This is a genomic window from Chitiniphilus eburneus (genome assembly GCF_005048205.1).
In the GTDB taxonomy this organism is placed as follows: Bacteria; Pseudomonadota; Gammaproteobacteria; order Burkholderiales; family Chitinibacteraceae; genus Chitiniphilus; species Chitiniphilus eburneus.
In genome coordinates, this window is sequence record NZ_SUMF01000014.1 from 1 (window position 1) to 87,219 (window position 87,219).

The window sequence follows — 87,219 nt, forward strand, 5'->3', positions numbered from 1 at the left end:
CAGGTTGCCGTTGGCGTCGTAGGTGAATGTGGTGCTGCGGCCCGGTTCGGTGATGCTGGCGGGCAGGCGCAGGGTGGAATGCCAGGTGGTGGTGATGGTGCGCGCTTGCGGGGTGCCGGCGGCAACGCTGGCACTAAGCGGCAGGTTGCGCGTCAGGTCGTACTGGTAAGTGGTGAGCGTGCCGTTGAAGTCGCTGACATTGACCAGATTGCCCTGGGCATCGAAAAGCTGGGAGCGCGATTTGTTGTCGAACTGGCGCGTTTCGCCAACCGGCCGGCGAACGCCCAGCACATCGGCCAATGTGTAGACCCAGGTGGTTGCCAGCGGGTCGATCACGGTCGCGCTGTTGATCTTGTCGGTGGCATCGCGCCCATAGGTGATGGTGTTGCGATCGACACTCGCGGCGTGCTCGCTCAACGAGGCGGCCGCTTTGGCGTCGTAATCCCATTTGGCGTAGGAAATGGCGCTTTCGTCGATGATCTCGGTCAGCAGCGTGGGCACGGTGGTACCAGCCACCGTCCGGTCCACATAGCGGTACTGGCGGCTGGTGTTGTCCGGGTAGGTCACACTGCTGAGTACACCGGCGGTGTAGCCATAGCCAATGACGTGGTTGCTCGGCGTGGTCACACTCGTCAATTGTCCGGTCGCGTTGTAGCCCAAGGTCAGGGTGCGGCCCACGTAGTCGGTAATCTTGGTCAGCCGGCCGGTGGCGTCGTTGGTGTAATCGAGGAACTGGCCGTTGCGAAAGGTGCGACGCAGCAGTCGGCCGTCGGTGTTGTAGCGTTCGACCGTCCGGTCGGCGGTGGTGTATTCCCAGCCGTCGGCCAGTTTCTTCACGGTATCGACGATATCCGCGTCGCCCTGCCATTGATCGGCCACACCGGGCTTGGGCACGAAGTGGATCACGGCACCGGAACCGCGCCGGACGTACACCTTGCTCTGCGCGGCGACGAACACCAGGCGGAAATCGTGATTGTGCTGCCAGCGATTGCCCAGCACGCCGGCGTCCGCGCCCACACCCGAAGACTGGCTGTCATAGCTGCGGGTGAAGCTCAGGCCGGTGCCGGCGGCTTGCGCGTAATCCACTTCGGTCTGCAGTTTGCGGCCGCTATTGAAGGCAATCGGATTGCCGCATTGGCTACGAATCGGCGTGGCCGGGCCGGCGGCGGTGAACAGCGGCGTCCAGTCGCCCCCATTGGGCACATCGCAGCCGGTGGTTTCCTTCACTTGCGGCGGGAATGGCACATTGGGCATGCAGGGCGGAACGGTCGGCCCATGTTGCAGGTAGAGAGGCTGCTTGAACACGTCGAGGTAGACAGCGGTCCGCACCGGATACGCGGCCACGGTCAGGCTGACGTTGGCGCTGCCAGGGGCACCATCATTGATGGTGCCGGTGTAGTTCTTGTGCACGACAACCAGATGCGTGCTGCATTGATTCTTGAACACGCGGGAGTTGTAGCGCATGCCCTGGAGCGTGCCATTGCTTTCGATCTGGCTCGGAAGCACCCAACCCACCTCGAACGCGTCCGGGAAGCCCAGGCTGGAGTCATACACGACCACCTTGCCTGCGCTGCAACGAATCGGCGAGAGCTTGTAGAGGAACTCGCCCGCAGTATTCGGCCCATCGGTGGCGGTGATCTCGCTGCCGATCAGGGTATTGGCCACCGAGCAGGTTGCCCCCCAGGCCTGCCCCGCCCCACCCAGCAACAAGGCGGCGGCCAATGGGCGCAGCAAGGCGAAATGCCGTGCGCGGAGTTGGGCCTTGTGCTGGATCGAGACGACCGCAGGTTTTTTATCTTGCATTTTGTCAATTTCCACGACAGTGCCAAGTTAGAAACAAGAATGTGCGCCGTTATACATGACGCACCATTCAATTTCGTTGGCATATCGAGGTAACAAGACAAATGGGCGGAAGCAGGAGACAGGCGTCGTGCACCGCAACAAGAGCGGCAAAAGCTTTCAGGGGAAGGGCTAAAAATGCGCCTCAAACAGCGATTTCTTTACTCTACGGCTTATTGAGTAAGCATTTCTAGCGCATCGCCCGCGCGAGCTAATGGATTCCCCCTCCACGCCAGAGGAGGACATGGGCATGTTCTCGCCCAAAAAAAGCCATCAAAAACAAATGGCATTTCAATTGCAAATCGGCATTCGCCAATGCAAAAAGGCACGGCTCCAAGTTGGGCATCCAGCGACCATCCGTAAGAATAATAGGAGTCACCACGTTGTCATAGCCCGTGGCGCTTTTCAACCTTGCAGTCATACGTAAGAATCACCCGCCCCTCGTCATCCACACTTTCCAGCTTTACGGTAAACCCCCACAACCGCGCTACATGCTTCAGGACCTCGTGCACGCTGTTGGCCAGAGGGCGGCGCTGGTGCTGGTAGTGGCGAAGCGTCAGCGCTCGGTCGGTGCGGGTGTTCACCTCGTAGACCTGGATGTTTGGCTCGCGCGCAGCCAGGTTGTATTGCTCCGCCAGCTTGCGCCTGATCTCGGCATAGCCCGCCTCATCGTGAATCGCCGAAACCTTCAGCCGCGCGTTCTGGTCGTCATCCAGCACGGAGAACAGATGGAAATCGCGGATCAGCTTGGGTGATAGGTATTGCGCGATGAAGCTCTCGTCCTTGAAGTTGCGCATGGCGAAATCCAGCGCTTCGCGCCAGTCGGTGCCGGCCAGTTGCGGGAACCACTGCCGGTCTTCCTCGGTGGGTTCGGTGCAGATGCGCTGGATATCGCGATACATGGCAAAGCCCAGCGCATAAGGGTTGATGCCGTTGAAATAGGGGCTATCCACGCCTGGTTGCGCCACGACATTGGTGTGGCTGTGCAGGAACTCGAACATGGCCGCGTCAGTGAGCAGACCTTCATCGTACAGCCGGTTCATCAGGGTGTAGTGCCAGAAAGTGGCCCAGCCTTCGTTCATCACCTGGGTCTGGCGCTGGGGGTAGAAATACTGCGCCACCTTGCGCACGATGCGCACCAGCTCGCGCTGCCAGGGTTCGAGCAGGGGGGCGAATTTTTCGATGAAGTACAGCAGGTTTTCCTGCGGTTCATCGGGAAAGCGCGGCGTCTGCTGCGCTTGTTCGCGCTCTTCCATCAGTCGCGGAATGGTGCGCCAGAGCGTGTTCACCTGCGATTGCTGGTATTCCTCGCGTTCGACCAGCCGTGCCCGCTCCTGCGCCAGCGACAGCTTCTGCGGGCGCTTGTAGCGATCCACCCCATAGTTCATCAAAGCGTGGCAGGAATCGAGCAACTCTTCCACTTTGTCTTCGCCGTGGCGCGCCTCGCATTCGGCAATGTAATGCTTGGCGAAAACCAGGTAGTCGATGATGGCGTCGGCCTCGGTCCAGGTCCGGAACAGATAGTTGCCCTTGAAAAAGCTGTTGTGACCAAACGCGGCGTGGGCAATCACCAGTGCCTGCATCGTCATGGTGTTTTCTTCCATGAGATAGGCGATGCAGGGATTGGAATTGATCACGATTTCGTAGGCCAGCCCCATCGCGCCGCGCTGGTAGTGCTTCTGCGTGGCGAGAAAGTGCTTGCCATAGCTCCAGTGGTGATACATCACCGGCATGCCCACCGAGGCATAGGCGTCCATCATCTGCTCGGCGGAGATGATCTCGAGCTGGTTGGGATAGGTATCCAGGCCGAAGTCAGCGGCAATACGGGCGATTTCGTCGTAGTAGCGCTGGATCAGTTCGAAGGTCCACTCGGAGCCGGTGGAGAGCGGCTCTGCCGTGGCATCGGTATGGGCGAGGCGAGTCATGGGCGACCTCTGCTGCGTGACCGCCGCCGGCCATCGCCGTGGCGGAATATCGAATCAACGGGGCCTGCTGCCGGGTCTGGGCGGGCGATCACGCCGCGCTGCGTTCACCCAGGCCGGCCTTCTTGAACAGGTCGCGGAACACCGGCCAGATTTCGCCGGCTTCACGAATGCGCCGCATCGTGAAATGGCGGTACTGCGCCGCGACACGCTCGTACTCGTACCAGAGATTCTGCGGCTCGCCTTCCGTGATCTCCACGTAGGCGTAGTACTGGAGCAACGGCAGGATGTCGTTCGCCAGCAACTCGCGGCAGGTGGGGGAATCGGAATCCCAGTTGTCGCCGTCCGATGCCTGGGCCACGTAGATGTTCCAGTCGTTGCTGGGGTAGCGTTCGAGAATGATCTTCTTCACCAGCTTCAGTGCCGACGACACCACGGTGCCACCGGTATCGCGAGCGTGGAAGAACTCGTCCTCGTTCACTTCGAATGCCTGCGTGTGATGGCGCACGAACACCACCTCGATCTTCTCGTAGGCCCGCTCCAGAAACAGGTAGAGCAGGATGAAAAAGCGCTTGGCGATATCCTTTTTCATTTCGTCCATCGAGCCCGATACATCCATCACGCAGAACATCACCGCCTGGGTGGTGGGATTGGGCACACGTACACGGTTGCTGTAGCGCAGGTCGAACGGATCAATCCAGGGGATATGCGCCAGCCGCCCCTTGTGCTCGCGGATTTCGGCCATCAGCGCGATCACCTGCGGGTCATGCTCGTCGCAGGTTTCCAGCAACTCATCCAGTTTTTCCTGCGCCGCGTTCAGGTCTTCCATCGGCGTGGCGGACAACGCGATGCGCCGGCCGAGAGCGCCGCGCAGGCTGCGCAGTACGTGGATGTTGGTGGGCGTGCCATCGCTGGTATAGCCCGCGCGCATCGGCTTGAAAGTGGTGGTCTGCTGGAGCTGGGTCTTGATCAGGTTGGGCAGCTCCAGATCGTCGAAGAAGAAGTTGAGGAACTCCTCACGGGTCAGTTCGAACACGAAGTCGTCCTGCCCTTCCCCACCGTCGCCCGCGCCACCGCTGCCTCCCCCACCGCCGCCACTTTGCGGGCGGTCGAACTCATCGCCCTTGATGTATTCCTTGTTTCCGGGAAACACCCGCTCCCACACACCGCCCTGTGCGTGGCCGAACGTGGGTTCGTTGATGTCCTTGACCGGAATCGATACCTTTTCGCCGCGCTCGATATCGGTAATCGAACGATCCTTGACGGCGCGCGCCACCGCCTCCTTGATCTGCCCCTTGAAGCGTTTCAAAAAGCGTTCGCGGTTCACCGCCGATTTGTTCTTGCCATTCAAGCGCCGGTCTATCAGATGGAACATGGTCGGTTTCCTGTGTGGCGTGAAGGGCACCCCGCCAGGGCGGGCCGGGCGGACAGGGGAAGCGATGCGGGGCTTCGCCTCACCTGGCCGATTCAGCGATCCGCCGTCAGGATGATTTCCTCACGCGCAAATACCATTCGCACAGCAATCGCACCTGCTTGGCCGTATAGCCCTTGGTCACCATGCGATTGACGAAGTCTTCGTGCTTTTTTTGTTCCTCGGCGCTGGCCTTGGCGTTGAAGGAGATCACCGGCAGCAGTTCCTCGGTGTTGGAGAACATCTTTTTCTCGATCACGGTGCGCAGTTTTTCGTAGCTGGTCCAGGCCGGGTTCTTGCCGGCATTGCTGGCCCGAGCCCGCAGAACGAAATTGACAATTTCGTTGCGAAAATCCTTGGGATTGGAAATCCCCGCCGGCTTTTCGATCTTTTCCAGTTCATTGTTGAGCGCATTGCGATCGAATGCTTCGCCGGTATCCGGATCGCGATACTCCTGATCCTGGATCCAGTAGTCGGCAAAGGTGACATAGCGGTCGAAGATGTTCTGCCCGTATTCGGAATAGCTTTCCAGATAGGCCGTCTGGATTTCCTTGCCGATGAATTCCACATATTTCGGCGCGAGGTATTCCTTCAGGTAGCTGATGTAGCGCTGCTCGGTTTCCTGCGGAAACTGTTCGCGCTCGATGCTCTGCTCCAGCACATACAACAGATGCACCGGGTTGGCGGCCACTTCCTGATGGTCGAAATTGAATACCTTGGACAAAATCTTGAACGCAAAACGCGTGGACAGGCCGGTCATGCCTTCATCGACCCCGGCAAAGTCGTGGTACTCCTGAATCGACTTGGCCTTGGGATCGACGTCCTTCAGGTTTTCACCGTCGTACACCTGCATCTTGGAAAAGATGCTGCTGTTCTCCGGCTCCTTGAGCCGCGACAGCACCGAGAACTGCGCCATCATCTTCAAAGTGCCGGGGGCGCACGGCGCCTCCGCCAGCGACGAATTGCGGATCAGCTTGTCGTAGATGCGGATTTCCTCGGTCACCCGCAGGCTGTACGGCACCTTGACGATATAAATGCGGTCGAGGAAGGCTTCGTTGTTGCGGTTGTTGCGGAACTGCTTCCATTCGGATTCGTTGGAGTGCGCCAGGATGATGCCTTCGAACGGAATCGCGCCAAAGCCTTCGGTGCCCTTGAAATTGCCTTCCTGCGTAGCGGTCAGCAATGGATGCAGGACCTTGATCGGAGCCTTGAACATTTCGACGAATTCCAGCAATCCCTGGTTGGCCAGGCACAGGCCGCCGGAATAGCTGTAGGCATCGGGGTCGTCCTGGGCGTATTTTTCCAGCTTGCGGATATCCACCTTGCCCACCAGCGACGAAATGTCCTGATTGTTCTCATCGCCCGGTTCGGTCTTGGCGACAGCGATCTGCCGCAGTACCGACGGGTAACGCTTCACCACGCGGAACTGGTCGATGTCACCACCATATTCCTGTAGCCGTTTCACCGCCCACGGGCTGGGAATGGTGCGCAGGTAGCGCCGCGGAATGCCGTACTCCTGTTCCAGGATGTCGCCATCCTCATCGACATTGAACAGACCCAATGGCGACTCGTGGACGGGGCTGCCCTTCAGGCAGTAGAACGGCACACGCTCCATTAGCTCCTTCAGCTTTTCGGCGATCGAGCTTTTGCCGCCGCCCACCGGCCCCAGCAGATAGAGAATCTGCTTCTTTTCCTCCAGCCCCTGCGCAGCGTGGCGGAAGTAAGACACCACCTGTTCGATCACCTCTTCCATGCCGTAGAACTCGCGGAACGCCGGATAAACCCGGATCACCTTGTTCTGGAACATGCGGCTGCGCCGGGCGTCCAGGCGGGTATCGATCATTTCCGGCTCGCCGACCGCCATCAACATCCGCTCGGCGGCAGAGGCATAGGCGGCCGGGTCCCGTTTGCACAGCTCCAGATATTCCTTGAGGGACAACTCCTCTTCGCGGGTTCGTTCGTAACGCGAGGAAAAGTGATTGAAGATATCCATGAGGCACCTCCAGCGGCGTGGGACGAGGGCAAGTCTGGTTTTTAGGCAAGCTCGACACAGAAAGTTCGAGTGCTCGGGATGAACAGTTACGTTATAGACGCGTGCCTGCGACGGCCGGAATGCCGTCGGCATGCCGAGGTGGGCCTGAGAATGAAAACCGGTATTTAGAGCGGGAAATAACTTAAGGGAATCAGCACCCTTTGCGGGTGGCTGCCGGTGGTCGATTCGACCACAGGTCGCAGGCTCAGCCCACCTTGGACTGTTGCGCCACGTACACACTGACGCGATTGCGCCCCGCGTGTTTGGACTGGTACAGCGCTTCGTCCGCCGCCTGGGTCACTTCGGCAGCCGTGGCGAATGGTGGCGCGAACTCGGCAACCCCCAGGCTGGCCGTGACCGCGATGTGCTCATCGCCGCTGACGATCGTCTCGGAGCCGATGGCAAAGCGAATGCGTTCGGCGGCCGCGCGTGCGCCTTCGATATCGGTCTGCGGCAGGATCAGGATGAATTCCTCGCCACCATAACGACCAAAGACATCCGGCTCGCGCAAGCCGGGCTGCACACGCCGCGCCACTTCGCGCAGCACCTCATCACCCGCCAGATGGCCGTAGGTATCGTTGATGCGCTTGAAGTGGTCGAGATCAAGCAGCACCACGCTGAATGGCACCGCCTGATAACGCTGGATGCGCTGGATCTCGTCGAAAATCCGCGCGTCGATGTAGCGCCGATTGAACACCCCGGTGAGGCCATCGCGATTGGAGCTTTCTTCCAGCTTCTGCATCGCGCCCTGCATCATGGTCTGGTAGATCGCCGAATCGGTGGCATCCAGCAATGTCACCACCACGGCTTCGACCTCACCGCTCTCGTCGCGCATGGGCATGAAGGTGAAGTTTTGCCGCATGTAGTCGATGCCGCCGGTAATGGGGCGATTGTGCTGGAAGCGAAACAGGTAGGGGCGCTGCTCCCAGGAGGTGAAGGCAAAATTCTTCAGCACGAAGACACTGTCGATCTTCTTGACCAGCCATTTCTGCGGCAACTCGGGAAACAGCTCGAACAGGTTGCGCCCGATCGCCGCTTCACTTTCAAGCCCACTGTGATGGGCCATGAAACGGTTCCAGAGCAGCACCCGGTATTCCCGATCCAGCATGAAAATACCGGCATTGATTTCGCTGACGATGAAATCAGCGGGCGAGAGCATTTAGAAGTTTTCCATGAAGGCATCGAGCGCCGACTTCAGCGCCACGATGGACTCCTCCGGCATCAACGTCATCAGATGGCAGGTGAAATCGCGCACCTCCAGGGTGAAGTGCACTTCCACCAGCAATGCGTAATTCCAGGTCAACTGCTGCGGATTGATCAGCCTGCCAACCTCGACGTTCTCGGCCATGATGGTGGGCGCGGAAAAGCTGAGCTTGGCTTGCAGCAGCTCGGCAATGCCATTGAGGCAGGCCCCGACCAGCACATTGCCCACGTCCAGCAGCAACTCGCGCTCGCTGTCACGGTCGATGTCGTCTTCGTAACCCATCAGGTCCGCCAGATCGCGGCACCCGTTCTCGTCGTAGACCACCATCGCCTCGCCGCGCAGCGTGCCGGAGAACGCCTGGCGTATCGCCGTCACGGACTGGGGCGTACCCACCAGTTGCAGGATATTGCCGGCGATGTTGGCAGATTCGGTGATGTTGATTCGCGGCACCGACAACTGCACGAATACTTCCAGGATCTGCGCCAACTGCGCGCCGGCCTGCCCCATCGCGATATTCGTGACTTCCTGCAACGCATCGCGTTGATCAGGCGTGAGCAGCAGTTGGTCATTCATCGCGATTCCCGTATTCACAGCGCAATCCCGTATTCGCGAAGAATAGACTCGATCTGGGTCGGCTCCACCGGCTTCTTCACAAAGGCCAGCGCGCCCAGCTGACGCACGCGTTCGCGCGCCAACGGCTGGATATCGGCCGACACCACGATGACAAAACTATTGAGGCCTTCCGCCTGGAGCGTTTCCAGCACGCCATAGCCATCCAGTTCCGGCATGGTGAGATCAAGAAACATCACCTCCGCCTTGCCCTCGCGGTAGGCGGCCAAGGCTTCCAGGCCATTGCCTGCCTGTGTGATTTCAACATCCCACCCCGCAGGCAGGGCCTTAATCAACATCTTGCGCGCCATGACTGAGTCATCGACGACCAGAATCGGCGTAGGCATCGACCGGTTTTCCCCGAAAAACGTGTTTTTATAGTACGTAAGCAAACTGAGGTGGCTAGTGTAGACGATGCCACTCTATTTGTGGATAGCGCATCCGACGGTTGTGCGCAGCTTACCGCCAGGCAGTCATTCTGACGAGGCCGACGGCGATCAGGATCAACCCTAATGCCTGCCTGATCCAGGGCTTAGTCAGCCAGCGACGTAAAGTTTCCGCCGCCATTCCGATCGCCAGCAAATTGGGAAGCGTGCCCAATCCAAACATCATCATCAATAATGCCCCACTTGCTGTCGAAGAGCTTGCCATTGCAGTCAAACTTGCAGAATAGACCAAGCCGCACGGCAGCCATCCCCACAAGGCCCCGACCACCAGCGTATGCCGCCAGCGCCGGATCGGCAAAAAGCGTCGCAGGAACGGTTGTATACGCCGCCACAGTGGCAGACCCAGCATTTCGAGCCGAACGAACCAGCGGGCCCAGCCAGCGATATACAACCCCATGACGATCAGCAGCAGATTCGCCAAAAACCAGAGTGCAATCTTGATGGGGTTAAGGGCAAAGAGCGCCGGCAGGCTGCCCAAGGTGCCGACCAGCGCGCCAATCAAGGTGTAACCCAGTACGCGACCGATGTTGAACCCAACCAGATAGGGCCAGCGCGGCCCGGGAGGCAACTGGAGCGTGAACGCCGTGACCACGCCGCCACACATGCCCAGGCAATGCCCGCCCCCGACCAATCCGGCCAGGAACAAGGCAAGCAAGCTGATATCGGGAAGCGGCATCGAGAAAACCAGTCGGGAGCGGGTTGCGACAATGATCCAGGCCCAAGCCATGAACCACGCTATCCACGCCCTCGCCAATGCAAAGGCGGCCCCCGACTCGGAAACGGTGATCAGATCAGGCGGGAATATCCTTCCGGACGAGGTTGATCCCGCAGATAGCGGTCAAAGACCATGGCGATCGAACGAACCAGCATGCGGCCACGCGGCGTGACCTCCATCCCCTCTTCGTCGATCACCAGCAGCCCGTCATCGATAAAGGCAGAGAGCGCGCACAATTCTTCCGCAAAGTAGCTACCGAAATCAATGGTGTAGCCAATTTCGATGCGGGAGAACTCCAGTCGGAACTGGCACATCAGCATCTGGATGACCGCGCGGCGAACCAGATCGTCACGCGTCATGAGCCGGCCTCGCTCCACGGGCAGTTCGCCGGCATCCAGGGCGGCGTAGTACTCGTCGGTGGTCTTGACGTTCTGGGCATACATGGTGCCGATCATGCCGATCGCCGAGATGCCGAACGCCATCAGGTCGCATTCCGGATAAGTGGAATATCCCTGGAAGTTGCGCTGCAGGCAGCCACGCCGCTGGGCGATGGCAAGGTCATCATCGGGCAGGGCAAAGTGGTCCATGCCGATGTAGACGTAACCTTCCTGCTGCAAGGTCTCGATGCAATCGCCCAGGATGTCCAGCTTCTCCGACGGTGTCGGCAACAGTGTTTCATCGATACGGCGTTGCGGCATGAAGCGCCCCGGCAGGTGCGCGTAGTTGTAGAGCGCGATCCGGTCCGGGCGAATGGCGGCCACGCGTGAAATGGTCTTGGCGATGCTCGCCCGCGACTGCAACGGCAGACCGTAGATCAGGTCGACGCTGACCGAGCGAAAACCAGCGGCTTTCGCAGCCTCGATGACGCCACGCGTCTGGGCTTCGGGTTGCACCCGGTTCACCGCGATTTGCACCGCGGGGTCGAAATCCTGCACGCCGACACTCATGCGATTGAAGCCGTAGCCCGCCAGGGCCGCGATGGTGCCAGACCTCACCTTACGCGGATCAATCTCAATGGAATATTCACCTTCAGGGTGCAGATCGAAGTGACGACGCACCTCGGACATCAGCTTTCCAAGCTGCGCATCGTCGAAAAAAGTGGGGGTTCCACCACCCAGATGCAGCTGCTGAACCGCGCCCTTCCTGGCAAGGCCGGCAGCGGCCAGCGCCATCTCGCGCTCCAGGTAACTCAGATAACTGGCGGCTTGCGCCCGATCTTTGGTTATGACTTTATTACAGGCGCAGTAGTAGCAGATCGTGTCGCAAAAGGGCAGATGGAAATATAATGAGAGCGGTTTGGCGGCTGTCCCGGGCTGTCGCAGCTCAATGGCTTCACGATAATGTGCAGCATCGAGCGCGACAAACCGGTCTGCTGTTGGATACGATGTGTACCTTGGGCCTTTGCCGTCGTAGCGTTCGATCAAGCCTCGATCGAAAACTGCCCGTTGCAAGTCAAAACCAGCGTCCATGTCGTATTCGCTCTCAGTTCGTCTTGAGCCGCAAGCTTGCCTGTGTCTCTTCTGCGAGCTGTTGAGCCAGATCAAGGCAAAACCGGCCGGCCTGGCGCATATGCCCAACGGCCATCAATCTGTCAGGCGACTATGAGCATGCTCTCTCCCATACCCGTTCGCGAAATCGGCCTCAAGCATCTACGTCAGGCGTGTTCCAGTTGTAGCCTGCGTGAGCTGTGCCTGCCTCTTGGGCTATCGCCTGACGAGATGCATGCAGTGGATGCCCTGGTTTCCCAGGGCAAGCCGATCAAGCGCGGGGAAGCGCTCTACCGTGCAGGCGAACCGTTCCGTTCGTTGTTTGCTGTCCGGCTGGGCTTCTTCAAAACAAGCGTGGTTTCGGAAGACGGACGCGAGCAAGTCACCGGCTTCCACATGACGGGCGACCTGATCGGGATGGATGCCGTCAGCACGGATTTCCATACCTGCGACTCGATCGCGCTGGAAGACAGCGAAGTGTGCGAACTGCCCTTCGCCGACATGGAAGAACTGGCGCGGAAGATTCCGTCGCTCCAGCATCACTTCTACAAGGTCATGAGTCGCGAAATCGTGCGCGATCATGGGGTCATGCTGCTGCTTGGCAACATGAAGGCGGAAGAACGCATCGCGGCTTTCCTGCTTAACCTGTCGCAACGGTTTGCGCTGCGTGGCTATTCGTCGTCCAGTTTCCACCTGCGGATGACCCGCGAAGAAATTGGCAGCTATCTTGGACTAAAGCTCGAAACAGTAAGCCGGACCTTGTCCAAGTTCCAGGACCAGGGTTTCATCAAGGTGCAGAACCGACTGATCGAACTCATCGATCAGGACGCACTGCGCCATCTTGTCAGCAACTGCCCGGGGTGATCGACATGGCTGGCTCAGTTGGTTTACTCGCGCCGGCCGATCTACTTCCCAGGCTGGTGGCACGTCTCAAGCAGGATTCCCCACTTGCCTTTGCGGCCAGCGAACTGCCCGCCGCCCTTCCCCAGGGGTTGCTGCTGCTCGACGCTACGCATGCCCTGCCGGATTTACCGGGGCTACAGGCCAAGATCCACGCGGCGGGCGGCGAACTGATCGATTTCAGGGTGCTGTTCGATCACCCCGCCGCCGCCGAGTACGGCTGGATGATTGCAGTCGGTGGCTCTGCCCAGGCACAACAGCTGGCCGCCCCCTGGCTGGATCAATGGGCGCCACTGCCCTCGGGGTGGTTGCGCGGTGGCGGGACAGGCGCAGGCTGCCTGTTCGGCACCCTTTCCCAGTTCTGGGCATTGCAGCAAAGCGATGTCGTGCAATGGCTGGCCGATCGCGGCCCGCACGGCATCGCCGCTTTTGACCCCGTCAGTTGGCAGGAACAGGCGGGCAAATACGTTCCCGACGCCATCCAGCTGGCCAAGGACTATCTGGTGGTCGAGGAGCAGGCCGGCAATGCGCCAGCCCTGAGTCCCGCCTCCATGATGTGCCGCACGCTACTCGCCAGCGTTCAGGCATCCTCTTCCGCATGACTTCCCGATAAAAAAAGAGCGGCTGATCAGCCGCTCTTTTTCATTGATGCGTACAACCTGGATCAGGCGCTCTTGCGACGCACAGCGGCCTTGGCGGTTTGCTCGGCACCGTTGACGGCGGCCTGCGCAAAGTCGGAAGCCAGCTTCTGGGTCGTCTTGGCCACGCTGTCGTAGGTGCTGGCAGCGGATTCCACTGCGTTACGCAGAACGGACACGGCAGCGCCGGTGCCGTTCGGAGCAGAGTCGATAGCCTGGTCGAGCGTGCTGATCAGGTTCTTGTTGAAAGTCAGAACCTGTTCTTCGATCAGCTTGGACAGCTCATGCTGGGTGGCGCTCGCAGCGTCGAACACCGAACGGGCCACATCCAGGGTCTTGTCCACGGACGGCTGGGCCAGTTGGCGTTGCAGCGCGACCAGACCCTGCACATCCTTCACTTCGGCCAAGGCCTTGGTGGTCTGGGCATGTTCGGACAGCAGTTCGCGAGCCACGCCCATTTGCAGGGCAACCAGGCGCTCAACACCGCTCAGGGCGATCTGCGACAGGCGAAGCGACTTTTCCAGGCCAGCCTGGTTGGCTTCGGCAAACTGGGCGGCGTTGAATTGGGGAACGTTGAACATTTGAAAGTTTCTCCGAAAAAATTTGATGGTGCATTGCAACATACGCAATTGTCGGGAGACGCCTTCATGATGTCAAGGTGGTTTTTGTGCATCGCAACATGACAATGACAAACGGTAGCCGCAGACAACAAAAAAGGCAGCTTCGAAAGCTGCCTTTTCATTGACTGGCCTGAAGACCGGTCAGGCCCTGACGTCCACATTCTGCCCCAGATTGGGCGGATTGACGGTAGCCGGCTGCGGCAAGGCCTGCAACAGCGATGCCACGTTCTGTTGTTGGGCGTCGAGCGACTTCCGCAACACGTTGTTGGCCACGGCAACCTGGGCCGGTGCCGCATTGCTTGCAGCGTTTACCAGCGACATTTCCATGATTAGCCCCTTCTAATACATCTTCCGTAACCATACGCCGCATGGGGGGCGATGACAAGGCACGGCAGGTCATCGAGGGTGCGGAACCGGGTTTTCAGCCCCCTGGGCTGGGGTAGAATGCGCGGATGAAATCCCCCGCCTTCATCCATCTCCGCCTGCATTCCGAATTCTCCGTCGTGGACGGCATCGTCCGCATCGACGACGCCGTCGACCGCGCCAAGGCGCTGGGCCAGCCCGCCCTCGGCGTTTCGGACCTGATGAACCTGTTTGGCATGGTCAAACAGTACAAGGCCTGCCGCAGTGCGGGCATCAAACCCATCATTGGTCTCGACGCCTGGGTCGAGAACGAAGAAGACCGCGAAAAGCCGTTCCGAGTGCTGCTCATCGCCAGGAATCGCGATGGTTACGGCCGGTTGTGCGAACTGCTGACCGACGCCTACCGCCTCAACCAGTATCGGGAACGGGCGGAAATCAGGAAAGAATGGCTGGCAGCGAAATCCAACGCGGATCTGATCTGCCTGTCCGGCGCCTACCTGGGTGAGCTGGGCCAGGCTTTGCTCAACGGCAACTACGACGGCGCGCTGCAAGCCGCGCGGTGGTGGGCCGCCCAGTTCCCCGGCAGTTTTTATCTCGAGCTCCAGCGTACCGGGCGTTCGGAGTGCGAAACATCGGTTCAGGGGCATCTCGATATCGCCTCCGACCTCGATCTGCCGGTGGTCGCGACCCATCCGATCCAGTTCATGGAACCCAGCCACTTCAAGGCGCACGAGGCGCGGGTCTGTATCGCCGAAGGTTTTGTCGTGGGCGACAAGCGGCGCCCGCGCAATTTCACGGAAGAACAGTATTTCAAGAGCACCGAGGAGATGGCGGAACTGTTTGCCGACGTCCCCGAAGCGCTGACCAATGCCGTCCAGATCGCCCGTCGCTGCAACGTCAACATCCAGTTGGGCAAGAACTACCTGCCGGACTTCCCCACACCGGACGGCATGACGCTGGACGACTTCCTGATCCATGAAGCCAAGGCCGGCCTGGAAAAGCGGCTGGCGCAACTGTACCCGGACCCCGCGTTACGCGATGCAGAGCGGCCCCGTTACGAAGACCGGCTGAAGTTCGAGACCGACACCATCATCCAGATGGGCTTCCCCGGCTACTTCCTGATCGTGGCGGACTTCATCGTCTGGGCCAAGCACAACGGCTGCCCGGTCGGCCCGGGCCGGGGCTCGGGTGCCGGCTCGCTGGTCGCGTACAGCCTGGGCATCACCGATATCGACCCGACCGCCTACGCACTGCTGTTCGAGCGCTTCCTGAACCCCGAGCGGGTATCGATGCCCGACTTCGACATCGACTTCTGCCAGGACAACCGCTGGCGCGTGATCGAATACGTGCGCGAGAAATATGGTGCCGAGGCGGTCAGCCAGATCGCCACCTTCGGCACCATGGCCGCCAAGGCCGTGGTGCGCGACGTCGGGCGCGTGCTCGATCTGCCCTATATGTTCTGCGACGGGCTGTCCAAGATGATCCCGGCAGCGCCCGGCAAGCAGTATTCGCTGGACGACGCGGTGGAGATGGTGCCGGAACTGGCCGAGCGCGTGCGCAACGAGGATGAGGTCAAGGAGCTGTGGGAGCTGGCCAAGACACTGGAAGGCCTGACCCGCAACATCGGCATGCACGCGGGCGGCGTGCTGATCGCTCCCGGCAAGATCACCGATTTCTGCCCCGTCTATCAGGCCAGCGGCGCCGAGGCGTCCCCGGTTTCGATGCTGGACAAGGACGACGTCGAACAGATCGGCCTGGTGAAGTTCGACTTTTTGGGTTTGCGCAACCTGACCATTATCGAACTGGCGCTGGAATACATCGAAAAGCAGACCGGGCAGAAGCTCGACCTGATGAGTCTGGGCTTCGAAGACCAGGCCGCCTACCAGGTCTTCCGCGACGGCAATACCACCGCCGTGTTCCAGGTTGAATCGGACGGCATGAAGCGGCTACTGGAAAAGCTCCAGCCCGACCGCTTCGAAGACATCATCGCTGTACTGGCGTTGTATCGCCCGGGGCCGCTGGGTTCCGGCATGGTCGATACCTTCATCAACCGCAAGAAGGGGCTGGAAGCCGTCGACTACTTCCACCCCGACCTCACCGCCTGCCTGGACCCCACCTACGGGGTGATCGTGTACCAGGAACAGGTGATGCAGATCTCGCAGATCATCGGCGGCTATACGCTGGGCGGCGCCGACATGCTGCGTCGTGCGATGGGCAAGAAAAAGCCGGAGGAGATGGCCAAGCACCGTGCCACCATCGCCGAAGGCGCAGCCCGAAAAGGCTACGATCCCGCGCTGGCCGAGCATCTGTTCGACCTGATGACCAAATTCGCCGAGTACGGCTTCAACAAGTCGCACACGGCCGCCTACGCAGTGGTCAGCTACCACACCGCCTGGCTCAAGGCGCACCACACCGCGGCGTTCATGGCCGCGACCATGAGCTCGGAACTGGATAACACCGACCAGCTCAAGGTGTTCTACGACGACTGCGTCGAGAAGAACCGCCTCAAGCTCCTGCCGCCGGACGTCAACGCCAGCTTCTACCGCTTCGTCCCGGTGGGCCCGCGCGAGATCCGCTATGCGCTGGGCGCGGTGAAGGGCGTGGGCGAGAGCGCGGTCAACATGATCGTCACTGAACGCGAGGCCAACGGCCCCTTCACCGACCTCTACGATTTCTGCCGCCGTACCGACAAGAAGGAAGTGAACAAGCGCGTCATCGAGGCTCTGATCCGGGGGGGCGCCTTCGATGCCATTGATGGCCACCGCGCGCGCCTGCTGGCCAATGTCGAGCAGGCGATGAGCCTGGCGGAGACCGAAGCCGCCAACGTCAACCAGGGCAGCCTGTTCGACGTGTTCGAGCCTTCCGCCGTCCCCACGGTCGAGATCATCGAAGTACCGCTCTGGGACGACAAGATCAAGCTGGCGGAGGAAAAATCCGCCATCGGCTTCTATCTGTCGGGCCATCCGTTCGATGCGCACGCGCGCGGCATCCGCAGCTTCCTCAAGACACGGCTGGACCGGCTGGAGCCCCGCAAGGAACTACAGTACCTGGCCGGCATCGTTTCAGGCATCCGCATCAAGAATGGCGATCGCGGCCGCATGGCGTTCGTCACGCTGGACGATGGCAATGCCCGCATCGAGGTCTCGTTGTTTTCCGAGGTCTTCGAGGAAAACCGTACCAAGCTGAAGGACGACACCCTGCTGATGGTGCTCGGCAAGGTCAGCGAGGATCGCTTCAATGGTGGCATCCGGGTCGTGGCCGATGCGGTGATGGATGTCGCCGAAGCGCGCAGCCAGTTCGCGCGTGCCTTGTCGATCTCGCTCAATGGCAACGCCGACGCTGCCAGACTGCAAAGCCTGCTGGCCGACTACACCGGCGGGCGCTGCCCGGTGGAGATCGACTACCGCACCGACGGCGCGCAATGCCAGTTGCGCCTGTCCGACGACTGGCGCGTCACCCTGCACGAGGAACTGATCGATACGCTGAAGCAGGGGTTTGGCGCCGAAAGCATCGTCGTGCGCTTCTAGCCCGCCTGCCACACCATCGCGATCCGGCACCGGGTCGCGATGGTCAGGCAGTGACGCATCCCACACTTGCCTCGCGCTGGTCAGCCCCTGCCTGACCCCTATCGCCACGGGCGCGCTTCAAGCGGCCCCATCCGGCAAAACCCTAGCTTGTAATCGCCCATTCCGCCGTCCAGCATTCTTGAGAAACCACATGAACTTCTGAAGCGTGTCGGTCATCTGGCACGTCCCCCAACGGCGATGAGGATGTCTTCCATGGATGAAGAACTGAAGAAAAAAGCGCTCGAGTATCATCGCCTGCCCCGCCCCGGCAAAATCCAGGTCGTGCCCACCAAGGGGCTGTCGAGCCAGCGTGACCTCGCGCTGGCATATTCCCCCGGGGTTGCCGCCGCCTGCATGGCCATCGTCGAAGACCCGGCCGAAGCACGGAACCTCACCGCGCGCGGCAATCTGGTGGCCGTCGTCTCCAACGGCACCGCCGTGCTCGGCCTGGGCGACATCGGCCCGCTGGCGGGCAAGCCGGTGATGGAAGGCAAGGGGGTACTCTTCAAGAAATTTGCCGGGATCGATGTCTTCGATATCGAGATCGAACAGAAAGACCCCGAGAAACTGGTGGAAATCATCGCGGCGCTGGAGCCCACCTTCGGCGGCATCAACCTGGAAGACATCAAGGCCCCGGAATGCTTCTACGTGGAACGCAAGCTGCGCGAGCGGATGAAGATCCCGGTGTTCCACGACGACCAGCACGGCACCGCCATCATCGTCGGCGCGGCCGTCAAGAACGGCCTGCGTCTGGTGGGCAAGGACATCGCCACCGTCAGACTGGTGGCCAGCGGCGCCGGCGCCGCGGCCATCGCCTGCCTGGACCTGCTGGTATCGCTGGGCATCCGCCGGGAAAACGTGCTCGTCTGCGATTCCAAGGGCGTGATCCACAGCGGCCGCACGGGGCTGGATGAAACCAAGCAGCGCTACGCACGCGAAACACCGCATCGCACGCTGGCCGACGCCATCGACGGCACCGACATTTTTCTCGGCCTGTCGGGCGCCGGGCTGGTCAGCGCAGAGATGGTCACCCGCATGGCGGACCATCCGCTGATCCTGGCACTGGCCAACCCCGACCCCGAGATCACCCCGCCCGAAGCACGGGCCGCGCGGCCCGATGCCATCGTCTGCACCGGTCGTTCCGACTACCCCAACCAGGTCAACAATGTCCTGTGCTTCCCGTTCATGTTCCGGGGCGCGCTCGACGTGGGGGCGACCACCATCACCGAAAGCATGAAACAGGCGGCGGTGGATGCGATCGCCGACCTGGCCATGGCCGAACAATCGGACGTGGTGGCCGACGCCTACGTCGGGCAGAACCTGAAGTTCGGCCCCGACTACCTGATTCCCAAGCCATTCGATCCGCGCCTGATCGTGAAGATCGCGCCCGCGGTGGCGCGCGCCGCCATGGAAGCCGGCGTGGCCACGCGCCCCATCGAAGACTTCGCCACCTATGCCGAGGAACTGACCCAGTTCGTCTACAAATCCAACCTGTTCATGCGCCCGGTCTTCATCACGGCGCGCAAGGCACAGAAGCGCGTAGCGTTCTGCGAAGGAGAAGACCCGCGCGTACTGCATGCGGTGCAGGAAGTGGTCGACCTGAAGCTGGCCTACCCCATCCTGATCGGCCGGCCACGCGTGATCGAACTGCGTATCGAACAACTCGGCCTGCGGATCAAGGCCGGTGTCGACTTCGAGATCTGCAATCCGGAGGACGACCCGCGTTACCGCGATTACTGGACGCTCTATCACCAGATCATGGAGCGCCGTGGCGTCTCCGAAGAACTGGCGCGGGCGGAAGTACGCGGCAAGACCACGCTGATCGGCGCGCTGATGGTCCGGCGCGGCGAGGCGGATGCATTGATCTGCGGCACCCATGGCCAGTACCACCGCCATCACTGGTACCTGCACAATGTGCTGGGGCGCGAAGCCGGCGTCAGTACCACCGCCGCGATGAATGCGCTGCTGATGACCAACGGCAACATCTTCATCGTCGATACCTACGTCAACCAGGACCCGACCGCAGAGCAACTGGCCGAGATCACGGTGATGGCGGCCAACACCGTGCGCAAGTTCGGCATTCAGCCCAAGGTGGCGCTACTGAGCCACTCCAGCTTCGGCACCCTGGACAGTGCGTCGGCGCGCAAAATGCAGACGGCGCTGGCCCTGGTGCGCGAACGTGCGCCCGATCTGGAAGTGGATGGCGAAATGCACGGCGATGCCGCGCTATCGGCGGAGATTCGCGCGCAGGTGTTTCCGAATTCCACCCTGAAGGGCGAGGCGAACATCCTGGTCATGCCCAATATCGATGCCGCCAACATTTCGTTCAACCTGCTGAAGATCTCGGCGGGCGACGGCGTGACCATTGGTCCCATTCTGCTGGGCATCGCCGCGCCGGCACATATCCTTACCCCAACGGCTTCGGTGCGGCGTATCGTCAATATGGCCGCGCTGGCGGCCGTCGAGGCGGCAACCCAAAACTGAGGAACGAATCATGAGCGAATTCAACCCCAATGATCCATTCGGCTTCTTCAACCAATTCTGGAAACCGGGAGCCGCCAACCCGTTCATGCCGCCGCTGACCGAAGAGGAAATCGATCGCAAGATCATCGAGATGCGCACCATCGAGCAATGGCTGACCATGCAGGTGGGCATGCTGCAAATGACGGTGAAGACACTGGAATTGCAAAAGGCCGGGCTAGCCGCGTTCAAGCAGGGACTGGAACCAAAAGGCGGCGATCACGACGAACGCGGATGACCAAGCTTTCCTCCTCCCTGGCGCTGTCGGCGCTGCTGCTGGCGCTGGCCGCCTGCACCACCACGCCCCCCGGCACGCAACCTGTCACGCCGACGCCGGGCCCCGCACCGACACCCACTCCGCACCCGACCTATCGCCCGGTGGCGTGGTCCGCGTTGCCCGACGTAAGCGACGGCGATCTCGTCGCCGGCTTCAATGCCTGGCGCAATGGCTGCGCCAAGGCCCGGAGCACGGCGCTCAAGGACGTCTGCGCCGAGGCGAAAACCCTGGCGCCCGATGCCGTCACCATCCGCAACTTCGTCCAGGGACGCCTCGCGCCCTACCAGTTGATCAACCAGGACGGCAGCGAACAAGGCTTGATCACCGGCTATTACGAGCCGGTCTATCCAGGTAGCCTGAGCCGCACGGCCACCGCCAATGTGCCGGTCTACGGGCAGCCGGACGACCTGATCACCGTGGATCTGGCGGAGGTGTATCCCGAACTGAAGGGCAAGCGCCTGCGCGGACGGCTGGAAGGGCGCAAGCTCGTCCCCTACCCGGACGCCGGCACCATCCAGCGTGCGGGACTGGAAGCCCCCGTACTGGCCTGGCTAACCGATCCGGTCGATCTGCAATTCATGCAGATCCAGGGTTCGGGCCGGGTCAGGCTGGCCGACGGCAGCGAGTTGCGCCTGGGCTACGCCGATCAGAACGGCCGGCCTTACAAGCCGGTGGGGCGCTGGCTGGTAACACAGCAACTGCTGCCCGCCAGTGCAGTCTCGATGCAATCGATCCGCACCTGGGCCACGCAGAACCCGCAGCGCATACCGGAACTGCTCGCCAGCAACCCGAGCTTTGTGTTCTTCCGCGCGCTGCCGCCGTCCGACGACGGTCCCATCGGCGCGCAGGGCGTGCCGCTCACCGCCGGCTATAGCCTGGCCATCGATCCACGAACCGTGCCGCTCGGCAGCCTGATGTTCATCGCCACCACCCGGCCGGACGACCGCAGCAAGGTTCATCGCCTGATGGCCGCGCAGGATACCGGCGGGGCCATCGCGGGGAAGGTACGCGCCGATTTCTTCTGGGGCAAGGGCGATGCCGCTGGCGAACTGGCCGGCCGGATGAAGCAGGATGGCCAGCTCTGGCTGCTCTGGCCCAGGGATGCGCCGCCCCCCGACCATCAGGAGCCCTGAACGACGGCCTCCTGCCATCCCGCATGCCACCATCCAGCACCGTGCATGCCACCGCGTGTTGTACCGGACACGGCGGGGCCGGTCGGCAAGTTGACCACCCCGCCCCGCTTGGGCAAGATGCGGACTTATCCCAATTTTCTTTGTCCGCTCCCCATCATGGCGTTTCACTCCACCGAAATCTGGCTCGAATGGCGATGGCGTCGCTGGTAACCCTTCCAGCCGACCGCTTTTTGCATTGATCCAGTTTCGTTAGGAGTCATCATGATTTCCCGTGAGCAATTCGCAGCGCTTGCTGCGCAGGGCTACAACCGCGTACCCCTGGTTCTCGAACTTTTCGCCGATCTCGATACCCCCCTGTCGGTCTACCTGAAGCTGGCCAACCGCCCCTATTCCTACCTGCTGGAGTCGGTGGTGGGTGGCGAACGTTTTGGACGCTATTCCTTCATCGGCCTGCCGGCCCGTACCCGACTAAAAGTCGTGGGTCGTCATGTGGAAGTCATTCGCGACGACCAGTCGGTCGAAAGCCACGACGGCAACCCGCTCGATTTCATCGCCGAATTCCAGGCGCGTTTCAAAGCGCCGCAACTGCCAGGCCTGCCGCGCTTCCTCGGCGGGCTGGTCGGGTATTTCGGCTACGAGACCATCGGCTACATCGAAAAGAAGCTGGCCGCGAGCAACAAGCCCGACCCGATCGGCGCCCCCGACATCCAGTTGCTGCTGTCCGAAGAACTGGTGGTGGTGGATAACCTGTCGGGCAAGCTGTTCCTGGTGGTCTATGCCGACCCGTCGCAGCCGGACGCCTACGACCGTGCGGAATCCCGCCTGCTCGAACTGCGGATCCAGTTGCGCGAGCCGGTGCGCCCGCCGCTATGTGGCCCTGCGGCGAACGTCGGCGTTCCGCAGTCGGAGTTCGGCGAGCAGCCGTTCAAGGATGCGGTACTGAAGGCCAAGGAGTACATCCGCGACGGCGACGTGATGCAGGTGGTGCTGGCACAGCGCATGACCGTACCGTTCGAGCAGGATCCGCTGGCGCTGTACCGCTCGCTACGCTCGATCAATCCCTCGCCCTACATGTTCTTCTACCACTTCGGCGACATGCATATCGTCGGCGCTTCGCCGGAAATCCTGGTGCGGCTGGAAGGCGAGACCGTCACCGTCCGCCCCATCGCCGGCACCCGCCCCCGTGGCAAGACCCGCGATGAGGACGAAGCACTGGCAACCGAACTCCTGGCCGACGCCAAGGAAATCGCCGAGCACGTGATGCTGATCGATCTGGGCCGCAACGATGCCGGGCGCGTGGCGCAGACCGGCTCGGTCAAGCTGGTGGACAAGATGATCATCGAGCGTTACTCGCACGTGATGCATATCGTCTCCAGCGTGGAAGCCCATCTGAAGCAGGGACAAAACGCGGTGGACGTACTGCGCGCCACCTTCCCCGCCGGCACCGTGTCCGGCGCGCCCAAGGTGCGCGCGATGGAGATCATCGACGAACTGGAACCCACCAAGCGTGGCGTTTATTCCGGCGCGGTGGGCTACCTGGGATTCAATGGCGACATGGACGTCGCCATCGCACTGCGTACCGCCGTCGTCAAGAATGCAACCCTCTACATGCAGGCCGGCGCCGGCATCGTCGCCGACTCGGTGCCAGAGAGCGAGTGGCAGGAAACGTTGAACAAGGCACGCGCCGTGTTGCGCGCCGCCGAGCTGGTTCAACGCGGGCTCGATGCCTGACCCACACAGATACAAGGAATCCTGCCATGTCCCTGCTGATGATCGATAACTTCGACAGCTTTACCTACAATCTGGTGCAGTACTTTGGCGAGCTGGGCCAGGACGTGCACGTCTATCGCAACGACGAGATCACGCTGGAACAGATCGAAGCGCTGCAACCGAAGTACCTGGTCGTATCACCCGGCCCCTGCTCCCCCACCGAAGCAGGCATCTCCGTCGCCGCGATCCAGCACTTCGCCGGCAGGTTGCCCATCCTGGGCGTGTGCCTGGGCCATCAATCCATCGGCCAGGCGTTCGGTGGACGGATCGTCCACGCACAGACCTTGATGCATGGAAAGGTTTCCCCCATCGAACACACCGGAGTGGGCGTCTTCAAGGATCTCCCCTCGCCGTTCACCGTCACCCGCTATCACTCGCTGGCCATTGCCCGCGACAGCCTGCCCGACTGCCTCGATGTCACGGCCTGGACGGAAGACGGCGAAATCATGGGCGTGCGGCACAAGACGCTGGCCATCGAAGGGGTACAGTTCCACCCGGAATCGATCCTGACCGAACACGGCCACCAGATGCTGGACAACTTCCTGCGGGAATGGGCCTGACGCCGCCACGGTGGGGCAGCGTGCCACCCATGTGGCGCTTGCGTCCCACTGTGCCCTTCGCCTGAGCGCCCGCTTCGTCCGGAAAACCGGCTGCGGGCCGCCAACTGATACGACAGAACCAAGGAACAGGACTCATGATTACCGTCCAGGCCGCACTCAACCGCTTGATCGACAGCAACGAACTGTTCTACGACGAAATGCTGCACCTGATGCGGCAGATCATGACCGGCGAGCTGACGCCGGTGCAGACCTCCGCATTGCTGATGGGGCTGCGCACCAAGGTGGAAAGCGTTTCCGAAATCGCCGCGTCGGCCACCGTCATGCGCGAATTCGCCACGCCGGTGCAGGTGCAGGACCGCCGCCACCTGGTGGATACCTGTGGTACCGGCGGTGATGGCGCCCACACCTTCAACATCTCCACCTGTGCCGCCTTTGTCGCTGCGGCCGCGGGGGTCAAGGTCTGCAAGCACGGCGGACGATCGGTCTCCTCGTCCAGTGGCTCGGCCGACGTACTGGAAGCGCTGGGCGTCTCCCTCAACCTGACGCCGGAGCAGGTCGGCCACTGTATCGATGCCGTGGGTATCGGCTTCATGTTCGCGCCCAACTATCACCCCGCGATGAAGTACGTCGCGCCGATCCGCCGCGAACTGGGCGTACGCACCATCTTCAACATCCTTGGCCCGCTGACCAACCCGGCCGGCGCCGACAACCAGTTGATGGGCGTTTTCCACCCCGATCTCGTCGGCATCCAGGCCCGCGTGCTCAAGCAGTTGGGTTCCAGGCACGTCATGATCGTGCATGGCCGCGATGGGCTGGACGAGATTTCGCTCTGTGCCAGCACGCAGGTCGCCGAACTGAAGGATGGCGACATCACAGAATATGAAATCGATCCACGCGACCTGGGCTTCGAGCTGTGCGACGTCAAGGCCTTGCACGCAGGCGATGCCGCGCAATCCATGGCGGTCATCGAGCGCGTGCTGGCCAATGAGGCGGGCCCGGCGCGCGACATCGTCCTGCTGAATGCCGGCGCCGCCATCTACACCGCCGACGTCACGGTATCGCTGGAAGACGGCATCAATGCCGCCCATGAAGCCCTGGCCAGTGGCGCCGCGCGTGCGCGGCTGGACGCGCTGGTCAACCTGACCCAATCGCTCGCGAAATAGACGAAGAACACCATGTCCGACATCCTGAAGAAAATCTGGGCGACCAAACACGAAGAGGTCGCCGCCGCCCGCGCTGCCATTCCGCTGCACGCCATTCGCGAAGCGGCGGAAGCCAGCGCACCCGCCCGCGATTTCATCGGCGCCCTGCGTGCCAAACACGCCAGTGGCCTGCCCGGCGTGATCGCCGAGATCAAGAAAGCCAGCCCCTCCAAGGGCGTGATTCGCGAACAGTTCGACCCACCCGCCATTGCCGCCGACTACGCGGCCCACGGCGCGGCCTGCCTGTCGGTCCTGACCGACCGGCAGTACTTCCAGGGCGAGGCCGACTACCTGAAAGCCGCGCGGGCAGCCTGCGATCTGCCAGCGTTGCGCAAAGACTTCATGGTCGATGAGTACCAGGTGTTCGAAGCGCGCAGTTGGGGGGCGGATTGCATCCTGCTGATCGCGGCCGAGTTGTCGCTGCCGCAGATGCGCGATTTCGAAGCCATTGCCCAGGCGCTGGGCATGGCGGTGCTGGTGGAAGTACACAATGGCGCCGAACTCGATCTGGCGCTGCAACTGGCAACACCGCTGGTGGGCATCAACAACCGCAACCTTCGCACATTCGACGTCACGTTGCAGACCACCCTCGATTTGCTGTCGGCCATTCCCTCCGAGCGCATCGTCGTCACCGAAAGCGGCATTCTCCAGCCAGCAGATGTTGCATTGATGCAACAGAATTCGGTGCATACCTTTCTGGTCGGCGAGGCATTCATGCGGCAGCCATCCCCCGGGAAGGCGCTTGAATCCTTGTTTTTCCGCTAAAACCTGTCAGTTTCGCCACCCCTTAGGGGATAGCTCCTATACGCCCGCCTTCGCGGGCGTTGTCATATAAGCGTCATCCGCGCGCCCTATGCTCCCCCTGTTGCCGTTCTTAAATACATATATTTTTGAATAACAACGACAGTCTTTATTCTTATTTGCGATAAAAAAACAACGCGGATAGCATGCCTGCGTGCAGTCATCGACTTACTCGTCGATGACTGCCCCGACTCTGCCCGTACTGTGTCAGCCACAGCGCGGCGCCTCAATACAACAGGAGACAACCTGAAATGAAAAAGCTGATCGCCATTGCCCTCGCGGCTGCGTTTACCACTCCCCTCGCTTTTGCCGAAGTCACCATTGGCGGTAGCGTTCGCAGCGCGATCGACTATGTCGATTACGGCGGCAAGAGCGAACAAGATGCCGGCGCGCGTATCGCCGATCAAAGCTCGCGCATCTATTTCAAGGGCGAAGACAAGCTCGACAGCGGCGCGTCGCTGATCTGGTATCTGGAAAACCGTTTCAATGTCGGCGAAGGCTCCACCAGCATCGCCTGGGGCTCGCGCAACACCTTCATCGGCTACAAGAGCAGCGAACTCGGTACCCTGATGTTCGGTAAGCGCGACAACGCCTACAAGCTGGCCTCTGCCGATTACCTGCCGGCCTTCGAAGCCGTGTTCAACGACGACGCCAGCTACTACGGCAAGGATCAGCTGCTGCGCCGCCTGGGTGATCGTCAGGAACAGATCATTGCTTACGACAGCCCGAACTGGAATGGCTTCAAGGTGAAGGCCAGCTACAACCTCGACTCCGGCAAGACCGACACCGTGAATGCCACGACCGCCGCCGTGGCTGCGTCGTACAGCACCGATGTGTTCAACCTCGGTCTGGCTTATGCGCTGGCCGACGACCAGACCAAGCTGGGCACCAAGGCCGCCGGCGCGCAAAACACCGGCATCCAGGTCGGCGGCAGCGTCAACTTCTCGGGCGTCACCTTGTCCGCAGTGTGGGAACGCGTGAACTTCGACAATGGCACCGTCGATGGCGACCAGGACAGCTACGGCATCGCCGCGCTGTACAAGACCGGCAAGTTCGCCTTCCAGGGCGCCTACATCGTTGCCGACGATCTGGATAACGTCGACAACTCCGGCGCTCAGCAATTCACGCTCGGCGCTCAGTACAGCCTGAGCAAGCAATCGCGCATCTACCTGACCTACACCAACGTCAACAACGATGACAACGCCAAGTTCAAGACCGAAGGTCCGAACCTGGGTGATGCGCAAGCCGACGGCACCCGCAAGATGATCAACGGCACCGATCTGAGCATCGTCGCCCTGGGCCTGCGTACCGACTTCTAAACCAGAATCCGGTCAGCCAGTGCATGAAACGGGGAGCTTCGGCTCCCCGTTTTTTTCGTTTCGTCTCACCCCAGGCCGGTGCTGGCACGCCGGTGGACCACACCCTGGTTTGTCGCCCGCAACGCCCTCATCCCGCCATGTAGCCCGACGTTACACGCCGAGCAGCCAGCCTCGGCCGCTTGGCTTACCCCTCCAGCTCCTGGCCGACCATGACAGCCCTGGGCTTCCTTGATGGGCAGCCTGCGATCCCACCCTGTTCAAGGCACCATCGCATGGAATGGCCCGGCCTTCGGGCCAGCCCCTGATGTCATACACAGACGCTACGACACCAAAACAAAACCCCTGCCATCAAGGCAGGGGTTTTGAGGCGTGATCAACAACATCACGCGGGAGCCGACCAGGTCGGCTCGGGACTTACTTGGCCTTCAGCGTGTACAGCGGAGTCTGGCCCGCCTGGACCTGACCGCTGACCAGGTTGGTCACACCGGCATACTGGTCGACATTGCTGACCACCACCGGGCTCACCAGCGACTGGGCATGCGCAGCCAGGTAATCCAGATCCAGTTCCAGGACCGGATCGCCAGCCTTCACACGCGCACCTTGTTCAGCCAGGCGCTTGAACCCTTGGCCGCCCAGCTTCACGGTTTCGATACCGATGTGGACGATGATTTCCGCACCGTTATCAGCCACCAGGGCAAACGCGTGGTTGCTGTTGAAGATCTTGGCGATCGTGCCGTCCACCGGCGCCACCACCAGCTTGCCGGTCGGGCGGATGGCCAGGCCATCGCCGACTGCCTTGCTGGCAAACGCGGCATCGGGCACCTGATCCAGCGCCACCACTTCACCGGTCACCGGGGCGACCAGTACCAGATCACCGGCTGCAGCGGCAGCGACAGGCGCCGCTGCGGGCTTCACCGCCTCGACCACCGGCTTGGCAGCACCACCCACGCCACTCAACACGTTACGCATTGCAGCGGCGATCAGCTCGGCACGCGGGCCAACGATGATCTGCACGTTCTTGGTGTTCAGCTTGATCACGCCAGAAGCACCCAGACGCTTGGCTTCCGCTTCGCTCACCTTGGCGGTATCCGCCACGGTCAGACGCAGGCGGGTGATGCACGCATCGATGTTTTCCAGGTTGGCGGAGCCACCGATCACGTTCAGGTAACCACGCGCCAGGCTATCCACATCGCTGGAAACCGGCGCAGCACCTGCGGCGGGGGCAGCCAGTTCCTCGTCGTCCTCACGGCCCGGCGTCTTCAGGTTGAAGGCGCGGATGGCGGCGCGGAACACGAAGTAGTAGATACCCGAGAACACGATGCCCTGCACGATCAGCATGTACCACTCGTGCGCCAGCGGGTTACGCGACGACAACACCATGTCGACCAGACCGGCGCTGAAGCCGAAGCCCGCGATCCATTGCATCGACGCAGCAATGAATACCGAGATACCGGTCATGAAAGCGTGCAGCACGTAGAGAATCGGTGCCACGAACATGAACGAGAACTCGAGCGGTTCGGTAATACCGGTGAAGAACGAGGCAAAGGCCGCGGCGATCATGATCGATGCCACGCGAGCCTTGTGTTGCGGCTTGGCCGAATGGTAGATGGCCAGGGCTGCGCCAGGCAGACCGAACATCATGATCGGGAAGAAGCCGGCTTGGTACATACCGGTCACACCGATCACCGCCTTGCCTTCAGCCAGCGACTTGGCGCCGCCCAGGAAGTTCGGGATGTCGTTGATGCCAGCCACGTCGAACCAGAACACGGAGTTCAGGGCGTGGTGCAGACCGATCGGAATCAGCAGGCGGTTGAAGAAGGCATAGATACCCGCCCCCACCGGCCCAAGATCCTTGATGCTTTCGCCGAAGTGAACCAGCGCGTTGTAGATCACCGGCCAGGCAACCATCATCACGAAGGCAACCACGATCATCACGAAGGACGTGACAATCGGCACCAGGCGACGACCGCTGAAGAATGCCAGTGCCTTGGGCAGTTCCACGTGGCTGAAGCGGTTGTACAGCTCCGCGGAGATCACACCAGTCAGAATACCCACGAACTGGTTGTTGATCTTGCCGAAGGCCGCAGGCACCTGCTCAGCGGGAATGCCCTGGATCATCGACACGGCGGCCGGCGAGCACAGGGTGGTCAGCACGTAGTAACCGACCAGACCAGCCAGCGCGGCGGCGCCGTCCTTGTCCTTCGACATCCCGTAGGCCACACCCACCGCGAACAGGATCGACATGTTGTCGATGATCGCGCCACCCGATTTGATCAGGAAGGCGGCCACGGCGCTGTTCGAACCCCAGCCATTCGGGTCGATCCAGTAACCAATACCCATCAGGACGGCAGCGGCCGGCAGCGTGGCCACCGGGACCATCAGCGCTCGGCCGATCTTTTGCAAATATCCGAGAATGTTCACTTACTCACCTCTCATTGTGCGTTGACGCCATAGACCAGGAGTTCTCAGTGCCCAAGGGCCTGGAGCTCGAGTACATCGACAAAGCGCAATTTCGGGCGCCCCCTTTTTGACCAGCATTTCAAGCCGCCCAGCAAGTTCATCGTTGCCTCCTGTCTGACTTTTGGTAATGGATAGGTTTGGTTGCACCCCTGCCTTTGTAAACAGTGATGGGGGACATGTAAACCTCGGCGGATTATTCCACCGGCCCAAACACGGTGCAATGAAAGCTGACGATCACGCGACACCTGTCTGCTTCATGCCCGGACCTCCACATTTGCTTTCCACTTTTCCGGAATCGAAAAGTGTGTGGCCGAAGAATGGCATGACAGCAAATGCTGATTTTTGCGCTGGCGCAAATCCGCCGAGACGTAGAAGCAATCACCTCATAACCAAGCAGAATAGCCAGTCCGGGCAAAGCCGGACGCTACCCATTACGGGTAAGTGCGAGAATCATGGCGCATTGTCGGCGCTTGGGGCGCTATCGCAACTACGCACACGCCGTACGTCCTGCCCTTGGGTAGAATGCCGCGAGCCCTTTCTCCATACTGTCCCCCATCATGCGCGTACGTCCTCTCCTTCTTGTGGTTGTGGTAGTCGTCATCGCGGCCGCGATCGCGTTTGCTTTCGTCAAGCGCGACCGCGAAGCACCGGCAGCGGCGCCGACACAGCCTGCGGCAATCGAGCTCGCCCCGGAAGACGTCGCCACGATCACCGCGGGCGACATCGACAACACCCTGGCCTTGACCGGCACCTTGAACGCCATCCAGCAGACCACGCTGACCGCCCAGGTGGAAGGCAAGATCGCCAGCGTGGAAGTACGCCCCGGCGCCCAGGTCACCAGCGGACAGATACTGGCACGCTTCGATACCGCCAACCTGCAACGACAGGTCGCCGTGGCACAGGCACAACTGGAGAAAAGCCGGGAGTTGCTCGATTACAACCGCAAGCTCGCCAAACGCAATGCCGACCTTCTGGCACAGAACTTCATTTCCAAGAATGCCTTCGACAATACCCAGAGCCAGTTGCAGACCGCCCTGGCGGATGAGCGCGCCAGCATGGCGCAACTGGGGGTAGCGCAGCAGGCAGTGGAAAACGGCACGGTCCGCGCACCGTTTACCGGCACGCTGGCGCAGCGCCTGGTGGAGCCCGGCCAGCATGTGGGAATCAACAGCCAGTTGTTCACGCTGGTGGACCTGACCGAACTGGAGCTGGTGGCGGCCGTGCCATCCACCCGCATTGCCGATGTACGCGTGGGCCAGGCGGTGGACTTCAACGTGGAAGGTTATCGGCGCGCATTCAGCGGCACCATCATCCGCATCAACCCCACGGTGGACGAAACCAGCAAGACCATCTCCATCTATATCCGGGTACCGAATACCGATGGCGAATTGCGCAGCGGCCTGTTCGCCAAGGGCACCGTGCTGGTCGAAGGCCGCAAGGGCGTGCCCAGCCTGCCGCTTGCCGCCGTCCACGGCGACGGTAGCGCCGCTTATGTCCTGGCCATCGAAGCGGGCAAGCTGGTCCGGCGTCCGGTCCAGGTGGGGGCCACCGACCTGCGCCGTGGCCAGGCCGAGATCGTCTCCGGCCCTGCGGTCGGCAGCAAGGTACTGGCCAGCAATATCGCGTTGACCGCGGGAACCGCGGTCAAGCTGCCTACCGCCAGACAGGGGAACTGACCCATGTGGTTCACGCGGATCAGCATTCACAACCCAGTGTTTGCCACGATGATGATGCTGTCGCTGCTGGTGCTCGGCCTGTTTTCGCTGACGCGCTTGCCGGTGGAAGAGTTTCCGGACGTGAAGTTCCCGGTCGTCGTCATCAGTACCAGCTATCCCGGCGCGTCGCCGGAAATCGTCGAGAGCGACGTCACCAAACGCCTGGAAGAAGGCATCAATACGGTCAGTGGCCTGAAGACGCTTTATTCCTATACCTATCAGGGCCTGTCGGTCGTGGTGGCGGAGTTCGAACTGTCGATCGACCCGGAAATCGCGGTGCAGAACGTACGCGAGAAGGTTGCCGCCGTCACGCCAGGGTTTCGCGATGAAGTGAAAGACCCCGTCATCACCCGCTTCAGCCCGGACGACCAGCCCATCCTGTCGCTGGCGATCCGCAGCGAACGGCTCACCCCGCGCGAGATGACCAGTCTGGCGGACCAGGTGATCAAAAAGCGCTTCGAGACCATTCCCGGTGTCGGGCAGGCGGAACTCGTCGGTGGCGTGGCGCGGCAGGTGAACATCAAGATTCGCCCCGAGCGGCTGGCCGCGCTCAAGCTGGGCGTCAACGAAGTCATGAACGCGGTGCGTGCGCAGAATGCCGAAGTACCGATCGGCACCATCGAAACCACGCGGCAGGAGCAGGTGGTGCAGATACGCGGCCGCCTCAAGACACCGGCCGATTTCCAGCGCCTGGTCGTGGCGTGGCGCAATGGCGCACCGATCTACCTCAGCGACGTCGCCACCGTGGAAGACAGCCAGGCCGAGGAAGAGTCGCTGGCCCTGGTAAACGGCCAGCGCGCCATCACGCTGAACCTGATGAAGGTGAACAAGGCGAATACCGTGGCGGTCGCCGATCGCGTCGAAGCCACCATGGCCGAGCTGAACCGCGAACTCGCCAGCACCGGCGTCAGGCTATCGGTGCTGTACGACAACTCCGAAGGCATCCGCAATTCACTGCGGGATGTGCGCACCACCTTGCTGGAAGGCGCGCTGCTCACCGTCGGCATCGTCTTCCTGTTTCTCGGCTCGTGGCGCTCCACCGTGATCACCGGCCTGACGCTGCCCGTGGCACTGATCGGGACGTTCTTCGTGGTCTACCTGGGCGGCTTTACCGTCAACGTCATGACGATGATGGCGCTATCGTTATGCATCGGTCTGCTGATCGACGACGCCATCGTGGTGCGGGAGAACATCGTACGCCACGCCGCGATGGGCAAGAACCACACCCAGGCCGCGCTGGACGGCACCGCCGAGATCGGTCTGGCGGTACTGGCCACTACATCCACCATCGTCGCCGTGTTCCTGCCAGTGGGCTTCATGGGCGGCATCATCGGCCAGTTCTTCCACCAGTTCGGCCTGACCGTCTGCGCGGCAGTGCTGATCTCGATGTTCGTCTCGTTCACGCTGGACCCGATGCTGTCCTCGGTCTGGCCAGACCCGCACGTCCACGGCGGCAAGCGCCCGCTGGGACGCCTGCTCGACAAGTTCGAAGACGGCATGGGCTGGCTGGCAGACACCTATAGCAAACTGATCCGCTGGAGCCTGGGACATCGGCTGGCCGTCATTGCCCTCGCCATCGCCAGTCTGGTGGTCGCGTTTGCGCTGGCACGCTTCATCGGCAGCGAGTTCGTCCCCAAGGCGGACATGTCGCGGCTGTCGCTGACCTTCTCCACGCCGGTCGGCTCCAACCTGGACTACACCGCCGCCAAGGCCCGACAGATCGAAACGGTGTTGCGCCGCTATCCCGAAGTGCGCGAAACCTATGTCACGGTGAATACCGGGCAATCGCAGGGCAAGCAGAGTGGGTCGATGATGATCTTCCTCACGCCGAAGAAGGAGCGCAAGCGCAGCCAGGACGTATTGCTTCCGCTGTTCCGCGAATCGATCTCGCGTATTGCCGGCATCGAAATCCAGTCGCTGGCCCCATTGGGCGGCGGCGGCCCGGACGGCAAGCCGATCCAGATATCCCTGCAAGGCTCCGACCTGGGTGAACTGGCCAAGCTGTCGGCGCAGTTCACCGAACGTCTCGCAAAAATCAATGGCGTGGTCGATGTCGATTCCTCGATGAAGGCACCCAAGCCGGCGCTGGATGTGGAAATCAACCGGGAACGCGCGGCCAGCCTGGGCTTCACCCCGGCCCAGATCGGAGACGCATTGCGGCCGCTGGTGGCCGGCGACGCCACCAGCACCTGGCAGGCACCGGATGGCGAGAACTACGACGTCAATGTCCGCCTGGAACGGCAGGCCCGTGACAGCGGCGCCGCGCTGGACGAACTGTACCTGGCCAGCAGCCAGCTCAATGCCCAGGGCGCGCCGCTGATGATCCCGCTGGCGGAACTGGCGCATGTCGAGGAATCGACCACGCCGGTGCAGATCAGCCGTCGCAACCTGTTCCGCGAGGTGAACATCACCGCCAACGTCGCCGGCAAGACCACCGGCGAGGTGCAACAGCAGATCGACAAATTGCAGGCCGATTTTCGCCTGCCACCCGGTTATCGCTTCGTGACGGCGGGCGATGCCAAGGACATGGCCGAATCGGCTGGCTACGCCGTCGCCGCCCTGCTGCTGGGCGTGGTCTTCATCTACATGATCCTGGCCTCGCAATTCGGCCACTTCCTGCAACCGCTGGCGATCATGACCTCGCTACCGCTCTCGCTGGTCGGCGTATTGCTCGCACTACTACTGACGCGAAGCACGCTGAACATCTTTTCCATCATCGGCGTGATCATGCTGATGGGGCTGGTCACCAAGAACGCCATCCTGTTGGTCGACTTCGTCAACCATCTGCGCCGACAAGGCATGGCGCGCGCCGAAGCCATCGCCGAGGCCGGCCGGGAGCGGCTACGCCCGATCCTGATGACCACCGCCGCGATGGTGATGGGCATGCTGCCGCTGGCACTGGCCATCGGCGAAGGCGCGGAACAGCGAGCACCGATGGCGCATGCGATCATCGGCGGCGTGATCACCTCCACACTGCTCACGCTGGTGGTGGTGCCGGTGGTATTCAGCTGGCTGGACGACCTGGGCAACTGGCTGATCCGCAAGACAGGCTTCCGGCAAGAACAGCCGTGACGATTTCCGGCGGAAACGTGGTTCCACGGGGCAACTCGCTTCGGTTAGAATGCCCCACTTCGTATCACTATTTCCGACAGGTAAGCGGCACATGCTGACAGGTAGCCTGGTGGCAATCGTCACCCCGATGTTCGAAGACGGTAGCCTGGACTTCGACCGTTTGCGAAAACTGGTGGACTGGCATGTCGCCGAAGGCACGCAAGGCATCGTCGCGGTAGGAACCACCGGCGAATCGCCCACGGTCGATGTCGACGAACACGTCGAGATCATCCGGGTCGTCGTGGAACAGGCCGCGGGTCGCGTGCCCGTCATCGCCGGCACTGGCGCCAACTCCACGCGCGAAGCCATCCACCTCAGCCGCCGCGCCGCACAGGTCGGCGCCAGCTATGGGTTATCGGTCGTCCCCTATTACAACAAGCCCACGCAAGAAGGCCTGTTCCAGCACTACAAGGCCATCGCAGAATCGACCGAGCTGCCCACGCTGCTCTACAACGTACCTGGCCGCACCATCACCGACCTGGGTAACGACACGATCCTGCGCCTTGCCGAACTGCCCGGCATCATCGGCATCAAGGATGCGACCGGCAACATGGAGCGCGCAGCCGATCTGGTCAAACGCGCCCCCAAGGATTTCCTGCTCTACAGCGGAGACGACGCATCCACCCTGCCCTTCCTGCTGGTGGGCGGCCATGGTGTGATTTCCGTCACCGCCAATGTCGCGCCCCGCCGCATGCAGGCGATGTGCGCCGCCGCCCTTGATGGGCGCATCGTCGAAGCACGTGAACTGAATGACTCGTTACAGGGTCTGCACAAGCACCTTTTCGTTGAAGCCAACCCGATCCCGGTGAAGTGGGCACTCGAAGAAATGGGCCGTATCGGCAGCGGCATCCGCCTGCCGCTCACCCGCCTATCCGGCGGCGCCCAAACCGTCGTGCGTCAGGCCATGCAAATGGCCGGCGTGTAAGCGTTACCACTAGCGAATCGAATCCTGTCAATGAACTTGAATCCCCGTTTGCTCATCGTGTTGGTGGCCGTTGCGCTCGGCGCATGCAGTTCCGACGACCTCCTGTTGCAGCGTAAGGTCGACTATCGCTCCGGTAGCGACAACGTCTCCAAGAACAACCTCGAAGTCCCGCCCGATCTGACCGCGCCGGCCAATACCGCCGGCTACAGCATGCCGAGCCGCACCGTGGTGGGCGAAGCGCCCGCACCGGTGGTCAAGAGTGCCAGCGCCACCGCCGAACAACCCGTGGTCACCGAAACGGCAGTGAATGCCAAGGCACGGCTGGTCCAGGCCGGCGGCCAGCGTTGGCTGGTGGTCCAGGGCGATCCGGCCAAGATCTGGCCGGAAATCCGCGAATTCTGGCTGGATAACGGCTTCCTGCTCGCCATCGACAATCCGTCGATCGGCGTGATGGAAACGGACTGGCTGGAAAATCGTGCCAACCTGCCGCAGGACTGGGTAACCAAGCTGCTGCGCAAGGTGGCCGACCAGTTCATCAGTACCGGCGAGCTGGACAAGTTCCGCACCCGTATCGAACCGGGCGCCACGCCGGGTACGACCGAAATCTATGTCTCGCACCGCGGCATGACCGAAGTCTTCGCGGATGGCTCGACCGAGGCCAAGGTCAGCACCACCAGCAACGAAACGAAAACCGTGTGGACCCCGCGCCCCACCGATCCGGAGCTGGAAGCCGAAATGCTGGCGTTGATGCTGCAACGCCTGGGCATGACCGAGCAACAGGCACAAGCCGTGGTCAACCCGCCCAAGCAGACCAAGGCACGCGCCACGCTGGTGGACAACAACACCGCGCTGAACATCGACGATGCCTTCGACCGCGCCTGGCGTCGCGTCGGCCTCGCGCTGGATCGCGTCGGCTACGTGGTCTACGACCGCGACCGCAGCAAGGGCGTGTATTTCGTCCGCCGCGCCGAAGCCGATATCGGCGAGGAAAAGAAGAGCAGCTTCTGGTCGTCCATCGGCTTTGGCAATGGCGACAAGCAGGAGAAGGTCAAAGTCCTGCCGGAATACGAAATCCACGTGGCCCAACAAGTGAATGGCACCCGCCTGACCGTAACCGGCAAGGATGGCACAACAGCGGATGCCGAAAGCCAGGCCAAGCTGTTGTCGGCGCTACAGAGCCAGTTGCGCTAATGCACGCTTGAGTTGATGAGTTGAAGCGTAGCGAGCGCCCGGCAAAGCCGGGCGCTTTGCTTTTGAGGTATGCCAGGAAACTGGCTCCCCTGCTTCGTTCCACTCCCCCCGCCCTCGCCGCCGCGAGGGAGCCTCGCTATGCTCGAGAGCCAGTTGCGCTAATGCACGCTTGAGTTGGTGAGTTGAAGCGTAGCGAGCGCCCGGCAAAGCCGGGCGCTTTGCTTTTAAGGTTCTTCACATAACCCTGCATTTGACGAATACCCAATGTGCTACATGTACCATGGAGCACAAAAGCACAGAGGTGCGCTTTGCCGGAAGGTTGGCCATGTATTTGAACAGGTCGTGATGACGCGACACCAGGACCGCGCTTGCCACTACAGGTGAGGGAGCGCTTGCGCTATCGCCAATACAGCCTGCGCACCGAGAAAGCTTACATCCACTGGATGAAGCACTTTATCAGGTTTAGCGGGCTACACCATCTGCTGGAAATGGAGCAGCACGAACTGTTGTATTTTCTGACGGTGGATTGATGAGCAGCGTCTCGAACGAAAAACGGAATGCTCAGGCATCCCGTTTTTTCCACCCACTTCATTGCGGATCTGAACCTTCTAGACCAGCCAGCCCCGCACCAGCCATAACACGGCAATAGCGTAGCCAGCGGCCAGGATGTCGTCCAGCATCACGCCGAAGCCGCCGTGCACCTTGCGGTCGAACCAGCGGATGGGCCAGGGTTTGAGGATATCGAAGACGCGGAATGCGGCGAATGCGGCCAGCCAGCCTTTCCAGGTCAACGGCACCATCACCAGCACTAGCCAGGTGGCGACGATCTCGTCCACCACGATGCCACCGTGATCGTGCACGCCCAGCGCGCGCCCCGTACGGGATGCCGCCCACCAGCCCAGCCCGAAGGCGGGTATGCACAGTGCGGCGATGAACAGCGGCGGCAGGAACGAAACCAGCACCGCATACAGCGGGAACGCCGCCAGCGTGCCCCAGGTGCCGGGCGCGCGTCGGGCCAGGCCGCTGCCGAAGCCCAGCGCGATGAAGTGCGCGGGGTGGGCCAGCATGAAGCGCAGCGTCGGCCGGACCAGCGATGTGGCGGGATGCGTCATGTTGCGAAGTGATCGAAGCCGGCGCGCGACGGAGTGATGCGCTCTCCGGCATTGAATACACGCACCCCCTGCCCGCCGACCAGGCGGCCAATGCGGGATAAGGGCAACGCCAGCGTCTGTGACAACGCCTGCAACCGGGAGCGATGCTGCGCGGGGGCGGTGAAGCACAGCTCGTAATCGTCTCCGCCAGCCAGCACGGCCTGTCGAAGCACGGCTTCCGGCAAGCCGGCCAGCGCGGGGTGCGCGGGAATGTCGGCCCAGTCCAGTTCGGCGCCGCAGGCCGAGCGCTCGCCGATATGGCCCAGGTCAGCCAGCAACCCATCGGAGATATCCAGCGCGGCGCTGGCGATCCCGCGTAGCGCCAGCCCCAGCGCGAGACGCGGCGTCGGCCGGTCGAGCCTGGACAGGCACGCCGCCATCGCTTCACCGGATAACGCGGCATCGCCGTTGCGTACCGCAACCGCCGCCGCTGCGGCCCCCAACGCACCCGAGACCCAGACATCGTCGCCCGGCGTACCGCCGCTGCGTAGCAGCGCCTGGCCCGCCGGAACGGTGCCAGCCACCTGGACCGCGATGGTCAGCGGCCCACGCGTGGTGTCGCCACCGACCAGTTCGATACCGGCCTCGTCGGCCAGCGCGTGGAAACCGCGCGCAAACGCCGCCAGCCACGCCTCATCCACGCAGGGTAGCGCCAGCGACAGCGTGCACCATGAAGGTTCGGCCCCCATGGCGGCCAGATCCGACAGGTTCACCGCCAGCGCCTTGTGGCCCAGCGCCTCCGGATCGACATCCGGGAAGAAATGGCGCCCCTCGACCAGCATGTCCGCCGACACCGCCAGTTGCCTGATCGGCTCGGGCGCCAGCAAGGCGGCGTCGTCACCGACGCCCAGAATGGCGCGCTTGGCCGGACGGTTGAAGTAACGGGCGATCAGTTCGAATTCATTCATCGGCTCAAAGCGTCCGGCTCAACCGCGGCGTTTGGCCCGCACGGCTTCCAGTTCCACCGGGCGCGCTTCGGCTGCCAGCTTGTCGAGCACCCCGTTGACGAAGCGATGGCCATCGGTGCCACCAAAGGTCTTGGCCAGTTCGATGGCTTCGTTGACGATGACCGGATACGGCGTTTCGGGCATCTGGGCAATTTCGAACGCGGCGGTAAACAGCACTGCGGCCTCCACCGGGCTGACCTCGTCGAAGGGGCGATCGATATGCGGCACCAGCGCGGCCTTCAGCGCCTCCGGGTCCTTGAGCACGCCGTAGAAAATGGCGCGGAACAGCGTTTCGTCGGCCCGGCTGAACGCGGGGCTGCTTTCCTTCAGATAACGCTCGATGCCGTGGACGGTATCGCCAGTCAGTTGCCACTGGTACACGCCCTGCACGGCGAACTCGCGGGCACGGCGACGCGCGGAGCGGGGCTTGGCGGCCGGAGCGGGAACGGGGATATGCTTTTCTTCGGTCATGATGTCGCCTTGCCTTACGCGCGCAGGGATTTGAGAAGCTGGGCCATTTCGACGGCAACGCGTGCCGCGTCGATACCCTTGTCGGTCTGGCGGATGACAGCCTGTTCCTCGTTCTCGACGGTGAGGATGGCATTGGCGATGGGAACCCCGCTGTCCAGCCCGACGCGCGTCACACCGGCCCCCGATTCGTTGGCCACCAGTTCGAAATGATAGGTGTCGCCACGAATGATGCACCCCAGCGCCACCAGCGCATCGAAGCGCCCGCTCCCGGCCAGGGCCTGCAATGCCAGCGGCGCTTCCAGCGCGCCCGGCACCTGATACTGGGCGATGGCCTCCGGCGCCACGCCCAGGCGTTGCAGTTCGCCGACACAGGCGCTGTTCAGCGCATTGCAGATGTCCTCATTGAAGCGGCAGGTGACGATACCGATGCACAAGCCGCTGCCATCCAGCGGCGGCAGCTCTTGCGTACGATTGGGGGTGAAACTCATGGGATTCCTTTACTCTCGGAAGGCGCCGAGTGGTGGCGGCGCCATGGATCAAAATCTCGGGATCGGCAATGCGAAGCCCGGCCAGCGCGCGTTATTGCTCCGGCGTGGCGAAACCGGTCACTTCCAGGCCAAAGCCGGCCATGCTGGGCATCTTGCGCTCCGGCGACAGCAGCTTCATCTGGCCGACGCCCAGGTGGCGCAGCATCTGCGCACCGATACCGTAGGTACGCAGGTCCCACTTGCGGGGTTGTTCCAGTTGCAGTTCCGGCAAGGCGCGCGCCAGCAGATCGGTCCCGCCCTCGGGGCGGTGCAGCAGCACCATCACGCCGGTCTCGGCGCGGGCGATGGCTTCCAGCGACTGGCGCACGCTCCACGAGTGGTGACCGGAATCGAGATCCAGCCAATCCATCACCGACAGCGGCTCATGCACGCGCACCAGCGTTTCGCGATCCGGCGTCGGCGTGCCCTTCACCAGGGCGATATGCGTGGCGTCGCTCATCTTGTCGCGGAACACGGCCATCTCGAATTCACCGGCAAAGGTGCGCACCGGGCGACGCCCTTCGCATTCGACCAGGGTTTCGTGCTGGCTGCGATACTGGATCAGGTCGGCGATGGTGCCGACCTTGAGGTCGTGCTCGGCGGCAAACTCCATCAGCTCGGGCAAACGCGCCATGGTGCCGTCATCGTTCATCACTTCGCAGATGACGACGGCGGGCATCACGCCAGCCAGCATGGCCAGATCGCAACCGGCCTCGGTATGGCCGGCACGCACCAGCACACCGCCGGGCTGGGCCAGCAAGGGAAAGATATGACCGGGGGAAACGATGTCTTCGGGGCGGGCGTCGAAGGCGACGGCGCGCTGGACAGTCAGAGCGCGATCGTAGGCGGAGATACCGGTGGACACGCCTTCGGCCGCTTCGATCGATACCGTGAAATTGGTGCCGTGGCTGGAGCCGTTCTGGTCCACCATCAGCGGCAGTTGCAGTTGCTTGCAACGCTCGGCGGTGAGCGTCAGGCAGATCAGGCCGCGCGCGTGCTTGGCCATGAAATTGATCGTCTCGGGGGTGACGAATTCGGCGGCGATCATCACGTCGCCTTCGTTCTCGCGGTCTTCCTCATCCACCAGGATGACCATCTTTCCGGCGCGGATATCCGCGATGATGTCCTTGATCGCTGCAATCGGCATGGCGGCTATGAAAGAGCTGGAAAATAAAGCGCAAGGATACCCGCTAATGGGCATCTTTGCTGTAGGTCATTTCCGTTGCAGATCAACGTGGCGAAAGCGATATCGAACATTCGGGATTGCTTATACTCCCCAGCAGCCACGCGCGCAGACACCAAAAATACAAGAGAGGTGATTCCAGTGAACCCGTCGTCCCCGCAGCCGGATCTCGCCACGATCCTCGCATCCTCCGTCCACGACATGAAGAACTCGCTCGGCCTGATGGGACGCCTGCTGGCCAAGCACGAAGCAGTCTGGACCGGCATTTCGGCCGAAGCGCAATCCGAGTACTCGCACCTGCTGTACGAAGTGAACCGGATGAACGCCAATCTGATCAGCCTGCTGACGCTGTACAAATTCGGCAAGGGCCTCTACCCCTTCGACCCCCAGCCTTGCCAGCCCGCCGAAATCTGCGAGGAAGTAGCCATGCAGCATCGCGTCCTGCTCTCCGCCAGCAAGGTGGTGCTGCACATCGACGTGCCGGACGATCTGGTCTGGCATTTCGACGCCGATCTCATCGCCGGCGTGCTGGGTCAGGCGCTAACCAACGCCATCAACTACACCACCGATACCGTGCGCATCGCCGCTGGCGTAGAGCACGACGAACTGTGGCTGGCCGTGGAAGACAACGGGCGCGGCTACCCGCCGCAGATGCTGGTGGACAGCCGCAAGGCGGTAAGCGGCGTCGATTTCTCCAGCGGCAGCACCGGCCTGGGTCTGTACTTTGCCGAACACGTGGCACAACTGCACCGTAACCGCGAACGCATCGGCAGCCTGCGTCTGGAAAACGGCGGCCCACTGGGCGGTGGCCGATTTGTCATCACCCTGCCGTGAGTCCAAAAGCGGATCGCCGACCTGACGCCGTCGCCGGTCAGGTCGCGCCGCCCGGTTCACCCGCCGTCGCCGCCAGGACGAAGCCTCGCCGGCTCGCGCGGCCCGATTGCACGATCATCAACCCTTGATTCGATAGAAGACGCTCACCATGGCCACCAATTTCGCTTCCCACCATTGTCTGGTCGTCGATGATTTTCAGGGTATGCGCTACCTGATGCGCGACATGCTACGCGAGTGCGGCGCCGTCCATGTGGAAATGGCCTCCAACGGCAAGGAGGCCCTGCAACGCCTGCTGGAACGCCGCTACGACATCGTGCTGTGCGACTACAACCTGGGCCAGGGCAAGAATGGCCAGCAATTGCTGGAAGAAGCCAAGCTGCGCCAGTTGATCGGCCCGGCCACCACCTGGATCATGATCACCGCCGAGAAAAGCTCGGACTGGATCATGGGCGCCGTGGAGTACCAGCCCGATTCCTATCTGCTCAAGCCGATCACCGCCGACCTACTGCTCAGCCGGCTGGAAAAGATCGCGGTGCGCAAGCAGGCCTTCGCCGACATCGCACAGGCCATGAGCAACAAGCAGTACACCCGCGCCATTGCACTGTGCGACGAACGCCTGGCCTACGACACCGTCAACGCCTCCGAGCTGCAACGGCTCAAGGGCTCGCTGCTGCTCGATGCCGGCGAGATCGACGCCGCGCAGAAGCTGTACGAAACAGTACTGGCCAACCGCGAGATCGCCTGGGCACGTACCGGGCTGGGGCGCATCTGTTTCCAGCAGGGCGAGTACGAGGCCGCGCGCGATCATTTCCAGATTTCCCGGGAACAGGCGCCCGGCTACCTGGAAGCCTACGACTGGCTGGCGCGCACCCAGCAACGCCTGGGCGACGCGGAACACGCCGAATCCACGCTGTCGGCCGCGCTCAAGCTCTCGCCGAACTCCCCGCTGCGACAGAAAAGCCTGGGTGAACTGGCGCTGCAACGCGGCGATCTGGACGTCGCCGACGCCGCGTTCCGCAAGAGCATCGCGGTCGGCGAGCATTCCATCCTGAAAACACCGGAGGCCTACCTGGGCCTTGCCAAGGTATGCAGCAAGAGCAGTCGCAGCGACGAAGCGCTGAAAGTGCTGAAGAGCGTGCAGCACCAGTTCAGCGACGACGACGTGGCGCTGCGCGCCAAGTCGGCCGAGGGCATGATCTATACGCAGGAAAACCAGTTGTCCAAGGCGGGCGCCGTCGCCAACGAACTGAAGCAGATGCTCCAGGAACGCGCCACCCGGCCGGATTCCACGGCCAGCCTGGAGGTCGCCGAGCTGATGCTGGCCACCGGGCAGCGCGACCAGGCGGTCTCGTTGTTGCAGGACGTGGTGCGCAACAACCACGAGGACAATCTGCTGATCGACAAGGTGCAGGCGGTGTTCGACAGCGCCAACATGAAGGCCGAAGGCAGCAATCTGGTGGAGGCCTGCCGCCGCGAAGCGGTGGAACTGATGAACAGTGGCGTACTGCTGGCGCGGGACGGCAAGTTGCCCGAGGCCCTGGCCGCCATGCGGGGCGCACGGGACAAACTGCCCGCCAATGCCCGCGTTTTGTTCAATTTCGCCTTTGTCGCGGTGATGTATCTACAGAAACTCGGCACGGACGAGGCATTGATCGAAGAAAGCAGGCAGGCGCTGCGCGAGGCCAACCGCGTCTCGCCGGGCGAAAAGCGCTTCTCGCAATTGATGGACGCGCTGAACAAGCTGGAACAGCGCTGATCCACTGATTGACCGCACACCCTGGCCCCAGGAAAAAGAGGGCGGGCACACCCGTGCCGGCCCGTCCTTTTCCACCATGACAGAACCGCTACGCAGGCCTACTCGCGCATCGCAGTCAGTATCTGTCGTACCGACTCCTGGATGGATCGCTCATTGGTGAGTTTCAGCACAGGGCACGGCAGGGTGGCCAGCCAGGCTTCGTGCTTGCGCAGGTTCCGGCTTACTTGATCCGACGTATCGTACGCGGCGGCCCATTCGAAGAACGCCCGGCTCTGTTCATGCAGCGCCCCGCCTTCGCGGATCGCCTCCCCGAACCGCACGTACTCACGAGCCCGAAGCCGTGCCATCCGCTCCTGCGGCGGCAAGTGGATAAACACCGCCAGGTCGAAGTCGGGAATGAACACGTCGCCCCAGCCGCATAGCGAGCCGCTTACCACCCAGCGCCCAGCCTGCGCCAGCTCATGTGCCAGCGCCTGCCGGCGTTCCGCGACGGGGCGTTCTTGGGTGTAGGGAGGATCGGTGTCGAACCAGAAGAAGTCGTCGGTATCGAAGTGCTTCCAGCCCAGCGCCTGGCAGATCGCCTTGCCCAGCGTGGTGGTGCCGGACCCCGACGCGCCAAACAGGTGAACGCTCGACCGTTTCATTCCTGGGCCTGGCTCCGTCGTCAGTTGGCTTCCAGCGCCAGCATCCGCTCGACATAACGTGCGATCAGGTCGATTTCCAGGTTCACCTGCGCGCCTTCGGCCAGATCGCCCAAGGTCGTGTTGGCCAGCGTATGCGGGATCAGATTGATCGAGAATTCGCAGCCTCCGGGCACGTCGCGCACATCGTTGGTGGTCAGCGAAACACCATTGACCACCACCGAGCCCTTGACCGCCAGATAACGCGCCAGCGTGGCGGGTGCGCGCACCACCAGTTCGCGGTTCTCGCCCACCGGCGCAAAGCGCACCACATCGCCGATGCCATCCACGTGCCCCGATACCAGGTGCCCGCCCAGCCGCGCCGTCACCTGCAGCGCCTTTTCCAGGTTGACCCGGCCACCTTCGCGATCCAGGCCGACGGTACAGCGTAGCGATTCGTCCGAGACGTCGATGGTGAAACGCGCATCGGGCAATAACTCGGTCACCGTCATGCACGCACCGTTATGCGTGATGCTGTCGCCCAGCGCGATGTCGGAGAAGTCCAGGCCTGGGGCTGCCACAGTGAGGCGGACGCCGCCAGCGAAGGGTTCGACGCATTCAATGGTGCCGACGGCTTCGACGATTCCGGTAAACATCAGTGCTGCTCCTGGTTGCCCGGCGCCGCGTTATGCTCGCGCACGCGCTGGGACGATTTGAGTTCGTTGCAGTGATTGCAGAAAAAGCTGGTGGCGCCGCAAGCCTTCATCACTTCCAACGGCTGATCGCAGTCGGGGCAGCGCGGCGGTTGAGAGGTTTGGCTCATTGTCGATCTCCTTGTCGCCGGGCCTAGGGCGTGTCATCCAATGTTTCACGACAGCGTTCGGTGCAGTTCGGGATGCCGTGCAAGGCGCTGGACGCGCGGCGGCATCGATACCGCAAGCGGCCTGCGACGCCGCATGGCGCCCGAAATGCACCGAACCCGAAGGGCTGGGCCGAAAAAACACCATCCACTGCGTTGCACTCCTTGCCAATAACCCGTTATTGCCCGCGTCGTGCGCCTGGTGCCTGGTGCTTTTTCGGCCCAGCGCTGCCGCGAGACATTGGATGACACGCCCTAGCGGCCCCAGGCGGCGGTTTCGGTAAAGCGCAGCGTGATGCGCTGATCCGCGCCCACCATGCGCCGCTCCAGCACGCGCGGTGCCAGGCGTTGCGACAGACTGGCCAGCGAAAAATCGGCCAGCGGCAACCCATCGCCGATCAACACCGGAGCCTGATACAGCACCACCTCGTCCGCCAGTTTCTGCCGCAACAGCGCGCCGACGAGCGTACCGCCCGCCTCCACCGTCACCTCGTTCATGCCACGCTGGCCCAGGTGACTGAGCAATGCGGCCAAGTCGACCCGGCCATCCACCCCCGGCAGCAGCAGCACCTCGGCGCCTTCGGCCTCCAGCAACGCGCGGCGCGGGTTGTCGCGCGCGGTGACCAGCAAGACGCCCGGCGTTTGCAGCAAGCGGGCGGCAGGCGGCGTGCGCAGCGTGCTGTCCACCACCACGCGCAAGGGTTGGCGGCCTTGCCAGAACACGCCTTGCGGCTCGCGCACCGTCAGTTGCGCATCATCCGCCAGGATGGTGCCCACGCCGGTCAGCATGGCGCAGGAACGCGCGCGCAGCCGTTGCACGTCCGCGCGCGCCTCGGCGCCGGTGATCCATTGCGACTGGCCATTGCGCAACGCGATGCGTCCATCCAGGCTGGCCGCGAGCTTGAGCCGTACCCATGGCCGGCCCCGCACCATGCGCGACAGAAAGCCCTTGTGATGCTCCAGCGCCGTATCACGCTGCACCCCGGCGGCAATCTCGATGCCTGCCGCCGCCAGCCGCGCCAGCCCCTGCCCCGCCACCAGCGGGTTGGGATCGGTCAGCGCCACCACCACGCGAGCGACGCCCGCCGCGATCAGCGCGTCGGCGCACGGCGGCGTGCGCCCGTGGTGGCTGCATGGCTCCAGCGTGACATAGGCAGTGGCCCCACGCGCAGCCTCGCCCGCCTCGCGCAACGCCATCACCTCGGCATGCGGGCCACCCGCCTGCTGGCTGTGGCCGGCGCCGACGATGGCACCGTCCCGGACCAGCACGCAGCCGACGCTGGGGTTGGGCGACGTGATACAGGCACCGCGCGCGGCCAACACCAGCGCGCGTTGCATCATTGCCGCATCGTTCACGGCCGTCATTTGTCCTTGCTCACTTCACGAATCACGTCGCGGAAATCGTCGACATCCGAGAAGCTGCGATAGACCGAGGCAAAGCGGATATAGGCCACCTTGTCCAGCTTGGCCAGTTCGTTGATCACCATCTCGCCGATCTGGCGCGACATGATTTCCCGGTCGCCCACGGTCAGTACCTTCTGGATGATGCGGGCGATGGCCTCATCCACCAACTGGGTGGGGACCGGCCGCTTGTGCAGCGCCCGATGAAAGGAGGTGCGGATCTTCTCGCGGTCGAAATCAACGCGCTGCCCGTTCTGCTTGACCACCTGCGGCAACCGCACCTCGGCGGTCTCGTAGGTGGTGAAGCGCTTGTCGCAGACCGCGCAACGGCGACGACGGCGCACGGTGTCGCCTTCTTCCGACACGCGCGAATCGACGACCTGGGTATCGGGGGAACCGCAGAACGGACATTTCATGAGTGCAGCCTGCTGGCGAAACGAGGGGGCTAACTTAGCAATCGCGTCCGCGGAACACAATCGGACGCCGCAAAAACGACAAGGGGCATGGCTATCGCCACACCCCTCGCCGCATCGATCAGCCGTTCACCCGCCGCAATGCGGCGCGCGACGGCGCGATCATCAGGCGCCGTAGACCGGGAAACGCGCGGTCAGCGCCTTCACCTTCTCGGCGACAGTGGCCAGATTGGCATCGTCGGCCGGGTTGTCCAGCACGTCGGCGATCAGGTGCGCCACCTGGATGGCCTCTTCTTCCTTGAAACCACGGGTGGTGATGGCCGGGGCGCCGATACGGATGCCGGATGTAACGAAAGGGCTTTCCGGATCGTTCGGGATGGCGTTCTTGTTGACGGTGATGTGCGCCTTGCCCAGCGCGGCGTCGGCGGCCTTGCCGGTCAGGCCCTTGGGACGCAGGTCCACCAGGAATACGTGGCTTTCGGTACGGCCGGAGATGATGCGCAGGCCACGTTCGGCCAGCGTCTTGGCCATGGCCTGGGCGTTCTTGATCACCTGTTCGGCGTAGACCTTGAACTCGGGGCTGGACGCTTCCTTGAACGCGATGGCCTTGGCGGCGATCACGTGCATCAGCGGGCCGCCTTGCAGCGTGGGGAACACGTTGGAGTTGATGCTCTTCTCGAACTCGGCCTTGGCCAGGATCAGGCCGCCGCGCGGACCGCGCAGCGTCTTGTGGGTGGTCGAGGTGACGAAGTGCGCGTGCGGCACCGGGTTCGGGTAGACGCCAGCGGCGATCAGGCCAGCGTAGTGGGCCATGTCCACCATGAAGTAGGCGCCCACCTTGTCGGCGATCTCGCGCATGCGCGCCCAGTCGAAGCGCAACGCGAAGGCGGAAGCACCGCCGATGATCAGCTTGGGCTTGGTCTCGACCGCGACGCGTTCCATCTCGTCGTAGTCGATTTCTTCGTTCTCGTTCAGGCCGTAGGGCACGATATTGAACAGCTTGCCCGACAGGTTGGCCGGCGAGCCGTGGGTCAGGTGGCCACCGTGGCCCAGGTTCATGCCCATTACGGTATCGCCCGGCTTCAGGATCGAGAAGTACACGGCCTGGTTGGCCTGGCTGCCCGAGTGCGGCTGCACGTTGGCGTACTCGGCGCCGAACAGGGCCTTGACGCGATCGATCGCCAGTTGCTCCACCACGTCCACGTACTCGCAACCGCCGTAGAAGCGCTTGCCGGGATAACCCTCGGCGTACTTGTTGGTGAGCTGCGAACCCTGCGCTTCCATGACGGCGGGGCTGGTGTAGTTTTCCGACGCGATCAGCTCGAGGTGTTCGTGCTGGCGGACGACTTCACCCTGGATGGCATTGGCGAGGTCAGGATCGAATTGCGAGATGGTGATGGACTTGGAGAACATGGGCCCGATTCCGTAGGCGATTGAAAAAACTGGCGCAATTCTACCACGAGGCCCCGTGAGGCGCGGCGGTGGAATCAGGCACGCCCCCATGAAAGCCGCTCATGTCGCCACCCACTGTCATGGCACGTACCAATGCGACAAGGCGCCCGCAGGCGCCTTGTTCGCTCCGAGGCCGGCTTGCCAGCCCGATGGGACTACAACCCTTTCACCGCATAGATCGCCAGCGTATTGCGCCAGTAGCCCTGGTAATCCATGCCGCAGCCAAACAGGAAGCGGTCTTCCACCTTCAAGCCGACGAAATCGGCGCTGACGCCCGGCGCCTTGCGATCGTGATCCTTGTCCACCAGCACCGCCACCAGTACCTCTTTGGCCCCCTGGCGCTTGCAGTACTCGATCACCGCCGCCAGCGTGTGACCTTCGTCCAGGATGTCGTCGATGATGACCACGCTGCGGCCGCGCAGGTCATCGGTGGGCGCCACTTTCCAGTTCAGCGCCCCGCCACTGGTTTCCTGCCGATAGCGCGTGGCATGGAGGTAGGAGCACTCCAGCGGGAAACGCAGCCGGGGCAGCAGGTGGCCGGCGACGATCAGGCCGCCGTTCATGATCGTGTAGACGATGGGGTTGCTGCTGGCCAGCCGTGCGGTCATCGCCGCGGCCATGGCGTCGAGCGCGGCAACCACTTCGGCCTCGCCGTGCAGGCAATCGGCGTTGTCGATAATGGTGTGGGCTTCTGGCAATTCCAGCGTCATGCTTTTGTCCTGTTCTGGTTTACTGCAAAAACATCAGCGCCTGGCCGATATCGACGATCCAGGCATTGAAAAAACCGCCAACCGCCATATCAGTGGCCGGCGAAATCGCAAATGGTATACAGCGGAATCTGTTGCTCCGCGATCAGGCGCGAGCCACCCAGTTCGGGCAGATCGACGATGGCCGCGGCCTCGACCACCGTCGCGCCCAGCCGTTGCAGCAAGCGCGCAGCGGCGATCATGGTGCCACCGGTGGCGACGAGGTCGTCCACCAGCAACACGCGATCGCCGCGCTTGCAGGCGTCGGCATGGATCTCGACCGTGGCCGAGCCATATTCCAGCTCATATTCCTCGGCCTCGGTCAGAAACGGCAGCTTGCCTTTCTTGCGAATCGGCACGAAGCCCAGGTTCAGCTCATAAGCCACCACCGCCCCGAGAATGAACCCCCGCGCATCCACCCCGGCCACCAGATCGATCTGCATGTCCATGTAGCGGTGCACGAAGGTATCCACCAGCAGGCGGAACGTCTTCGGGTCCTGCAACAGCGGCGTGATATCGCGAAACATCACCCCCGGCTGCGGCCAGTCCGGCACCGTGCGGATGCGTTCCTGGATGTAGTCGGCATAAAGCGGCTTGGATGTGGGCATGCTTGTCTCAGCGCCAAAAAGGCAGGGATTGCGGGTTCATTCAGTGCCAGACGCTCAGTGGAAGAATGCGAACTTCACCAGCCACAGCCCGGCAATGATGATCACCGCCGGACGCAGGTCGCTGAAGCGGCCAGCCAGCACCTTGATCACCACGAAGCTGATGAAACCGAAGGCGATGCCGTCCGCGATGGAGAACGTGAACGGCATGGCGATGGCGGTGACCACGGCCGGTGCGGCCTCGGTCAGGTCGTCCCAGGCGATTTCGGCCAGACCACGTGCCATCAGTACCGCCACGTAGCACAGCGCCGGCGCAGTGGCATAGGCAGGAATGCTGTTGGCCAGCGGCGCGAAGAACAGCGCGGCCAGGAACAGGATGGCCACGACAGTGGCGGTCAGGCCGGTGCGGCCGCCCACGGCGGTGCCGGCGGCGGATTCGACATAGGCGGTGGTGGACGAGGTACCCAGCGCGGCACCGGCGACGATGGCCACCGAGTCGGCCATCAAAGCGCGCTTCAGGCGCGGCAGTTTGCCGTCCTTGTCCAAGAGGCCTGCGCGGTGCGAAACGCCCACCAGCGTGCCGGTGGTATCGAACAGATCGACGAAGAAGAACACGAACACCACGCCCAGCAGCCCGACGTTGAGCGCACCGCCCAGGTCCATCTGCATGAAGGTGGGGGCCAGCGACGGCGGCGCGGAGAACACACCCTTGAATTCGGACAGGCCCAGCAGCACCGAAAGTACGGTCACGGTGAGGATGCCGATGATGATCGAGCCATGCACGCGGCGGTATTCCAGCGCCACGATCAGGAAGAAGCCGAAGATCGCCAGCAGCGTGGTCGGCGCGTGGATATCGCCCAGCGTGACCAGCGTGGCCGGGCTGCCGGTGATCACGCCTGCGCTCTTGAGCGAGATGATGCCGAGGAACAGGCCCACGCCCGCCGAGATGGCGAACTTGAGCGATTGCGGAATCGCGTTGACGATGGCCTCACGCACCTTGAACAGGCTGACTGCCAGAAAGATGATCCCCGAGAAGAACACCGCTCCCAGCGCCACCTGCCACGACACCCCCATGCCCTGCACCACGCTGAAGGTGAAGTAGGCGTTCAGCCCCATGCCCGGCGCCAGTGCCATCGGGTAATTGGCCACCAGCCCCATGATGGCGCAACCCAGTGCCGCGGCCAGACAGGTGGCAACGAACACCGCGTTGAAGTCCATGCCGGTCAGCGACAGGATCGACGGATTGACGAAGACGATGTAGGCCATCGTCAAAAAGGTGGTGAAACCCGCGAGCACTTCGGTCCGGACATCCGTCCCGTGCTCCTTCAACTTGAAAAACGATTCCAGCATGATCGGTCCCTGATTGATTGAATGACGATTATGTAATTGAATTTATTCGATTGTCTGGAACGCTAGACGCCCACCTTCAGCAACGCAAGAACGCCCAGCAGGGCGAACACGGCGGCAGCGCCGAAACGGACATAGCGCAACAGGTGCAGACGGTCGGACATCCACTTGCCCAGCCAGATGGCCGGCGCATTGGCGATCAGCATGCCCACGGTGGTCCCCACCACCACCATCCACAGGGGCGAGTATTTCACAGCCAATGCCACTGTGGCGACTTGGGTCTTATCCCCTATCTCGGCCAGGAAAAAGGCGATCGTGGTGGCGATGAAGGCGCCATAGGGCTTCACCTGCGCCTCCTCTTCCCCCATCTCGTCCGGAATACAGGCCCAGGCGGCGATCGCCAGGAAACCGAGCCCCACCACCCAGCGCAGCAGATCGGGGCTGAAGAAACCGGCGAGCCATTGGCCCAGCCAGCCGGCGGCGAAATGATTGAGTAGCGTGGCGACGAAGACGCCGATCAGGATCGGCCAGGGACGGCGAAAGCGCGCAGCGAGGATCAGCGAGAGCAGTTGGGTCTTGTCGCCGATTTCAGCGACAGCGACGACAGCGGCGGAGACGAGGAAGGCGTCCATGCAGGGTGATACTCCAGGGGCGGGCGACACGAGGCCATGCGACATGGCCCACCCCTGGGTGCATGCGGCATGAACCTCAGGTCTTGTCAGGCCCGCGATGCGCGGACCGGATACGCCATGGGCTGCGGCCCAAGTATGTTGACGTACCCCCCGACACGGCCGGAACCGCGCGGGCGACTACTCCCCTGAAGAGCAAAGCGGCAAGTGTAACGAGGCCGCTTCGCAAGAGCAATCGGGCTTTCCAGACGGTGTTTTTAGCGCCCGTTCAGTCGAGCTGCCCGCGAATATGCGCCATCAACCCCCGGCATCCGTCCTCGACCAGATCGAGTACGTGTTCGAAGCCCTGCGGACCGCCGTAGTAGGGATCGGGCACTTCGCGCTCATGAAAGCGGGTGGCGAAATCGAGGAACAGTTTCACCCGCTCGCGATACGGCTCCGGGCAGCGCCGTCGCAACAGCGCCAGATGGCCTTCATCCATCGCCAGAACCAGATCGAAACGCGCGAAGTCCGCCTCTACCACCTCGCGTGCGCGCAGGCTGCACAGGTCGTAGCCACGCTTGGCGGCGTGCGACTGCGCGCGCCGGTCGGGCGCCTCGCCGACGTGGTAATCGTGCGTGCCGGCCGAATCGACTTCCACACAGTTTTCCAATCCGGCCGCCTTCACCATGTGGCGCAGGATGCCATCGGCGGTCGGGCTGCGGCAGATGTTGCCGGTACAGACGAAGAGAACGCTGAATTTATTCATATTATTCAACCAGATGAGCTGGAACTTGAACATAAAATCCAGCCGTATTCTACCCGCATCAGCCGGGGGATCGATTCATGCAAATCAACCCCCCTATCTGCGTGACATGCATCGAAGCCAGGCAAGATCGGCCGCAGCCCCATCTGGCGTGATAGCGGATACAGAAACCTGCCCGGGCAAAACCTGTCTGCCACGCGGAGGTTGTAGGCCGCGATGAAGCAGGCGGCGCGTTCGCCACATCCGACCAGCACCCCATCGGTTGCCATCGCCCCGGCTAAAAAAAACGACCGTGCTTCAGTCCATTTGCGGGGTGCCGTAGTACACGCCAAAGGTGAAACCATCGATCCGCGCCAGGCGACCGCGCCACAGCGTGCCCGAATCGGTGGGCACCCGGCTGCCATCATTGGCGAGAAAGTAGGCATCCTTCAGATGGACGAACCCCGGTGACGGATCGGGTGTCGCGCCACGCCGCACGGTGTCCGCCAGCCAGCCTTCCAGGTTTTCACGCGGCGCACTGCTCACGCGTGGCAGCTGGGTCGCTACCAGCCTCAGGTATTCCTGGCGCGGGATCACCTTGCCGCACACCAGCGAGCCTCCGACATTGAGCGTGACGGGTAGCGAAGTCCCTTCGGTGGCCAGGGCGACCAGTTCGCGCAGCAAGGGGTCGCCGGCGCCGAATTCGTCCCACTCGGTAGACATGTTGCACTCCTTGAACGGTGAACACGGTAGCGGCGCCCACCACGCATTGTGCGCGGAGCGCCGCTATCCGATATAGGCGATCTGCGCCTCGCCGCATGGGCAGTCACCGCCCGTCGTACCGGCGACGCGCCGGGATTGCCCCTTCCCGGCAAGGCCGGCGCTGCGCGCTGCATAAATGCCTTACTGCTGGGTACGCATCGCGCCCGGCCAGCGGCGGTCGCGCATGCCGACACGCCGCCTGGCGCGCGGAATGGCGCCGGCCGCCAACTGACGGCGCTTGTACCAGTAGATACCCTGCCCCAGCAGCGCCGTGCTCAGGCCCATGATGTTGATACAGACGAACACCGCATCGCCGATCAGCCAGCTATAGACGAGGAAACCGGCCGAGGCGCACATCTGCCCCACGAACAGCCAGCCGGACACGCCAGCGACATCGTCACTGGCCCACTGGATGTAGATCTGCCGTAACAACGTGGCCAGCAGGATCAGCGCGCTGGCAATACCGATGACCTGGATGTCCATGGCATCACCCGTTGATGACTTCGCCACCGTTCGGGTGCAGCACCTGCCCCGACATGTAGCTGGAATCGTCGCATGCCAGGAACACGTAGCTGGGCGCTACTTCATCCGGCTGTCCGGGGCGCTTCATCGGCACACTGCTGCCGTGCTGGCTGGTGCGTTCTTCATCGAACGACGCCGGGATCAAGGGTGTCCAGATCGGGCCGGGCGCCACCGCATTGACGCGGATGCCATCCTCGAGCGCGGCCTGCGACAACGAGCGGGTAAACGCGACGATGGCGCCTTTGGTCGAGGCGTAGTCCAGCAATTGCGGGCTGCCGCGATAGGCGGTGATCGAAGTAGTATTGACGATACGCCCACCATTTTTCAGGTAGGGATAAGCGGCCTGTGTCAGATAGAACATCGAGAAGATATTGGTGGCAAAGGTCTTTTCGAGCTGCTGCCGCGTGATATCGAGAATGGAATCCTGCGGATATTGCTGTGCGGCGTTGTTGACCAGGATATCCAGCCGGCCGAATGCCTCCACCGCGTGTTCCACGGCCTTGCGGCAAAACGCCTGGTCGGCAATGTCGCCCGCCAGCGCCAGGCAGCGCCGCCCCTCCGCCTCCACCAGCCGGCGCGTCTCCTGCGCGTCCTGGGTTTCGTCCAGATAGACAATGACGACATCCGCGCCTTCCTTGGCGTAGGCCACCGCCACCGCACGGCCAATGCCGCTATCGCCGCCGGTGATGAGCGCAGTCTGGCCGCGCAGCTTGCCGGCGGCGGGGTAATCGCGCATCGCCGATTGCGGCCTGGGCGTCATCGCCGCTTCGCTGCCGGGTTGATGGTCCTGATGCTGTCGGGGCAAAGTCTGTTCAGGCATGACAACTCCTTGCAGAACCGGCGGCAGCCCAATCGGGCACACCGCTCCATGATCGAGAGGAATGGTTACGGGGCCGGCTTCAGTGCCGGGGCGGTCAGGTTTTGCGGCAACGCGCGGCGCGACTTCACGCTGCGCGTGCCGGGCCTCTTCCCGCCGTCGGCAACTCGATCCGGTGCTCAGAAGTTGTCGTCTTCCCAGTACGGACGGGTGCGGTAGGCCGCGTGAACCTGGTTGGCCCAGGTCGGGTCGGCCATGCTGGGCCAGTGATCCTTGTCGAAGCCATCGGCCTCCTTGAACTGGCTCTTGTCCGCTTCCAGGATGAAGCGCTTGTTGTCGGCATCCAGCGTGAAGGCGCCCCAGGGAATGGCGAACAACTTGTCGCCGATGCCGAGAAAGCCCCCCACCGACAGCACGGCATAGGCGATGCGGCCGCGCTGCACGTCGAGCATGATGCCCTTGATGTCACCCAGCTTTTCGCCCTGGCTGTTGACCACGTCATCGCCTTCCAGCGAATCGGCCAGCATCAGGAATGGCCCCGGGCCATCGCCTTGCAGACTGTCGGTGCGGCCGACCACCCTGGCGCCCTGCTCGGCGCCCACGGCGCGAGGGGCCGGCGTGGTCAGGCCACCTTCATCGTATTCGTCGGACACCCCACCCGGCACGCCCAGCGGGCGGCTGCCGTTACGGGGCTGATTCGAGCCCGGTTGGGCGCTGGCGGCGCCGAGGATACGATCGTTGTTGGAATATTGGGTCATGGCGAAGACTCCTTTCGACTGGATGCAATGGCGCGCGACGGCGCACTCGCCTCGCTTGCAGCAAGCCGCATGCCATGTCCGCTCCTCACTCACCTGCCATACCCTGTGCGATCGCGCACCCCAGGCGGGGTAAAACTTGCGTCCGGGGGTGTAATTCATGCAGCCCTCCTCCGCTTTCCCAGCCCGCGTGGCCGCATAGCCGGTACGCAATTTGCTCAGAAGCCATGACCCTGTTCCCAGCACCTATCATCGCCTGATGGCGGGCGTGCCAAAGGAACGCCCGACCTGCTTTACGGAGAATCGCCATGCAACATCCTCTCTGGCCCGACACCGCGCGCCGCTGGCAAGCCCATTCGCGCAAGGAAACCGACGTGGCCGTGGAAAAGCCGACCAATCCGGCTTCGATCAACGAAGCGATCATCGAGCAATACAACGAGGACGAAATGACCAACCCGGAGGAGGAAGTCACCACCGGCACGGTCCCGCCGCACCTGCCCGGCCATCACGGGCAACGTGGCATCCATCGCTGGTCGCAGCCCACGGTCCACTGACCGGAAGCGTGGCCGTGCCTGTTCCGGGCCAATAAAAAGGGCGGTGGCCTTGCGGCACACCGCCCTCTTTGCGCAGCACGACGATCCGGTTCATCGCGCCCCGCTCAACCCGTCACCGACCGGCTTCCACGCGAACCGGCCGGAACGGGCTACCTCGCGCCTCAAGACTTGCGATCCTGGCGGCTTTGCTGGCTGGAGCCCTGATTCTGATTACTGCCCTTGCCACCACTGCGCGGGCTTTCGGTCTTGGACTTCTGGCTCTGCTTACTGTCCTGGCGTTGATTCGGCATCTTGTACTCCTTGTGAAGTCAAATGGATGCGATCGAACACTTCGACCACATCGGGTCATTCGCAAGATACGTGCCATCTCGGCCGGCCCGGCTGGCGGCCGGCCTCACCCTACGTTGGCGCAGCATTTCCCACAACCGATGTAAAAAATTCAGTCAATTCATTGCCTTAGCAAAACCAGGGCATGAAAAAACCCGCCAGAGGCGGGTTTCGTTTTGCTGATACCGCTTATTCGACGTTACGGCGCTGCTCGACGTTGGCGGTACCGCCGCCATCGGTATCGGCGGCCTTCTTGCTGACGTCGGTGGCGCCTTCCGCGGTATTGCTCGGGTCGGCGTCGGGCAGATAGTTACCGCTGTTGGCCTGGTTGTCCGGGACGGTATTGGTTTCGTCCACCGTGGCGGCCATGGTCGTCACCGAGGCGGCGAGCAACAGGCCAGCGAGCATCTTGGATGCAGTGGTTCGGGTCGTCATGATGTTGTCTCCAGTTGGATGTGCCATCACGGCACGAGCGCCTGGCATGCAGCAACATGCGTGCCACCCACCGGAATGCAGTGCCGCGCGCCTGGCGCGGCGCGGTGTCTGCAAATCTTTCCATCCCCTGCGCAAAAACGACTTGCCGCCAGCCCCCGGCCCGGGAGATGTGGCTCATCGGCCCCCGGCACGAAGCCTGCTACATAGCTCGAACTGTTTCGATCCCGGGAGCCCAGCATGGCAACGCATCACCATCAACATCAGTACGGTTCGGCCCCGCCACGCGATCAGATTCGCCCCGCCTCGCGCGACGATCGCGCGTCAGCACCGGCAGGCGATACCGACGAGATTCCCACGTCGGTCGCGGTGCGCCAGGAAGGCCAGGATTACGTGCGGTACTTCTGTACCGACGCCAGCTACGCCAACTGGATGCGCCGGGCCCGGCGCGAGATTCCCTCGTCCGCGCCCGGGCTGCGCGACGAGCCCGATCCCCGGCATTGAACCGTCCTTCCCCGATCACAGGAGTTTCGTCATGGCCAAATGCGAGCAGTGCGGTAACGAAAGCGACTGGACCTTCACCGTCGGCATTGGCGGCAAGACCCACATCTTCGATAGTTTCGAGTGTGCCCTCTTCACCGTGGCCCGCCCTTGCGGCCACTGCGGGACACGCATCCTGGGGCATGGCGTGCAAAGCCCGATGGGGTTGTTCTGCTGCGCGCATTGCGCCCAGGCGTTCGATGCCGCCATCGACGGCCAGCCCCCCCCCCTCCTGAATGCCTCCGCCCACGCTGGCGGCTGCGCGCCCGCCGCTGGCCGCCTGCTGAAATCCGCAGGTTCTAAAACCCCAATAGGTGCCCCCCCCGCCGAAGCGCTATGGTTAACGCCCGGATGTGGCCGCCATGGAGCCGCTGGAGCACTGCGCAATGGATGAAGAGTTAAAGAAACAGGCGCTGGAATATCACCGACACCCCCGGCCCGGCAAGATTCAGGTCTCCCCTACCAAGGGGCTCTCCAGCCAGCGCGATCTGGCACTGGCGTATTCCCCCGGCGTCGCCGCCGCTTGCGTCGCCATCGTCGAAAATCCCGCTGAAGCCCACAACCTGACTGCGCGCGGCAACCTGGTGGCCGTCGTCTCCAACGGCACCGCCGTGCTCGGCCTGGGCGACATCGGCCCGCTGGCGGGCAAGCCGGTGATGGAAGGCAAAGGCGTGCTGTTCAAGAAGTTCGCCGATATCGATGTCTTCGACCTGGAGATCGAGCAAAAGGACCCGGCCATGCTGGTGGAGATCATCGCCAGCCTGGAGCCCACCTTCGGCGGCATCAATCTGGAGGACATCAAGGCGCCCGAATGCTTCTACGTCGAAGAACAGTTGCGCCAACGGATGAAAATCCCGGTGTTCCACGACGACCAGCACGGCACGGCCATCATCGTGGCAGCGGCCATCAAGAATGGATTGCGGCTGGTGGGCAAGGATCTCGCCAGCGTCAAGCTGGTCGCCAGTGGTGCCGGCGCGGCCGCGCTGGCCTGCCTGAACCTGCTGGTGGATCTGGGGTTGCCGCGCGAGCACGTCTGGGTGAGCGACCTGGGCGGCGTGGTATACCAGGGGCGCACCGAACTGATGGACCCGTTGAAGGCAAGTTTCGCCCAGCCCACCGACGCGCGCTCGCTCGACGACATCATTGCCGACGCGGACGTGTTCCTCGGGCTCTCCGCTGGCAATGTCCTGAAGCCGGCCATGGTGGCGAAGATGGCGCGCCAGCCGTTGATCCTGGCACTGGCCAACCCGGCGCCGGAAATCCTGCCCGAAGATGCGCTGGCGGTGCGACCGGATGCGCTGCTGGCCACCGGACGCTCGGATTACCCGAACCAGGTGAACAATGTGCTGTGCTTCCCGTACATCTTCCGCGGCGCGCTGGACGTGGGGGCGACCACCATCACCGAAAGCATGAAGCGAGCGGCGGTGGACGCGATCGCCGACCTGGCCATGGCCGAGCAATCGGATGTAGTGGCCGATGCCTACGTCGGGCAGAACCTGAAATTCGGCCCGGACTACCTGATTCCCAAACCATTCGATCCGCGCCTGATCGTGAAGATCGCGCCTGCGGTGGCACGCGCCGCCATGGAAGCCGGCGTCGCCACGCGCCCCATCGAAGACTTCGACGGCTATATCGAGCATCTGACCGAGTTCGTCTACAAATCGAACCTCTTCATGCGTCCGGTGTTCATGGCAGCGCGGGCGGCGCAAAAGCGCGTGGTGTTCTGCGAAGGCGAGGAGCAACGGGTACTGCACGCGGTGCAGGAAGTGGTCGATCTGAAGCTGGCGGTGCCGATCCTGATCGGGCGGCCCAAGGTGATCGCGCAACGTATCGAACAACTGGGGCTGCGGCTGCGCCCAGGCGTGGATTTCGAGCTGTGCAACCAGGAGGACGACCCCCGCTATCGGGAGTACTGGACGCAGTACCATCAATTGATGATGCGGCGCGGCGTATCCGAAGAGCTGGCTCAGTCCGAAGTGCGTGCCAAGGCCACGCTGATCGGTGCGCTGATGGTCAGGCGCGGCGAGGCGGATGCCCTGATCTGCGGCACGCATGGCCAGTACCACCGCCATCACTGGTATCTGCACAACGTGCTCGGCCGCGAGGCCGGCGCCAGCGTCACCGCCGCGATGAACGCGCTGCTGCTGCCACAGGGCAACATCTTCATTGCCGATACCTACGTCAACGCCGATCCGACGCCGCAGCAACTGGCGGAGATCACGCTGATGGCGGCGGCAACGGTGCGCAAGTTCGGCATCCAGCCCAAGGTGGCGCTGCTGAGCCATTCCAGCTTCGGCACGCTGGAATGCGAATCGGCACGCAAGATGCAGGCTACCCTCGCGCTGGTACGCGCACAGGCACCCGACCTGGAAGTCGATGGCGAAATGCACGGTGACGCAGCGCTCTCCGCCGACATCCGCCAGCGCGTGTTTCCGCAATCGACATTGAAAGGCGCGGCCAACCTGCTGATCATGCCGAATCTGGACACCGCCAATATCTCGTTCAACCTGCTCAAGACCAGCGCGGCCGGTGGTGTGACCATCGGGCCTATCCTGCTGGGCCTGGCCGCCCCGGCGCACGTGCTGACCCCCACCGCGACGGTGCGCCGGCTGATCAATATGGCGGCGCTGGCAGCGGCGGGCGTGAGTTGAATCACCGTGCAGCGTAAAATCAATAAAAAAGCCCTGACGAATCAGGGCTTTTTTATTGATGCGCTCCGCAAAAACCTCGCCGATGCACTGGCGTTCGATTGGGCTATCGAAGCGCAAAAGCAAATCGGCCGCAATAGCGGCCGATCAGGTATTGGTGGAGCTAAGCGGGATCGAACCGCTGACCTCTTGCATGCCATGCAAGCGCTCTCCCAGCTGAGCTATAGCCCCGAATTCTTTACGGTCTGGGATTCGACACCAGCAATCGGTGCGATACCGCAAGAAGACCGGCATTGTATGCGAAGCATTTTGTTTTTGCCAGCCCGCCACGATACTTTTTTCAAAAAAAAGAACAGGTGCATAGCCGCATCGCCAATAAAAAAAGCCGACTGAATGTCGGCTTCATTTTTATTTCTCTGCGCAAGCTGCTTTTAGCTATTTGAAGCTGGCGTCCCCACGGGGATTCGAACCCCGGTAGTCACCGTGAAAGGGTGGTGTCCTAGGCCTCTAGACGATGGGGACAATGTGCGTTGCCAACGACAACGCAGCAATGAAAGTGGCGCACCCGGAGCGATTCGAACGCCCGACCCTCTGGTTCGTAGCCAGATACTCTATCCAACTGAGCTACGGGTGCGCGGTAAAGCTTTGGTTCCAAATGCGTGGAACAGGCCATGCATTTCGAACTGATTCGGTGGCGTCCCCACGGGGATTCGAACCCCGGTAGTCACCGTGAAAGGGTGGTGTCCTAGGCCTCTAGACGATGGGGACGTACTTAAAAACGCTTTCTTCTGAAACTAATATCGGCCGCCGAAGCGGCCGACTGGGATTTTGGTGGAGCTAAGCGGGATCGAACCGCTGACCTCTTGCATGCCATGCAAGCGCTCTCCCAGCTGAGCTATAGCCCCGAAAGAGAGACGCATTATAGGAAGCGATTCACCCCTTGTAAACCCCCGCTCAAAAATTTTTTCCAGGCCCTGGAATTGCCCGTCATCCCGATGCGGGGCGGCGCCAGCGCCGCCCCGATCACCCGTTTACCAGGGCGCCCACCACGCGCGATCGGTGAGGAAATCCTTGTCCAGCACCGTGGTTTCCGGATAGTTCTTCAACAGCACGCGCTTGGCGTCATCGCGCAGGTCGTTCATTCCCAGCTTGTCGTACGACAGCACCATCATGCCCAGCGCGGCCTCCACCTGTTTGGTGTTGCCATGGGTTTCCACCAGGTACTTGCCGCGATTGGCCGCTGCCAGATAGGCGCCGCGCTTGTAGTAATAGCGCGCGACATGCAGCTCGTAATTGGACAACGCGCCGATCAGGTAGCCCATGCGCACCTGCGCATCGGCGGCATACCGGCTTTCCGGGAACCGGGTGACCAGCTGGCGGAAGCTGTCGAACGAATCCCGCGCGGCCTTCGGGTCACGCTCGGACATGTCCTGCTTGGCCAGGAAGGACATGAAGCCCTGCGTTTCATTGAAATGCACCAGGCCACGCAGATACAGCGCGTAATCCATGCTGGGATGCGCCGGATACTGCTTGATGAAGCGGTCGATGGCGGCCAGCGCCAGGAGCGGCTCCTGATCCTTGTAGTGGTTGTACGCCGTTTCCAGAATGGCCTGCTGCGCATAGCGGCCATAGGGATAACGTGCCTCGAGTTTTTCCAGCAGCTTGTTCGAGCGCTCGAAATTCTTGCTGCCCTGTTCGGCCTTGGCTTCGGAATAGATTTTCTCGGCCGACCAGCCGCGCGTTTCATCCTGTTCCTGCTGAGTGGAGGAGCAGCCCGCGATCAGGGCTGCCGCAATCGTGGCCGCGAGGATTCGCGGTAGAATCTTGTTCATGATGCATCCCGAATTGGAATCCGACGATTATAACGACTTCGCCGAGCGCCGTATCCTGGCGGCGCCTGCCACACTGGCAGGCGAGCGGCTGGATGCCGCCCTGGCGAAGTTGCTCCCTGAATATTCGCGCAGCCGGCTGGCGACCTGGATCAAGGAAAACAAGGTCACCGTCGACGATGCGCCCGCCAGCCCCAAAACCCGCCTGTGGGGCGGCGAACGGATCGCCATCGATATCCAGCCGGACCCGGCCGAGGTGGCCTTCGCACCGGAACCGATCCCGCTCGACGTGGTGTACGAGGACACGGCCATCATCGTGCTGAACAAGCCCGCTGGCCTCGTGGTCCACCCCGGTAGCGGCAACTGGTCCGGCACCTTGCTCAACGGCCTGCTGCACCGTTACCCCGAACTCAAGAGCGTGCCGCGCGCCGGCATCGTACACCGCCTGGACAAGGACACCAGTGGTCTGATGGTGGTGGCGCGCACGTTGATGGCGCAAAACCATCTGGTACAGCAGTTGCAGGCGCGTACCGTCAAGCGACATTACCTCGCCGTGGCGCAGGGTCTGCTGCGCTCGGACGGCAGGGTCGACGCACCCATCGGCCGCCATCCGCGTGAACGCATCCGCATGGCGGTGATCGGTACCGGCAAGCCGGCAATCACCCACTATCGCGTGCTGGAGCGCTTCACCGGGCACACGCTGGTGGAGTGCCGGCTGGAAACCGGTCGCACCCACCAGATCCGCGTCCATATGGCGCACATCGGCTTTCCCCTGGCGGCCGATCCGGTCTATGGCGGCCGACCGCGTCAGTTCTCGCCCGAAATCAATCTTGCGCTCCAGGATTTCGCCCGCCAGGCGCTGCATGCCAAGAAGCTCTCGCTGGTCCATCCAGAAAGCGGCAAGTCGATGACCTGGAAGGCCCCGTTGCCGGAAGACTTCGAACTGCTGCTGGCCGCCCTGCGGGCCGAGCATGGCCTGACCTCCGGGGATTGGGATGAGGACGACTGGGACGAGGACGACGAGGATGGCATCGAGGTCACGTATGTCCGCGACTGACCTGCCCTGGCTGCAACCGGACTGGCCCGCCCCGGCCAACGTTCGCGTCGGTGTCACCACGCGCCTCGGCGGCGTCAGCACGGCGCCCTATGGCACGCTGAACCTCGGCGACCATGTCGGCGACGACGTGGCCTCGGTGGCGGCCAACCGCGCCCGGGTCCGCGCCTGCCTGCCCGCCGAGCCGTTCTGGTTGCAGCAGGTCCATGGCACCACCGTGGCACGCCTTGACGACGCGGAGGCGGCGCGCGTGGCGGATGCCGCCGTGGCATCCACGCCCGGTCGGGTGTGCGTGGTGATGACGGCCGATTGCCTGCCAGTGTTGCTGTGCAATCGTGCAGGAACGGCCGTCGGAGCGGCGCACGCCGGCTGGCGTGGGCTGGCCGACGGCGTGCTGGAAGCCACCGTCGCGGCGATGGGAACCGCGCCGTCCGAATTGCTGGCATGGTTCGGCCCCGCCATCGGCCCCACGGCCTTCGAGGTCGGCGACGAGGTGCGCGCAACCTTCATTGCACACACCGCCGAGGCCGCTCAGGCGTTCCGGCCCGGACGCATCGCCGGCAAGTGGTGGGCCGATCTCTACCTGCTGGCCCGGCAACGTCTGGCAACGCTGGGCGTGCAATCCATCCATGGTGGCGACCTGTGCACCGTCTCCGACGCAGAGCGCTTCTTCTCCTACCGCCGCGATGGCATCACCGGACGCATGGCCTCGCTGATCTGGCTGGATGCCGGGTCGGAGCCCGCCGCGCCCAGCAATGGCTGATCGCAGATCACGCCTGCTTTTTTCCGGCCGATACCGCGTGAAAAGATCGTGAACCAGCGCTTGAGGCTATACTTGCGGGCTTCATTTCAAGCCTTTTTCCCATGAGCACCCTGAGCTGGATCATTGCCGCAAGTCTGCTGGGCAGCCTGTTGAGCGTCGGCGCCGCCTGTCTGGTCGCCTACCTGGCGCGTCCGCACTGGGTCCCCAGGCTGGTGAGCTTCGCGGTCGGCGCCCTGCTCGCGGCGGTCTTTCTGGAGATCCTGCCGCACGCGCTGGGCGAACACGGGGATGAAATGGTGGTGGCCACGGCGAATGGTGCCCACGCGGTCGCCACGCATGTCAACGTGGATGTCGGCACCGTCTCGCTGACCTTGCTGGCCGGCATCCTGCTGTTCTTCGTGCTGGAAAAGCTGGTGATCTGGCGACACTGCCATCACGACGAATGCGAAGCACACGATGGCCAGCCGCACGATCATGCCGCCGCGCATGGCCATCACGGGCATCAGCACGATCACGGCCGCGCGGGCGCGATGATCATGATCGGCGACACCTTCCACAATTTCCTCGACGGGGCCGTGATCGCGGCGGCGTTCATGGCCGATACCAGCGTGGGTATCGCCACGGCGCTGGCGATCATCGCCCACGAAATCCCGCAGGAAGTAGGTGATTTCATCGTGCTGCTGCATTCGGGCTACAGCAAGACGCGTGCGCTGGTGTTCAACCTGGTGTCGTCGCTGGCCGCGCTGGTGGGCGGCCTGATCGCCTATTACTCGCTGCAAACCGTTCAGGCGCTGCAACCCTACATCCTGGCGTTGGGTGCTTCCAGCCTGATCTATGTGGCCATCGCCGACTTGATTCCCGGCCTGCACCGGCGCACTCGCCTGTCCGATACGGTGCAGCAGGTGGCGCTGATCGGCGCCGGTGTGGCACTGATCGCGATCCCCCATTTGCTTTTCCCGCATTGAACTGGTTTTGCGCAAAGCGCGACGGCGGCTTTTGACTATTCTGGCGCGATATCCGGGCCACTGATAATCTGGCCCGCGTCGCAACAGGAACCGCCCATGTACGCCAAGCCACGTCGCCTGCTCCCCGCCACCTTGCGCGCGCTGTTCCTGCGCTTCAATCCACCGCAAAGCTGGCCGGCCTCGGTGCCGGTACTGATCTTCCTGCTGCTGCTGACCATGGGCGTGCAGGTGGCCTTCAGCATATGGTGGGATGGCTATCCCGGCATCTTCGACTACACCGCCCTGCCCGCATGGCTGTGCCCGGTACTGATCCTTCTGCTGCTGGGCCAGGCGCTGGGGCCGCGCCAGCAGAGCTGGGCCGTCCGGCTGGCAATCATGTGGTATGCGCTGGGGCTGGCGCTCACCCCCCTGGTCGTTGCCGGCCTGGCCGCAACACGCCTGCCCTGGTGGCAAGGCCCCATCGGGCGACAATGGGTCAGCGCCTATGGCTGGGCCATCTTCGTTACCCCCTATGTCTGGACCACGCTGGCGACGATCCGGCAGATCTGGCCGGTCGGCCGTCGTCGCGCCGTGGTGATGGGCGTCTTCAGCGCAGCGGCACTGCTGGGCTACCAATGGTACTTCCCGCGTGCCGAGCTGTGGGTGGCCATGCCGGCGAGCGAGCGCACGGACGTGGCACCGATCGCGACACTGCCGTTGCCCGAGACCGCCCTCTTCTTCAAGCAGCCCGAACTGCTGCGGCAATCGCTGGACCGGTTGGCCGCCGAGCGCCCCGGCGTGGCCGATACCTACCTGATTTCCGTGGCCGGCTTTGCCGGGCAAGGCGTGTTCCTGCGCGAAGCGGAAGCGGTGCAGAACCTGTTCGACCGCCACTATGGCACCCGGAACCGCTCGGTACTGCTGGCCAACTCGGCCGAGGCCGCCCAGCGCGTGCCAATCGCCAATCGCGATACCGTGTCGGCGACGATTCGTGAGATGGCGGCGCTGATGAATCGCGATGAGGACCTGCTGGTGGTGTATCTGACATCGCACGGTGGTCGCGACTTCGATCTGAGCCTGAATTTCCCCGACCTGTCGCTACAACCGATCACCCCGCAATGGCTGGCCGCGCAATTCAAGGCGGCCGGGATACGCTGGAAACTGGTGGCGGTGTCCGCATGTTTTTCGGGCGGCTACGTGTCGGCACTGGCCGATGCGGACAGCGCCATCGTCACCGCCGCCGACAACACCCACACCTCGTTCGGCTGCTCCGACGATGAGGAATACACCTATTTCGGCAAGGCCATGTTCGTCGATGCGCTGGCACACGAAAACCGGCTGCCGCAGGCCTTCACCGAAGCACGCGCCGCCATTCTCAAGCGGGAACAGGCGGAGAACTATGAGCACTCCAATCCGCAGTTCTCGATGGGCAAGGCATTTGCCGCGCGCTTTGGCACCCTGCCGCTGACCCAGCCCGAGCTTGCCGCACCACCGAAACCGACGCCAACCGGTGGCCGCTGATCGCCACCATTGAAAAAGCCGCCCGGTTGGGCGGCTTTTTCATTCCGGCGTGGCGGGTGGCTGTGCCACGGCCTCGGCGCGCTTGGCCGCGCGCTTGATCTGCCCCTGGCGCTTCAGCCAGAACCACAGCCAGGTCGGCAAGAAGCCCAGGAACAGGAACAGCAGCCCGCCCTTGACCACATCGCCGGTGCCGGCGGCCAGCATGACGATCACGTAGAGATAGCCGATCAGGATGATGTACATGACTGACCGTGCCCGCTCACACGCGCTTGTCGTGTTCGATCAGCGCGTAGGCGGAATGATTGTGGATGGATTCGAAGTTTTCCGACTCCACGATATACGAGACCACGCGCGGATCGGCATTGAGGCGGGCCGCAACGTCACGCACCATATCCTCGACGAACTTGGGGTTCTCGTAGGCGCGTTCCGTCACATACTTTTCGTCGGGACGCTTGAGCAGACCGTACAGCTCGCAGGACGCCTCGGATTCAGCAACTTCCACCAGCTCCTCGATCCAGACATGCTGATCACCCAGCGTAGCGGTGATGGTCACGTGGCTGCGCTGGTTATGCGCGCCATATTGCGAAATCTTCTTGGAGCACGGGCACAGGCTGGTCACCGGCACCAGCACCTTGAGCTGCTGCACGAAACGACCTTCCTTGATTTCGCCAATCAGGCTGACTTCATAGTCGAGCAGGCTGCGCACGCCCGAAACCGGCGCTTCCTTATTGATGAAATAGGGAAAACGCATCTCCAGATAGCCCGCGTCCGCCTCCAGCCGCGCGCACATCTGGCGCAGGATGGTCTCGAACGACTCGACCGAGATTTCCTTCTGATGGCTGTTCAGAATCTCGACGAAGCGGCTCATGTGCGTACCCTTGAAATGCTGCGGCAGGAATACGTACATATCGAACGTGGCGATGGTGTGCTGCTTGCCGTCGGCGCGGTCCGCCACGATCACGGGATGGCGAATCGATTTGACGCCAACCTTGTTGATCGCGATGTTGCGGTGATCCGGGCTGCTTTGCACATCCTCCATGCTCGTCGGGGCTTGGGGTGCGTTCATGTTCGGGCTCCAGGGTCGCCGCCCGGAACCGGGGGCGATAATAAGACAGGGCCGGATTATAACCGCAGCGAATACCCGAGTAAACTTCTCGGGAATTTCACCGGGTAACGACCGCACCCGGATTGGCAAACGCCGTGATCAGGTTTTCCGCCAGCCGGGTCAGGCCGTTGACCAATTGCGCGATGTGGGGCGCCAGGTACGGCAGGGTGAAATAAAGCGCAACGAACCCCAGCGCCAGCATCAACGGGAAGCCGATGGCGAACACGTTCAATTGCGGTGCGGCACGCGTCATCACCCCGATGGAAAGGTTGGTCACCAGCAAGGTGCCCACCACGGGTAACGCCAGCAGCAAGCCGATACGGAAGATCTGGCCGCCCTGCTCCGCGAGCAGCTTGAACCCGACCGCACCCAACGGCTGCGCCATTGGGGGAAGCTGCGTAAAGCTGTCGATCATCACCCGCAGCATGATCAAGTGCCCGTTCAGCGCCAGGAACACCAGGATATTGACGAAGCTGAAGAACTGCGCGACCACGGGCGTGTTGGCCGCGTTCTGCGGATCGTAGAACATGGCGAAACCCATGCCCATTTGCAGGCCCGCGATGTTGCCGGCCATTTCCACGGCGGTGAAGAACAAGCGCACCATGAAACCGATCGCCACGCCGATCAGCAATTGATTCAACGCGATCAGAAAACCCTGTGCGGACACCACCGGGAACGGCGGCGGAGGCGGCAGCGTCGGCGCGATCAGCACCGCCAGCAGGATGCACAACGAAACCCGCACCTGTACCTTGATCGCGCGATTGGAATAGAACGGGTCGGCCAGCATGAACCCCAGCAGCCGCAGGAACGGCCACCAGAACAGCGCCAGCCCCATGTCGATCTGCGCCTGCGTGATCGTCAGCATCGGCTAGCACGCCTCCCGCGGGCAGGCAGGCACTCTCGCGGTGGTGCGGAAACCAAGCCAGAGTGAAGGCGACGCCGGCCGCGCCACGCCGACCAGCGCCAGGCGTGGCCGAATGCCAGGAACACGACGCGCCACAATGCCGGGTCGCAGTGCCATGGCCCGCACTCAGCCGATCATCTGCGGAATGCTCTGGTAGAGCCGGATCGTGAAATCGACCACGGTCTGCACCATCCACGAGCCGGCGAAGATAAAGATCGCAAAGGCGATCAGCAGCTTGGGGATGAACGAGAGCGTGGCTTCGTTGATCTGGGTGGCGGCCTGGAACACGCTGATCACGAGACCGGTGGCCAGGATACCCAGCAGGATGGGGCCGCCGACCAGCACCATGACTTCCATCCCGCGCTGCACCAGCGATACGACTGTTTCGGGCGTCATCGTTGTCCTTCGCTATCCCACGTAGAAGCTTTGCACCAGCGATCCCATCAGCAGCGTCCAGCCGTCCACCAGTACGAACAGCATCAGCTTGAACGGCAACGAGATCATTACCGGGGACACCATCATCATCCCCATCGCCATCAGGATACTCGCCACCACGAAGTCGATGATGAGAAAGGGGATGAACACCATGAAGCCGATCTGGAAGGCGGTCTTCAGTTCGCTGGTCACGAACGCCGGCACCAGCACCTTGAGGCTGACATCCTCCGGCCCGGCCGGCTGCGCGGTGCCAGACAATTCGATGAAGAACGCCAGTTCCTTTTCGCGGGTCTGCTTGATCATGAAGTCCTTCAGCGGCTTGGAACCCGCATCGACGGCCTGCATGAAGGTCATCCGTTCTTCGCTGTAGGGCTGGTAGGCCTCGTTGTAGATGCGATCCAGCACCGGCGACATCACGAACAGCGTCAGGAACAACGACAGCCCGACAATCACCTGGTTCGGCGGCGTCTGCATCGTGCCCATGGCCTGCCGCAGCAGCGACAGCACGATCACGATCCGCGTGAAGGCGGTCATCATCAGCAACATCGCCGGCAGGAAAGTGAGCGCCGTCAGGAACAGCAGCGTTTCGATGGTGAGGCTGTATGCCGTCCCCCCCGCTCCCGGCGTGGCGGTCATGAACGGCACGCCGGGATCGGCGGCCAGCGCGGGCAATGCCGTCAGCGCCAGACCGGCAAGCAGGACTAACGATTTACGCACCGGGGCGCTCCCGTTGTTTCTTGATGATCTGCGCGAGTTTCTCGGCGAAGGCCGGCACGGCGGGAATCGGGGCTGGCGGGGCATCGTCCGGGCGGGGCAGCGTATGCAGAAGGTTGATCGACTGCGAGGTGACGCCCAGCACCAGCCAGGAACCCTCCACTTCGACAATCACCACCCGTTCCTTGCCCCCGACCAGCACGCCGGACACCACGCGCAACCGTCCGCCACCGGCATTGGGCAACAGCGAGAAGCGACGCAGGAACCAGGCGCCGAGCACGATCAGGCCGAGCACGACCAGCAACGCGAACAAGGTCTGGCCGAAATCGGCCAGTCCCGGTCCGGCCGGCGCGGTGGCGGCATGGGCGACGACAGGCTGGAACGCGATGCATGCGATCAGCCGGCGAAACCACAGCGACATGGAGTTTACTTGTGCAGGCGGCGGATACGTTCCGCCGGGGTGATGATGTCGGTCAGCCGGATACCGAACTTGTCGTTGACCACAACCACTTCGCCCTGGGCGATCAGACAGCCATTGACGAGGACGTCCATGGGCTCGCCGGCCAGACCGTCGAGTTCCACGACCGACCCCTGGGCCAGTTGCAGCAGGCTGCGAATGGCGATCTTGGTGCGCCCGAGCTCCACGGTCAGGGTGACCGGGATATCGAGGATCATGTCGATATTGTTGGGCGCGCCGGTTCCCACGGGGTGGGTATCGAAGCGCTCGAAGATATCGGCGGCCTGAACCTGTTGCGGGGCTGCGGACGAGGTCTGGGCAGTGGCCTCTTCCTGGGCCTGCTCGGCCATCGCCGCCGCCCAGTCGTCCATCACGTCGCCATCCTGCTGCGGCGTGTCATCAGCCATGTCGCTCTCCCTGTCCTTCGTCTTCAGCCACGTTCATGCCTTCAGAAGAACTGAGGACCTTGTTCACACGCAGCGCATATTGGCCGTTGAGAATACCATATTTGCATTCCAGCACCGGCACGCCATCGACCTCCGCCACGATGGCCTGCGGGATCTCCAGCGAAATCACATCCCCTGCCTTCAGGTTGAGGATGTCGCCCAGCGTGACCCGGGTGTTTCCGAGCGTGGCCACAAGGTCTACCTCCGCGTTCTGCACCTGCTTCTGCAACAGCTTGAGCCAGCGATTGTCCGCCTCGATGCGGTCGGCCTGCATGGAGCTGTACAGGACTTCGCGGATCGGTTCGATCATCGAATACGGGAAGCAGACGTGGAAATCGCCGCCACCGGCACCCAGTTCGATCTTGAAGGTGTACGACACCACCACTTCGGTCGGCGTGGCGATGTTGGCGAACTGGGTGTTCATTTCCGAGCGCACGTAACCGAACTCGCACTCGAACACCGGCGCCCACGCCTTCTGGTACTCCTCGAACACCACATCCAGCAGGCGCTGGATGATGCGCTGCTCGGTGGTGGTGAAGTCACGCCCTTCCACGCGAACATGGTAGCGGCCGTCCGAACCGAACAGGTTGTCGACCACCAGGAACACGAAGTCCGGATCGAAGATGAACAAGCCGGTGCCACGCAGCGGCTTCATGTGGATCAGATTGAGGTTGGTGGGCACCACCAGGTTGCGGATGAACTCGCTGTACTTCTGGACCTTGACCGGCCCGACGCTGATTTCGGCGTTACGCCGCATGAAGTTGAACAGCGCGATACGCAGGTAGCGCGCAAAGCGGTCGTTGATGATTTCCAGCGTGGGCATGCGCCCACGCACGATCCGCTCCTGGCGGCCGATATCGTAGGCGCGCACGGACGAGGCGTCGCGTTGCTCTTCGCCTTGGTCCTCTTCGCCGGTCACCCCGCGCAATAGCGCGTCGACCTCTTCCTGGGAAAGGATATCGTCAGCCATGTCCTGCCGCTCGTTGCCGCTTAAACCGTTATCGGCCTACTGCATGATAAATGTAGTGAAATTCACCGACTGGACCCCTTCATCCTTGTCGGTCACATCCAGCAGCCGGTTCACCGTGCCCTGGATTTCCGCTGCCAGCTTGTCCGTACCGGCCACCGTGCGCAGATCCGCGGGTGTCTTGGACCGGATCAGCTTGATCACTTCGGCCTGGACGCGCGGCAGAATGTTCTTCAACGCCGTCTGGGTTTCCGCATCGGGCAGTTCCAGCACCACGTCGGTCTGAACGACCGCCTCTTCCTCGGCACTATTGAGGTTGGCGGTAATGGTCTGCAATTTTTCGAAGACAGGCGGCGCACCGTGATCCGCTTTCTTCTTTTCCTTTTTCTTCGGCGCCTCCTCGGACTGCGAAGCGACGACATCGCTACCGACATCGGCCGGGGTACGCAGCAGCAGGAAGCCCACCACGCCGATCGCGATCAGCACCAGCAACAGCAAGACACCGATTATCGCCACGATCAACAGCGTCTTCTTGCCCTTGGGTGCTGCTACGGGTTCTACGGCTTTCGCCTCGGCCATGGTTTCACCTCGTCTGGAATTGAAAACGCCCCGGCGCATCCGGGGCCGTTCTTCGCTTACCGCGCGTGGTGGTTATAACTCAAAATTGTAAGCAAAACAATCATTAAGCCGCTCGATCTCAGCGATTCCTTGAGCATGCGCCAATCAGGCGTAGGCATTCAGTCCCGAACGCGCAACCGGCAGCGTCACGCCGGTCAGCAGATGCGACTCGACCTGCGCCGAGCCCTCCACGCCATCGAAAGCCCGCCGTTCGGCGCCCGGCTCGCGGCCATTGCCCGACGACTGGCTCTGCGCAAAGGCCTGTTGCTGGTTCTGTTGATTCAGCGAATCCGATGCCACCTTCACGTCCACCAACTGGATGCCCTGATCGGCCAGCAACGCGGTCAGGCGCGGCGTGGCGGCGGCCAGGGCCTCGCGCACGCCGGCATGCTGGCTGGCGAAGACTACGCTGGCACTCTCGGCCGAAAGCGACAGTCGCACCTCCATCGGCCCCAGGTGGGGCGGGTTGAGCTGCATGTCGATCTGTTGCTCCTGGCGGCCGAGCATCATCGATACCCGCTGCGCCACCGCGTCACCCCAGCGATTGCTGCCGACCGGCTCGGGAATGTAGTGCGTGCTCTTGACGGCGTTCAGGGCATGGTTCTCGCTGGCGCGCGGCAGGATCGGCGCAGCCGTTTCGGTGGGACGGGTCAGCGGCGTATCGGGCAACAGATCCGGTGGCGCTTCCTCGGCCTCGAGTGACTGGGCCTGCGGCAAGGCTTTGCCGGTCGCGGCAATATCTGCCTGCGACTTCGCCGTGTCGGCCTTGGCATCGGCCGGGGTTTGCGTATCCGCCGCCTCTGCCTTGCCCGTGGCATTGGCCAGCCATGCCTTCATGGCGGTGACCGGATCGGTCTCGCCATTGGCGGTTGCGACCACCGGCACCTGAATCTGCGTGGCGGGGGTCTGCTCGGGGCCGAAATGCAACAGCGCCAGCCAGGCATCGGCCGCGTTGCGCGCGGTTTCGCCGTTGTCCTGCGGCGTGCGCTCGCTCGGTTCCTCACGGCGTTCCACCACCTTGCTCACGGCCCTGGATACCTTATCCTGCCCCATCTCCTTGGCGAGTGTGTCGCCGAAGTCCCGGGAGTCGGCTTTACCTGAATTGCCGCTGGGGGCCTTGCCGGCATTGGCTTGCGAAAAATTCAGTGGCGTAACACTGGACATGATCTTGATCCTCGTTCGGGCTCACCGCCCGCGGATACCCTTAAGCAAATCCGATGCCAGCGAATGCGCACCCGCAAAACAGAGAAGGACGACAGTCGGGTCCGCTACCACTAGGGTAGAACCGGCCTTCAAAAGTAAGATGCACGGATTCGTTTCGGACATCCCGGCTCCGCCACCGCCTTTCGCGCCCGGGCTCCAGAACCGATCCCCCTAGACGCCCGCCAACACCAGGAATGCAGCCATGGCAGAAGACTCCGGCGAGGACAAGACAGAACCAGCCTCACCGCGAAAACTGGAAGAGGCGCGCAAGAAAGGCCAGATTCCCCGTTCGCACGAACTCTCCACGTTCTCGATCCTGCTGACCGGCCTGATCGCGCTGCTGATGCTGGGGCCGGGTGTGTTCACCGCGATGGAACAGATCTTCCACAGCGAACTGCGGTTCGACCGCGTGACGGTCACCACCCCCACCCTGATGCTGGTGCATTTCACCAATGCCGTGGGCATCGCGCTGCGCGCCTGCGTGCCGATCTTTGCCGCCTGTGCACTGGCGGCGCTGCTCACGCCGATCGCCATCGGTGGCCTGCTGTTCACCTTCGAAACCGTCACGCCCAACTTCACCCGGATGAACCCGCTCAACGGGATAAAGCGCATGTTCTCGATGCGCGCGGTGGTGGAGGCCGTCAAAGCCATCCTCAAGTCGGGGCTGATTGGCGGCGTCGCCGCCTATGCGCTCTGGAGCGAACGAGAACAATTCGTCCAGTTGGTCGTCATGCCAGCCGATGTCGGCTTCGCCTATCTATGGGGCATGATCAAGCACACGCTGCTGCTGGTGGTCGGCGGCATGGCGCTGATTCCGATGCTCGATGTGCCCTACCAGTTGTGGGAGTACTACAAGGGCCTGCGCATGACCAAGGAAGAGGTCAAGAAGGAATACAAGGAATCGGAAGGCGATCCGCATATCAAGGGCCGGATTCGGCAATTGCAGCGCGAAGCCGCACGCAAGCGGATGATGGCCAACATTCCCAAGGCCGACGTGATCGTCACCAACCCCACCCATTACGCGGTTGCATTGCAGTACACCGAAAAGATGCGTGCGCCCACGGTCGTGGCCAAGGGCGCCTTCCTGCTGGCGGAGCGCATCATCGAGCTGGGGCGCGAGCATAAGGTTTCCGTGGTGCGCACCCCACCCTTCGCCCGGGCGCTGTACCACCACGCGGAACTGGGCGAGGAAATCCCCGCCGCGCTGTATACCGCCGCAGCCGAAGTGCTGGCCTACATCTACCAGTTGCGCCACTTCCACCAGCACGGAGGCCTGGAGCCGGCGCTGAGCGACGAACTGCCGGTGCCGCCCGAGCTGGACCCGGAAACCCCCAAACCCTGAAGCGCGCCAGTAGGCGCATCCGGTACAATCGCCCGCGATCGACGCAACCCGGCTCACCCCGCGTGGACCTTGCGGATCGGAAAATCAATGCAGCATGACCGGCGCGGTTGGCCGGGGGTGGAACGAAACGAGATGAACGATGTGGCGTAATTTCAACTACACCAAGCTGGCCGGGCCAGTCCTGGTGCTGATGGTGCTCGGCATGATGATCCTGCCGCTGCCGCCACTCGTGCTCGACCTGTTCTTCACCTTCAACATCGCGCTGTCGGTCGTGGTGCTGATGGTCAGCCTGTATACGCGCGAACCCCTCGAATTCTCGTCGTTCCCCACGGTCCTGCTGTTCACCACGCTGCTGCGGCTATCGCTGAACGTGGCCTCCACCAAGCTGGTATTGACCCACGGCCATTCGGGCGGCGACGCGGCCGGCAAGGTGATCGAGGCCTTCGGCCACGTGCTGATCGGCGCCAACCTCACCGTCGGTGTGGTGGCCTTCGTCATCCTGACCATCATCAACTTCGTCGTGATCACCAAGGGCGCGGGCCGGATCGCCGAAGTGAGCGCGCGTTTTGCCCTGGATGCCATGCCCGGCAAGCAGATGGCGATCGACGCCGACCTGAACGCGGGCCTGATCGGCGAAGAAGATGCACGCAAGCGACGCGCCGTCGTCGCACAGGAAGCCGACTTCTTCGGCTCCATGGACGGTGCCTCCAAGTTCGTGCGCGGCGACGCGGTGGCCGGCATCCTGATCATGGTCATCAACATCGTCGGCGGCCTGATCGTCGGCATGGCCCAGCACGACATGGCGTTCGGCGATGCCGCACGCACCTACACCCTGCTGACCATCGGTGACGGCCTGGTTGCACAGATTCCCGGCCTAGTGATCTCCGTGGCCGCCGGTATCGTGGTGTCGCGCGTCGGCACCGATACCGATGTTTCCGAACAGATTCTCAACCAGATGTTCGCACGGCCCCAGGTGCTGTACATCTCCGCCTCGGTCATGGCCATCCTCGGCCTGATCCCCGGCATGCCGCACTTCGCGTTCCTGCTGATCGCCGTCATCGCGGCCGCGCTGGCCTGGTACGTGGAACGCCGCGAACGTACCAAAAAAGCGGCCCCCGCCCCTGGCGGCGCGCCAGGCATGCCCCCCGGCATGGCGATGCCTCCCGGCGGCCTGCCGCCGGGCATGGTGCCCCCGCCCGGCGAGCAACCCTTGCAGGAAGTCAGTTGGGCGGACGTGCAACCGGTCGATCCGGTGGGCCTGGAAGTGGGCTACCGGTTGATTCCATTGGTGGACCGCAACCAGGACGGCGAACTGCTGCGCCGGATACGCGGCATCCGCAAAAAGCTGGCGCAGGAACTGGGCTTCCTGATGCCGGCCGTGCATATCCGCGACAACCTCGAACTGAAACCCAACCAGTACCGCATCCTGCTCAAGGGCGTGGATGTCGGCGTCGGCGAGGCCTACGCCGGGCAATGGCTGGCGATCAACCCCGGCAACGCGTCCGGCTCGCTGGCCGGCACGCCGACCACCGACCCCACCTTCGGCCTGCCGGCCACCTGGATCGACGGCAGCCTGCGCGACCAGGCCCAGGCCATGGGCTTCACCGTGGTGGATACGTCCACCGTGGTCGGCACCCATATCTCGAACACCCTGCAAAGCCACGCGGCGGAACTGCTGGGGCGCGAGGAAGTGCAGCAGTTGCTGGAACACTTCGCCAAGGAAGCCCCCAAACTGGTCGAGGATCTGGTACCCAAGGTGGTCCCCGTGGGCACGCTACAGAAGGTATTGCAGAACCTGCTCGACGAAGGCATGCATATCCGCGACCTGCGCACCATCCTGGAAACGCTGAGCGAACATCATGGACGCACCCAGGACGTGGACGAACTGACCGCTGCGGTGCGCGTGGCGCTCGGCCGCGCCATCATCCACCAGCTCTTCCCCGGCGAGAACGAACTGCCCGTGGTGGCGCTGGAGCCGCAGCTCGAACACATCCTGCTCAACGCCGCCAGCGGCAAGACCCCGGGCGGGCTGGAGCCGGGCCTGGCGGAGCGCCTGCTCAAGCAGGCATCGCAACTGACCGAAAACCTGGAATCGCAAGGCATGAACACGGTGCTGATCACGCCGGCCCAACTACGCCCGATGCTCAGCCGTTTCCTGCGCCGTTCGATTCCCGGCTTGCGTGTGATCTCGCATACCGAAATCCCGGACAGCAAGACCATTCGCATCGTCGGCGTGCTGGGCGCCGCGTAAGCGGCCTGCGACGCCGCGTGGCGCCCGAAATGCGCCGAACGCTGTCGTGAAACATTGGATGGCACGCCCTAGAACGGCGCCGGGCAGTACCAGACCATCAGCGCATTGCTGGCCGGATGGCGCAATGCCAGCGTATCGGCATGCAGCAGCAGCCGGGGAGCCCCGGCGTGGATCGCGGGTGGCGCATAGAACTCATCGCCCAGGATGGGATGGCCGATGCCCTGCATGTGCAGCCGCAACTGATGCGAGCGCCCCGTCACGGGCATCAGCGCCACACGGGTAATATCGCGCGCGGCATCGTAGTCCAGCGCCCGATAGTGGGTCAGCGACGGTTTGCCGTGCTCGATATCCACCTTTTGCCGTGGGCGGTTCGGCCAGTCGGCGTTCAACGGCAACGCCACCTCGCCCTCGCCTTCCAGCCGGCCTGCCACCACCGCGACATAGCGCTTTTCGACCTGCCTCGCCTCGAATGCCATGCTCAGCGCACGCTGCATCGCCGCGCCGCGACCAAACACCATCAGGCCCGAGGTATCCATGTCGAGCCGATGCACGATCAACGCATCCTCGTGACGCGCCTGCACGCGCGATGCCATCGAATCGGCCCGATCCTCGCCCCGGCCCGGCACGGACAACAGACCGTGTGGTTTATCCACAACGACCAGGCAGGCATCGACGAAAACGGGAACGAGCCCGGTATCGGGCGGCGGCAGATAGCGAAACACGGAAAAAACCCGGAAAACGACGTTCGACAAGGTGGCAGACACCGTAAAGAGGGCCTGCCCCCCACCTGGAGCGACCAGCCCGCGCCTGCGCACCGGCAGCGCATCGCAAGCATGCCCACGATAGTTTGTGCAATGCTGACGACGTGGGGATAATACGCGGGTTTACACGTCAGACTGGGCCAATGGTCGTCAAGAAATTCTACGGAGCCACCACACGGGATGCGCTGCGCCAGGTTCGCGACGAACTCGGCCCGGATGCGCTGATCCTGTCCAACCGCCAGATTGCCGGTGGCGGCGTGGAAATCATGGCCGTCGCCGATGCCGACGTCGCCGCGCTCACCAGCATCCAGAGCACGCCCATCGCCGCCAAGGTCGGCCCGCGTGCCGCGCAGAATGGCGCCCGCCTGATCCATAGCGCGCAGCACGAACGCACCGAGCCCACGCCCACCCCGCTCAACCGCGCCCTGGCCCGTTCCTACGCCATTGCCGACGAAGACCAGGAGCCGACGCTGGACGACGTCCCGGCGGAGGAAGTGCCGCAGGTGGTGCGAAGCAACCGCCCACCGCGCGCGCCAGCCGCCCCCGCGCCGCAGGTAGCGCCGCCAGCCCCGCGCAACGCGCCGGAGCCACCGCGCCGCGCCCTGCCCAATTTCAGCTTCGAAGACGACGACGCCCACGATGCCCTTTCCCCCGCGCCGGTGAATGGCGAGGCCATGGAGGACATCGCCCGCGAAATCCGCCTGTTGCGCGGCCTGCTGGAAAGCCAGATCGCCGGCATGGCCTGGGGCGAGCTTTCCAAGCACGCGCCGGAAAAGCTCGAAGCACTGCGCCAATTGCTGGCCGCTGGCTTCTGCCCCGCGCTGTCGCGGCAACTGATCGACAAGATGCCCGGCGGGCTGACACTGGATGCCGGCATGCGCTGGGTGAAAGCCGCGCTGGCACACAACCTGCCCGCGATGGGCAACCACGACGCCCTGATCGAGCGTGGCGGCATCGTCGCGCTGATCGGCCCCACCGGCGTGGGCAAGACCACCACCGTGGCCAAGCTGGCCGCCCGTTGCGCGCTGACCCACGGCCCGCAATCGGTGGCGCTGCTGACCACCGACAGCTACCGGATCGGAGCGCAGGACCAACTACGCATCTACGGCCGCATCATCGGCATCCCGGTCCACGATGTAAAAGACGATACCGACCTGGAACTGACGCTGGCCGATCTCGCCGACCGGCACCTGGTGCTGATCGATACCGTGGGCATGGGGCAACGCGACCAGCGCATCGTCGAGCAGTTGCGCCTGTTCGACGTGGACGCGGTGCAGACGGTGCTGCTGTTGGCCGCCAACGCCGCGCCGGCCACGCTGGACGACGTGGCCCGCCGCTACAAGAACGCGCACCTCACCGGCTGCATCCTCACCAAGCTGGATGAAGCGATGAGCCTGGGCGGCTGTCTCGATGTCGCCATCCGCCACAAGCTGGCGCTGCACTTTGTCACCAATGGCCAGCGCGTGCCCGAAGACCTGCACGTCGCGCGCGTCGATTACCTGGTGGACCGCGCGTTCCGCAACCAGCACGACAGCGGCGTATTCCAGTTGCAGCGCGACGAGTACCCGCTCTACATGGGCAGCCAGGACGCACCGCTCGACTTCACGCTGAACGTCGGGGGCGTGCGTGGATAGCTCCGGAACGAACTCGCCAGCCCTGGCTACGCATTACCCCACGCATGCCCCCGGCAAAGCCGGGCGCGCACTCGCCGCGGTATGCCAGAACCGGTGCTTGCCTGCTTGGTTCCACTCCCCCCGCCCTCGCCACCGCGAGGGAGCCTCGCGTTGCTCGCGCAGGAGTTCCGGCCAATGTTTGCCGATCCACTGCCTAAGCCCCTGAACGGTTCGGGTACTGCTGCCGCCCGCTCGACGCAGGATTGCAGCAAGTGAGCAGCGGCCCCTGGTCCGATCAAGCCGCGGGGTTGCGCAAGCTGGTGGCGCGCCCGGGCTGCCGCAGCGTCGGCTTCAACGGTGGCCGTGGCGGTTGCGGCTCCACCACGCTGGCGATCAACCTTGCCGCGGCCCTGGCCGAACGCCACCGCAGCGTGATCCTGCTCGACGAATTCGACGGCATGTCCAACGCGGCACACCGACTGCGGCTGGAAATGCGCTACCGGCTGGAGCATGCACTGCGGCGCCAAGTGTCGCTGGCCGACACCCTGATCCCCACGCCGGCCGGCTTCGGCATCCTGCCGGTGACCGCGCGGCCGCAACAACTGGCCGCGCTGAACGAGCGCGAACTCGAATGGCTGAGTGCCGAATTCGAGGCGCTGACCGGCGATGCCGACTTCCTGCTGCTGGATACCCGGCCCGCCACCGGCGCGGGCGTACCCAGCCTGTCGCTGGCCGCCGACGACGTGCTGGTGATCGTCACCAACCGCGCCGAATCGATCACCGATGCCTACGCCACCATCAAACTGCTCTACACCGAATATGCCCGGCGCGAATTCCGCGTGCTCGCTAACCGAGTCGGAACCCTGGGGGAAGCGGAATTGTTGTACGGCCGGATTCGCGAAGTGGCCCAACAATACCTGGGGAAAGCGGTAAAGCTACGCCTGTGCGGCTACGTACCCGAGGACGAAAAACTCAAACGCGCCACGCGGCTGGGCAAGACCGTCATCGATGCCTTTCCCGATACCGAAGCCAGCCACGCCTTCCGCCAGCTCGCGGACAGCATGTTGCGCTGGAAACGCCCCAGCCAGGGCGGAGACAGCGCCACGGGCTTTGTCTACCGCCTGGTGGAATCGAGCCGGATTTTCAGTGATCAGCTAGGACAGCAATGACCCCTGACAACTCAGCCAGCCTGGACATCGATACCGATTCGACGCCCGCACGGCTGAGGCTGTCGGGCCGGCTGGATGCCGAACATTGTGCCGACCTCTGGCCGCGCGCCCGTGCCGCCATGACCCAGGGCGCCGTGGTGGACACCAGCGCGGTGGACTACTGCGACGGCACCGGCGCCGCATTGCTGTTCGACCTGATCCAGCGCGGCGGCACCGTGGAGGGCTTGCCCGAACGCTTCGCCCCCCTGCTGGCGGAACTGGAACCCGATCATCCGCTCATCATCCCGCGCCGCCCGCCCCCGCCCGGTGTGATCGCCACGCTGGGCAGGGTCGTGGCCGAAGTGACACTGGAGGCACGTGCCGCCATCGTTTTCATCGGCGAAGCCAGCGCCGCATTCGCGAGCGTGATGCGCCGCCCCCGCGAGCTGCGGCTTGGCGAAACCTTGCGCGTGGCAACCAGCGCCGGCGCGGACGCCTTGCCCATCGTCGCGCTGATCGCCTTTCTACTGGGCGTGATCCTGTCGTTCCAGTCGGCGGTGCCGATGCGCCAGTTCGGCGCCGAGCTGTTCGTCGCCAACCTGGTGGGCCTGTCGCTGGTGCGTGAACTGGCGCCATTGATGACGGCCGTATTGCTGGCCGGGCGCACCGGCGCGGCGTTCGCCGCCGAGATCGGCACCATGAAGGTCAACCAGGAGATCGACGCACTGGTCACCATGGGGCTGGACCCGATGCGCTTCCTGGTGCTGCCGCGCCTGATCGCGGTAGCCTGCACCATGCCGCTGCTGACACTGTTCGCCGAGCTGATCGGCATGTTCGGCGCCGCGCTGGTACTGATCGGCTTCGGCATCCCCATGGCCACCTCCGCCTCGCAGATCATCGATTTCGTCGATATGAGCGACTACCTCACCGGGCTGTTCAAATCGTTCGTGTTCGGCCTCGGCATCGCCGGCATCGGCTGCATGCGTGGCTTGCAGACCGGCAGCGGCGCACGCGCGGTGGGCGCCGCCGCCACCAGCGCCGACGTACGCGCCATCGTCATGCTGGTGGTCGCCGACGGCCTGTTCGCCGTGGCCTTCTATTACCTGGACTGGTAAATGGACGCGACCGTCCCCTCTCCCATCGTCGCCACGCCCACCGCCGAACCGCTGGTGCGGGTGGAAAACCTGACGTGCGCCTACGGGCGCAACGTGGTGCTGCGCGATGTGAGCTTCGACGTGCCACGCGGCGAAGTGCTGACCATTCTCGGCGGCTCCGGCTGCGGCAAATCCACGCTGCTCAAGCACATGATCGGGCTGGAGCAACCGGCCCAGGGCCGGATCTGGCTGGCGGGCGAGGAACTGACCGCCGCCGAGGGCGCCGCGCGGCGGCGCATCCTGGCCTCGTTCGGCGTGGCATACCAGGCCGGTGCGCTGTTCGGCTCGATGACCGTCCTGGAAAACGTGATGCTGCCCCTGGCCGCGCACAGCCACCTGGACCTGCCAGCGCGCGAACTGGTGGCCCGACTCAAGCTGCGCGAGGTGGGGCTCGAACAGTACGCGGACTACGCCCCGGCCGAATTATCCGGTGGCATGCAGAAACGCGCCGCCATCGCCCGCGCACTGGCGCTGGACCCGGCCATCCTGTTCCTGGACGAACCCTCTGCCGGGCTGGACCCGATCACCTCGGCCGAGCTGGACGCGCTGATCCTGCGGCTTTCCAGGGCGCTGTCGCTGACCTTTATCGTTGTCACCCACGAGCTTGCGAGCATCTTCGCCATTGCCGACCGCGCGCTGATGCTGGATAAACAGGAAAAAGGCATTATCGCCGTCGGCAAGCCCCAGGATCTGCGCGATCATCATCCAGACCCCCGTGTAACCCGCTTCTTCCGCCGCGGCGAGGAGACCCAGGTTTGAACAAAACCAACGCAACCTATTTCCGGCTCGGCCTGTTCGTCGTCGTCGGCATTGCCATCGGCACACTGTTGTTCGTCGCGTTCGGCGCCGGGCGCTGGTTCACCAATACCGTCATCGTGGAAACCTATTTCGACGAATCGGTGCAGGGACTGGATATCGGGTCGCCGGTGAAGTACCGCGGTGTGGCGCTGGGCTCGGTCAGCGAAATCAGCTTCACGTCAAACAAGTACGATACGCCACACGGCGGCCCGCAATACGTGCTGGTGGAAATGCAGCTCAAGCCACACCGTTTCGGCAAGAACGGCGGCAACACCGTTTCGCAGGAGGAGCTGAATGCCCAGATCGCGCGCGGGCTGCGGGTGCGATTGGCACCACAGGGCCTGACCGGCACCAACTACCTGGAAATCGATTACGTCGACCCCCGGCAAAACCCGCCGCTGGCCATTTCCTGGCGCCCGGACGAGCCGTACATCCCGTCAGCGCACAGTGCCGTCGCCAAGATCATGGATGCCGCGCAGAACCTGATCACCAAGGCGCAGAACCTGGATATCGACGGTACGGTGGACCGCCTGAACCACCTGCTCGACACCGCCGACCGCCAATTGAACGACGTCCCATTCAAAGCGTTGTCCGAATCGCTGCTGCGCGTCAGTCAGCGCCTGGAAAAGGTGCCCACCGACCGGATCGGCCAGGATGCACAGGCCTTGCTGAGCGAACTGCGCGCCACCAACCAATCGCTGCGCGAACTGGTGTCCGACCCGGCCTGGCGCACTGCGCCGATGGATATCTCGGCGGCGGCACACAGCGCCCGCGAACTGATGGCCGACCCCGCGCTGCACCAGACGCTCACCCACCTGGAAAGCGTCGCATCGCGGCTGGATACGGTGGTGGGCAGCCGCGATGCCGAGTTGGCCGAAACCCTGGACAACTTGCACGCCATCAGTACCGAACTGCGCGGCCTGGCGGAAGATGCACGCCGTAATCCGCCGGGCCTGTTGTTCGGCACCCGACCCACTCCCTACTCGTTGCCACCACGATGACACGATGCCTGATCGCCCTGCTCGCCACATCCTTGATCGCGCTGTCGCTGGCCGGTTGCGCCGGCAAGCCCGAGCCGCAGGTCCATTACCGCTTCGATGCCACGCGCAGCGGCGCCACCGCTGCCAGGCACTTTGCCGGCCCGTTGCGCGTGGCGCCGCTGCGCGCGGCCCAGGGCTATGGCGACTGGCGCTTCGTCTATCGCGAAACCGACTACCGCTACGCGGCCGATCCGTTCCGTGGCTTCGTGGCTCCCCCCGCCTCCCTGATCGGCGAACGCAGCGAAGCCTGGCTGGCCGCCAGCGGGCTGTTCGAGCACGTCAGCCTGGGCGCGTCGCCCACCGTGGGCGAGTTCGTGCTGCGTGGCCGGCTGGATGCGCTCTACGCCGATCTGCGTCCGAATGCGTCACGGCAAGTGTTGCTGACGCTGCACTACACTTTGCACCGGGATCAGGCCCTGATCGCCGAGTGGGAAAGTACCGGCAAGGCGGCTATCAAGACTATGGATGGCGAAGGCATCGCCGCCGCCGCGGATGCCGCCCTCGCCGAAGCATTGGCGCACCTGGAAACCGTGCTTGCGGCGACAGACGTCACGGTTGTCCGCTAAACTGGATCGCAGCTTTATCCCGGATCCCCATGCTCTCACCTCGCGCGCTCAACCTTTACCGGCAGACCCAGGCTTCGACCGAAGAAGACCGCGTGGCCGCGCACGCGCCGCTGGTCAAACGCATCGCCTATCACATGGTGTCGCGCCTGCCGGCCAGCGTGGAAGTGGAGGACCTGATCCAGGTCGGGTTGATGGGGTTGATGGAAGCCGCGCGTAATTTCGATCCGAACGCCGGCGTGCAGTTCGAGACTTTCGCCACGCAGCGCATCCGGGGGGCCATGCTCGACGAGCTGCGGCATGTCGACTGGATGCCGCGCCAGGTCCGGCGCAACATGCGCGGCATCGAAGCGGCGACCCACCAACTGGAACAAAGCCTTGGACGCGCGCCCACCGAGGGGGAAGTCGCCAAGGCAATGGATCTGCCGCTCGAGGAGTACCAGCACATGCTGGGCGATGCCCGTGGCCACCAGTTGCTCTATTACGAGGATTTCGAAGAAGAAGGCGAAAACAGCCGCCTCGATATCTACGCCGCCGACCATGCGTCCAACCCGCTGGAACAGCTTTCCGACGAAGGCTTCCGCAAGACGTTGATCGAAGGCATTGTCGACCTGCCGGAGCGCGAACAACTGGTGATGTCGCTGTACTACGAAGAAGAGCTCAACCTGAAGGAAATCGGCGCCGTGCTCGGTGTATCCGAATCGCGCGTCTGCCAGTTGCACAGCCAGGCCGTGGTCCGGCTGCGCGCGCGCCTGCAGGATTGGCTGCCCCCCCGATAATCACAATAACGATCCCGCATGGACAAAATCAGCCTTTTCGGCCTGCTGCTCGGGCTTACCGCGATCGTGCTCGGCCAAGTGCTGGAAGGTGGACATATTTCGTCCCTGGTCCAGTTCACCGCCTTTCTGATCGTCATCGGCGGCACCTGCGGCGCGGTCATGCTGCAAAGCCGGAGCGAAGACTTCCTGGCCGGCATCAAGCTGGTCAAATGGGTGTTCGTCCCGCCACAACACGATTTTCGCCGCGTGCTGGGCATGCTGGTCAACTGGAGCCAGCAGGCACGCCGTGGCGGGTTGCTGGCGCTGGAGGCCTATGCCAACAGCGAGAAGGACCCCTTCGTGCGACGCGGCTTGCAGATGCTGGTCGACGGCGCCGAGCCCGAGATGATCCGCCGCGCGCTGGAACTGGAAGTGGACGGCTACGAAGAGCGCGCCCGCGCCGCCGCCCGGATCTGGGAATCGGCCGGCGGCTATGCGCCCACCATCGGCATCATCGGCGCGGTGATGGGCCTGATCCACGTGATGGAAAACCTCACCGATCCCTCCAAGCTGGGCGCCGGCATTGCCGTGGCCTTCGTCGCCACCATCTATGGCGTCGGCTCGGCCAACCTGATCTTCCTGCCCATCGGCAGCAAGCTGAAGCAGCATATCGGCATGGAAGTGCGCCGCCGCGAAATGCTGCTGGAGGGCCTGTACACCATCGCCAACGGCGAGAATCCGCGCATGCTGGAAAACAAGCTGGCGGGCTTCCTGCATTGAGCGCCCGCCTTTTCACCCACCGTCACTGACGACGCGCCGCCATGCTCTGGCTCGCCGCCCGCATCCGCGATCTGTGCGCCTGGCTGGACCTCGCGGTCTTCACCGTGGCGATGGCGCTGCTGGCGCGGCTGCCGCTCGCCTGGCTGACGGGTTGGTATCCCCGCCTGTTCCAGCGCTGGTGCCGCGCCTTTGTCCGGGCGCTGGGCGTCGACCTGCGCCTGCACCAGCATTACACCGGGCGCCTGCCCGAGCGCTACATCCTGATCGCCAACCACCCCTCGGCGTTCGAGGACATCGGTATTCCCGCACTGTTTCCCGTCACCAATCTGGCCAAGGCCGAAGTGCGCCACTGGTGGATCGTCGGTCGCATCGCCACCGCAGCGGGAACCCTGTTCGTGCAACGCGAGGACAAGGATTCGCGCCAGGCCGCGCAGGCCGCGCTGATCGCGGCGGTGCGCGCCGGACACAACGTGGCAATCTACCCCGAGGGCGGCTGCAAGGGCGACTGCTGTGGGACAAGTTTCTCTATGGCGCCTTCAGCGTGTCGCTGGAAACCGGCGTGCCCATTGTCCCGGTGTTCCTGCACTACGAAGCACAGGCCGACTTCGCCTGGGGCGATGACGAAACGCTGCCGCAGAAGATCCGCCACATCATGCGCACCGCCAACCGACGCGCCAACTATCACGTGTTCGAACCCTTTCACCCCAGCGATTTCGCCGATCGTGAAAGCTACTCGGCCCATGCCCGCGCGCGCTTCGGCGAGTGGCAGCGCCGCTTTCTGGAATAGCGCCACCACCGTGGCATCCGGCCATGCAACCGTCACCGGTGCACAGCCGGGGCGCAACTTCATATCACGCCCTGCGGTGTGGCTATAATCGGGCATTCCGACCGCAGCCCAAGTCATTGCCTCCATGCCTTTTTTCCGCAAGAAAAACGTCGCCAACGCCTCCGCCCGCGCCGCGCTGCCGCCCCAGATCGCCAATGCGCTACGCGAATCCTGGTGGTTCCTGCTGGTGGCGGCCGTGCTCTACATGGTGCTGGCGCTCGCCTCCTACCAGCCGAGCGACCCCGGCTGGTCGCATAGCGCCACCCAGGCCAATGTCCTCAACCGTGGCGGCCTGGTCGGTGCGTGGCTGGCCGACATCCTGTTATCGCTGTTCGGTATGTCGGCGTGGTGGTGGGTGACGTTCTTCCTGGCCGCGATCTGGTGGGGCTATCGCCGGATCGACCGCGTGTCCGAGCAGACCCACAAACCCGTGGTGCTGCTGGCCTGCATCGGCTTCCTGCTGGTGGTGCTGTCGTCCGCCAGCCTGGAGGCGCTGCGGCTGCATACGCTGACCATCGAGCTGCCGCTGGCCCCCGGCGGCGTACTCGGCCTGTGGCTGGGCGGCTGGCTGTACCACGCCCTGGGGTTCGCCGGCGCCACGCTATCGCTGGTGGCGCTGTGGGCCATCGGCATCGCGCTATTTACCGGCCTGTCCTGGCTGGGCACGATGGAAAAACTGGGCAGCGCGCTGGAATGGCTGTTCACGCGCACCATCGACACCTGGCAGGCCGCGCAGGATCGCCGCATCGGCCGTCAGGCAGCGGTGAAGCGCGAGGAAAAGGTCACCGAGGAAAAGAAAAAGCAGGAGGACAAGCCTCCGCTGATCATCGAAGCTGCGCAGCTCGAAGTACCGGTCGCCAGACAGGCCGAAAAGCGCCTGGAAAAAGAAAAGAAGGAACAGGAAAAGCAACAGGTCGCCGCGCAGCGCCAGGCCGCACAACCGATGCTGTTCGAAATGGAAGACCTGCCGCCGATGAAGGCGCCCGGCATGGTGGCGCGCAGTGGCGGCAGCGATCAGCTACCCGCGTTGTCGCTGCTCGCCCCGCCGCCGGTGGCGCAGGAAACCATCAGCCACGAGACGCTGGAGTTCACCTCGCGCCTGATCGAACGCAAGCTGGCCGACTTCAACGTGGAGGTGAAGGTCATCGCCGCCTACCCCGGCCCGGTGATCACCCGCTACGAAATCGAACCCGCCGTCGGCGTGAAGGGCGCACAGATCGTCAACCTGATGAAGGACTTGGCCCGCGCACTGGGGCTGGTATCGATCCGCGTGGTCGAGACCATTCCCGGCAAGACCTGCATGGGCCTGGAGCTGCCGAACCCCACGCGGCAGACGATCCGGTTGTCGGAAATCCTGTCTTCCGAGCCCTACCACAACATGACGTCCAGACTGACCATGGCGCTGGGCAAGGACATCACCGGCAAGCCCATCGTCACCGACCTGGCCAAGGCCCCGCACATGCTGGT

84 protein-coding genes, 5 tRNA genes and 1 riboswitch are annotated in these 87,219 nt (G+C 63.1%); of the genes, 38 read left to right on the forward strand and 51 right to left on the reverse strand.

Annotated features, from left to right (window positions below):
- The 9 genes from FAZ21_RS12430 to hemN form a co-directional block, all read right to left on the reverse strand.
- A partial coding sequence (locus FAZ21_RS12430; protein WP_136773765.1) for a DUF6531 domain-containing protein occupies nt 1–1,803 on the reverse strand: 1,803 nt, incomplete at its 3' end.
- Between the two features lie 422 nt (nt 1,804–2,225).
- On the reverse strand, nt 2,226–3,764 hold the full coding sequence (locus tag FAZ21_RS12435; RefSeq protein ID WP_136773766.1) for a SpoVR family protein: 1,539 nt from the start codon (nt 3,762–3,764) through the stop codon (nt 2,226–2,228).
- A gap of 88 nt (nt 3,765–3,852) precedes the next feature.
- Nucleotides 3,853–5,136 (reverse strand): YeaH/YhbH family protein, encoded by a 1,284-nt coding sequence (locus FAZ21_RS12440; protein WP_136773767.1) that lies wholly within the window; start codon nt 5,134–5,136, stop codon nt 3,853–3,855.
- 106 nt (nt 5,137–5,242) lie between these two features.
- The gene (locus tag FAZ21_RS12445; RefSeq protein ID WP_136773768.1) at nt 5,243–7,165 is read right to left on the reverse strand and encodes a PrkA family serine protein kinase; all 1,923 of its coding nucleotides are present in this window, start codon (nt 7,163–7,165) and stop codon (nt 5,243–5,245) included.
- A 244-nt stretch (nt 7,166–7,409) separates the two neighbouring features.
- Nucleotides 7,410–8,363 (reverse strand): sensor domain-containing diguanylate cyclase, encoded by a 954-nt coding sequence (locus tag FAZ21_RS12450; RefSeq protein ID WP_136773769.1) that lies wholly within the window; start codon nt 8,361–8,363, stop codon nt 7,410–7,412.
- Nucleotides 8,364–8,981 (reverse strand): chemotaxis protein CheC, encoded by a 618-nt coding sequence (locus FAZ21_RS12455; RefSeq protein WP_136773770.1) that lies wholly within the window; start codon nt 8,979–8,981, stop codon nt 8,364–8,366.
- A gap of 14 nt (nt 8,982–8,995) precedes the next feature.
- Entirely contained in the window at nt 8,996–9,364 is a 369-nt protein-coding gene (locus tag FAZ21_RS12460; RefSeq protein WP_136773771.1) for a response regulator, read from the reverse strand.
- A gap of 112 nt (nt 9,365–9,476) precedes the next feature.
- On the reverse strand, nt 9,477–10,190 hold the full coding sequence (locus FAZ21_RS12465) for a sulfite exporter TauE/SafE family protein (protein ID WP_246038628.1): 714 nt from the start codon (nt 10,188–10,190) through the stop codon (nt 9,477–9,479).
- Nucleotides 10,191–10,249: 59 nt separating this feature from the next.
- Nucleotides 10,250–11,647 carry an oxygen-independent coproporphyrinogen III oxidase gene (gene hemN / locus FAZ21_RS12470; protein WP_136773772.1) on the reverse strand — a complete coding sequence of 466 codons (1,398 nt, stop codon included), beginning with the start codon at nt 11,645–11,647 and terminating at the stop codon, nt 10,250–10,252.
- 132 nt (nt 11,648–11,779) lie between these two features.
- On the opposite strand from hemN, the gene fnr reads away from it, so the two are divergent.
- The gene (gene fnr / locus FAZ21_RS12475) at nt 11,780–12,529 is read left to right on the forward strand and encodes a fumarate/nitrate reduction transcriptional regulator Fnr (protein ID WP_246038630.1); all 750 of its coding nucleotides are present in this window, start codon (nt 11,780–11,782) and stop codon (nt 12,527–12,529) included.
- Complete coding sequence (locus FAZ21_RS12480; RefSeq protein ID WP_136773773.1) at nt 12,526–13,167, forward strand: hypothetical protein; 642 nt, start codon at nt 12,526–12,528, stop codon at nt 13,165–13,167. Before fnr ends, FAZ21_RS12480 begins: the two co-directional genes overlap by 4 nt.
- A 62-nt stretch (nt 13,168–13,229) precedes the next feature.
- Here the strand turns inward: FAZ21_RS12480 and FAZ21_RS12485 are convergent, their stop codons facing one another.
- Both FAZ21_RS12485 and FAZ21_RS12490 read right to left on the reverse strand, forming a co-directional pair.
- Entirely contained in the window at nt 13,230–13,784 is a 555-nt protein-coding gene (locus FAZ21_RS12485; protein ID WP_169307382.1) for a phasin family protein, read from the reverse strand.
- Between the two features lie 180 nt (nt 13,785–13,964).
- A complete protein-coding gene (locus FAZ21_RS12490) occupies nt 13,965–14,150 on the reverse strand; it encodes a YjfB family protein (RefSeq protein ID WP_136773775.1) in 186 nt (61 codons plus the stop codon).
- A 125-nt stretch (nt 14,151–14,275) separates the two neighbouring features.
- Between FAZ21_RS12490 and dnaE the strand changes: the two genes are divergently transcribed.
- The 9 genes from dnaE (at nt 14,276) to FAZ21_RS12535 (ending at nt 27,334) form a co-directional block, all read left to right on the forward strand.
- On the forward strand, nt 14,276–17,713 hold the full coding sequence (gene dnaE / locus FAZ21_RS12495; RefSeq protein ID WP_136773776.1) for a DNA polymerase III subunit alpha: 3,438 nt from the start codon (nt 14,276–14,278) through the stop codon (nt 17,711–17,713).
- A gap of 252 nt (nt 17,714–17,965) precedes the next feature.
- The gene (locus FAZ21_RS12500) at nt 17,966–20,236 is read left to right on the forward strand and encodes an NADP-dependent malic enzyme (protein ID WP_136773777.1); all 2,271 of its coding nucleotides are present in this window, start codon (nt 17,966–17,968) and stop codon (nt 20,234–20,236) included.
- 10 nt (nt 20,237–20,246) lie between these two features.
- Nucleotides 20,247–20,510, forward strand: a complete 264-nt coding sequence (locus tag FAZ21_RS12505; RefSeq protein ID WP_211243449.1) for a PhaM family polyhydroxyalkanoate granule multifunctional regulatory protein — start codon at nt 20,247–20,249, stop codon at nt 20,508–20,510.
- Nucleotides 20,507–21,682, forward strand: a complete 1,176-nt coding sequence (mltA, locus tag FAZ21_RS12510) for a murein transglycosylase A (RefSeq protein WP_136773778.1) — start codon at nt 20,507–20,509, stop codon at nt 21,680–21,682. Before FAZ21_RS12505 ends, mltA begins: the two co-directional genes overlap by 4 nt.
- Before the next feature lie 261 nt (nt 21,683–21,943).
- Nucleotides 21,944–23,413 carry an anthranilate synthase component I gene (gene trpE / locus FAZ21_RS12515; protein WP_211243450.1) on the forward strand — a complete coding sequence of 490 codons (1,470 nt, stop codon included), beginning with the start codon at nt 21,944–21,946 and terminating at the stop codon, nt 23,411–23,413.
- Nucleotides 23,414–23,439: 26 nt separating this feature from the next.
- Nucleotides 23,440–24,012: an aminodeoxychorismate/anthranilate synthase component II gene (locus FAZ21_RS12520; protein WP_136773779.1), complete on the forward strand. Its 573-nt coding sequence runs from the start codon at nt 23,440–23,442 to the stop codon at nt 24,010–24,012.
- 134 nt (nt 24,013–24,146) lie between these two features.
- On the forward strand, nt 24,147–25,175 hold the full coding sequence (trpD, locus tag FAZ21_RS12525; RefSeq protein ID WP_136773780.1) for an anthranilate phosphoribosyltransferase: 1,029 nt from the start codon (nt 24,147–24,149) through the stop codon (nt 25,173–25,175).
- Nucleotides 25,176–25,187: 12 nt separating this feature from the next.
- Entirely contained in the window at nt 25,188–25,979 is a 792-nt protein-coding gene (trpC, locus tag FAZ21_RS12530) for an indole-3-glycerol phosphate synthase TrpC (RefSeq protein WP_136773781.1), read from the forward strand.
- A 287-nt stretch (nt 25,980–26,266) separates the two neighbouring features.
- Nucleotides 26,267–27,334, forward strand: coding sequence for a porin (locus tag FAZ21_RS12535; protein WP_136773782.1), 1,068 nt, complete (start codon nt 26,267–26,269; stop codon nt 27,332–27,334).
- Between the two features lie 414 nt (nt 27,335–27,748).
- Here FAZ21_RS12535 and nagE read toward each other — a convergent pair whose 3' ends face one another.
- Nucleotides 27,749–29,755, reverse strand: a complete 2,007-nt coding sequence (gene nagE / locus FAZ21_RS12540; protein ID WP_136773783.1) for an N-acetylglucosamine-specific PTS transporter subunit IIBC — start codon at nt 29,753–29,755, stop codon at nt 27,749–27,751.
- Nucleotides 29,756–30,381: 626 nt separating this feature from the next.
- Between nagE and FAZ21_RS12545 the strand changes: the two genes are divergently transcribed.
- The 5 genes from FAZ21_RS12545 (at nt 30,382) to FAZ21_RS12565 (ending at nt 37,266) form a co-directional block, all read left to right on the forward strand.
- Nucleotides 30,382–31,470 (forward strand): efflux RND transporter periplasmic adaptor subunit, encoded by a 1,089-nt coding sequence (locus tag FAZ21_RS12545; protein ID WP_169307383.1) that lies wholly within the window; start codon nt 30,382–30,384, stop codon nt 31,468–31,470.
- A 3-nt stretch (nt 31,471–31,473) separates the two neighbouring features.
- Nucleotides 31,474–34,581, forward strand: coding sequence for an efflux RND transporter permease subunit (locus FAZ21_RS12550; RefSeq protein ID WP_136773785.1), 3,108 nt, complete (start codon nt 31,474–31,476; stop codon nt 34,579–34,581).
- 91 nt (nt 34,582–34,672) lie between these two features.
- Complete coding sequence (dapA, locus tag FAZ21_RS12555; RefSeq protein ID WP_136773786.1) at nt 34,673–35,545, forward strand: 4-hydroxy-tetrahydrodipicolinate synthase; 873 nt, start codon at nt 34,673–34,675, stop codon at nt 35,543–35,545.
- Nucleotides 35,546–35,575: 30 nt separating this feature from the next.
- Complete coding sequence (bamC, locus tag FAZ21_RS12560) at nt 35,576–36,736, forward strand: NlpB/DapX family lipoprotein (protein WP_136773787.1); 1,161 nt, start codon at nt 35,576–35,578, stop codon at nt 36,734–36,736.
- Nucleotides 36,737–37,116: 380 nt separating this feature from the next.
- On the forward strand, nt 37,117–37,266 hold the full coding sequence (locus FAZ21_RS12565; RefSeq protein WP_373279537.1) for a phage integrase N-terminal SAM-like domain-containing protein: 150 nt from the start codon (nt 37,117–37,119) through the stop codon (nt 37,264–37,266).
- A gap of 78 nt (nt 37,267–37,344) precedes the next feature.
- On the opposite strand, the gene FAZ21_RS12570 is transcribed toward FAZ21_RS12565, so the two are convergent.
- From FAZ21_RS12570 to ribBA, 5 genes are all read right to left on the reverse strand, one after another.
- Nucleotides 37,345–37,848: a phosphatidylglycerophosphatase A family protein gene (locus tag FAZ21_RS12570; RefSeq protein WP_136773789.1), complete on the reverse strand. Its 504-nt coding sequence runs from the start codon at nt 37,846–37,848 to the stop codon at nt 37,345–37,347.
- On the reverse strand, nt 37,845–38,795 hold the full coding sequence (thiL, locus tag FAZ21_RS12575) for a thiamine-phosphate kinase (protein WP_136773790.1): 951 nt from the start codon (nt 38,793–38,795) through the stop codon (nt 37,845–37,847). Before thiL ends, FAZ21_RS12570 begins: the two co-directional genes overlap by 4 nt.
- Before the next feature lie 18 nt (nt 38,796–38,813).
- On the reverse strand, nt 38,814–39,305 hold the full coding sequence (nusB, locus tag FAZ21_RS12580; protein WP_136773791.1) for a transcription antitermination factor NusB: 492 nt from the start codon (nt 39,303–39,305) through the stop codon (nt 38,814–38,816).
- Between the two features lie 14 nt (nt 39,306–39,319).
- Nucleotides 39,320–39,793 carry a 6,7-dimethyl-8-ribityllumazine synthase gene (ribH, locus tag FAZ21_RS12585; RefSeq protein WP_136773792.1) on the reverse strand — a complete coding sequence of 158 codons (474 nt, stop codon included), beginning with the start codon at nt 39,791–39,793 and terminating at the stop codon, nt 39,320–39,322.
- Between the two features lie 91 nt (nt 39,794–39,884).
- The gene (gene ribBA, locus FAZ21_RS12590) at nt 39,885–40,979 is read right to left on the reverse strand and encodes a bifunctional 3,4-dihydroxy-2-butanone-4-phosphate synthase/GTP cyclohydrolase II (RefSeq protein WP_136773793.1); all 1,095 of its coding nucleotides are present in this window, start codon (nt 40,977–40,979) and stop codon (nt 39,885–39,887) included.
- Nucleotides 40,980–41,156: 177 nt separating this feature from the next.
- Here ribBA and FAZ21_RS12595 point away from each other — a divergent pair, with 177 nt between their 5' ends.
- The gene (locus FAZ21_RS12595) at nt 41,157–41,849 is read left to right on the forward strand and encodes a sensor histidine kinase (RefSeq protein WP_211243451.1); all 693 of its coding nucleotides are present in this window, start codon (nt 41,157–41,159) and stop codon (nt 41,847–41,849) included.
- Between the two features lie 148 nt (nt 41,850–41,997).
- The gene (locus FAZ21_RS12600) at nt 41,998–43,605 is read left to right on the forward strand and encodes a tetratricopeptide repeat-containing response regulator (RefSeq protein ID WP_136773794.1); all 1,608 of its coding nucleotides are present in this window, start codon (nt 41,998–42,000) and stop codon (nt 43,603–43,605) included.
- A gap of 98 nt (nt 43,606–43,703) precedes the next feature.
- Here the strand turns inward: FAZ21_RS12600 and FAZ21_RS12605 are convergent, their stop codons facing one another.
- From FAZ21_RS12605 to FAZ21_RS12675, 15 genes are all read right to left on the reverse strand, one after another.
- The gene (locus tag FAZ21_RS12605) at nt 43,704–44,249 is read right to left on the reverse strand and encodes an AAA family ATPase (protein WP_136773795.1); all 546 of its coding nucleotides are present in this window, start codon (nt 44,247–44,249) and stop codon (nt 43,704–43,706) included.
- 20 nt (nt 44,250–44,269) lie between these two features.
- Nucleotides 44,270–44,881 (reverse strand): riboflavin synthase, encoded by a 612-nt coding sequence (locus tag FAZ21_RS12610; RefSeq protein WP_136773796.1) that lies wholly within the window; start codon nt 44,879–44,881, stop codon nt 44,270–44,272.
- Nucleotides 44,881–45,048: a YfgJ family double zinc ribbon protein gene (locus tag FAZ21_RS12615; RefSeq protein ID WP_136773797.1), complete on the reverse strand. Its 168-nt coding sequence runs from the start codon at nt 45,046–45,048 to the stop codon at nt 44,881–44,883. The genes FAZ21_RS12610 and FAZ21_RS12615 overlap by 1 nt, the downstream gene beginning before the upstream one ends.
- 291 nt (nt 45,049–45,339) lie before the next feature.
- Nucleotides 45,340–46,449, reverse strand: a complete 1,110-nt coding sequence (gene ribD / locus FAZ21_RS12620) for a bifunctional diaminohydroxyphosphoribosylaminopyrimidine deaminase/5-amino-6-(5-phosphoribosylamino)uracil reductase RibD (RefSeq protein WP_136773798.1) — start codon at nt 46,447–46,449, stop codon at nt 45,340–45,342.
- Entirely contained in the window at nt 46,446–46,901 is a 456-nt protein-coding gene (gene nrdR / locus FAZ21_RS12625) for a transcriptional regulator NrdR (RefSeq protein WP_136773799.1), read from the reverse strand. The genes ribD and nrdR overlap by 4 nt, the downstream gene beginning before the upstream one ends.
- A 162-nt stretch (nt 46,902–47,063) precedes the next feature.
- Entirely contained in the window at nt 47,064–48,311 is a 1,248-nt protein-coding gene (glyA, locus tag FAZ21_RS12630) for a serine hydroxymethyltransferase (RefSeq protein WP_136773800.1), read from the reverse strand.
- Nucleotides 48,312–48,505: 194 nt separating this feature from the next.
- Nucleotides 48,506–49,060, reverse strand: coding sequence for a hypoxanthine-guanine phosphoribosyltransferase (locus FAZ21_RS12635; protein WP_136773801.1), 555 nt, complete (start codon nt 49,058–49,060; stop codon nt 48,506–48,508).
- An 89-nt stretch (nt 49,061–49,149) separates the two neighbouring features.
- Nucleotides 49,150–49,704, reverse strand: a complete 555-nt coding sequence (locus FAZ21_RS12640) for an adenine phosphoribosyltransferase (RefSeq protein WP_136773802.1) — start codon at nt 49,702–49,704, stop codon at nt 49,150–49,152.
- Between the two features lie 54 nt (nt 49,705–49,758).
- Nucleotides 49,759–51,051 (reverse strand): NCS2 family permease, encoded by a 1,293-nt coding sequence (locus tag FAZ21_RS12645; RefSeq protein WP_136773803.1) that lies wholly within the window; start codon nt 51,049–51,051, stop codon nt 49,759–49,761.
- Nucleotides 51,052–51,113: 62 nt separating this feature from the next.
- The gene (locus FAZ21_RS12650; protein ID WP_136773804.1) at nt 51,114–51,680 is read right to left on the reverse strand and encodes a TMEM165/GDT1 family protein; all 567 of its coding nucleotides are present in this window, start codon (nt 51,678–51,680) and stop codon (nt 51,114–51,116) included.
- A gap of 88 nt (nt 51,681–51,768) precedes the next feature.
- Nucleotides 51,769–51,871: riboswitch (yybP-ykoY riboswitch) on the reverse strand.
- A 74-nt stretch (nt 51,872–51,945) separates the two neighbouring features.
- The gene (locus FAZ21_RS12655) at nt 51,946–52,425 is read right to left on the reverse strand and encodes a low molecular weight protein-tyrosine-phosphatase (protein WP_136773805.1); all 480 of its coding nucleotides are present in this window, start codon (nt 52,423–52,425) and stop codon (nt 51,946–51,948) included.
- Nucleotides 52,426–52,719: 294 nt separating this feature from the next.
- Nucleotides 52,720–53,124 (reverse strand): GvpU-like protein, encoded by a 405-nt coding sequence (locus FAZ21_RS12660; protein WP_136773806.1) that lies wholly within the window; start codon nt 53,122–53,124, stop codon nt 52,720–52,722.
- Nucleotides 53,125–53,304: 180 nt separating this feature from the next.
- Complete coding sequence (locus FAZ21_RS12665) at nt 53,305–53,646, reverse strand: SemiSWEET family transporter (protein WP_136773807.1); 342 nt, start codon at nt 53,644–53,646, stop codon at nt 53,305–53,307.
- 4 nt (nt 53,647–53,650) lie between these two features.
- On the reverse strand, nt 53,651–54,505 hold the full coding sequence (locus FAZ21_RS12670) for an SDR family oxidoreductase (protein WP_136773808.1): 855 nt from the start codon (nt 54,503–54,505) through the stop codon (nt 53,651–53,653).
- Between the two features lie 176 nt (nt 54,506–54,681).
- Entirely contained in the window at nt 54,682–55,260 is a 579-nt protein-coding gene (locus FAZ21_RS12675; RefSeq protein WP_136773809.1) for a PRC-barrel domain-containing protein, read from the reverse strand.
- A gap of 305 nt (nt 55,261–55,565) precedes the next feature.
- Here FAZ21_RS12675 and FAZ21_RS12680 point away from each other — a divergent pair, with 305 nt between their 5' ends.
- Complete coding sequence (locus FAZ21_RS12680; protein WP_136773810.1) at nt 55,566–55,811, forward strand: hypothetical protein; 246 nt, start codon at nt 55,566–55,568, stop codon at nt 55,809–55,811.
- Nucleotides 55,812–55,972: 161 nt separating this feature from the next.
- Here the strand turns inward: FAZ21_RS12680 and FAZ21_RS21090 are convergent, their stop codons facing one another.
- Both FAZ21_RS21090 and FAZ21_RS12685 read right to left on the reverse strand, forming a co-directional pair.
- Entirely contained in the window at nt 55,973–56,101 is a 129-nt protein-coding gene (locus tag FAZ21_RS21090; RefSeq protein ID WP_281279769.1) for a hypothetical protein, read from the reverse strand.
- A gap of 226 nt (nt 56,102–56,327) precedes the next feature.
- On the reverse strand, nt 56,328–56,573 hold the full coding sequence (locus FAZ21_RS12685; protein WP_136773811.1) for a hypothetical protein: 246 nt from the start codon (nt 56,571–56,573) through the stop codon (nt 56,328–56,330).
- Between the two features lie 237 nt (nt 56,574–56,810).
- Between FAZ21_RS12685 and FAZ21_RS12690 the strand changes: the two genes are divergently transcribed.
- From FAZ21_RS12690 to FAZ21_RS12700, 3 genes are read left to right on the forward strand one after another with little or no spacing between them, the layout of a single operon-like run.
- Nucleotides 56,811–57,074 carry a hypothetical protein gene (locus FAZ21_RS12690; RefSeq protein ID WP_136773812.1) on the forward strand — a complete coding sequence of 88 codons (264 nt, stop codon included), beginning with the start codon at nt 56,811–56,813 and terminating at the stop codon, nt 57,072–57,074.
- Nucleotides 57,075–57,105: 31 nt separating this feature from the next.
- Nucleotides 57,106–57,504 carry a metallothionein gene (locus tag FAZ21_RS21365; RefSeq protein WP_506256256.1) on the forward strand — a complete coding sequence of 133 codons (399 nt, stop codon included), beginning with the start codon at nt 57,106–57,108 and terminating at the stop codon, nt 57,502–57,504.
- A complete protein-coding gene (locus tag FAZ21_RS12700) occupies nt 57,497–59,761 on the forward strand; it encodes an NADP-dependent malic enzyme (protein WP_136773813.1) in 2,265 nt (754 codons plus the stop codon). Before FAZ21_RS21365 ends, FAZ21_RS12700 begins: the two co-directional genes overlap by 8 nt.
- Before the next feature lie 152 nt (nt 59,762–59,913).
- Here the strand turns inward: FAZ21_RS12700 and FAZ21_RS12705 are convergent.
- The 6 genes from FAZ21_RS12705 to FAZ21_RS12730 all read right to left on the reverse strand — a co-directional run bounded on the left by FAZ21_RS12705 (nt 59,914) and on the right by FAZ21_RS12730 (nt 61,590).
- Nucleotides 59,914–59,989 (reverse strand) — tRNA-Ala (locus tag FAZ21_RS12705).
- 215 nt (nt 59,990–60,204) lie between these two features.
- Nucleotides 60,205–60,280 (reverse strand) — tRNA-Glu (locus FAZ21_RS12710).
- 35 nt (nt 60,281–60,315) lie between these two features.
- Nucleotides 60,316–60,392 (reverse strand) — tRNA-Arg (locus FAZ21_RS12715).
- A gap of 58 nt (nt 60,393–60,450) precedes the next feature.
- Nucleotides 60,451–60,526, reverse strand: a tRNA-Glu gene (locus FAZ21_RS12720).
- A 61-nt stretch (nt 60,527–60,587) separates the two neighbouring features.
- Nucleotides 60,588–60,663 (reverse strand) — tRNA-Ala (locus FAZ21_RS12725).
- Between the two features lie 126 nt (nt 60,664–60,789).
- Complete coding sequence (locus tag FAZ21_RS12730) at nt 60,790–61,590, reverse strand: outer membrane protein assembly factor BamD (protein ID WP_211243452.1); 801 nt, start codon at nt 61,588–61,590, stop codon at nt 60,790–60,792.
- On the opposite strand from FAZ21_RS12730, the gene rluD reads away from it, so the two are divergent.
- The 4 genes from rluD to FAZ21_RS12750 all read left to right on the forward strand — a co-directional run bounded on the left by rluD (nt 61,589) and on the right by FAZ21_RS12750 (nt 65,869).
- Nucleotides 61,589–62,644, forward strand: a complete 1,056-nt coding sequence (gene rluD / locus FAZ21_RS12735; RefSeq protein WP_136773814.1) for a 23S rRNA pseudouridine(1911/1915/1917) synthase RluD — start codon at nt 61,589–61,591, stop codon at nt 62,642–62,644. The genes FAZ21_RS12730 and rluD overlap by 2 nt on opposite strands.
- Nucleotides 62,631–63,404, forward strand: coding sequence for a peptidoglycan editing factor PgeF (gene pgeF / locus FAZ21_RS12740; RefSeq protein ID WP_136773815.1), 774 nt, complete (start codon nt 62,631–62,633; stop codon nt 63,402–63,404). Before rluD ends, pgeF begins: the two co-directional genes overlap by 14 nt.
- Before the next feature lie 101 nt (nt 63,405–63,505).
- Entirely contained in the window at nt 63,506–64,369 is an 864-nt protein-coding gene (locus tag FAZ21_RS12745; protein WP_136773816.1) for a ZIP family metal transporter, read from the forward strand.
- 96 nt (nt 64,370–64,465) lie between these two features.
- A complete protein-coding gene (locus FAZ21_RS12750; protein WP_136773817.1) occupies nt 64,466–65,869 on the forward strand; it encodes a C13 family peptidase in 1,404 nt (467 codons plus the stop codon).
- Between the two features lie 39 nt (nt 65,870–65,908).
- On the opposite strand, the gene FAZ21_RS12755 is transcribed toward FAZ21_RS12750, so the two are convergent.
- The 10 genes from FAZ21_RS12755 to FAZ21_RS12800 form a co-directional block, all read right to left on the reverse strand.
- Nucleotides 65,909–66,112 (reverse strand): hypothetical protein, encoded by a 204-nt coding sequence (locus FAZ21_RS12755; RefSeq protein WP_136773818.1) that lies wholly within the window; start codon nt 66,110–66,112, stop codon nt 65,909–65,911.
- 16 nt (nt 66,113–66,128) lie between these two features.
- A complete protein-coding gene (folE2, locus tag FAZ21_RS12760) occupies nt 66,129–66,935 on the reverse strand; it encodes a GTP cyclohydrolase FolE2 (RefSeq protein WP_136773819.1) in 807 nt (268 codons plus the stop codon).
- A gap of 97 nt (nt 66,936–67,032) precedes the next feature.
- Nucleotides 67,033–67,839 carry a flagellar biosynthetic protein FliR gene (gene fliR, locus FAZ21_RS12765; RefSeq protein ID WP_136773820.1) on the reverse strand — a complete coding sequence of 269 codons (807 nt, stop codon included), beginning with the start codon at nt 67,837–67,839 and terminating at the stop codon, nt 67,033–67,035.
- A gap of 165 nt (nt 67,840–68,004) precedes the next feature.
- On the reverse strand, nt 68,005–68,274 hold the full coding sequence (gene fliQ, locus FAZ21_RS12770) for a flagellar biosynthesis protein FliQ (RefSeq protein ID WP_136773821.1): 270 nt from the start codon (nt 68,272–68,274) through the stop codon (nt 68,005–68,007).
- Between the two features lie 12 nt (nt 68,275–68,286).
- Entirely contained in the window at nt 68,287–69,030 is a 744-nt protein-coding gene (gene fliP, locus FAZ21_RS12775) for a flagellar type III secretion system pore protein FliP (protein ID WP_136773822.1), read from the reverse strand.
- Entirely contained in the window at nt 69,023–69,448 is a 426-nt protein-coding gene (gene fliO / locus FAZ21_RS12780) for a flagellar biosynthetic protein FliO (RefSeq protein WP_136773823.1), read from the reverse strand. The genes fliP and fliO overlap by 8 nt, the downstream gene beginning before the upstream one ends.
- 5 nt (nt 69,449–69,453) lie before the next feature.
- The gene (gene fliN / locus FAZ21_RS12785) at nt 69,454–69,891 is read right to left on the reverse strand and encodes a flagellar motor switch protein FliN (RefSeq protein WP_136773824.1); all 438 of its coding nucleotides are present in this window, start codon (nt 69,889–69,891) and stop codon (nt 69,454–69,456) included.
- Nucleotides 69,884–70,900: a flagellar motor switch protein FliM gene (gene fliM / locus FAZ21_RS12790; protein WP_136773825.1), complete on the reverse strand. Its 1,017-nt coding sequence runs from the start codon at nt 70,898–70,900 to the stop codon at nt 69,884–69,886. The genes fliN and fliM overlap by 8 nt, the downstream gene beginning before the upstream one ends.
- A 36-nt stretch (nt 70,901–70,936) precedes the next feature.
- Nucleotides 70,937–71,476: a flagellar basal body-associated FliL family protein gene (locus FAZ21_RS12795; RefSeq protein ID WP_169307384.1), complete on the reverse strand. Its 540-nt coding sequence runs from the start codon at nt 71,474–71,476 to the stop codon at nt 70,937–70,939.
- A gap of 144 nt (nt 71,477–71,620) precedes the next feature.
- Nucleotides 71,621–72,679 carry a flagellar hook-length control protein FliK gene (locus FAZ21_RS12800; RefSeq protein ID WP_136773827.1) on the reverse strand — a complete coding sequence of 353 codons (1,059 nt, stop codon included), beginning with the start codon at nt 72,677–72,679 and terminating at the stop codon, nt 71,621–71,623.
- A gap of 241 nt (nt 72,680–72,920) precedes the next feature.
- Here FAZ21_RS12800 and flhB point away from each other — a divergent pair, with 241 nt between their 5' ends.
- Nucleotides 72,921–74,060, forward strand: coding sequence for a flagellar biosynthesis protein FlhB (gene flhB, locus FAZ21_RS12805; RefSeq protein WP_136773828.1), 1,140 nt, complete (start codon nt 72,921–72,923; stop codon nt 74,058–74,060).
- A 139-nt stretch (nt 74,061–74,199) separates the two neighbouring features.
- Entirely contained in the window at nt 74,200–76,311 is a 2,112-nt protein-coding gene (gene flhA / locus FAZ21_RS12810; protein WP_136773829.1) for a flagellar biosynthesis protein FlhA, read from the forward strand.
- A gap of 68 nt (nt 76,312–76,379) precedes the next feature.
- Here flhA and FAZ21_RS12815 read toward each other — a convergent pair whose 3' ends face one another.
- Nucleotides 76,380–77,033 carry a pseudouridine synthase gene (locus FAZ21_RS12815; protein ID WP_136773830.1) on the reverse strand — a complete coding sequence of 218 codons (654 nt, stop codon included), beginning with the start codon at nt 77,031–77,033 and terminating at the stop codon, nt 76,380–76,382.
- A 182-nt stretch (nt 77,034–77,215) separates the two neighbouring features.
- Here FAZ21_RS12815 and flhF point away from each other — a divergent pair, with 182 nt between their 5' ends.
- The 10 genes from flhF to FAZ21_RS12865 form a co-directional block, all read left to right on the forward strand.
- Entirely contained in the window at nt 77,216–78,706 is a 1,491-nt protein-coding gene (flhF, locus tag FAZ21_RS12820; RefSeq protein ID WP_136773831.1) for a flagellar biosynthesis GTPase FlhF, read from the forward strand.
- Between the two features lie 251 nt (nt 78,707–78,957).
- Nucleotides 78,958–79,854 (forward strand): MinD/ParA family ATP-binding protein, encoded by an 897-nt coding sequence (locus FAZ21_RS12825; protein ID WP_169307385.1) that lies wholly within the window; start codon nt 78,958–78,960, stop codon nt 79,852–79,854.
- A complete protein-coding gene (locus FAZ21_RS12830; protein WP_136773833.1) occupies nt 79,851–80,948 on the forward strand; it encodes an ABC transporter permease in 1,098 nt (365 codons plus the stop codon). Before FAZ21_RS12825 ends, FAZ21_RS12830 begins: the two co-directional genes overlap by 4 nt.
- Nucleotides 80,949–81,746 carry an ABC transporter ATP-binding protein gene (locus tag FAZ21_RS12835; protein ID WP_136773834.1) on the forward strand — a complete coding sequence of 266 codons (798 nt, stop codon included), beginning with the start codon at nt 80,949–80,951 and terminating at the stop codon, nt 81,744–81,746. It begins immediately after the preceding gene.
- The gene (locus FAZ21_RS12840; RefSeq protein ID WP_136773835.1) at nt 81,743–82,786 is read left to right on the forward strand and encodes an MlaD family protein; all 1,044 of its coding nucleotides are present in this window, start codon (nt 81,743–81,745) and stop codon (nt 82,784–82,786) included. Before FAZ21_RS12835 ends, FAZ21_RS12840 begins: the two co-directional genes overlap by 4 nt.
- Nucleotides 82,783–83,391: an ABC-type transport auxiliary lipoprotein family protein gene (locus FAZ21_RS12845; RefSeq protein ID WP_136773836.1), complete on the forward strand. Its 609-nt coding sequence runs from the start codon at nt 82,783–82,785 to the stop codon at nt 83,389–83,391. Before FAZ21_RS12840 ends, FAZ21_RS12845 begins: the two co-directional genes overlap by 4 nt.
- Before the next feature lie 29 nt (nt 83,392–83,420).
- Complete coding sequence (locus FAZ21_RS12850) at nt 83,421–84,167, forward strand: RNA polymerase sigma factor FliA (RefSeq protein ID WP_136773837.1); 747 nt, start codon at nt 83,421–83,423, stop codon at nt 84,165–84,167.
- Nucleotides 84,168–84,185: 18 nt separating this feature from the next.
- Nucleotides 84,186–84,926 carry a flagellar motor protein gene (locus FAZ21_RS12855; RefSeq protein WP_136773838.1) on the forward strand — a complete coding sequence of 247 codons (741 nt, stop codon included), beginning with the start codon at nt 84,186–84,188 and terminating at the stop codon, nt 84,924–84,926.
- Nucleotides 84,927–84,967: 41 nt separating this feature from the next.
- Nucleotides 84,968–85,801, forward strand: coding sequence for a lysophospholipid acyltransferase family protein (locus FAZ21_RS12860; RefSeq protein WP_136773839.1), 834 nt, complete (start codon nt 84,968–84,970; stop codon nt 85,799–85,801).
- 36 nt (nt 85,802–85,837) lie between these two features.
- Nucleotides 85,838–87,219: DNA translocase FtsK (locus tag FAZ21_RS12865; protein WP_211243453.1), on the forward strand; the 1,382-nt coding region annotated here is incomplete at its 3' end.

Coding starts and splice junctions, on each gene's coding strand:
- FAZ21_RS12435 (WP_136773766.1), bottom strand. CDS start 3,764: ATGACTCGCCTCGCCCATACCGATGCCACGGCAGAGCCGCTCTCCACC.
- FAZ21_RS12440 (WP_136773767.1), bottom strand. CDS start 5,136: ATGTTCCATCTGATAGACCGGCGCTTGAATGGCAAGAACAAATCGGCG.
- FAZ21_RS12445 (WP_136773768.1), bottom strand. CDS start 7,165: ATGGATATCTTCAATCACTTTTCCTCGCGTTACGAACGAACCCGCGAA.
- FAZ21_RS12450 (WP_136773769.1), bottom strand. CDS start 8,363: ATGCTCTCGCCCGCTGATTTCATCGTCAGCGAAATCAATGCCGGTATT.
- FAZ21_RS12455 (WP_136773770.1), bottom strand. CDS start 8,981: ATGAATGACCAACTGCTGCTCACGCCTGATCAACGCGATGCGTTGCAG.
- FAZ21_RS12460 (WP_136773771.1), bottom strand. CDS start 9,364: ATGCCTACGCCGATTCTGGTCGTCGATGACTCAGTCATGGCGCGCAAG.
- FAZ21_RS12465 (WP_246038628.1), bottom strand. CDS start 10,190: ATGGCTTGGGCCTGGATCATTGTCGCAACCCGCTCCCGACTGGTTTTC.
- hemN (WP_136773772.1), bottom strand. CDS start 11,647: ATGGACGCTGGTTTTGACTTGCAACGGGCAGTTTTCGATCGAGGCTTG.
- fnr (WP_246038630.1), top strand. CDS start 11,780: ATGAGCATGCTCTCTCCCATACCCGTTCGCGAAATCGGCCTCAAGCAT.
- FAZ21_RS12485 (WP_169307382.1), bottom strand. CDS start 13,784: ATGTTCAACGTTCCCCAATTCAACGCCGCCCAGTTTGCCGAAGCCAAC.
- FAZ21_RS12490 (WP_136773775.1), bottom strand. CDS start 14,150: ATGGAAATGTCGCTGGTAAACGCTGCAAGCAATGCGGCACCGGCCCAG.
- dnaE (WP_136773776.1), top strand. CDS start 14,276: ATGAAATCCCCCGCCTTCATCCATCTCCGCCTGCATTCCGAATTCTCC.
- FAZ21_RS12500 (WP_136773777.1), top strand. CDS start 17,966: ATGGATGAAGAACTGAAGAAAAAAGCGCTCGAGTATCATCGCCTGCCC.
- FAZ21_RS12505 (WP_211243449.1), top strand. CDS start 20,247: ATGAGCGAATTCAACCCCAATGATCCATTCGGCTTCTTCAACCAATTC.
- mltA (WP_136773778.1), top strand. CDS start 20,507: ATGACCAAGCTTTCCTCCTCCCTGGCGCTGTCGGCGCTGCTGCTGGCG.
- trpE (WP_211243450.1), top strand. CDS start 21,944: ATGATTTCCCGTGAGCAATTCGCAGCGCTTGCTGCGCAGGGCTACAAC.
- FAZ21_RS12520 (WP_136773779.1), top strand. CDS start 23,440: ATGTCCCTGCTGATGATCGATAACTTCGACAGCTTTACCTACAATCTG.
- trpD (WP_136773780.1), top strand. CDS start 24,147: ATGATTACCGTCCAGGCCGCACTCAACCGCTTGATCGACAGCAACGAA.
- trpC (WP_136773781.1), top strand. CDS start 25,188: ATGTCCGACATCCTGAAGAAAATCTGGGCGACCAAACACGAAGAGGTC.
- FAZ21_RS12535 (WP_136773782.1), top strand. CDS start 26,267: ATGAAAAAGCTGATCGCCATTGCCCTCGCGGCTGCGTTTACCACTCCC.
- FAZ21_RS12550 (WP_136773785.1), top strand. CDS start 31,474: ATGTGGTTCACGCGGATCAGCATTCACAACCCAGTGTTTGCCACGATG.
- dapA (WP_136773786.1), top strand. CDS start 34,673: ATGCTGACAGGTAGCCTGGTGGCAATCGTCACCCCGATGTTCGAAGAC.
- bamC (WP_136773787.1), top strand. CDS start 35,576: ATGAACTTGAATCCCCGTTTGCTCATCGTGTTGGTGGCCGTTGCGCTC.
- FAZ21_RS12570 (WP_136773789.1), bottom strand. CDS start 37,848: ATGACGCATCCCGCCACATCGCTGGTCCGGCCGACGCTGCGCTTCATG.
- thiL (WP_136773790.1), bottom strand. CDS start 38,795: ATGAATGAATTCGAACTGATCGCCCGTTACTTCAACCGTCCGGCCAAG.
- nusB (WP_136773791.1), bottom strand. CDS start 39,305: ATGACCGAAGAAAAGCATATCCCCGTTCCCGCTCCGGCCGCCAAGCCC.
- ribH (WP_136773792.1), bottom strand. CDS start 39,793: ATGAGTTTCACCCCCAATCGTACGCAAGAGCTGCCGCCGCTGGATGGC.
- ribBA (WP_136773793.1), bottom strand. CDS start 40,979: ATGCCGATTGCAGCGATCAAGGACATCATCGCGGATATCCGCGCCGGA.
- FAZ21_RS12600 (WP_136773794.1), top strand. CDS start 41,998: ATGGCCACCAATTTCGCTTCCCACCATTGTCTGGTCGTCGATGATTTT.
- FAZ21_RS12605 (WP_136773795.1), bottom strand. CDS start 44,249: ATGAAACGGTCGAGCGTTCACCTGTTTGGCGCGTCGGGGTCCGGCACC.
- FAZ21_RS12610 (WP_136773796.1), bottom strand. CDS start 44,881: ATGTTTACCGGAATCGTCGAAGCCGTCGGCACCATTGAATGCGTCGAA.
- FAZ21_RS12615 (WP_136773797.1), bottom strand. CDS start 45,048: ATGAGCCAAACCTCTCAACCGCCGCGCTGCCCCGACTGCGATCAGCCG.
- ribD (WP_136773798.1), bottom strand. CDS start 46,449: ATGACGGCCGTGAACGATGCGGCAATGATGCAACGCGCGCTGGTGTTG.
- nrdR (WP_136773799.1), bottom strand. CDS start 46,901: ATGAAATGTCCGTTCTGCGGTTCCCCCGATACCCAGGTCGTCGATTCG.
- glyA (WP_136773800.1), bottom strand. CDS start 48,311: ATGTTCTCCAAGTCCATCACCATCTCGCAATTCGATCCTGACCTCGCC.
- FAZ21_RS12635 (WP_136773801.1), bottom strand. CDS start 49,060: ATGACGCTGGAATTGCCAGAAGCCCACACCATTATCGACAACGCCGAT.
- FAZ21_RS12640 (WP_136773802.1), bottom strand. CDS start 49,704: ATGCCCACATCCAAGCCGCTTTATGCCGACTACATCCAGGAACGCATC.
- FAZ21_RS12645 (WP_136773803.1), bottom strand. CDS start 51,051: ATGCTGGAATCGTTTTTCAAGTTGAAGGAGCACGGGACGGATGTCCGG.
- FAZ21_RS12650 (WP_136773804.1), bottom strand. CDS start 51,680: ATGGACGCCTTCCTCGTCTCCGCCGCTGTCGTCGCTGTCGCTGAAATC.
- FAZ21_RS12655 (WP_136773805.1), bottom strand. CDS start 52,425: ATGAATAAATTCAGCGTTCTCTTCGTCTGTACCGGCAACATCTGCCGC.
- FAZ21_RS12660 (WP_136773806.1), bottom strand. CDS start 53,124: ATGTCTACCGAGTGGGACGAATTCGGCGCCGGCGACCCCTTGCTGCGC.
- FAZ21_RS12665 (WP_136773807.1), bottom strand. CDS start 53,646: ATGGACATCCAGGTCATCGGTATTGCCAGCGCGCTGATCCTGCTGGCC.
- FAZ21_RS12670 (WP_136773808.1), bottom strand. CDS start 54,505: ATGCCTGAACAGACTTTGCCCCGACAGCATCAGGACCATCAACCCGGC.
- FAZ21_RS12675 (WP_136773809.1), bottom strand. CDS start 55,260: ATGACCCAATATTCCAACAACGATCGTATCCTCGGCGCCGCCAGCGCC.
- FAZ21_RS12680 (WP_136773810.1), top strand. CDS start 55,566: ATGCAACATCCTCTCTGGCCCGACACCGCGCGCCGCTGGCAAGCCCAT.
- FAZ21_RS21090 (WP_281279769.1), bottom strand. CDS start 56,101: ATGCCGAATCAACGCCAGGACAGTAAGCAGAGCCAGAAGTCCAAGACC.
- FAZ21_RS12685 (WP_136773811.1), bottom strand. CDS start 56,573: ATGACGACCCGAACCACTGCATCCAAGATGCTCGCTGGCCTGTTGCTC.
- FAZ21_RS12690 (WP_136773812.1), top strand. CDS start 56,811: ATGGCAACGCATCACCATCAACATCAGTACGGTTCGGCCCCGCCACGC.
- FAZ21_RS21365 (WP_506256256.1), top strand. CDS start 57,106: ATGGCCAAATGCGAGCAGTGCGGTAACGAAAGCGACTGGACCTTCACC.
- FAZ21_RS12700 (WP_136773813.1), top strand. CDS start 57,497: ATGGATGAAGAGTTAAAGAAACAGGCGCTGGAATATCACCGACACCCC.
- rluD (WP_136773814.1), top strand. CDS start 61,589: ATGATGCATCCCGAATTGGAATCCGACGATTATAACGACTTCGCCGAG.
- FAZ21_RS12730 (WP_211243452.1), bottom strand. CDS start 61,590: ATGAACAAGATTCTACCGCGAATCCTCGCGGCCACGATTGCGGCAGCC.
- pgeF (WP_136773815.1), top strand. CDS start 62,631: ATGTCCGCGACTGACCTGCCCTGGCTGCAACCGGACTGGCCCGCCCCG.
- FAZ21_RS12745 (WP_136773816.1), top strand. CDS start 63,506: ATGAGCACCCTGAGCTGGATCATTGCCGCAAGTCTGCTGGGCAGCCTG.
- FAZ21_RS12750 (WP_136773817.1), top strand. CDS start 64,466: ATGTACGCCAAGCCACGTCGCCTGCTCCCCGCCACCTTGCGCGCGCTG.
- FAZ21_RS12755 (WP_136773818.1), bottom strand. CDS start 66,112: ATGTACATCATCCTGATCGGCTATCTCTACGTGATCGTCATGCTGGCC.
- folE2 (WP_136773819.1), bottom strand. CDS start 66,935: ATGAACGCACCCCAAGCCCCGACGAGCATGGAGGATGTGCAAAGCAGC.
- fliR (WP_136773820.1), bottom strand. CDS start 67,839: ATGCTGACGATCACGCAGGCGCAGATCGACATGGGGCTGGCGCTGTTC.
- fliQ (WP_136773821.1), bottom strand. CDS start 68,274: ATGACGCCCGAAACAGTCGTATCGCTGGTGCAGCGCGGGATGGAAGTC.
- fliO (WP_136773823.1), bottom strand. CDS start 69,448: ATGTCGCTGTGGTTTCGCCGGCTGATCGCATGCATCGCGTTCCAGCCT.
- fliN (WP_136773824.1), bottom strand. CDS start 69,891: ATGGCTGATGACACGCCGCAGCAGGATGGCGACGTGATGGACGACTGG.
- fliM (WP_136773825.1), bottom strand. CDS start 70,900: ATGGCTGACGATATCCTTTCCCAGGAAGAGGTCGACGCGCTATTGCGC.
- FAZ21_RS12795 (WP_169307384.1), bottom strand. CDS start 71,476: ATGGCCGAGGCGAAAGCCGTAGAACCCGTAGCAGCACCCAAGGGCAAG.
- FAZ21_RS12800 (WP_136773827.1), bottom strand. CDS start 72,679: ATGTCCAGTGTTACGCCACTGAATTTTTCGCAAGCCAATGCCGGCAAG.
- flhB (WP_136773828.1), top strand. CDS start 72,921: ATGGCAGAAGACTCCGGCGAGGACAAGACAGAACCAGCCTCACCGCGA.
- flhA (WP_136773829.1), top strand. CDS start 74,200: ATGTGGCGTAATTTCAACTACACCAAGCTGGCCGGGCCAGTCCTGGTG.
- flhF (WP_136773831.1), top strand. CDS start 77,216: ATGGTCGTCAAGAAATTCTACGGAGCCACCACACGGGATGCGCTGCGC.
- FAZ21_RS12830 (WP_136773833.1), top strand. CDS start 79,851: ATGACCCCTGACAACTCAGCCAGCCTGGACATCGATACCGATTCGACG.
- FAZ21_RS12835 (WP_136773834.1), top strand. CDS start 80,949: ATGGACGCGACCGTCCCCTCTCCCATCGTCGCCACGCCCACCGCCGAA.
- FAZ21_RS12845 (WP_136773836.1), top strand. CDS start 82,783: ATGACACGATGCCTGATCGCCCTGCTCGCCACATCCTTGATCGCGCTG.
- FAZ21_RS12850 (WP_136773837.1), top strand. CDS start 83,421: ATGCTCTCACCTCGCGCGCTCAACCTTTACCGGCAGACCCAGGCTTCG.
- FAZ21_RS12855 (WP_136773838.1), top strand. CDS start 84,186: ATGGACAAAATCAGCCTTTTCGGCCTGCTGCTCGGGCTTACCGCGATC.
- FAZ21_RS12860 (WP_136773839.1), top strand. CDS start 84,968: ATGCTCTGGCTCGCCGCCCGCATCCGCGATCTGTGCGCCTGGCTGGAC.